The 112,140-nt window shown below is 45.7% G+C and carries 122 protein-coding genes, 1 riboswitch and 1 other annotated feature; of the genes, 39 read left to right on the forward strand and 83 right to left on the reverse strand.

All coding sequences use genetic code 11. The features are described from left to right. Window positions 1-28: 28 nt before the first annotated feature. From mltG to H9X84_RS01960, 4 genes are all read left to right on the forward strand, one after another. Window positions 29-1,552, forward strand: a complete 1,524-nt coding sequence (gene mltG / locus H9X84_RS01945; RefSeq protein ID WP_205132640.1) for an endolytic transglycosylase MltG — start codon at window positions 29-31, stop codon at window positions 1,550-1,552. A gap of 18 nt (window positions 1,553-1,570) precedes the next feature. Further along, the gene (locus H9X84_RS01950) at window positions 1,571-2,257 is read left to right on the forward strand and encodes an O-methyltransferase (RefSeq protein ID WP_205132641.1); all 687 of its coding nucleotides are present in this window, start codon (window positions 1,571-1,573) and stop codon (window positions 2,255-2,257) included. Further along, window positions 2,247-3,494: a peptidase U32 family protein gene (locus H9X84_RS01955; RefSeq protein ID WP_205132642.1), complete on the forward strand. Its 1,248-nt coding sequence runs from the start codon at window positions 2,247-2,249 to the stop codon at window positions 3,492-3,494. Before H9X84_RS01950 ends, H9X84_RS01955 begins: the two co-directional genes overlap by 11 nt. A 75-nt stretch (window positions 3,495-3,569) precedes the next feature. Next, window positions 3,570-3,992: a MarR family winged helix-turn-helix transcriptional regulator gene (locus H9X84_RS01960; protein ID WP_205132643.1), complete on the forward strand. Its 423-nt coding sequence runs from the start codon at window positions 3,570-3,572 to the stop codon at window positions 3,990-3,992. A gap of 80 nt (window positions 3,993-4,072) precedes the next feature. On the opposite strand, the gene sigK is transcribed toward H9X84_RS01960, so the two are convergent. Next, entirely contained in the window at window positions 4,073-4,765 is a 693-nt protein-coding gene (sigK, locus tag H9X84_RS01965; protein ID WP_330612234.1) for an RNA polymerase sporulation sigma factor SigK, read from the reverse strand. A 195-nt stretch (window positions 4,766-4,960) separates the two neighbouring features. On the opposite strand from sigK, the gene H9X84_RS01970 reads away from it, so the two are divergent. From H9X84_RS01970 to H9X84_RS01995, 6 genes are all read left to right on the forward strand, one after another. Beyond that, on the forward strand, window positions 4,961-5,314 hold the full coding sequence (locus H9X84_RS01970; RefSeq protein WP_205132644.1) for an STAS domain-containing protein: 354 nt from the start codon (window positions 4,961-4,963) through the stop codon (window positions 5,312-5,314). Then, window positions 5,311-5,733, forward strand: a complete 423-nt coding sequence (gene spoIIAB / locus H9X84_RS01975) for an anti-sigma F factor (RefSeq protein WP_205132645.1) — start codon at window positions 5,311-5,313, stop codon at window positions 5,731-5,733. Before H9X84_RS01970 ends, spoIIAB begins: the two co-directional genes overlap by 4 nt. 10 nt (window positions 5,734-5,743) lie before the next feature. Next, complete coding sequence (locus H9X84_RS01980) at window positions 5,744-6,466, forward strand: SigB/SigF/SigG family RNA polymerase sigma factor (RefSeq protein WP_205132646.1); 723 nt, start codon at window positions 5,744-5,746, stop codon at window positions 6,464-6,466. 153 nt (window positions 6,467-6,619) lie between these two features. Beyond that, window positions 6,620-6,664, forward strand: a riboswitch (PreQ1 riboswitch). 73 nt (window positions 6,665-6,737) lie between these two features. Further along, window positions 6,738-7,808, forward strand: coding sequence for a nucleoside hydrolase (locus H9X84_RS01985; RefSeq protein WP_205132647.1), 1,071 nt, complete (start codon window positions 6,738-6,740; stop codon window positions 7,806-7,808). Then, complete coding sequence (locus H9X84_RS01990; protein WP_205132648.1) at window positions 7,805-8,392, forward strand: ECF transporter S component; 588 nt, start codon at window positions 7,805-7,807, stop codon at window positions 8,390-8,392. The genes H9X84_RS01985 and H9X84_RS01990 overlap by 4 nt, the downstream gene beginning before the upstream one ends. After that, window positions 8,379-9,068, forward strand: a complete 690-nt coding sequence (locus H9X84_RS01995; RefSeq protein ID WP_205132649.1) for a radical SAM protein — start codon at window positions 8,379-8,381, stop codon at window positions 9,066-9,068. The genes H9X84_RS01990 and H9X84_RS01995 overlap by 14 nt, the downstream gene beginning before the upstream one ends. Window positions 9,069-9,223: 155 nt before the next feature. Here H9X84_RS01995 and H9X84_RS02000 read toward each other — a convergent pair whose 3' ends face one another. After that, on the reverse strand, window positions 9,224-9,592 hold the full coding sequence (locus tag H9X84_RS02000; protein WP_205132650.1) for a zinc ribbon domain-containing protein: 369 nt from the start codon (window positions 9,590-9,592) through the stop codon (window positions 9,224-9,226). 363 nt (window positions 9,593-9,955) lie between these two features. Here H9X84_RS02000 and gap (H9X84_RS02005) point away from each other — a divergent pair, with 363 nt between their 5' ends. From gap (H9X84_RS02005) to bioA, 6 genes are all read left to right on the forward strand, one after another. Further along, complete coding sequence (gene gap, locus H9X84_RS02005) at window positions 9,956-10,963, forward strand: type I glyceraldehyde-3-phosphate dehydrogenase (protein ID WP_205132651.1); 1,008 nt, start codon at window positions 9,956-9,958, stop codon at window positions 10,961-10,963. Window positions 10,964-11,191: 228 nt separating this feature from the next. Further along, a complete protein-coding gene (gene gap, locus H9X84_RS02010) occupies window positions 11,192-12,217 on the forward strand; it encodes a type I glyceraldehyde-3-phosphate dehydrogenase (RefSeq protein WP_205132652.1) in 1,026 nt (341 codons plus the stop codon). Window positions 12,218-12,372: 155 nt separating this feature from the next. Then, the gene (locus H9X84_RS02015; protein WP_205132653.1) at window positions 12,373-12,933 is read left to right on the forward strand and encodes a biotin transporter BioY; all 561 of its coding nucleotides are present in this window, start codon (window positions 12,373-12,375) and stop codon (window positions 12,931-12,933) included. Then, window positions 12,930-13,901 (forward strand): biotin synthase BioB, encoded by a 972-nt coding sequence (gene bioB, locus H9X84_RS02020; RefSeq protein WP_243423497.1) that lies wholly within the window; start codon window positions 12,930-12,932, stop codon window positions 13,899-13,901. The genes H9X84_RS02015 and bioB overlap by 4 nt, the downstream gene beginning before the upstream one ends. Then, window positions 13,894-14,592, forward strand: a complete 699-nt coding sequence (gene bioD, locus H9X84_RS02025; protein ID WP_205132654.1) for a dethiobiotin synthase — start codon at window positions 13,894-13,896, stop codon at window positions 14,590-14,592. Before bioB ends, bioD begins: the two co-directional genes overlap by 8 nt. After that, on the forward strand, window positions 14,589-15,791 hold the full coding sequence (gene bioA / locus H9X84_RS02030) for an adenosylmethionine--8-amino-7-oxononanoate transaminase (protein WP_205132655.1): 1,203 nt from the start codon (window positions 14,589-14,591) through the stop codon (window positions 15,789-15,791). The genes bioD and bioA overlap by 4 nt, the downstream gene beginning before the upstream one ends. A 49-nt stretch (window positions 15,792-15,840) precedes the next feature. Here bioA and H9X84_RS02035 read toward each other — a convergent pair whose 3' ends face one another. Then, window positions 15,841-16,593 carry a nucleoside phosphorylase gene (locus tag H9X84_RS02035; RefSeq protein WP_205132656.1) on the reverse strand — a complete coding sequence of 251 codons (753 nt, stop codon included), beginning with the start codon at window positions 16,591-16,593 and terminating at the stop codon, window positions 15,841-15,843. 134 nt (window positions 16,594-16,727) lie between these two features. Between H9X84_RS02035 and H9X84_RS02040 the strand changes: the two genes are divergently transcribed. The 6 genes from H9X84_RS02040 to H9X84_RS02065 are packed head-to-tail and all read left to right on the forward strand — an operon-like array spanning window position 16,728 to window position 20,377. Next, on the forward strand, window positions 16,728-17,153 hold the full coding sequence (locus H9X84_RS02040) for a DMT family transporter (RefSeq protein ID WP_205132657.1): 426 nt from the start codon (window positions 16,728-16,730) through the stop codon (window positions 17,151-17,153). 15 nt (window positions 17,154-17,168) lie between these two features. Next, window positions 17,169-17,633 carry a DMT family transporter gene (locus tag H9X84_RS02045; protein WP_205132658.1) on the forward strand — a complete coding sequence of 155 codons (465 nt, stop codon included), beginning with the start codon at window positions 17,169-17,171 and terminating at the stop codon, window positions 17,631-17,633. Further along, complete coding sequence (locus H9X84_RS02050; protein ID WP_205132659.1) at window positions 17,630-18,553, forward strand: ribokinase; 924 nt, start codon at window positions 17,630-17,632, stop codon at window positions 18,551-18,553. Before H9X84_RS02045 ends, H9X84_RS02050 begins: the two co-directional genes overlap by 4 nt. 22 nt (window positions 18,554-18,575) lie before the next feature. Beyond that, entirely contained in the window at window positions 18,576-19,160 is a 585-nt protein-coding gene (locus H9X84_RS02055) for an NAD(P)H-dependent oxidoreductase (protein WP_330612243.1), read from the forward strand. 28 nt (window positions 19,161-19,188) lie between these two features. Next, window positions 19,189-20,235 carry an alcohol dehydrogenase gene (locus tag H9X84_RS02060; RefSeq protein ID WP_205132826.1) on the forward strand — a complete coding sequence of 349 codons (1,047 nt, stop codon included), beginning with the start codon at window positions 19,189-19,191 and terminating at the stop codon, window positions 20,233-20,235. After that, window positions 20,222-20,377 (forward strand): hypothetical protein, encoded by a 156-nt coding sequence (locus tag H9X84_RS02065; RefSeq protein ID WP_205132661.1) that lies wholly within the window; start codon window positions 20,222-20,224, stop codon window positions 20,375-20,377. The genes H9X84_RS02060 and H9X84_RS02065 overlap by 14 nt, the downstream gene beginning before the upstream one ends. 151 nt (window positions 20,378-20,528) lie before the next feature. Here H9X84_RS02065 and H9X84_RS02070 read toward each other — a convergent pair whose 3' ends face one another. Next, complete coding sequence (locus H9X84_RS02070) at window positions 20,529-21,107, reverse strand: DUF1836 domain-containing protein (protein WP_205132662.1); 579 nt, start codon at window positions 21,105-21,107, stop codon at window positions 20,529-20,531. A gap of 154 nt (window positions 21,108-21,261) precedes the next feature. Here H9X84_RS02070 and trhA point away from each other — a divergent pair, with 154 nt between their 5' ends. The 5 genes from trhA (at window position 21,262) to H9X84_RS02095 (ending at window position 27,748) form a co-directional block, all read left to right on the forward strand. Then, window positions 21,262-21,915, forward strand: a complete 654-nt coding sequence (gene trhA, locus H9X84_RS02075; protein WP_205132663.1) for a PAQR family membrane homeostasis protein TrhA — start codon at window positions 21,262-21,264, stop codon at window positions 21,913-21,915. Between the two features lie 240 nt (window positions 21,916-22,155). Next, window positions 22,156-22,377: a binding site (T-box leader), on the forward strand. A 64-nt stretch (window positions 22,378-22,441) separates the two neighbouring features. Further along, on the forward strand, window positions 22,442-24,853 hold the full coding sequence (gene leuS / locus H9X84_RS02080; protein WP_205132664.1) for a leucine--tRNA ligase: 2,412 nt from the start codon (window positions 22,442-22,444) through the stop codon (window positions 24,851-24,853). Window positions 24,854-25,138: 285 nt separating this feature from the next. Continuing rightward, window positions 25,139-25,795: a 4'-phosphopantetheinyl transferase family protein gene (locus H9X84_RS02085; protein ID WP_205132665.1), complete on the forward strand. Its 657-nt coding sequence runs from the start codon at window positions 25,139-25,141 to the stop codon at window positions 25,793-25,795. A gap of 84 nt (window positions 25,796-25,879) precedes the next feature. Beyond that, window positions 25,880-27,055, forward strand: a complete 1,176-nt coding sequence (locus H9X84_RS02090; protein ID WP_205142727.1) for a murein hydrolase activator EnvC family protein — start codon at window positions 25,880-25,882, stop codon at window positions 27,053-27,055. A 123-nt stretch (window positions 27,056-27,178) separates the two neighbouring features. Next, window positions 27,179-27,748 (forward strand): sugar O-acetyltransferase, encoded by a 570-nt coding sequence (locus H9X84_RS02095; protein WP_205132667.1) that lies wholly within the window; start codon window positions 27,179-27,181, stop codon window positions 27,746-27,748. A 425-nt stretch (window positions 27,749-28,173) separates the two neighbouring features. On the opposite strand, the gene H9X84_RS02100 is transcribed toward H9X84_RS02095, so the two are convergent. Continuing rightward, entirely contained in the window at window positions 28,174-31,086 is a 2,913-nt protein-coding gene (locus H9X84_RS02100; protein ID WP_205132668.1) for an insulinase family protein, read from the reverse strand. A 177-nt stretch (window positions 31,087-31,263) separates the two neighbouring features. On the opposite strand from H9X84_RS02100, the gene H9X84_RS02105 reads away from it, so the two are divergent. Further along, window positions 31,264-31,809 carry an NADH peroxidase gene (locus H9X84_RS02105; RefSeq protein WP_205132669.1) on the forward strand — a complete coding sequence of 182 codons (546 nt, stop codon included), beginning with the start codon at window positions 31,264-31,266 and terminating at the stop codon, window positions 31,807-31,809. A 195-nt stretch (window positions 31,810-32,004) separates the two neighbouring features. Here the strand turns inward: H9X84_RS02105 and H9X84_RS02110 are convergent, their stop codons facing one another. The 9 genes from H9X84_RS02110 to pyrH form a co-directional block, all read right to left on the reverse strand. Then, window positions 32,005-32,481 (reverse strand): hypothetical protein, encoded by a 477-nt coding sequence (locus H9X84_RS02110; protein ID WP_205132670.1) that lies wholly within the window; start codon window positions 32,479-32,481, stop codon window positions 32,005-32,007. Between the two features lie 69 nt (window positions 32,482-32,550). Continuing rightward, window positions 32,551-36,882 carry a PolC-type DNA polymerase III gene (locus H9X84_RS02115; protein ID WP_205132671.1) on the reverse strand — a complete coding sequence of 1,444 codons (4,332 nt, stop codon included), beginning with the start codon at window positions 36,880-36,882 and terminating at the stop codon, window positions 32,551-32,553. Between the two features lie 31 nt (window positions 36,883-36,913). Beyond that, window positions 36,914-37,963, reverse strand: a complete 1,050-nt coding sequence (ispG, locus tag H9X84_RS02120) for a flavodoxin-dependent (E)-4-hydroxy-3-methylbut-2-enyl-diphosphate synthase (protein ID WP_205132672.1) — start codon at window positions 37,961-37,963, stop codon at window positions 36,914-36,916. A 147-nt stretch (window positions 37,964-38,110) separates the two neighbouring features. Continuing rightward, a complete protein-coding gene (locus H9X84_RS02125) occupies window positions 38,111-39,271 on the reverse strand; it encodes a M50 family metallopeptidase (protein ID WP_205132673.1) in 1,161 nt (386 codons plus the stop codon). Further along, window positions 39,204-40,349: a 1-deoxy-D-xylulose-5-phosphate reductoisomerase gene (locus H9X84_RS02130; protein ID WP_207750508.1), complete on the reverse strand. Its 1,146-nt coding sequence runs from the start codon at window positions 40,347-40,349 to the stop codon at window positions 39,204-39,206. Before H9X84_RS02130 ends, H9X84_RS02125 begins: the two co-directional genes overlap by 68 nt. A 15-nt stretch (window positions 40,350-40,364) precedes the next feature. Next, window positions 40,365-41,183 carry a phosphatidate cytidylyltransferase gene (locus tag H9X84_RS02135; RefSeq protein WP_205132674.1) on the reverse strand — a complete coding sequence of 273 codons (819 nt, stop codon included), beginning with the start codon at window positions 41,181-41,183 and terminating at the stop codon, window positions 40,365-40,367. A 17-nt stretch (window positions 41,184-41,200) separates the two neighbouring features. After that, window positions 41,201-41,944, reverse strand: a complete 744-nt coding sequence (locus tag H9X84_RS02140) for an isoprenyl transferase (protein WP_205132675.1) — start codon at window positions 41,942-41,944, stop codon at window positions 41,201-41,203. A gap of 62 nt (window positions 41,945-42,006) precedes the next feature. Next, entirely contained in the window at window positions 42,007-42,528 is a 522-nt protein-coding gene (frr, locus tag H9X84_RS02145; protein WP_420314287.1) for a ribosome recycling factor, read from the reverse strand. A gap of 60 nt (window positions 42,529-42,588) precedes the next feature. Then, window positions 42,589-43,296, reverse strand: coding sequence for a UMP kinase (pyrH, locus tag H9X84_RS02150; RefSeq protein ID WP_205132677.1), 708 nt, complete (start codon window positions 43,294-43,296; stop codon window positions 42,589-42,591). Between the two features lie 364 nt (window positions 43,297-43,660). Between pyrH and H9X84_RS02155 the strand changes: the two genes are divergently transcribed. After that, the gene (locus tag H9X84_RS02155; RefSeq protein WP_205132678.1) at window positions 43,661-45,211 is read left to right on the forward strand and encodes an ATP-binding protein; all 1,551 of its coding nucleotides are present in this window, start codon (window positions 43,661-43,663) and stop codon (window positions 45,209-45,211) included. Next, a complete protein-coding gene (locus H9X84_RS02160; protein ID WP_205132679.1) occupies window positions 45,204-45,905 on the forward strand; it encodes a response regulator transcription factor in 702 nt (233 codons plus the stop codon). Before H9X84_RS02155 ends, H9X84_RS02160 begins: the two co-directional genes overlap by 8 nt. A 156-nt stretch (window positions 45,906-46,061) precedes the next feature. Here H9X84_RS02160 and H9X84_RS02165 read toward each other — a convergent pair whose 3' ends face one another. The 9 genes from H9X84_RS02165 to H9X84_RS02205 all read right to left on the reverse strand — a co-directional run bounded on the left by H9X84_RS02165 (window position 46,062) and on the right by H9X84_RS02205 (window position 57,046). After that, window positions 46,062-47,531: an L-fucose/L-arabinose isomerase family protein gene (locus H9X84_RS02165; protein ID WP_205132680.1), complete on the reverse strand. Its 1,470-nt coding sequence runs from the start codon at window positions 47,529-47,531 to the stop codon at window positions 46,062-46,064. A 19-nt stretch (window positions 47,532-47,550) separates the two neighbouring features. Next, the gene (locus H9X84_RS02170) at window positions 47,551-48,189 is read right to left on the reverse strand and encodes a DUF4867 family protein (RefSeq protein ID WP_205132681.1); all 639 of its coding nucleotides are present in this window, start codon (window positions 48,187-48,189) and stop codon (window positions 47,551-47,553) included. A 15-nt stretch (window positions 48,190-48,204) separates the two neighbouring features. Beyond that, complete coding sequence (xylB, locus tag H9X84_RS02175; RefSeq protein ID WP_205132682.1) at window positions 48,205-49,731, reverse strand: xylulokinase; 1,527 nt, start codon at window positions 49,729-49,731, stop codon at window positions 48,205-48,207. A gap of 27 nt (window positions 49,732-49,758) precedes the next feature. Further along, complete coding sequence (gene mmsB, locus H9X84_RS02180) at window positions 49,759-50,916, reverse strand: multiple monosaccharide ABC transporter permease (protein ID WP_205132683.1); 1,158 nt, start codon at window positions 50,914-50,916, stop codon at window positions 49,759-49,761. 24 nt (window positions 50,917-50,940) lie between these two features. Continuing rightward, window positions 50,941-52,476, reverse strand: a complete 1,536-nt coding sequence (mmsA, locus tag H9X84_RS02185; RefSeq protein ID WP_205132684.1) for a multiple monosaccharide ABC transporter ATP-binding protein — start codon at window positions 52,474-52,476, stop codon at window positions 50,941-50,943. 103 nt (window positions 52,477-52,579) lie between these two features. Further along, a complete protein-coding gene (gene chvE / locus H9X84_RS02190; protein WP_205132685.1) occupies window positions 52,580-53,683 on the reverse strand; it encodes a multiple monosaccharide ABC transporter substrate-binding protein in 1,104 nt (367 codons plus the stop codon). A gap of 493 nt (window positions 53,684-54,176) precedes the next feature. Continuing rightward, complete coding sequence (locus tag H9X84_RS02195) at window positions 54,177-55,307, reverse strand: ROK family transcriptional regulator (RefSeq protein ID WP_205132686.1); 1,131 nt, start codon at window positions 55,305-55,307, stop codon at window positions 54,177-54,179. 264 nt (window positions 55,308-55,571) lie between these two features. Continuing rightward, entirely contained in the window at window positions 55,572-56,084 is a 513-nt protein-coding gene (locus tag H9X84_RS02200) for a ferritin (RefSeq protein ID WP_205132687.1), read from the reverse strand. A gap of 32 nt (window positions 56,085-56,116) precedes the next feature. Then, window positions 56,117-57,046, reverse strand: coding sequence for a hemolysin family protein (locus H9X84_RS02205; RefSeq protein ID WP_243423489.1), 930 nt, complete (start codon window positions 57,044-57,046; stop codon window positions 56,117-56,119). Window positions 57,047-57,262: 216 nt separating this feature from the next. Between H9X84_RS02205 and H9X84_RS02210 the strand changes: the two genes are divergently transcribed. Then, entirely contained in the window at window positions 57,263-57,967 is a 705-nt protein-coding gene (locus tag H9X84_RS02210; protein ID WP_205132688.1) for a hydrolase, read from the forward strand. A 60-nt stretch (window positions 57,968-58,027) separates the two neighbouring features. Here H9X84_RS02210 and glyA read toward each other — a convergent pair whose 3' ends face one another. Then, window positions 58,028-59,266 (reverse strand): serine hydroxymethyltransferase, encoded by a 1,239-nt coding sequence (gene glyA, locus H9X84_RS02215; protein WP_205132689.1) that lies wholly within the window; start codon window positions 59,264-59,266, stop codon window positions 58,028-58,030. Window positions 59,267-59,477: 211 nt separating this feature from the next. On the opposite strand from glyA, the gene H9X84_RS02220 reads away from it, so the two are divergent. Further along, on the forward strand, window positions 59,478-60,494 hold the full coding sequence (locus H9X84_RS02220; protein ID WP_205132690.1) for a hypothetical protein: 1,017 nt from the start codon (window positions 59,478-59,480) through the stop codon (window positions 60,492-60,494). Window positions 60,495-60,539: 45 nt separating this feature from the next. Here the strand turns inward: H9X84_RS02220 and H9X84_RS02225 are convergent, their stop codons facing one another. Then, complete coding sequence (locus tag H9X84_RS02225; RefSeq protein WP_205132691.1) at window positions 60,540-61,028, reverse strand: S-ribosylhomocysteine lyase; 489 nt, start codon at window positions 61,026-61,028, stop codon at window positions 60,540-60,542. Between the two features lie 146 nt (window positions 61,029-61,174). Here H9X84_RS02225 and H9X84_RS02230 point away from each other — a divergent pair, with 146 nt between their 5' ends. Then, window positions 61,175-61,732, forward strand: a complete 558-nt coding sequence (locus H9X84_RS02230; protein WP_205132692.1) for a hydrolase — start codon at window positions 61,175-61,177, stop codon at window positions 61,730-61,732. Between the two features lie 63 nt (window positions 61,733-61,795). Here the strand turns inward: H9X84_RS02230 and H9X84_RS02235 are convergent, their stop codons facing one another. From H9X84_RS02235 to H9X84_RS02355, 26 genes are all read right to left on the reverse strand, one after another. Next, complete coding sequence (locus tag H9X84_RS02235; RefSeq protein ID WP_205132693.1) at window positions 61,796-63,088, reverse strand: homoserine dehydrogenase; 1,293 nt, start codon at window positions 63,086-63,088, stop codon at window positions 61,796-61,798. Between the two features lie 250 nt (window positions 63,089-63,338). Beyond that, window positions 63,339-63,524: a hypothetical protein gene (locus H9X84_RS02240; RefSeq protein WP_205132694.1), complete on the reverse strand. Its 186-nt coding sequence runs from the start codon at window positions 63,522-63,524 to the stop codon at window positions 63,339-63,341. A 133-nt stretch (window positions 63,525-63,657) separates the two neighbouring features. Continuing rightward, complete coding sequence (locus tag H9X84_RS02245; protein WP_205132695.1) at window positions 63,658-68,844, reverse strand: hypothetical protein; 5,187 nt, start codon at window positions 68,842-68,844, stop codon at window positions 63,658-63,660. A gap of 14 nt (window positions 68,845-68,858) precedes the next feature. Then, on the reverse strand, window positions 68,859-70,625 hold the full coding sequence (locus H9X84_RS02250; RefSeq protein WP_205132696.1) for a hypothetical protein: 1,767 nt from the start codon (window positions 70,623-70,625) through the stop codon (window positions 68,859-68,861). 72 nt (window positions 70,626-70,697) lie between these two features. Then, on the reverse strand, window positions 70,698-71,309 hold the full coding sequence (locus H9X84_RS02255) for an NlpC/P60 family protein (protein WP_205132697.1): 612 nt from the start codon (window positions 71,307-71,309) through the stop codon (window positions 70,698-70,700). Then, complete coding sequence (locus tag H9X84_RS02260) at window positions 71,309-71,692, reverse strand: hypothetical protein (RefSeq protein WP_207750509.1); 384 nt, start codon at window positions 71,690-71,692, stop codon at window positions 71,309-71,311. The genes H9X84_RS02255 and H9X84_RS02260 overlap by 1 nt, the downstream gene beginning before the upstream one ends. Then, complete coding sequence (locus H9X84_RS02265; RefSeq protein WP_205132698.1) at window positions 71,676-71,993, reverse strand: hypothetical protein; 318 nt, start codon at window positions 71,991-71,993, stop codon at window positions 71,676-71,678. The genes H9X84_RS02260 and H9X84_RS02265 overlap by 17 nt, the downstream gene beginning before the upstream one ends. Next, complete coding sequence (locus H9X84_RS02270; RefSeq protein ID WP_205132699.1) at window positions 71,986-72,291, reverse strand: hypothetical protein; 306 nt, start codon at window positions 72,289-72,291, stop codon at window positions 71,986-71,988. Before H9X84_RS02270 ends, H9X84_RS02265 begins: the two co-directional genes overlap by 8 nt. 10 nt (window positions 72,292-72,301) lie before the next feature. Then, window positions 72,302-72,751, reverse strand: coding sequence for a hypothetical protein (locus tag H9X84_RS02275; protein ID WP_205132700.1), 450 nt, complete (start codon window positions 72,749-72,751; stop codon window positions 72,302-72,304). Continuing rightward, window positions 72,748-73,053 (reverse strand): hypothetical protein, encoded by a 306-nt coding sequence (locus H9X84_RS02280; RefSeq protein ID WP_205132701.1) that lies wholly within the window; start codon window positions 73,051-73,053, stop codon window positions 72,748-72,750. The genes H9X84_RS02275 and H9X84_RS02280 overlap by 4 nt, the downstream gene beginning before the upstream one ends. Before the next feature lie 2 nt (window positions 73,054-73,055). Continuing rightward, window positions 73,056-74,225 (reverse strand): hypothetical protein, encoded by a 1,170-nt coding sequence (locus tag H9X84_RS02285; RefSeq protein WP_205132702.1) that lies wholly within the window; start codon window positions 74,223-74,225, stop codon window positions 73,056-73,058. Between the two features lie 2 nt (window positions 74,226-74,227). Then, window positions 74,228-74,890 (reverse strand): hypothetical protein, encoded by a 663-nt coding sequence (locus H9X84_RS02290; RefSeq protein ID WP_205132703.1) that lies wholly within the window; start codon window positions 74,888-74,890, stop codon window positions 74,228-74,230. Window positions 74,891-74,905: 15 nt separating this feature from the next. Continuing rightward, complete coding sequence (locus tag H9X84_RS02295; RefSeq protein WP_205132704.1) at window positions 74,906-76,822, reverse strand: hypothetical protein; 1,917 nt, start codon at window positions 76,820-76,822, stop codon at window positions 74,906-74,908. Between the two features lie 13 nt (window positions 76,823-76,835). Next, window positions 76,836-77,477, reverse strand: coding sequence for a hypothetical protein (locus tag H9X84_RS02300; protein ID WP_205132705.1), 642 nt, complete (start codon window positions 77,475-77,477; stop codon window positions 76,836-76,838). 16 nt (window positions 77,478-77,493) lie between these two features. After that, window positions 77,494-78,504: a hypothetical protein gene (locus H9X84_RS02305; protein ID WP_205132706.1), complete on the reverse strand. Its 1,011-nt coding sequence runs from the start codon at window positions 78,502-78,504 to the stop codon at window positions 77,494-77,496. Window positions 78,505-78,522: 18 nt separating this feature from the next. Then, window positions 78,523-78,918: a hypothetical protein gene (locus tag H9X84_RS02310; RefSeq protein ID WP_205132707.1), complete on the reverse strand. Its 396-nt coding sequence runs from the start codon at window positions 78,916-78,918 to the stop codon at window positions 78,523-78,525. A 14-nt stretch (window positions 78,919-78,932) separates the two neighbouring features. Then, complete coding sequence (locus H9X84_RS02315; RefSeq protein WP_205132708.1) at window positions 78,933-79,790, reverse strand: hypothetical protein; 858 nt, start codon at window positions 79,788-79,790, stop codon at window positions 78,933-78,935. Between the two features lie 13 nt (window positions 79,791-79,803). Next, a complete protein-coding gene (locus H9X84_RS13190) occupies window positions 79,804-79,929 on the reverse strand; it encodes a hypothetical protein (RefSeq protein ID WP_275552234.1) in 126 nt (41 codons plus the stop codon). Between the two features lie 219 nt (window positions 79,930-80,148). Then, window positions 80,149-80,328, reverse strand: a complete 180-nt coding sequence (locus H9X84_RS02320) for a hypothetical protein (RefSeq protein ID WP_205132709.1) — start codon at window positions 80,326-80,328, stop codon at window positions 80,149-80,151. Then, on the reverse strand, window positions 80,318-82,231 hold the full coding sequence (locus tag H9X84_RS02325) for a hypothetical protein (RefSeq protein WP_205132710.1): 1,914 nt from the start codon (window positions 82,229-82,231) through the stop codon (window positions 80,318-80,320). The genes H9X84_RS02320 and H9X84_RS02325 overlap by 11 nt, the downstream gene beginning before the upstream one ends. 19 nt (window positions 82,232-82,250) lie before the next feature. After that, window positions 82,251-82,808: a tyrosine-type recombinase/integrase gene (locus H9X84_RS02330; protein WP_205132711.1), complete on the reverse strand. Its 558-nt coding sequence runs from the start codon at window positions 82,806-82,808 to the stop codon at window positions 82,251-82,253. A 16-nt stretch (window positions 82,809-82,824) separates the two neighbouring features. After that, window positions 82,825-84,537 carry a hypothetical protein gene (locus H9X84_RS02335; RefSeq protein ID WP_205132712.1) on the reverse strand — a complete coding sequence of 571 codons (1,713 nt, stop codon included), beginning with the start codon at window positions 84,535-84,537 and terminating at the stop codon, window positions 82,825-82,827. A 3-nt stretch (window positions 84,538-84,540) separates the two neighbouring features. Then, window positions 84,541-85,131 (reverse strand): hypothetical protein, encoded by a 591-nt coding sequence (locus tag H9X84_RS02340; protein WP_205132713.1) that lies wholly within the window; start codon window positions 85,129-85,131, stop codon window positions 84,541-84,543. Window positions 85,132-85,634: 503 nt separating this feature from the next. Continuing rightward, the gene (locus H9X84_RS02345) at window positions 85,635-85,886 is read right to left on the reverse strand and encodes a type II toxin-antitoxin system RelE family toxin (RefSeq protein WP_205132714.1); all 252 of its coding nucleotides are present in this window, start codon (window positions 85,884-85,886) and stop codon (window positions 85,635-85,637) included. Next, window positions 85,886-86,101 (reverse strand): hypothetical protein, encoded by a 216-nt coding sequence (locus H9X84_RS02350; RefSeq protein ID WP_205132715.1) that lies wholly within the window; start codon window positions 86,099-86,101, stop codon window positions 85,886-85,888. The genes H9X84_RS02345 and H9X84_RS02350 overlap by 1 nt, the downstream gene beginning before the upstream one ends. Further along, window positions 86,091-86,285, reverse strand: a complete 195-nt coding sequence (locus tag H9X84_RS02355) for a hypothetical protein (protein ID WP_243423498.1) — start codon at window positions 86,283-86,285, stop codon at window positions 86,091-86,093. Before H9X84_RS02355 ends, H9X84_RS02350 begins: the two co-directional genes overlap by 11 nt. Before the next feature lie 331 nt (window positions 86,286-86,616). Between H9X84_RS02355 and H9X84_RS02360 the strand changes: the two genes are divergently transcribed. Continuing rightward, the gene (locus tag H9X84_RS02360) at window positions 86,617-86,790 is read left to right on the forward strand and encodes a hypothetical protein (RefSeq protein WP_205132717.1); all 174 of its coding nucleotides are present in this window, start codon (window positions 86,617-86,619) and stop codon (window positions 86,788-86,790) included. 16 nt (window positions 86,791-86,806) lie between these two features. Continuing rightward, the gene (locus tag H9X84_RS02365) at window positions 86,807-87,049 is read left to right on the forward strand and encodes a hypothetical protein (protein WP_205132718.1); all 243 of its coding nucleotides are present in this window, start codon (window positions 86,807-86,809) and stop codon (window positions 87,047-87,049) included. A 119-nt stretch (window positions 87,050-87,168) separates the two neighbouring features. Here H9X84_RS02365 and H9X84_RS02370 read toward each other — a convergent pair whose 3' ends face one another. From H9X84_RS02370 to H9X84_RS02485, 24 genes are all read right to left on the reverse strand, one after another. Then, window positions 87,169-87,609 carry a hypothetical protein gene (locus H9X84_RS02370; RefSeq protein ID WP_205132719.1) on the reverse strand — a complete coding sequence of 147 codons (441 nt, stop codon included), beginning with the start codon at window positions 87,607-87,609 and terminating at the stop codon, window positions 87,169-87,171. A gap of 14 nt (window positions 87,610-87,623) precedes the next feature. After that, window positions 87,624-87,989 carry a hypothetical protein gene (locus H9X84_RS02375; RefSeq protein ID WP_205132720.1) on the reverse strand — a complete coding sequence of 122 codons (366 nt, stop codon included), beginning with the start codon at window positions 87,987-87,989 and terminating at the stop codon, window positions 87,624-87,626. Then, entirely contained in the window at window positions 87,986-89,314 is a 1,329-nt protein-coding gene (dnaB, locus tag H9X84_RS02380; RefSeq protein ID WP_205132721.1) for a replicative DNA helicase, read from the reverse strand. The genes H9X84_RS02375 and dnaB overlap by 4 nt, the downstream gene beginning before the upstream one ends. After that, the gene (locus H9X84_RS02385) at window positions 89,311-90,162 is read right to left on the reverse strand and encodes a hypothetical protein (protein ID WP_205132722.1); all 852 of its coding nucleotides are present in this window, start codon (window positions 90,160-90,162) and stop codon (window positions 89,311-89,313) included. The genes dnaB and H9X84_RS02385 overlap by 4 nt, the downstream gene beginning before the upstream one ends. Further along, a complete protein-coding gene (locus H9X84_RS02390; RefSeq protein ID WP_243423490.1) occupies window positions 90,159-90,311 on the reverse strand; it encodes a helix-turn-helix domain-containing protein in 153 nt (50 codons plus the stop codon). The genes H9X84_RS02385 and H9X84_RS02390 overlap by 4 nt, the downstream gene beginning before the upstream one ends. Continuing rightward, window positions 90,304-90,678, reverse strand: a complete 375-nt coding sequence (locus H9X84_RS02395) for a hypothetical protein (protein ID WP_205132724.1) — start codon at window positions 90,676-90,678, stop codon at window positions 90,304-90,306. Before H9X84_RS02395 ends, H9X84_RS02390 begins: the two co-directional genes overlap by 8 nt. After that, window positions 90,669-91,067, reverse strand: coding sequence for a hypothetical protein (locus tag H9X84_RS02400; RefSeq protein WP_205132725.1), 399 nt, complete (start codon window positions 91,065-91,067; stop codon window positions 90,669-90,671). The genes H9X84_RS02395 and H9X84_RS02400 overlap by 10 nt, the downstream gene beginning before the upstream one ends. Continuing rightward, complete coding sequence (locus H9X84_RS02405; RefSeq protein ID WP_205132726.1) at window positions 91,068-91,460, reverse strand: hypothetical protein; 393 nt, start codon at window positions 91,458-91,460, stop codon at window positions 91,068-91,070. Then, window positions 91,457-91,948: a hypothetical protein gene (locus H9X84_RS02410; protein ID WP_205132727.1), complete on the reverse strand. Its 492-nt coding sequence runs from the start codon at window positions 91,946-91,948 to the stop codon at window positions 91,457-91,459. The genes H9X84_RS02405 and H9X84_RS02410 overlap by 4 nt, the downstream gene beginning before the upstream one ends. Window positions 91,949-91,960: 12 nt before the next feature. Continuing rightward, on the reverse strand, window positions 91,961-92,752 hold the full coding sequence (locus H9X84_RS02415; RefSeq protein ID WP_205132728.1) for a DNA adenine methylase: 792 nt from the start codon (window positions 92,750-92,752) through the stop codon (window positions 91,961-91,963). 4 nt (window positions 92,753-92,756) lie between these two features. Then, the gene (locus H9X84_RS02420; protein WP_205132729.1) at window positions 92,757-94,583 is read right to left on the reverse strand and encodes a DNA cytosine methyltransferase; all 1,827 of its coding nucleotides are present in this window, start codon (window positions 94,581-94,583) and stop codon (window positions 92,757-92,759) included. Window positions 94,584-94,594: 11 nt separating this feature from the next. Continuing rightward, entirely contained in the window at window positions 94,595-94,990 is a 396-nt protein-coding gene (locus H9X84_RS02425; protein WP_205132730.1) for a single-stranded DNA-binding protein, read from the reverse strand. Then, window positions 94,987-95,196: a hypothetical protein gene (locus tag H9X84_RS02430; RefSeq protein WP_205132731.1), complete on the reverse strand. Its 210-nt coding sequence runs from the start codon at window positions 95,194-95,196 to the stop codon at window positions 94,987-94,989. Before H9X84_RS02430 ends, H9X84_RS02425 begins: the two co-directional genes overlap by 4 nt. Next, the gene (locus H9X84_RS02435; RefSeq protein WP_205132732.1) at window positions 95,180-95,392 is read right to left on the reverse strand and encodes a hypothetical protein; all 213 of its coding nucleotides are present in this window, start codon (window positions 95,390-95,392) and stop codon (window positions 95,180-95,182) included. Before H9X84_RS02435 ends, H9X84_RS02430 begins: the two co-directional genes overlap by 17 nt. Further along, on the reverse strand, window positions 95,385-96,485 hold the full coding sequence (locus tag H9X84_RS02440; protein ID WP_205132733.1) for a hypothetical protein: 1,101 nt from the start codon (window positions 96,483-96,485) through the stop codon (window positions 95,385-95,387). The genes H9X84_RS02435 and H9X84_RS02440 overlap by 8 nt, the downstream gene beginning before the upstream one ends. A gap of 91 nt (window positions 96,486-96,576) precedes the next feature. Continuing rightward, window positions 96,577-96,861, reverse strand: coding sequence for a DUF6378 domain-containing protein (locus H9X84_RS02445; RefSeq protein ID WP_205132734.1), 285 nt, complete (start codon window positions 96,859-96,861; stop codon window positions 96,577-96,579). Continuing rightward, window positions 96,858-97,091: a hypothetical protein gene (locus H9X84_RS02450; protein ID WP_205132735.1), complete on the reverse strand. Its 234-nt coding sequence runs from the start codon at window positions 97,089-97,091 to the stop codon at window positions 96,858-96,860. Before H9X84_RS02450 ends, H9X84_RS02445 begins: the two co-directional genes overlap by 4 nt. Further along, window positions 97,088-97,438 carry a hypothetical protein gene (locus H9X84_RS02455; protein WP_205132736.1) on the reverse strand — a complete coding sequence of 117 codons (351 nt, stop codon included), beginning with the start codon at window positions 97,436-97,438 and terminating at the stop codon, window positions 97,088-97,090. The genes H9X84_RS02450 and H9X84_RS02455 overlap by 4 nt, the downstream gene beginning before the upstream one ends. A gap of 33 nt (window positions 97,439-97,471) precedes the next feature. Beyond that, window positions 97,472-97,624, reverse strand: a complete 153-nt coding sequence (locus H9X84_RS02460) for a hypothetical protein (protein WP_205132737.1) — start codon at window positions 97,622-97,624, stop codon at window positions 97,472-97,474. After that, the gene (locus tag H9X84_RS02465) at window positions 97,621-97,911 is read right to left on the reverse strand and encodes a hypothetical protein (protein ID WP_205132738.1); all 291 of its coding nucleotides are present in this window, start codon (window positions 97,909-97,911) and stop codon (window positions 97,621-97,623) included. The genes H9X84_RS02460 and H9X84_RS02465 overlap by 4 nt, the downstream gene beginning before the upstream one ends. Then, window positions 97,908-98,348 (reverse strand): hypothetical protein, encoded by a 441-nt coding sequence (locus H9X84_RS02470; protein WP_205132739.1) that lies wholly within the window; start codon window positions 98,346-98,348, stop codon window positions 97,908-97,910. The genes H9X84_RS02465 and H9X84_RS02470 overlap by 4 nt, the downstream gene beginning before the upstream one ends. 273 nt (window positions 98,349-98,621) lie before the next feature. Beyond that, entirely contained in the window at window positions 98,622-98,972 is a 351-nt protein-coding gene (locus tag H9X84_RS02475) for a hypothetical protein (protein ID WP_205132740.1), read from the reverse strand. Window positions 98,973-99,091: 119 nt separating this feature from the next. Then, entirely contained in the window at window positions 99,092-99,247 is a 156-nt protein-coding gene (locus tag H9X84_RS02480) for a hypothetical protein (protein ID WP_205132741.1), read from the reverse strand. Between the two features lie 50 nt (window positions 99,248-99,297). Further along, a complete protein-coding gene (locus H9X84_RS02485; RefSeq protein WP_205132742.1) occupies window positions 99,298-99,438 on the reverse strand; it encodes a hypothetical protein in 141 nt (46 codons plus the stop codon). A 141-nt stretch (window positions 99,439-99,579) separates the two neighbouring features. On the opposite strand from H9X84_RS02485, the gene H9X84_RS02490 reads away from it, so the two are divergent. Further along, window positions 99,580-99,963 (forward strand): helix-turn-helix domain-containing protein, encoded by a 384-nt coding sequence (locus H9X84_RS02490; protein WP_205132743.1) that lies wholly within the window; start codon window positions 99,580-99,582, stop codon window positions 99,961-99,963. 14 nt (window positions 99,964-99,977) lie between these two features. Here the strand turns inward: H9X84_RS02490 and H9X84_RS02495 are convergent, their stop codons facing one another. After that, complete coding sequence (locus H9X84_RS02495) at window positions 99,978-100,187, reverse strand: hypothetical protein (RefSeq protein WP_205132744.1); 210 nt, start codon at window positions 100,185-100,187, stop codon at window positions 99,978-99,980. 116 nt (window positions 100,188-100,303) lie between these two features. Here H9X84_RS02495 and H9X84_RS13015 point away from each other — a divergent pair, with 116 nt between their 5' ends. Genes H9X84_RS13015 through H9X84_RS02510 form a run of 3 tightly spaced genes read left to right on the forward strand, consistent with a single transcriptional unit; the run spans window position 100,304 to window position 102,856 of the window. Then, entirely contained in the window at window positions 100,304-100,984 is a 681-nt protein-coding gene (locus H9X84_RS13015; protein WP_243423499.1) for a YHYH domain-containing protein, read from the forward strand. Window positions 100,985-100,998: 14 nt separating this feature from the next. Next, window positions 100,999-101,349, forward strand: coding sequence for a hypothetical protein (locus H9X84_RS02505; RefSeq protein ID WP_205132745.1), 351 nt, complete (start codon window positions 100,999-101,001; stop codon window positions 101,347-101,349). 22 nt (window positions 101,350-101,371) lie between these two features. Then, the gene (locus H9X84_RS02510; protein ID WP_205132746.1) at window positions 101,372-102,856 is read left to right on the forward strand and encodes a recombinase family protein; all 1,485 of its coding nucleotides are present in this window, start codon (window positions 101,372-101,374) and stop codon (window positions 102,854-102,856) included. Here the strand turns inward: H9X84_RS02510 and H9X84_RS02515 are convergent. The 7 genes from H9X84_RS02515 to H9X84_RS02545 form a co-directional block, all read right to left on the reverse strand. Further along, window positions 102,849-103,454 (reverse strand): polysaccharide deacetylase family protein, encoded by a 606-nt coding sequence (locus H9X84_RS02515; protein WP_205132747.1) that lies wholly within the window; start codon window positions 103,452-103,454, stop codon window positions 102,849-102,851. The two genes, H9X84_RS02510 and H9X84_RS02515, sit on opposite strands and share 8 nt — an antisense overlap. A 111-nt stretch (window positions 103,455-103,565) precedes the next feature. Continuing rightward, on the reverse strand, window positions 103,566-105,146 hold the full coding sequence (locus H9X84_RS02520; RefSeq protein WP_205132748.1) for a D-alanyl-D-alanine carboxypeptidase family protein: 1,581 nt from the start codon (window positions 105,144-105,146) through the stop codon (window positions 103,566-103,568). 19 nt (window positions 105,147-105,165) lie between these two features. Continuing rightward, window positions 105,166-106,077 (reverse strand): putative ABC transporter permease, encoded by a 912-nt coding sequence (locus H9X84_RS02525; RefSeq protein WP_205132749.1) that lies wholly within the window; start codon window positions 106,075-106,077, stop codon window positions 105,166-105,168. Between the two features lie 17 nt (window positions 106,078-106,094). Beyond that, window positions 106,095-107,042 (reverse strand): tRNA (adenosine(37)-N6)-dimethylallyltransferase MiaA, encoded by a 948-nt coding sequence (gene miaA / locus H9X84_RS02530; protein ID WP_207750510.1) that lies wholly within the window; start codon window positions 107,040-107,042, stop codon window positions 106,095-106,097. A gap of 13 nt (window positions 107,043-107,055) precedes the next feature. Beyond that, complete coding sequence (mutL, locus tag H9X84_RS02535) at window positions 107,056-109,002, reverse strand: DNA mismatch repair endonuclease MutL (protein WP_205132750.1); 1,947 nt, start codon at window positions 109,000-109,002, stop codon at window positions 107,056-107,058. A gap of 21 nt (window positions 109,003-109,023) precedes the next feature. Further along, complete coding sequence (gene mutS / locus H9X84_RS02540; protein WP_205132751.1) at window positions 109,024-111,645, reverse strand: DNA mismatch repair protein MutS; 2,622 nt, start codon at window positions 111,643-111,645, stop codon at window positions 109,024-109,026. Between the two features lie 90 nt (window positions 111,646-111,735). Beyond that, window positions 111,736-112,137 carry a YlbF family regulator gene (locus tag H9X84_RS02545; RefSeq protein WP_205132752.1) on the reverse strand — a complete coding sequence of 134 codons (402 nt, stop codon included), beginning with the start codon at window positions 112,135-112,137 and terminating at the stop codon, window positions 111,736-111,738. Window positions 112,138-112,140 lie beyond the last annotated feature (3 nt).

Here is a 112,140-nt window from a genome sequence, read left to right on the forward strand (position 1 = left end):
TGAGTCAGACAAGGAGGCAAATGCCATTATGGAAGAAAGAAAAGACCGTGACGGCAGCCGGTATCTGCCGGAAGGGAATTCCAACTACAGATTTTCGCAGCAAGAAGAAAAAAGGCGGGAGATGGAGGACCAGCTCAGCCATACCAGATATCCTGTCAGAGAAAGAACTTATGTGCCTGGAAAAGGCGGATATCCCGTCAGAGAGGATACTTATATTCCCGGGAAGAGCGGCTATCCCGCGCGGGAGGAAACGGCCTATCCCAGACGCCGCAGAATAGAAAATGCGGATGCAGAAAAAAAACAGACAGAGCGGCAGGATACAGGAGAAGAACGCCGCTATGAGACGCGGGTACCAAGAAGGGCGCAGGCGGAATCAGAGATAAAGATGGAACGGTCCGCGCAGCAGGAGTTTGGCGGATGGAACGAGGAGAAAGGAAATCCTCAAAGAAGTCAGCGCCATCCGTCCACACGGGGAACGCAGAAAAACAGTGCTGAACGAAAAAGAAAACGGCGCAACCAGAAATTGTTCCGGCTGATTCTTGTGCTGATTGCGGCGCTGATTATAGGGATACTCTGTTTCCGGTTGGGAGAAAGCCTGATGGGCTCCAGTACGGAAGAGGTAACTCTTACAGGCGAAACAGTAATGGTTACCATTCCGGAAGGCGCGGGCACGTCTGAAATCGCCGATATTCTGAAAGAGAATAAACTGATCGGCAGCAAACTGTCCTTCCGAATCAGCAGTCGTTTGAATGGCTATGACGGAACCTTCAAACAGGGGACCTATGAAATTGATACAGGCCTGACACAGACACAGATTATGGATTTGCTCCAGTCCGGCGAAGTGGCAACGGACAATAAACTTACCATTCCAGAGGGGTACAATACCAGACAGATTGCCGCGAAAGTGGAAGAACTTGGAATCTGTACCGCGGCGGAATTTATAGAGGAAGCAAATACGGGAGTATTTGAATATGATTTTCTGAATGATCTGCCGGACAGAGAATATCGTTTGGAGGGCTATCTTTTCCCGGATACATATTTCCTGACGGAGAATATGACAGCCCATGATGTGATTGATATGATGTTAAAGCGCTTTGACCAGATGTATACCACAGAATATCAGAATGCGGTGGCTTCCAGCGGCCATACTCTGGATGAAATTGTTATCATCGCGTCTATGGTGGAAAAAGAGATTACCCTGGACGATGAAAGAAGCAAAGCGGCCAGCGTGATTTATAATCGTCTGGAAGAAGATATGTCTCTTGGCATTGACGCCACGGTACTCTATGGACTTGGCAGAGACAGTGGATCACTGACGCAGGAAGATCTGGAAAAAGATACGCCTTATAATACCCGCTTGAATAAGGGGCTACCGGAAGGTCCCATCGCTAACCCTGGCGAGGCATCTTTCCGTGCGGCTGTATATCCCGATACGACGAATTATCTGTATTATGTATTAGAGGCGGAAGGTCAGTCGAACCATGTATTCTGCGAGACCTATGAACAGTTCCTGGCGGCAAAGGAAACATATCAGGCCAGCCTTTCACAGTAAAACAAGGAGAATGAAACAATGAATTATGTAACAGATGATACCATGAACGCCTATCTGCGCACGGTACAGCCTATGTATGACGGGGTTTTAGGAGAAATCCAGCGGGAAGCGCTGGCGGCGGAAGTGCCGATTATCCCTCTGGAAACGGCGCGTCTGCTCAGTGTGCTGCTGACCATGCACAAACCAAAGCAGATTCTGGAAATCGGTACAGCCGTTGGCTTTTCCGCCGGTTTAATGTGCCGCTATCTGCCGGAAGACGGAACCGTAACGACCATTGACCGGTTTGAGGTTATGCTGAAAGATGCCAGAGTCAATATCAAGCGGATGGGTCTGGAAAATAAGATCAAAATACTGGAAGGGGACGCGGCGGATATTCTGCCGACCTTAGAAGGCCCCTATGACGTGATTTTTCTGGATGCGGCCAAAGGACAGTATGGTAATTTTCTGCCCCATTGTCTGCGGCTACTGCCCGTTGGCGGTTTGCTGATTGTAGACGATGTGCTTCAGGGCGGTACCATTGCGCAGACCAGATTCAGCGTGCCCAGACGTCAGCGTACCATCCATAAGCGTCTGCGGAATTTCCTGTGGGAAATCACCCATAATGACGCCTTGGAAACGTCGATTATTCCCATTGGGGATGGGATGGCCCTGTGCTACAAGAAAAAAGAGATTCCTCTGGAAGGAGAACAGAAAGATGATGAATAAGAAAAAGCCGGAACTGCTGGCACCTGCCGGTGATCTGGAGAAATTAAAGATTGCCATACTTTATGGCGCAGACGCGGTTTACATTGGCGGAGAAGCGTACGGTCTGCGGGCGAAGGCAAAGAACTTTGACCGAGAGACCATGGCCGAAGGGATTCGCTTTGCCCATGAGCATGGCGCGAAGGTATATATTACAGCGAATATTTTTGCTCATAATGCCGATTTTGAAGGGATGGCGGAATATTTCAGGGAAGTTTATGAACTGGGAGCAGATGCGGTGCTGATTTCTGATCTTGGCGTTTTTTCCGTAGCGAAAGAGGCTGCACCCAATCTGGAGATTCATGTATCTACCCAGGCCAATAATACTAATTACCAGAGTGCCCGCATGTGGTACCGCCTGGGGGCAAAGAGAGTGGTAGTTGCCAGAGAACTTTCCCTGGGCGAGATTCGTGAGATCCGGGAAAAGATTCCGGAAGACATGGAGATCGAGGCATTTGTCCATGGGGCTATGTGTATTTCTTATTCCGGAAGATGTCTGCTGAGCAACTACCTTAGCGGAAGAGATTCCAACAAAGGCGCCTGCGCCCATCCCTGCCGCTGGAAATACCATCTGGTGGAGGAGACCCGTCCCGGTGAATATATGCCCGTAGAGGAAAATGAGAGAGGGACTTATATCTATAATTCCAAGGACTTGTGTATGATCGATCACATTCCTGACTTGATCGAAGCCGGCGTGGTCAGTCTGAAAATTGAAGGACGCATGAAAACACCTTTTTATGTGGGTACGGTCATTAAGGCATATCGCCGTGCCATTGATGATTATTTTGAAGACCCCGCTCTGTACGAGAAAAATCTTTCCTATTATATGGAAGAAGTTTCCAAAGCCAGCCATAGAGATTATACGACTGCCTTTTACTATGGCAAGCCCGACGGGAACCAGCAGGTATATACCAACAACAGCTATATTCGACCCTTTGACTTTATTGGTGTCGTGACAGAGGACAGCGATGAGGCGGGGTATGCCTGGATTGAGCAGAGAAATAAATTTTCTGTGGGAGAAGAAATCGAAGTGATGCCGGCGAAAGGTCCGTCCTTTTCCATGACAGTTTCCGAGATCTGGGATGAAGAGGGAAATCCCGTGGAATCCGCGCCTCATCCTCAGCAAAAGCTACGGGTCAAATTTACAGAGCCGGTACATACTTTTGACATGATGCGCAAATTTATTTCGCATACCGAATAAAAAAACTTGATTTTCTATGAAATTATAGATATTCTATATGTATAGCTATAAATGGAAAAGGAAAAGGACAGTAATATGGAATTAACACAATGTATCAACTATCTGCTGACTACGGCGCAACATTCCGTATTTCAGTATTTGAACGGAAAATTATCCGCATATGACATCACTCCGTCCCAGTATGGCGTACTCAGCTGCCTGTGGCAGAGAGAATTTGCTACGCCCAAACAGATCTCTGAGATCCTTTGTCTGGAGACGTCTACCATTTCTGGGGTGTTGGATCGTATGCAGAAAAAAGGTCTGATTGATCGTGTCATCAATCGGGAGGACCGCAGGGAAGTCCGTGTAATCCCAACGGAAAAGGGGAAGGCGCTGGAAGAACCCATTTCTCAGATTATTGACGAGGTAAATGCGGAAGTGCTGAAATGCTTCTCGGAAGAGGAGGTTTTGCTTCTGAAAAATCAGCTTCGTGTGATCGCGGAAGGAAAACATTTTTAATGAAACAAAGAAAAAGAGCGGGTAACTTTTACCTGCTTTTTTTGTGGGCAAATAATGAAGTTTCGCTATGTAACAGGGCATCAGCCCTGGAATTCCTGTAAGGCGGCATTGAGTTTTTTCAATGCCTTTTTTTCGATTCTGGAAACATAGGACCGGGAGATTCCCATGATTTCCGCGATTTCCTGCTGTGTCAGCGTATCCTGCTGGAAAAGACCATACCGCAGACAGATCACCTTTTGCTCTCTTTCTGTCAGGACCGACTTTACCGCTTCCAGCATCCGTTTGGTCTGTATGGAAAGATCCAGTGTTTCCGCAAAATCCGGCGTATCGCTGTTGATAATATCCAGTATGACAATTTCATTTCCGTCCCTGTCAGTACCGATGGGGTCGTAAAGAGAAATGTCATGCTGATTTTTTTTGCCCGCACGCAGGAACATCAGCAGTTCGTTTTCGATACAGCGGGAGGCATAGGAAGCCAAACGGATGTTTTTTTCGCAGTCGTAGGTCAGTATGGCTTTCATTAGTCCAACGGTGCCGATGGAGATCATTTCTTCCGTATCTTTTTGGGCGCTGCTGTACTTTTTAACGATATGCGCCACCAATCGCAGATTATGAAGGACCAAATGATCCTTGGCCTCTTTTTTCTCTTCTTCTGTTCCGTTTTGATAGAGCGTCAGCCATTTTGCCTCTTCCTCTTTGGTAAGGGGTTTCGGAAAAGAACCCGATGTGGAAAAGCCAAAGAAAAAACAGGAGCAAAGACAGAAAAGGAACACAACAACACCTCCTGAAGCATTGGAAGAGAGGGATTGCTTTATCTTATGTGCGGACAAATTTCGCTGTGCGTGTCTGAATCTGTTTTTTGATGTCCTTTTTTGGAAGGACAGGACGGACAAGGGGAATTTTTGCGAAAGAATGCCTCCTGATACCGGGACAAAATCCGGTATAGTAGACAGGAAAGGAGGCAGATTATGGAAGTAAGTTACGAAAAGAAAGAGAATATACTGGTGGTATCCGTGAAAGGAGAGATCGACCATCATACATCCACTTTGCTGCGGGAAAGAACGGATGAACAGCTGGACAAGATCTGCGGCAAGCATCTGCTGTTTTGTTTTCAGGAGGTTACGTTTATGGACAGCGCAGGCATCGGCGTATTGCTGGGCAGATTTAAGCGGGTTCAGGGATTGGGAGGAAGAATGGCGATCGCCTGTGCGGGAGAACGTGTGGGAATGATTTTGAAAATGTCGGCCTTGACCTCTCTGATCCCTTTGTTTTCTTCTCAGGAGGAAGCGATTAGCTATCTGAAGGGAGGGAGAGGCAAATGAGAAATTGGATGCGGGCCTGCTTTGAGGCCAGATCGGAAAATGAGAGCCTTGCCAGAATGATGGCGGCAGGTTTTTTTTCGGCACTGAATCCCACATTATCTGAAATCACCGATGTGAAAACAGCTGTTTCGGAAGCGGTGACCAACGCCATTATTCATGGCTATGAGGGAAAAGGCGGAACAGTGCAGCTGTACTGTGCCTATGATGAGGAGAAGCTCTATGTGGAGGTGGCGGATCAGGGCATCGGGATTAAAGACATCCCCCAGGCTCTGGAGCCGCTGTATACATCAAAGCCGGAAATGGAGCGTTCCGGCATGGGATTCACCATTATGGAGACCTTTATGGACGGGATGCGGGTAGAAAGCCGTCCGGGAGAAGGCACCAGAATCTATATGGAAAAATATCTTTCCCGGGAATGAGGTGGTTTCTATGGAGACCATACGGGAACAGATTCGACTGGCTCAGCAGGGAGATGGCACCGCCAGAGAAAGATTGGTTACAGAAAACACCGGACTGATCTGGAGCGTAGTGAAGCGGTTTTACGGCAGGGGGCATGATCCGGAGGACCTTTTTCAGATTGGCGTTATTGGGCTGTTAAAGGCCATAGACAAGTTTGATTTTCAATATGACGTTAGATTCTCCACCTATGCCGTTCCAATGATCTTAGGGGAAATACGGCGGTTTTTACGAGATGACGGCATGATTAAAGTAAGCCGGCCTCTGCGGGAAACAGCCATCCGGGCCTATGGTGTGCGGGAGAGGCTCATGAAGGAAAAAAACAGGGAGATCACTCTGCTGGAGCTGGCGGAGGCTATGGAAATGAAGGTAGAGGAGCTGGTGCCGGCGCTGGAGGCGGGAAGGGATGTGGAGAGTCTTTCTTCTGTTGTATTTGCCAAAGAAGGGGAAAAAGGGCTGTCCTTGGAAGAATGTATTCCCGACGAGCGCAAAGAGGAAAATGTGGTGGAACGTATTCTGCTGCAGGAGGCGCTGGAAAAATTGCCGCCCAGAGAACGTCAGGTAATCCTTCTGCGTTATTTCGAGGATAAAACGCAAACGGATATTGCCAGAAGAATGGGGATTTCCCAGGTGCAGGTTTCCCGCATCGAGAAAAAAGTACTTCAGTCTCTGCGGAAAAAATTATCGGAAGGCTGAACACTGCCTATCAGGGCGGAGAAAGCCGTGGTGTTGTCTGGTATGACAATACTGCGGCTTTTTGTATGATTTTGGAAAAAACTATACATTTTACATGAAATGTGGTATACTTGCTTCTGCATTTATACAATCGGCGGAAACGATACCAATACCGCCGGACTGGTTCGTGAACTTCCCAGTATAAAAAACCAAGTATCTCAGCCGCGCATCGGATTTTGCCGCTGCGGTGGGAACCGATGGGTGGAACAAAAATCGGAAAGGAGATTGGAGAATGAATGCAAGAAAGGTAATCATTGACTGTGATCCCGGAATTGATGACGTTCTGGCGCTGCTGCTGGCACTGCGCTCGCCGGAACTGGATGTACTGGGCATCACTGTGGTATGTGGAAACGTACCGACAGCGCAAGGTGGGGAGAATGCCCTGAAGGCGCTGGAATTTTTGGAAAGGCTGGATATTCCTGTTTATCTGGGAGAAACCAAACCTCTCGTCAGAACATATGTGGACGCGATGGATACACATGGCGCAGATGGACTGGGAGAGACCTTCCTTCTGCGCAGCAGCGATGTTTCGTCTAAAGAGGGCGCCGTGGAATTTATGGCAAAGACGCTTCGGGAGGAAGAAGGCGTTTCTGTGATCGCGTTAGGGCCGCTGACCAATTTGGCAAGACTGATCGAAAGATACCCGGACGCCCTTTCTGGGCTGGAGGAATTGGTGACCATGGGCGGAAGCTATCGAAGCCATGGCAACTGTTCCCCTGTGGCAGAATATAATTACTGGTGTGATCCTGATGCGGCGAAGATGGTATTCGAAGCATTTTCCGTACAGCCGGCGCTGAAGGGAAAGCATCTAAATATGATTGGTCTGGATGTGACAAGAGACATTGTCCTGACGCCGAATCTGGTGGAATATATGTGTTGTCTTTCCAAAGAAACAGGTGACTTTATCCGGAATATTACACGATTCTATTTTGATTTCCACTGGAAACAAGAGGGAGTCATTGGATGTGTCATCAATGATCCGCTGGCGGTGGCTTATTTTGTGGATCGCAGCCTGTGTGGCGGATTTTTGGCTTATACAGATGTACAGACCGAAGGAGTCGCTATGGGTCAAACCGTGGTAGACACCTATGATTTTTGGAAAAAAGAAAAAAACAGTTTGATCCTGACGGAAACAGATCCGTTTCGATTTATGGAATTTTTCATCAGCCGGGTATTTGATGTTTCCGAGGATGAGGTCCGCAGGGTACTTAAACAGATTATGGTAAAAGATGCCGGAAAGCTGGTATGGCAGCGGAGAGATACCGCATGCACCTCTTGGCAGAGAGGAGGTGCTGCGGAATGAAAAAGCTGACAGTTGCGCAGATTTGTCTTTTGGGCATCGGAGCCGCGTTGAATGTGGTGGGGGCGAATATTGCTTTGCTCCTGCGGCTGCCCATTTATCTGGATTCTCTGGGAACAATACTGGCGGCAGCGGTTTTGGGACCGGTTTACGGGATGTTCCCCGGTATTGCCAGCGGTGTCATCAGCGGATGCACCACAGATATTTACTCATTTTATTATATTCCTGTGCAGATGGTAGTGGGGCTGATGGCCGGAATTTTCTTTCAGCGAATCCAGCCCAACGGCAGACAGATCTGGAAGATATTCCTGACGGCGCTTTTGATTTCTCTGCCCGGCACTGTTGTCAGTTCTGCAATCACGGCAGTGGTTTTTGGCGGAATCACTTCTTCTGGTTCCAGCATACTGGTACAGCTGCTGCATGGGAGTGGGTTGAGCATGACGGCCAGCGTGTGCGTGGTACAGGCGTTGACGGATTATGTGGACCGGGCGGTAATGGTATGCTGCACGATTGTGCTGTATCGGCTTTTGCCTGCGTCTTTCCGGGAAAAAACGGAGAAAGGACGGTCCCATCATGGAACGGTATAATGAGATTACGAATAAGAATCAGCGGGAGATCGTTTTGCTTCAGGGACGTCCCTGTGCCTGGGGGAAATGTTTCTTCTGTGACTATATTGATGATAATTCCAGAGACACGGAGGCCATGGTCCGGCTGAATCACCAGGTTCTTTCCCGGGTTACGGGAAAATTCGGTGTTCTGGAGGTGATCAATTCCGGGAGCTGTTTTGAACTGCCTCAGGAGACGCTGGAAGAGATTCGTGCTTTGGTACGGGAGAAAGGAATACAGAAGCTGTATTTTGAGGCCCATTGGATGTATCGCCATCGTTTGGAGCAAATGCGGCAGTTTATGGGCATTCCCATTGTCTTTAAAATCGGCGTGGAAACCTTTGACTGGGATTTTCGGGAAAATTATCTGAACAAACATGCCGATTTTCATACGGCGGAGGAAGTACGGGTATATTTTGAGTCGCCCTGCTTGATGGTAGGAATCCAGGGACAGACAAAAGAAATGATTGCCAGAGATATTGAGCTTCTGAAAAAATATTTCCCTCGGGGGACTATCAATGTATTTACCAACAACAGCACGCCTGTAAAGCGAGATGAAGCGTTGGTAGAGTGGTTTATGAAAACCTATGACTGGCTGCTGGAAGACCCTTCTGTGGAAGTACTGTACGAAAAAACAGATTTTGGCGTAGGGGATTAAATACTGATGTGCGGCGGATTTTCTAAAGCAGAAGGAGTATGATGCATCAGCCTCAGTTTGTTTATAAAAAGTCGGTTTTGTAAAAAGCAGGGCTGGAATTCTTATTTTACTAAGAATTCCAGCCCTGCTTTATCCGATTTCTCAGAGGATGGATATTATAATTTTCTGCCGCAGCCGGGACAGTAGGTGTAGTTGTCATGCAGAGGAAATCCACAACTGGGACATTTATTGTCCCGCTCCATGGATTCGCCGGTGGGGCTCAGGTCTTCTTCTGTCAGCGTGACAGATTCTCCTCGCTCGATGGCTTTTCCTAATTCCTCCGGGATGGCATAGACCGTTTTGCAGCAGGAGGTTACGGCATAATATTTTTTGTCCCATTTGAATAAAGGAATGAAGAAAAAGGAAAAATAAGTGTACGTCATAAATACGGAAATGCCCGCGTATCTTCCGCAGTTTTTGCAGATCATGGTCTGTATGAAATCCAGCATTTTTTGTCCCATGGAAATGCCGCCGATAAAGATCATAAATATCCCTCTTTTCGCGTACTTTTTATTTTACATCCTGTGTTTTCCATGATAAAATATTTTTGATTTTAATGCAAATAATTTTATGAGTTGGGAGGACTTGCGTATGAAAATTTCTAAGCTTGTGATTAGTGCCGTTACTTTTGCGTTATCCGCTGCGCTTTTGACATTATCCATCGTCGACCTTCTGAGAAAAGAAGAATATTGAGCGAAAAGAGAAGTCGGATATTTCGAAAAAAACCATATTTTTCATGAAAATTTGTTGGTACATTCGGAAAAATGTGGTATACTAAGCATTAGTGGTGGCCGTAAAGCCGAAAATTAAAAGCGGCCGCTAACGTAAAAAAAGAGGAGGAATTGAATATGGTAAAGGTTGGTATTAACGGATTTGGTCGTATTGGGCGTCTTGTATTCCGTGCCGCAATGGAAAGAGGGGACGTGGATGTCGTAGCCATCAACGATCCTTTTATCGATGTGGACTACATGATCTACATGCTGAAATATGATTCAGCACACAGCCGTTTCCACGCGGATATGTCCAATAAAGACGGTAAACTGGTGGTAAACGGTCACGAAGTAACTGTGTTCAACATTATGGACCCCAAGGAAATTCCCTGGAAAGATGCCGGTGCAGAATATATTCTGGAATCCACCGGTCTGAACACAACTGTGGAAAAAGCTTCCGCACACTTTGCGGGCGGCGCGAAGAAGGTTATTATTTCCGCTCCTTCCGCTGACGCTCCCATGTTCGTAATGGGCGTAAACAATGAAACATATACAAAAGACATGACCGTTGTTTCCAACGCGTCCTGCACAACAAACTGTCTGGCACCTTTGACAAAGGTTGTTCACGATCATTTTGGCATTGTGGAAGGTCTGATGACAACAGTACACTCCACAACAGCAACACAGAAGACCGTAGACGGTCCTTCCAAAAAGGACTGGAGAGGCGGCCGTGCTGCATCTGCCAACATTATCCCTTCCAGCACAGGCGCTGCAAAAGCAGTAGGCAAAGTAATCCCCAGCCTCAATGGCAAACTGACCGGTATGTCCTTCCGTGTTCCTACCATTGACGTTTCCGTTGTGGATCTGACCTGCCGTCTGGAAAAACCTGCAACCTATGATGAGATCAAAGCTGTTATCAAAGCGGCATGTGAAAATGAAATGAAAGGGATCATGGATTATACAGAGGATGATGTTGTATCCTCCGACTTCCTTTCCGATCCTCACACATCCATTTTCGACGCAAAGGCAGGGATTGCGCTGAACGATCACTTTGTAAAGCTGGTTGCTTGGTACGACAACGAATGGGGTTACAGCAACAAAGCGCTGGATTTGATCAAACACATGTACAAAGTAGACAACGAATAATATTTAAGGATGCCGTTAAGGCATCCTTTTTTATTGATTTTGCTGAAGAAAAAAGTTGGTGGGACGCTAAGTGTCCAATATCAATAAAGGAACCTGCCGAATTAAATTACAATTCTGTGGAGACTTCCGAAAAAGAAGAAATTTCCAAAAATCCAATGACTTTTTCTGCCGCTGTGCTAAAATAAGTGAGTAAACAATACTTACCGGATATCTTAAGGAGTGAACATCATGGCTATTAAAGTGGGCATTAACGGGTTCGGCAGAATCGGCAGAGTGGTTTTTCGTGTACTGATGCAGAGAAAGGATCAGTTTGAGCTTTGCGGTATCAACCTGCGTAATGCGGAATTGGATTATATGGTATACCAGCTGAAATACGACAGTATTTTTGGCCGCTTTACCGGAGAAATTGAGATCGACGGTGAATATCTGGTGGTAGATGGCCAGCGGATTCGTGTATTCAGTGAAAGTGATGCATCCCTGATTAAATGGGCGGAATGTGGTGCGGAGTATATCGTAGAATCCACAGGCGCTTTTAATACCATGGAAAAAGCAGCGCTGCATAAGGTGGGCGGCGCGAAAAAAGTCATTCTGACAGCTCCTTCTAAGGACGATATTATGCCTACATTCGTAATGGGCGTAAACAATGAAACTTACACAACGGACATGGATATCGTTTCCAACGCTTCCTGTACCACAAACTGCCTTGCGCCTCTGGCAAAAGTAATTCATGAAAACTTCGGTATTGAACAGGCACTGATGTCTACGATCCACTCCGCGACAGCGAAACAGAAAGCTGTTGACGCCAGAGCGGGACGTGACTGGAGAACAGGCCGTTCTGTATTCAATAATATCATTCCTTCCACCACAGGCGCTGCCAAAGCCGTAGGCCGCGTTATTCCTGAACTGAAAGGGAAAATGACCGGTATGTCCTTCCGCGTACCTACAAACGATGTTTCTGTTGTAGACCTGACTGCAAGACTGAAAACAAAGACTACCTACGCTGAGATCTGCGCAAAAATCAAAGAAGCAGCCGAGGGTGATATGAAAAATGTTATCAGCTACATCAAGGACGAAGTGGTTTCTTCCGATATGCTGGGGGATTACCATACCTGTATTTTCGATGAAACAGCAGGTATCATGCTGGATGACAACTTTGTAAAACTGATTGCGTGGTACGATAATGAATGGGGTTACAGCAACAAGGTTGTTGATCTTATTGCACATATGTATAAGGTGGATCAGGCAGCAAAATAAGAAAGCCATGCCCTCCGGCACTGCCCGGAGGGTTTTTTTAGTCTTATTGTAAACCTATATATATAATTATAGTTGACAATAAAAAGCGGAACTGTTATACTCCTTCTGACAAAAAACAGTATTTGGAAACACTGTCTAAGGAGGAAGAGGATGAGATGAGAAGAGAAAAAACAAAAGACATGATGCTCTGCGGGCTGTTTGTAGCACTGATTTCCGTGGGAGCCTTTATGAAAGTACCTGTGCCTGTGGTGCCGTTTACACTTCAGTTTTTGTTTACAATGCTGGCGGGGCTCTTGCTGGGACCCGGAAAAGGTGCAGGTACAGTAGGGATTTATATTCTTCTGGGGTTGTTGGGACTGCCGGTATTTTCTCAGGGCGGTGGTATTGGCTATATATTTCAGCCTACATTCGGCTATCTTCTTGGATTTGCGGCTGGAGCTTATGTGACGGGCGTTATCGCCTGGCGGAGACAACAGGTGACTTATCAACATCTTCTGGCCGCCAATTTCGCGGGGCTGGTTGTAGTCTATGGATTTGGCATGCTGTATTACTACCTGATGAGTAATTTTTATCTGGGAAATTCCATTGGCCTTTGGCCTCTGTTTCTTTATTGCTTTGTGCTGGCGGTGCCGGGAGATATTGCTCTTTGTATTCTGGGAGCCGTATTGGCGAAACGTCTGCTGCCTATTGTAAGAAGAGGTGGGTTATTGTGCTGACGAATGTGGAAGAAGCGGCAGAAAAAGTGATGCAGGGAGATGAACTGCAAAGGAAGGAAGCCCGGTGGCTCTATGAACAGCCGCTGGAGGAGCTTTCCTTTTGGGCGGACCGGATACGTTCCCACTTCTGTGGGAATGGGTTTGATTTATGTACTATCATCAATGGAAAGAGTGGCCGCTGCTCGGAAAACTGCCGGTTTTGCGCGCAGTCCATCCACTATTCTACGGGAACCGAGGCATATCCGCTCTTAGGAGAAGAAGCTATTTTGACGGATGCCAGAAAAAATGAGGCACAGGGTGTGCTTCGCTATTCCATTGTCACATCCGGGAAATGTCTTTCTGATGCGGAGGTAGACAAGATGTGCCAAGTGGTGCATCAGCTTCGAAAGGAAACCAGTCTTTCTATTTGCGTTTCCTTTGGATTGCTATCAGAAAATCAGTTTCGCAGGCTGAAAGATGCCGGAGTTACGAGGGTACATAATAATCTGGAAACCTCCCGCCGGAATTTCCCCAATATTTGTACGACGCATACCTTTGAGGATAAAATACAGGCCATCCGGGCGGCGCAGGCCGCGGGGCTTACGGTTTGCAGCGGTGGTATTATGGGAATGGGAGAAACGGCGGAGGATCGGCTGGATCTGGCCTTTTCTCTCCGGAAGTTAGGGATCGGGAGCGTTCCCATCAATCTGTTGAACGCCATTCCTGGTACACCGCTGGAAAAAGAAAAACCGCTGACAGCGAAAGAATTACAGCGGATCATAGCGGTATACAGATTTATTCTGCCAAAGGCATCCATTCGTTTGGCGGGGGGAAGAGGGCTTTTGGCGGATGGGGGCAGGGCATGCTTCTGCGCCGGAGCAAATGCGGCAATTACGGGTGATATGCTGACAACAGCGGGGATTTCGCCGGAAACAGACAAAAAGTTTGTGGCTGAACTGGGATTTGAGGTGAGAAGAGATCGTGGGTAAAAAAATATTCATTGTGGGGACAGGAACAGACGTGGGAAAGACCTATATCACAGGGCTGATTTTAAAGAAATTGAAGGAAAATGGGATTTCTGCCGCCTATTACAAAGCGGCTATGAGCGGTAACCAACGGCGGCAGGACGGCAGTCTGATTCCCGGAGATGGGGTTTTTGTCAAGAATATGAGCGGTATAGGGCAGTCTTTAGAAGAAATGTGCCCTTATGTTTATGAAGCGGCGGTTTCTCCTCATTTGGCCGCACAGCTGGAAGGAACATCGGTCTCTCTCGAAGGGGTGAAAGAAGGTTTTGCTTCTGTTTTGGAAAAATATGACTATGTTGCCATGGAAGGCTCCGGCGGCATCCTCTGCCCGATTCGTATGGAGAAGGAAGAAATCTGGTTGGAAGATATTATAAAATCTCTCGGACTAAGCTGTATTTTGGTGGCGGATGCTGGTTTAGGCGTCATCAACAATGTGGGGCTGACAGCCGCTTACTTAAAGATGCGGAATATTTCGTTAAAAGGGATTATATTCAACCATTATCTTCCTGGTAGCATTATGCAGGAGGATAATATCCGGATGTGTGAATCTTTGACCGGCACAAAGGTCATTGCCTGTGTGAAAGATGGAGACGAAAATCTAAACCTGTCTCTGGATGCGTTGTGCGGGCTTTTTGAGGAGGGAAAGAAACTATGATCTGGTATCCCTATACCCAGATGAAAACCATGGAGATGCCTTATAAAATTGTGAATGCAGAGGGCGTATATCTTTACACAGAAGAGAAAAAACTCATTGATTCCATTTCCTCCTGGTGGAGCGTTATCCATGGATATGGTCATCCGGAATTGAATGAAGCGCTGATTTCTCAGGCAAATCGGTTTTCCCATGTGATGCTGGGCGGGCTGAACCATGAACCGGCGGAACGGCTTTCCAAAAAACTGGAGGAGTTTCTCCCCGGTGACTTGAATTATACGTTTTTTTCGGATTCCGGCAGTGTGGCGGTAGAGGTGGCTTTAAAGATGGCCTTGCAGTATGCCATGAACCGAGGGGAGTCGAAGCGTACCATGATTCTTGCGTTGGAACACGCCTACCATGGGGATACCTTTAAAGCTATGGAAGCGGGAGATGATGAGGACTATCATTTTGTACTGAAAGCCTACGGCCCCAGCCCTCATGTGGTACATATTCCTACGGAGATTGACGCGCTGGAAGACGCTTTTGCCAGATATCATGACAGGTTGAACTGTATGCTGGCAGAGCCGCTTCTGCAAGGTGCCGGCGGGATGCGGATGTACGATATTTCGTTTCTGGAGCGGGCAAGGGAGCTTTGCGACCAATATGGTGTTCTGCTGATTTTTGACGAGGTGGCAACGGGCTTTGGACGTACAGGCCATCGTTTTGTGGCAGATCTGGTACAGCCGGATATTCTGGTGTTGGGAAAGGCGTTGACAGGTGGCTATCTGGGCCATGCGGTTACTGTTGCCAATCAAAAGGTATTTGATGCCTTTTATAGTGATGATCCTTCCCACGCACTGATGCATGGCCCGACTTTTATGGGAAATCCATTGGCCTGCAGTGTAGCCCTGCGGTCCATCTCTATTTTTGAGCGGGAAAATTATATAGAAAAGATCAGAAAAATAGAAGAAATCACCCGACGGGAATTGGCTGGTTTTTTCGATCCTAGAATAGAGGAAATCCGTATTATGGGCGCCTGTGTCTGTGTGGAAGTAAAAGAGGAAAAAATCTTGGCGGGATATCAGCGGTTTGCTTACGAAAGAGGCGTGTTTGCCAGACCTTTTCTGCGATATCTGTATGCTATGGTGCCTTATATTATTTCGGAAGAGGAATTGATCAGAGTGCTGGATACCATGAAAGCATGGTTTCGGAAAAAATAAAGCAGACCGCAGAACTGAGTGTAACCTCAGTTTTGCGGTCTGTTTTGCTTTAAAGGGAAGTTCTTTTTTTCTCCAGTTTCACAAAAGCTTCCAGAGCGGTCAGAATTTCGTTTCGTTCTCCCTGCATGGACAGGCTTTCTCCATCTACATAGGAGGCGATGCTTTCGGAAGTGTCCTCTTCGTAGGCCACCACATTATTGAGAAGAGAGGCGGTTTTTACGCCGCGAAGATGGCCGATGGTAAAGAGGGCGGCTGTTTCCATATCACAGCCCAGTACACCCCGTTTGGACCAGTAGGCGTCAATAGCTTCTTCGTTGTCTGTATAAAAGCTGTCATGACTTCTGGCGATACCAACATGGTAGGGCAGAGTTTTTTCCTGTGCCGCTTCTATGCAGTACATCATCAGTTCCGCGTCAGGAACGGCAGGGAATATTTCTTCAATGTATGTTTTGGAGGCGCCGTCATCTCGCACCGCGCCGCTGACAATAATCAGATCACCAAGCTTCACCTGAGGCTGAAGACTGCCGCAGCTGCCGATACGGATCATGGCTTCTACACCGATCTGGCGCAGTTCCTCTACGGCGATGCCGGCGGAAGCGCCGCCGATCCCTGTGGAGATGGCAAGCACGGGAACACCTTTGTAAATTCCCCGCAGACTACGGTATTCTCTGTTGAATTTTAATTCTTCGACCTGTTCCAGAAAAGGCGCGATACGGTCCAGACGGGTAGGGTCACCGGGCAATAGAGCGTACCGAATTCCTAAATTGTTTCCCAGCTGAATATGCGGCTGTAATATATCCATAGAAATCTCCTCCTTAAATGCTTTTCTTTCAATGTACATGAATTTGTAAAAAAAATCAACAGAGGATGGGTAGGAATCCATGGCTTTTTATGTTAAGATAGAATAGAAATTTGCCATTTTTCGGAGGTAAGCACATGGTTTATTTATTATTTTTGTTACTTGCGGGCATGCTGCAGGGAATGATGATTTCTCTCAATGGGCAGTTGGGGAATTATTATTCCATGTTCGGCATCTGTTTTTTTGTGCATGGGATTGCGGCCGTGCTCCTGATTCTTTATATCAAATTAAAAGAACGCAAAAAGATCCACCTGCGTGGGGTTCCGCCCTATGTTTATCTGGTGGGTCTGATGGGTATTGGTATCGTAGCCAGCAGCAGCTGGTGTACCCTTGCCATCGGTGCGGCGGCCATGACTGGTTTGTCGGTCATTGGGCGAATGATTTCATCAGCCATAGTAGATCAATATGGGATGTTTGGTGTAAAAAAACAGGCTTTCAGCTGGAAGGAGCTGCCGGCCTATTTGCTGGTACTGGCTGGTGTCTGGCTGGTATCTGTGGGATAAGGAGGAACAGTACGCATGATATTTTATATTACGGCCATAGCCAACGGTTTTTTAAATACGATCAATAATATGGTAAATGTAAAGGCGGGAGAATGTCTTGGGCCTACCAACGGCGCCCTGATCAATTACGTGGAGGCAACAATACTGTCTTTTCTGCTGATCTTTGTTTCCGGCAACGGCGCGGAACTGGATTTTTCGCATATGGCGCAGGTGCCTGTGCTGTTCTATACAGGCAGCGTCTGCGGTCTGGTAGCAATGATCTTTTTGATTATCGGTACCAGCCGTACCGGCGCTATGGTTTCCACTATCTTAACACTGCTGGGTCAGCTGGGCATGGCGGTGGCACTGGACTATGTCTTTTTTGGAATTTTCAGCATTAAGCGGATTATTGGCATATTTTTGATCGTTGCGGGAATCGCATGGCGCGAACAGGTGAAAATGCGGGAACGCAGAAAACTGGTGAAGGAGGAGAGCATTTGAAGATCTTGAATTTTGGTTCTATGAATTTAGACTATGTGTATCGCGTGGATACCTTTATACAGCCGGGAGAGACAAAATCCTCCCAGTCATTGATGGTTAACTGCGGCGGCAAGGGATTGAATCAGTCCATAGCGGCGGCAAAAGCCGGCAATGAGGTATATCACTGCGGCATTGTGGGAAACGGCGGCGAAATGCTGGAAAAACAGCTGAAAGAAAATGGCGTAAATACCTCGCTTTTGGACCATTCCTCACAGCAGTGCGGCCATGCTATCATTCAGGTAGATGATAAGGGGCAGAACTGTATTCTTCTGTATGGCGGTACGAATCAGCTTTTGACAGAGGAATATATTGACCGTTCTTTGGATGCTTTTGGGCATGAGGGGTTGGTACTGCTCCAGAATGAGACCAATCTGGTGGGACACATTATTGCGGAGGCCAATAAGAGGGGACTGAAAACAGCGCTGAACGCGGCGCCTATGGATGAAGGTGTAGCGTCTTATCCCCTGGATCTGCTGGACTGGCTGATTGTAAACGAAGTAGAAGGAAAACAGATCGCCGGATGTACTTCCGATGACGATATTATTCCGGTGCTGAGGGAGAAATATCCTTCCTGCAGTGTGTTGCTGACACTGGGCAGCCGCGGGGCACGCTGCTTTACGGAAGGCAGGGAGTACCGCATTGGATGTTTTGATGTAGATGTGGTGGATACTACGGCGGCAGGAGATACCTTCAGCGGATATTTCCTTTATGGCGTACTGAATGGAAAATCCATTCCTCAGGCGCTGCTGCTGGCAACAACGGCCAGCGCCATTGCCATAGGCAAATCCGGGGCCTCCGATTCTGTGCCCTATTTGGCACAGGTAGAAGAAGCAATAGAAAAACAGATATTTGGTACGTTGGATGTAGAGGTTTTGGAATAAGGAGGGGAAGGCATTGAAAAAGGTGTTATTTATTGACTGCTGTATCCGCAGAGAGGATTCTCGTACGAAAAAACTGGCGGATCATGTGTTTCACCGCCTGCGGGAAAGAAGTGATTGCCAGGTGGAAGAACTTTGCCTGATGGATGAGAATCTGACGTATTTTAGTGACGGATTTTTCCAGCAGAGAGAACGTCTTCTGGCCCAGAAGAATTACGATCATCCGCGGTTCCGTTATGCTAACCAGTTTTCTGAAGCGGATAAAATTATTATTGCGGCGCCCTTTTGGGATCTGAGCTTTCCGGCGTTGTTAAAGGTATATATTGAAAATCTCTGTGTGGAAGGCATTACCTTTGGCTGTGACGAAACGGGAATGTTTGGCACGTGCAAGGCGGACCATATGATTTTCCTGACTACCAGAGGTGCAATATATCCCAAGGGAGATCCTATGGAAATGGGCTCTCCTTATCTGGAAGCAATGAGTAGATTCTTTGGCATTGATCGTTATGACTGTGTAGCGGCAGATGGTCTGGATCTGGGAATCCGTCCTGTCAATGAGATCATGCGGGAAGCCATGGAAGAAGCGGACAGAGTCCTGGATGAACTGTAAGAAAAGAGGAACGAAAATGAGCGATATGATGAAAGCGGTTGTATATAAAGGGCATGGACAGGTGGCATTGGAAGACAGACCGGTGCCGGTAATTCAGGAAGAACGGGATGCTATTGTTCGTGTGACCCGGTCTACCATTTGTTCCAGTGATCTGCATATTAAACACGGAACAGTCCCCAGAGCGAAAGAAAATGTGATTTTGGGCCATGAGTTTGTGGGGGAAGTGGTAGAGGTTGGGTCTGCCGTAAAGAAATTTCGGGCAGGTGACCGAGTATCTGTCAATGTAGAGACTTTCTGCGGAGACTGTTTTTTCTGCAAGAGAGGCTATGTGAACAACTGTGTAGAAGGCGGATGGGAACTGGGCTGCCGCATTGACGGATGTCAGGCGGAGTATGTGCGTGTGCCCATCGCAGACCAGGGAATGACAAAAATTCCCGATGACGTCAGCGATGAAGCGGCGTTATTTAACGGGGATATTTTGGCTACCGGTTACTGGGCTGCCTCTATTGGCGAGATCAAGCCGGCGGATACTGTTGTGGTATTGGGCGCAGGCCCCACAGGGTTATGCACTATGATGAGTATTTGTCTGTACAGTCCCGCTCAGGTGATTGTGGTAGATGTCAGCGAAGAAAGAATGGCGTTGGCAAAAGAGCAGGGACTGGCGGATGTCTGTCTGAATCCTCTGCATACAGATGTGGAAGCGGAGATTCTGCGGCTGACGGAAGGCCGCGGCGCTGATCGTGTTTTTGAAGTGGCTGGCGGTGAGGACACTTTCCAGATGGCCTGGAAGGTAGCAAGACCCAATGCCATTGTTGTTCTGGTAGCTCTTTACGCTAAGGAACAGGCTTTGCCTCTGCATCTGATGTACGGGAAAAACCTGACCTTTAAAACAGGCGGTGTGGACGCCAACTGTTGTGAGGATATTATGAAAATGATCCAGTGCGGCAAAATAGACACCAGCTGTTTGATTACCCATCGTGCGCCTTTAAATGATGTTATGGAAGGGTATCGTGTATTTGAAAATAAGCTGGATGGATGTATCAAATGGGTGATTACCCCCTATGAAAGACGATAAGAAGATTAGAAAACAAAGGTTTTTCAAAATAGAAAAGACAGACGGTTCTCTCGGGCGTCTTTATAAGAAAACAAAAAAAGCCGGAATCTTTTGTATTGATAAAGATTCTGGCTTTTTTATTGTTATTGAGACTTTATTCTGAAGATAGCCCGCTGCAATAGACTTTCAAAAATCAAACAGGGAAAGACAAGTGCTTTTTAAGGAGAAGTTATTTTTCGGACTTTCTCCTTCTTTTTTCAAAACGCCGCTGAAATTCCTTGATCCTGCTTTCTTCGGAAAAGCCAATAGGTTTTTTATAAATAGAGATCCAGGACACGTTCCGCCAGATTTTTATCGCTGTTGGCACGAATAGAAAGAAGCAGAACCAGCATCAAAGATTTCATATTGTCCTCATAGCGGCTCAGGATCTCCCGCTCAAAAAGACTTCCTTCAGAACGGCCTTCAGAAGACGCCTTTAAATGAGCCAGATTGATTTTCTGTAGCTCCACAAATCCGCCATATACTTTTTCCGTCTGCCGTTCCATCAGTTCCGGTGTGGGGCAGCAGAGAATAGGCTGGAATAAAATACCGATATCTCGAATGGATAAAACGGATTTCAAATGGAAAATCATAATTAAAAGCATTAAATGCATCCGCCCATATTTCTTTTTTACCGGCGGTGGGAAAATTTTCGCTTTCGTATAATTGTTAATCATTGTTTTAGTCAGGATCTTGCCATCCGGTGTACGCTTGTATTCGGATAAAACCTGATCCATAAACGTTGTTACCTGATCCATATATAGTTCAATGGAAGGAATCTCATCGATTTCTACCACGTGGACCGTATTGATTTTTTTCTTGACAGACTCCAGTATTTCTTCAAAAGTCCCCATTTTTTCACCTCCAGAATGTATTTGTTCTATTATATAGTAATTAAAACTACATTTCAAGAAATCATAGAAAAAAACGTTGCATATTTCATCCGTGGATGGTAATATTATATCATGATAATATGTAGTATTAAAAACTATATAAAGAGGTGTTATTATGTCGATAAAAGGTTTTAAAATCAAGGACCCTGGAAGCGCAGGGACACATTTTTTTGGATTTCTTGCAGTCATTCCTGTATTTATCATATTGATGGAATTATCCAGAAGATATGCCACAGCATGGCACAGCGCAGGCTTTTTTGTATTTGGATTATCACTGCTTTTACTGTATGGCGCCAGCACCATTTATCATACACTGGTGCTGTCCCCTGAAAAAACAAAGGTTTTGCGCCGGATAGATCATATGATGATTTTTGTGTTGATTGCCGGGACTTATACACCCATCTGTCTGGTTTCTCTCCACGGGATTTGGGGGTGGACTCTGCTGGGGCTGATCTGGGCATTTGCGCTGTTTGGCATCGGCATGAAAATTTTTTGGATGAACGCTCCCAGATGGCTGTCTACACTGATTTATGTTGTCATGGGCTGGTTGGCGGTAATCGCTTTTGTACCGTTGGAAAGAGCCGTATCCTGGGGCGGCATTGGGATGCTGTTGGCCGGGGGATTGGCCTATACGATTGGTGCAGTAATCTATGCTCTGAAAAAGCCGAACATCACCTGGAAATATTTCGGCTTTCATGAGATTTTTCATGTGTTCGTTTTGGTAGGCAGTTCTCTTCATATTGCGTTTATGTTTCAGTATGTGCTTTAATCAGAGGCAGTATTCTAGGGAATACTGCTTTTAAATTACCATAATTTAATTATGTAAATCAATTCGTTTTTTGTATGCATTATGCATAAAGTAAAAAAAGAGATTACTGCAATTTGTATACAAAATAGAGGGCAAAATCAGTATGGTTTCCGAGAAAACGGGCTTTTTTTCACTTCAAAACCAAAAAAGTTCCCAAAATCACTTGATTTATTTTGGTAAATATGGTATAAATGGTTTCGTATAAAGACATTGATAAGGAGTAGTACATTTGGACTCTGTTCCAGAGAGCTGTCGGTTGGTGCGAGACAGTAAAGGAGAAAAAATGGAACTGGCCTTTGAGTTTAGCGCTGAAAGATTTTCCAGTAGGCGTCTACGGGTGCCGCCGTTATCAGGCGCAAGAGTGTGCTTTTCTGCGGAAGAGCAAACTAGAGTGGTAACACGGAGCATCCCTTCGTCTCTAATGAGATGAAGGGGTTTTTTTTGGCACTGTATACAGTGCGTAGTTTACAAAAGGAGGAGCGCAAAAATGAATAATCGTTATGATTTCAGAGAAATCGAAAAGAAATGGCGTGCGGAATGGGAAAAGAATCCCATCAACAAAGAGGATGATGTAAAACCCAAGTTTTACTGCCTGGATATGTTCCCTTATCCTTCCGGCACAGGCCTGCATGTAGGCCACTGGAGAGGCTATGTACTTAGTGACGTAGTCAGCAGATATAAAGTCCTGCAGGGTTTCCAGGTGCTGCATCCCATGGGTTGGGACGCATTCGGTCTGCCTGCAGAGAACTTCGCTATCAAGAACAATATCCACCCCAGCATCGCAACAGCCAACAATATTGCAAACGTAAAAAGACAGCTGCATGAGATCAGTGCGATCTATGACTGGGATAGAGAAGTAGATACCACAGATCCCAACTACTATAAATGGACACAGTGGATCTTTGTTCAGATGTTCAAACACGGTCTGGCTTATGAAAAGGAAATGCCTTTGAACTGGTGCCCCAGCTGTAAGTGCGTACTGGCAAATGAAGAAGCAACAAATGGTACCTGTGAACGCTGCGGTTCTACAGTAACAAAGAAGAACCTGCGTCAGTGGATGCTAAAGATTACTGCTTATGCTGACAGACTGCTGGAAGATCTGAAGAAACTGGATTGGTCCGAAAAAGTTAAGAAGATGCAGTCCGACTGGATCGGCAAGAGCTATGGTGCAGAAGTAGATTTTAAAGTAGTGGGCAGCGATATGAAGATCACTGTTTATACCACAAGACCTGATACGCTCCACGGCTGCACATTTATGGTACTGGCTCCTGAATACAAGGATATTGCAGCTCTGACAACACCGGATTGCAAGGAACAGGTTGAAAAATACTGCTTCGAGGCATCCACAAAGTCTTCCGTTGATCGTATGACAAACAAAGAAAAAACCGGTGTATTCACAGGCTCTTATTGCGTAAACCCTGTCAATGGCAAAGAGATCCCTATTTGGGTTGCTGACTATGTACTGGCTGATTACGGTACCGGCGCCGTAATGTGCGTACCTGCACACGATGACCGTGACTTTGAGTTTGCGACAAAATTCCATCTGCCTATCGTACAGGTAATTCTGCCGGAAGGCGAAGAAGAAAAAGAATTGACAGAAGCGTATACCGGCGATGGTATCATCATCAACTCCGGCGACTGGAATGGTATGAAGGCTTTTGAAGCAAAAGAAAAAGTACCTCATATTATGGAAGAAAAAGGTCTGGGCAGAAAGACTGTAAACTATAAGCTGCGTGACTGGGTATTCTCCAGACAGAGATACTGGGGCGAACCTATCCCTATTGTTCATTGTGAGCACTGTGGTGCGGTTGCTGTTCCCGAAGACCAGCTGCCTGTACTGCTGCCGCAGGTAGAATCCTATAAACCCACAGATACCGGTGAATCTCCTCTGGCACATATCGACGAGTGGGTAAATACAACCTGCCCGAAATGTGGCGGCCCTGCAAAGAGAGAAACAAACACCATGCCTCAGTGGGCTGGTTCTTCCTGGTACTTCCTGCGTTATGTAGATAACCACAACGATCAGGAATTGGCAAGCATGGAAAAACTGAAAAAATGGGCACCTGTAGATCTGTATGTAGGCGGTATCGAACATGCCGTACTGCATCTGCTGTATGCTCGTTTCTATACCAAGTTCCTGTATGATATCGGTGCGGTTCCTTTTGATGAACCTTTCCAGAAGCTGTTCAACCAGGGTATGATTACAAAGAACGGCGGCAAAATGAGTAAGTCTCTGGGGAATGTTGTTTCTCCTGACGATCTGGTAGAGAAATACGGTTGCGACTCTCTGCGTATGTATGAACTGTTCGTAGGTCCCCCTGAAATGGACTGTGACTGGGATGACAGCGGTATCGACGGTGTATTCCGTTTCCTGAACAGAGTTTGGAAACTGGTTTACAACAACAAGGATCTGAATGTCGCTCCCAGCAAAGATATGGAATATGTTCGGAATAAACTGATCTGTGATATTACCACACGTCTGGAAGCATTGACGATGAATACCGTAGTCAGCGGTTTTATGGAACATACTAATAAAATTATTGAACTGAGCAAGAAAGACGGCGGTGTAGACAGAGATACTTTGGAAACACTGGTTATCCTGCTGGCTCCTTTTGCTCCTCATATTGCGGAAGAACTGTGGAGAGAATTGGGTCATACCACTTCTGTATTTGAAGCAGGCTGGCCGAAAGCGGATGAGAGCAAACTGGTACAGGATACCATCGAAATTGCATTGCAGGTAAGCGGTAAATTCAGAGATACCATGAAGATTGCTGCTGATGCAGATAAAGATGCGGTTCTGGCGCAGGCAAAAGAAGTTCTGGCTTCTCGTCTGGAAGGCAAAACCATTGTAAAAGAGATCTATGTACCTGGTAAAATCGTAAACATCATTGCGAAATAATAGAGCCGTGATGTCAGGATGACAGAAGTTGATCTAATATAGATAGAAATGACGCAGATTGTAGAGTATGATCTGCGTCATTTTTATGGAAATGGAATGAAAGACATCCAAAAATATGGTATTCTTTAGGATGAACTATGTTTTTCAGAAAAAACAGATATCTGAGTGTTTGAAGAATGAGAGAGAATTTCTCTGTTTGAAAACATCGGATTGGTTACAGGTAAAAAAGCAGAGATTATATACAAAAGAATGTGTCCATTGACTGGATGAAAGGAGGACGAGAGTATGACAGAGCTGTATATGATTTCCAGCAGCCCCTTAAAAGACGAACATGTTTTTCAAAGAGTATTAGGCCGTCTTCCCGTAGAAGAACAGGAAAAAACGGCACAATTTAAAAGCAGACAGCGGCAGAGGGTTTATGTTTGTTCCCGTCTTCTTCTCCAGCAGAAATTAAAAGATCGTGGTTATCAGTTGTCCGACTGTGTTTCCGGACAATACGGAAAACTTTATTTAAAAGGTTGTCGCGATTTTTATTTCAATTTGTCTCATTCTGGAGATATGATTCTGTTAGGACTGTCTGATTGTGAGATTGGTGTGGATCTAGAGCAAGTCAGAAAAGAGATTCCCAAAAGACTGGACAGAATTCTATCATCGGATGAACTGACGTTTTTACACAGCCAGCCTGAAGAAGAGCAAAAAGCTGTTTTCTTTCGCTTGTGGACGATGAAGGAAGCTGCGGTAAAACAAAAAGGGCAGAGGATCTTTGACCAGGCAAACCAGCTGGATATGGTTTCTGAAGGGACATTCATAACAAAGAGGGAGGACTGTTTTATCCAGACCTTATTTCTGGGAGAATGGGTTGCGTCCGTGTGTTTCCGGGAAAAAGAAATATGCTGTTTACAGGTGAAGGACATAAATATTAACAAATTATTAAATATTTAAACTTTTTCTTTCAATACGTCGAAAAATCAGGTATAATATTTCTTGCGAAAAGAAGTAATCTTAGGAAAAAAAGGACATGATGCTATGATTAAACATAAAAAAATAGGATGCTTGATATTGAGCGCTGTTCTTCTTTTGAGTGCGGCGCCTTTAAGCAGTGCCAGTGGTGCGACGATTTCCGAATTGGAGGCAAAGCGGAAAGCTTTATCTGCAGAAACGGACAAAGCAATGCAGGCCATTGAAGATCTGGAATCCAAACAGCTTTCTGTAGAAGAAGAAATTGCGACGATGGACCAGGCGATGAACAGTATTCAGGCGGAATTAGACGCGGCTCAGGCGGATCTGGATACCATCACAGCTGCTTTGGAGCAGAGCCAGAAAGATCTGGAGGAAGCAACGCAAAAGCGTGACGATCAGTTCGATCTGCTGGGCAAACGAATGAAGTATTTGCAGCAGAAAGGCTCCTCCGGTTATCTTGAGATTTTGCTGGAGGCGGAAAGCTTTCAGGATTTGTTCCTGAGAATGGAATATGTTAATGACATTATGTCTTATGACAGAGAGATCCTGGATGAACTGCAGGAAATTCAGGCGACCATCGAGGAAAAAACAAAACAGATTGAAGAAGAGCAGGCTGCACAGCAGGAAGTCGTGGACCTGTATAATGAAAAAGTAGCAAGCATGCAGACTGTGCTGGACGAAAAGAAAGCGTTGGTAGCTTCTTACGAGGCCGATATGGACAAATATGAGCAGTTGATTGCGGCAAATAAGAAAGCCGACCAGGAAGTTTTAAATGAAATCGCGAAACAGCAGGGTAGTTCAACAGTTTATTATACCGGAAACGGAACTTTGGGATGGCCGGTTCCGTCCAGAGCGGCTTCTTCTTCCAGTCTGAGTAGTGGCTTTGTACAGAGAACAAACCCTGTTACAGGCAAGTGGGAGTCTCACAGTGGTTATGATATTCCTGCTTCTTATGGTGCGGATATTGTGGCTGCGGAATCTGGATTGGTAACTTATGCGGGCTGGATGAACGGATACGGATATACAGTTATGATTAGTCATGGCGGCGGCTTGACAACACTGTATGGTCATAATTCTTCCCTGGTAGTTTCCAAAGGACAGACTGTGACAAGAGGACAGACTATTGCGAAATGCGGTAGTACCGGTATGTCCACAGGTAATCATTGTCATTTCTCTGTACTGGTAAACGGCAGCTATGTAAATCCTCAGTCTTACTTGGGCGTTGCAAATGTAGGCTACTAAGCAATATAGACCCGGTGTTTCTTTAACGGAATACACCGGGTTTTTTATTGAGAATATTTTATTTACCATAATTAAATTATGTAAACTCTTATCGCATGATATATCTTAGAAAGGAAATGACAGATGGATTTAAAGGATTTTATCAAACGAATGGAAACTGGCAAGAAAATATGTGCTGGATCGGAAACGCATCTTTTTATGCATGATTTAGCGCAGGAGGCTTTACGTCTCACAGCGGAGCTGAACAATACTTATCATACACCGGAAGAAATTATTGCTATTTTTTCTAAACTGACAGGAAAAGAAGTACCGGAGACTTTTCGGATTTTTCCGCCGTTTTATACAGATTGCGGAAAAAACATTACCATTGGGGAAAATGTTTTTATTAACAGTGGCTGTCGTTTTCAGGATCAAGGCGGAATTTATATCGGTGACGGCGCATTGATTGGACACAATGTTGTTTTTGCAACATTAAATCATAATCCTGACCCGGAGCACAGAGGAGATATGTTTCCAGGAGCAATTCGATTAGGCAAAGATGTCTGGATTGGCGCAAATGCGACGATTCTGTCTGGTGTGACTATTGGGAATGGTGCCATTGTCGCAGCGGGGGCGGTTGTGACAAAGGATGTACCGTCTTACAGCGTTGTTGCAGGTGTACCGGCTAAGGTCATAAAATCTGTCAGAGAGTAATCAGATGTATAGAAGAAAAAATGTAACGGTGTAAATCTCAACAAATTGCTTAGATTCATCTATACGGGCAGGTTAAAAGTATAGAATGGTTCAGAAGCATCTTTAAAATATTGCCGGAATCCTTATTATATTAAGAGATCCCGGCAATTCTTATTTTGTTTGAATGTATTTATGGAAGACCGATGGTAAGTATTTTCTGTTAGAGTAAATTCGCAAAAGTTACGTTTTGCGAATAATTATAAATCGATGTTTTGCTCCCCTGTTTTTATTCCAAACAGCTTTTTAAGTTGCAGTATCATATGATTATCAAAATCTGCATTTTGCTATAGCACCTTGTTCTGTTTGAGATTGTTTTAGAAAAAAAGAAACCAGCAGTTTTTATTCTGCCGGTTTCTTTTTTCCGCATCTTTTTTAAGAATCCGTAATTACTTACGAATTAAATTTTCTACGGAGTCAAAATAGTCCTTTTGTGCATTTAAAATTTCTTCGCCGCCAATGGTACATATATTTTCGGAATTTGCGATCATTTTTAGCAGATCTTCGTATTGCCGGATTTCAGCCGCTGACGTATTCAGGATCTCCATACGTTCCTGTTGCCGCATTTCCTCTGTAATGCCCGCAAAATACAGCGCTGTACCGTAATCCAGCAGTTCTCCGTTTGTTTTGGGCTGATCGAAGCGGTTGATGGTTCCAATGATATATTTTGTCATTTCCCGTTCATCTGCCTGAAAATCTTTAATCTTGTCGGACAAATTTCCATAAACATCATATGTTTTGCGAAGATTTGGATCGCGGTAGGAATAAAAATATACGCCCCCGTTTCTTTGGAAATTACAGCCGCAGCCATAGGCACCGCCCTGTACCCGAATCTGGTTCCAAAGATATTCAAGCGTTATAATGGTTTTCAGCACCTGCATATTGCCGTGGTACGGAATATTTCCCATCGCCAGATCCCATGTTTTGATATTATATTGTACCTTAGACGAGATTCGGAAACCTTCTTTCCGTTCTTTTGGCTGAAAATGGACTGTGGTTCGCTCCATGTTTCCCTCCGGAAGATATTTTTTCAGGTCTGCAAACCAGTGAGCATATTCTGCAAAATCCGATTTGCTGCATCCCACAGTACCTTGCACTTGATCTCTAACAAGGATTTTTTTCGCGATAGCCTTTAGACCTGCCACAACAGCTGAAGGATTTTCCAGAAGGCTTTTCTCTGTATTGCAGAGGAAGTGGTAATATGAAATGCCGGAGGTTTGTTCCTTTGTCGCGGCACCGGCAGAAACAGCGGCTCTGCTGCGGAAAATGGCGGTGGAATGGGCTTGATTCTGGAAGTACATTTCCCCTTTCAATTTAGCAGACTTTACTATTTTTAAAAGGCTTTCCACATTGGTATAATCTGTTTCAGTCAGGATTTCCTTCAAAAAAGTAAAACCTTCTTCCAGATCTTCTTTCAGGATTTTAAAGTTAATGGTTAAAAATGGAAGATAATCCCTGTTGTTTCTGCTGTATATGTCGTTTGACATGGAAAAGCCGCCGAAAATACGGTCTGTTTTTGCTGATAGCTCTGCAAAAGCAGTTTTCTTTGTATCCAGTTTACCTAGTACTTCTGCCAGAAGACCGGCATAGAAAAGTTGCTCCTGAGGAACCTCCGTGGGAAAGAGGATTTGTCCATAGAATATTCCCTGGCTTTCCATGGAGATATGCAGTACTTTGCTACCGGAAACGATAGTTTCTTTTCTTGGTACTGGCATGGGTTTTTTATCAATATCTTCCCTCTGCAATATAGGGATCTGTGCCAAAAGCTCTGGTGTGTCTTCCGCGTTTTGGAATTCAGCTAAGGAGTTGTCGTCCTCCTTCAGAATGGATTTTTGAGCTTCTGTCATAGATGACAGGCGGTCTTCCACTTTCTTGCGCAGCGCAGCGTCTTCCTGTTCCTGTTTTCCCCACTCCGGAAGGAAGCAAAGCTTTGTTTTTTCCGGATTACACAGGAATTTTTCCTGAATGAAGGCGGAAAGATATCCCTTCTGTATTTCTTCTTTTAAGGAAAGGAATGTGGTTAATACTTTAAGACAGGAAAGAGGATTTTCTCCGTGGAGCCAGCTTTTCATCTGGCGGGTATGATAGATCAGACCTTTCGGCCGACTGCCATAGTCCTCTTCCCGCAGCAGGAATTCCATTTTTTTCAGACTGCTGTGAAGCAGTTCTTTCCCAAAGCCGTTTTTGGCAGCGTGGGAAAGGACTTCCTCAACGATGTTGCAGAAGTGTTCAAAGTCCTCCTTTTTGCCGTTTTTCCCGATAATGCTGTATACAGTTTCATAGGTAGAGGAATCGAAATAGCCTTCTGCTTCTTCACAGATACCAGCATCGCGCAGCGCGTTTTTTAAGGGAGAGGCATTGGTCTCCAGAAGTAAATAGCCTAAGATTTGCATGGTGAGATTTTCTCTCGTGTCTGTGCAGTGACCGATTTTAAAATTGTAGGCAAAGTATCCCTTGTCATCTGTCTCATTTTCCGCGGGGAATGTTTCATAGATGACTTCATTCTTCAGCGGAACTTTTGTATCTTTGATTATAGGAAGTTGTTGAGATTTTTCATAGTGTGTGAGATAAGCCTGATCCAGGTGCTCCAGGCAGCGCATGATCTCCATGTCACCGTAGAGATAAAGGTATGCGTTGGAAGGATGATACCATTCTCTGTGGTAATTGAGAAAATCCGTATAGGTCAGATCAATAATGGCGGACGGTTCTCCGCCGGATTCGAAGCCATACGTCGTTTTGCCGAAAATACTTCTGGAAATGGCGCCTGCCAGCCTGCTTTCCGGATCGGATAACGCTCCTTTCATTTCATTAAACACAACGCCGGTGGCAGTACGCTTTCCCTCCTGCTCTGCCAATCTCCAGCCTTCCTGGAGGAAAATTCCTTTTTTATGGTAGATATTTGGATGAAAGACCGCATCCAGATAAACATCCATCATATTGCGAAAATCTTTTTCGTTGCAGCTGGCGATGGGATACATGGTTTTATCCGGATAAGTCATGGCATTCAAAAAGGTGTTTAAGGACCCTTTTGCCAGTTCATTAAAGGGATCTTTTGCACCATATTTTTCGGAACCGCAGAGAACACAGTGTTCCAGGATATGGGCAACGCCAGTATCATCTCTGGGCGGTGTTTTAAAGGTAATAGAAAATACTTTATTATTATCTTTGGAAGCAAGATAGCAAAGTCTTGCGCCGCTTTTTATATGGGTAAATAAATAGCCTTCCGCATGGATCTCTTCCAGAGGCATGGTCTGCTCCAGCAGAAAACCGTGATATGTTTTCCCGAGTTCAAATTTTTTCATTGGTATAACCTCCTTTGCTTGTTATAGTGTATCATAGATTTCGAGAAAATTCCCTTAAAGGTTAAATTTTTTTAGAAAAGTACTTGACAAAAGACATGGTCTAATTTATAATCATTATCAAGTAAAAGTAATTTACATTATATTTTTAATATTAGTAAAATCAAGGAGGATAAGATTATGAAAAAATTTGTTTGTTCCGTTTGTGGTTATGTACATGTAGGTGATTCCGCACCCGCAGAATGTCCTGTTTGCCATGTTGGCGCTGATAAATTCGTTGAACAGAAAGACGGAGAAATGGAATGGGCTGCTGAACACGTTGTAGGCGTTGCACAGGGTTCCAGCGAAGACATCATGGCTGACCTGAGAGCAAACTTCGAAGGCGAATGCACAGAAGTTGGTATGTATCTGGCTATGGCTAGAGTTGCACATAGAGAAGGTTATCCCGAAGTTGGTCTGTACTATGAAAAGGCTGCTTGGGAAGAAGCTGAACATGCCGCAAAATTCGCAGAACTGCTGGGTGAAGTTGTAACAGATTCCACAAAGAAAAACCTGGAACTGCGTATTGATGCTGAAAACGGCGCAACAGCTGGTAAGACAGATCTGGCTAAACGTGCAAAAGCTGCTAACCTGGATGCAATCCATGACACAGTACATGAAATGGCTCGTGACGAAGCTAGACACGGTAAAGCATTCCTGGGTCTGTACAACAGATATTTCAAATAATGCACTCCCCTCTTCTATGGGAAAACAATAATACATAAGAAATAACAATCGCTGGAATTCTGATATATGAATTCCAGCGATTTTATTTTTGCATGAAATATAAAGAAATCTTTTTTATCTTTGTCTTTTCCTGAAAAATCAGGAACATGATCTTTTTTAGAAATCTTCTGTAAAAAGAATTTTTATGAAATGGAATCATTCTATACTGATTTCCAGATCTGTTCCGGAAAGAAGGATATTTGTCGTACATTTTTTTCCCAGGGTAATGACTTCATATTCTCCCGAGGTCAGAGGAATGCTTGTTTGTGCAACGGGAAGTTCTGATTGAAAGAGAATGTCGTCCTCATTATTAAGAACCAAAACTTTTCCCTCCCCTTTTTCCAGTGTACCGGAAAGAAGCAGTGAGGTATCATACTGAGCGGTTATCTTTGCTGTCTGGGAATTTCCGTAGAGCTTTTTATGTTTGCAGGAGGCAGAAACGAGACCGCTGTCCTGGGTGGTTGTATTGACACGAATTCCTTCCAGATTCTCATTTTTATACTGAGATAATATGGTCTCCACAGGAAGAGCATATTGCGTTTCCAAAAGTGCAATCTCTTTCTGCCGATTCCACATTCCAAAAAGAATCAGAATTAAAGAAATAAAAGCGAAAATTCTGCGTAGATGAACCATTTCTTTCCTCCTCTGCTTTGCGGTTTTTTTTTGAAAGAGCTGCCCTTTTTAAAGGGCAGTTGTCATTTTTCAGAACAAACTCAGCTGATTTGTTTCCGGAATCCCGTTTAATACTCCATTTTCCTTTAAAAGATCAATGAGAGAACGTCCTAAGGAAGTGCGCTCTTTGATTTCCTCAATGGTATGGAACTCCCCTGCCGCTCTGCCGTCTACAATGCTCTGTGCCGCATTGGTACCAAGTCCCTGAAGGGAATTAAAAGGCGGGATCAACCCTTCCGGCGTTACAATGAACTTTCTGGCGTCGGAACGATACAAGTCGATGGGCAGGAAGTGGAAGCCTCTGGCGTAAAACTCTACAATCAGTTCCAGTACCGTCAGCTTTGCCTTATCTTTTGCCGTGGCATCCATACCTTTGGCATGGATTTCCTTCATGGCCGCTTTGGCTACCTCCATCCCTTTGCACATGCAGCTATAATCAAAATCGTCACAGGCGCGGACGGTAAAATAGGTAGCGTAATATGCTTCTGGATAATTGATTTTAAAATACGCGATACGGAAGGCCATCATAACATAGGCTGCCGCGTGGGCCTTCGGGAACATGTATTTGATTTTCTGGCAGGATTCAATGTACCAGTCAGGTACATTTGCCGCCTTCATATCCGCAATATCCTCGTCTGTCAGGCCCTTCCCTTTTCTTACTTTTTCCATGATTTTAAAGGACTTCTTTTTCTCTACTCCTTTATTGATAAGATAAATCATGATGCTGTCGCGTGTGGAAATAGTTTCTTTCAGGGTAATGGTGCCGTTTTCGATCAAGGTCTGGGCATTTCCCAGCCATACATCTGTACCGTGGGACAGACCGGAAATACGCAGCAAGTCAGCGAAGGTTTTGGGTTTCGTGTCCAGCAGCATGCCGCGTACAAATTTTGTACCAAATTCCGGGATACCCAGCGTACCCGTTTCACAGCCAATGTCCTCCGGTGTCACGCCCAGAGCCGCCGGTGACTCGAATAAAGACATGGTGGCAGGGTCTCCCAAAGGAACTGTCTGGGGATTTACGCCCGTCAAATCATAAAGCATACGGATGACCGTAGGATCGTCGTGGCCCAGTAAATCCAGCTTCAGAAGACGACCGCTGATGGAATGATAGTCAAAGTGTGTTGTGGTAACGGTAGAATTCATATCGTTGGCTGGCCGCTGAATAGGACAGAATTCATAAATGTCGTGGTCACTGGGTACAACCATGAGTCCGCCAGGATGCTGCCCGGTGGTTCGCTTGACGCCAGTGCAGCCGTTCATCAAACGAATGATTTCCGCGTTATGGGCGGTGATATTACGTTCATCAAAGTATTTTTTGACAAATCCGTAAGCTGTTTTATCCGCTAATGTACCAATGGTTCCGGCTTTAAACACATGACCAACGCCGAAAAGTTCTTCTGTATACGCGTGGGCACACTGCTGATATTCGCCGGAGAAGTTCAGGTCAATATCGGGTTCCTTGTCCCCTTCAAAGCCCAGGAAGGTCTGGAAAGGAATATCATGTCCGTCCTTATGGAGCAAGGTTCCGCAGACGGGACAATATTTATCTGGCATATCACAGCCGCTGGCCTCTTCCAAAGCAAATTTTTTCACTGTTTCCGATTCAAAATCGGAATATTTGCAGTTGGGACAGACATAATGAGGCGGCAACGAGTTTACTTCCGTGATTCCGGCCATATTGGCGGCAAAGGAAGAACCAACGGAGCCACGGGAGCCTACCAGATATCCGTCAGCTACGGATTTCCATACCAGCTTCTGGGCGATGATATACAGCACCGCGTAGCCGTTGGAAATAATGGAATTTAGCTCTGTTTCCAGACGGTCCTGCACCAGCTGGGGCAAAGGATCGCCATAAATAGAATAGGCCTTATCCATACAGATGCGCCGCAGCTCTTCATCGGCGCCTTCAATTTTCGGCGGAAAGGTTTCGTCGGGAATAGGCTTGATCTTTTCGATCTGGTCAGCAATCAGATTGGTATTGGTAATCACCACTTCTCTGGCTTTTTCTTCTCCCAGATAATCGAATTCCGCCAGCATTTCATCTGTTGTGCGGAAGTACAACGGTGCCTGATTGTCCGCGTCTGCAAATCCTTCAGCTGACATAATTACTTTACGGTAAACCGCGTCGTCAGGATCAATAAAATGGACGTCACAGGTAGCTACCACTGGTTTTTGAAATTCCTCGCCTAAAGCAACGATCCGGCGATTGATATTTTTCAGATCCTCCATGGAGTGAATGGTCTCCGCTTTGGGGGAGTCTACCATAAATTTATTATTGCCTAAGGGCTGTATTTCCAGATAATCGTAGAAACGAACCAGTTCTTCGATCCGCTGCTTGGATTCGCTGTTTAATATGGCACGATATAGTTCTCCGGCTTCACAGGCGCTGCCTAATATGAGCCCTTCCCGCTTTTCCATAAATTTGCTTTTGGGAATACGGGGGCGGCGGAAGAAGTAATCTATATGGGACATGGAAATCAGTTCGTACAGATTCCGCAGGCCCGTATAATTCTTTACCAGAATGATGGCATGGTATGCCCGCAGCTTTTTATAGTTCACTGTTTTGCTGGCGATAATATTGATATGATCCAGTGTATAAATCTCTTTTTCCGCCAGCATATCCAGGAATTTCAGAAAAACCTCTGCGGTTGCTTCCGCGTCGTTGACGGCTCTGTGATGTCCTTTCAGCTCTACGCCCAGATGTTCACAGACAATGTCCAGTTTATGCTTGGACAATTCAGGCAAGAGCGTTCTGGAAAGTTCTACGGTGTCAACGATGGTATGCTCCACTTCGCCTAAACCATATCGTTCAGCCGCAACACGGATAAAGCCGGTATCAAAAGGCGCGTTGTGTGCCACAAGAACGGCATCCTTGCAGAATTCCAGAAATTCCGGAAGGATTTCAGAAATAACAGGCGCATCGGCTACCATTTCGTCTGTGATACCGGTAAGCTTTGTGATTTCTGCGGAAATAGGTCGTTCCGGATTTACAAAGGTACTGAATCGGTCTACGATTTTTCCGCTTTCCACTTTTACAGCGCCGATCTCCGTAATCATGTCCCGATCTCGAGAAAGACCGGTGGTCTCAATATCGAATACTACAAAAGTATCATCAATGGTCTGCCCGCGAGGCGAAAATACAGCGCTTCCCAAATCATCAATAAGATAAGCCTCTACCCCATAGATTACTTTCAGATCTGTTTTATCTGCCGCATTCATGGCATCAGGAAAAGCCTGTACGACGCCGTGGTCTGTAATGGCAATGGCTTTATGGCCCCATTCCAGCGCACGTTTGATGTAGGTTTTCACCGGTGTAACGCCGTCCATGCTGCTCATCTGTGTATGCAGATGCAGCTCTACTCTTTTTTCCTCTGCTGTATCCATACGCTTAGGCGGCGCTTGTGCTGTCATGATGTTTTTCGCCATAATATTGATCTCTTTGGCGTATTTATCGAACTGTACTTCGCCCTGTACCCGCAGATAAGCATCTTTTTTGATTTTATCCTGCAATTCATTGTCGAAGACAGAGCGCTTTACGAAAAATTTTACGGTGGTAGAGTCGGATTTATCTGTAATATCAAAGGAAACAATATATTTTTCTCCTTTGATTTCTCTTGTTTCGATGTTGAAAATGCTGCCTTCTACGATAACAGCCTCGCCGGGGATCTTTGTTTCCGTAATTTTGACCGGTGTGCCGGTAAATTCCTTGCCAAAGAGGATACCACGGGAAACGGACGCACTGACAGCGTTAACTTCCGCCGCTGTTTTGGCTTCTTCCGCTGCCGCTACCGTAGACTGGATCTGCTGCATCAGTTCTTCCGTTTTTGATTTCTGTTCCAGCGCAAGGCGTGTTTTTTCTTCTTCTGTGGTCAAGGCGTTTTTAAAACGCACTGTTACGGAAAGTCCGGTTTCATTCAAGATCTCTTTCTGGACCTTTTCATCCAGTTTTTTTCTGGAAAGGTAATAGGCCATATTATGCTTGACAAAGATCTGCATTATACCATCGGAATAGTCCCACTTGGCGTCTTTCATCAAGCCTGTACAGATTTTGCTTTCCGCGGAAAGCAAAGCGCAGATGGTCTCCCAGAAATCCGAAAGTATGGTCTGTGGTTCTTTATCTGCAAAGGTATATTTCGGAAAAAGGTGGACTTCCTTTACCCCGGGGAGCTGCTGCAGCATTTCCTCCCGCAGTTTTTTCCACCAGATAGGAGCAATTACTTCTGGGGAAGAAATCTCCGTAACAACGCTTTTTTCTTTTTTATGTATGGTTAGTGAGCAAACGACTGTATTTTGAAAGGCTTCTTTCAGGGGAGCGGAAAGAGAGACCTTTTCAAAAACAGCCGGAAATTCTCTGGCAGTCATTGTGCCCGCTCCTTTCTGTTTTTATCTCTGCTCATATTTTTTCAATTTCTGTCATAAGAGCATCTACCAGCTCGCTTTCCGGCATTTTGCGGATCAATTCGCCTTTTTTAAAGAGAATGCCCACACCGTTGCCTCCGGCGATACCGATATCCGCTTCTTTGGCCTCGCCCGGACCATTGACTACGCAGCCCATGACAGCAACTTTGATATCCTTCTGACAGGAGGCGAGACGCTTTTCTACCTCATTGGCAATAGAAATCAGATTGATCTGTGTTCTGCCGCAGGTGGGACAGGAGATCAGGGAAGGACCAAATTTCCGCAGACCGAGGCTTTTCAAAATTTCTTTTGCGGCCTTTACTTCCTCCACAGGGTCTCCTGTGAGAGAAACGCGGATGGTATCGCCAATTCCCATCGCAAGGATGGCGCCTATGCCAACAGCGGACTTGATGGTGCCGCTGTATAATGTCCCTGCTTCCGTAATGCCCACATGAATGGGATAAGGAATCTGTTCTGACAGAATACGGTATGTCTCCAGAGAAAAAGGCACATCGGATGCCTTGATGGACACAACAATGTCGTAGAATTCCAGGTCCTCTAAAATACGAACGTGCTTCAGCGCGCTTTCTACCAGCCCCTGAGGTGTTACACCGCCGTATTTTTCCACCAGTTCTTTTTCCAGCGAACCGCTGTTGACGCCGATACGGATAGGGATGTGTTTGGCTTTCGCCATTTCCACTACCTGACGGATGCGGTCAATATCGCCGATATTCCCCGGATTGATGCGTACTTTATCAATACCTAATTCCATTACCCGCAGAGCGAGACGGTAATCGAAATGGATATCCGCCACCAGAGGGATATGGATGTGTTTTTTAATTTCTCCTATGGCATCAGCGGCTTTCATGTCAGGAATGGCCACACGCACCAGTTCACAGCCCGCATCTTCCAGCGCGAGAATCTGTTTTACTGTGGCTTCCGGATCTCTTGTATCTGTATTGCACATGGACTGGATCACAATGGGATTTCCGCCGCCCATTTTGATATTTCCTATTTTTATTTCTCTTGTTTCTGTTCTCAGCATATCTGCACTTCCTTTTATTTGTTCTATGACTCTAAAGTTTAGTATAACACACTTCTTTCGTGGCTTCTATTATGCCAAAGAGAGAAAAAACCACAGCAGAACTGTCAAATTTTGATGTTCTTTCTGTGGTTTTGTTTTCGTTATTTTTTATAATATTTTTGTGATGTCTGTGTACATTACAAATACCATAAATCCCATAAGGAAAAGAAACCCGGCATATTGTATCCTGTTTTCCATTTCCACGGGAAGGGGCTTTCTGCGGATGCCTTCGATCAGCAGCAACAGGATTCTTCCCCCATCCAGAGCGGGAATCGGGAAAAGATTCAATACCCCAAGGTTTGCACTCAGAACGGCCGCCACATAGACAACGTTTTGGATGGCCGCTTTTACACTGTAAGAAATGCCGACTTCATAGCTGTCCCCCACTACCTGTATAATCGAGATGGGACCGCCGTATTCATCCTGTGAGGCTGTAAAGGTGAAGACACGAGCCAGACCCTGCGCAGTTACTTTGATATAGTTCAGCATAGCGAAATAGCTGTATTCTATGGTATCTAGCACAGAGGCTTCCTCGTAGCCTTCCACGGAATCAGCAAACAGTCCTGTTACAACTTTGGGTGTAAATCCAACCAGATAACTGCCTGTCTCTTCAGAATACTGGGGCGTAATTTCATAGAGATAAACGGAGCCGTCCCGTAGGATGCCTAATTCGATAGGAGTTCCGCCGTTCTGGTACATGAAGTTTTGCATTTCATCGTAAATATGGATACGTTTCCCATTGATGCTGTATACCACATCCCCTTCCTGCAGGCCGATCTGTGCCGCAGGATATCCCTCCTGTATTGCTGTGACTTCTGGTTCAATGATGTAGGATGTGGCAGAAATGCCAAAAATCATAATGATGGCCAGAACAAAGTTCATGAAAGGCCCTGCGGCCATAACCGCCAGTCGAACAGGAACGGATTTGGCGAAAAAAGACCTGTCATCAATCTCCCCGTCCTCCATTTCTCCGTGCATTCTGCAAAAGCCTCCCAGAGGGAACAGCCGCAGAGTATATTCTGTTTCTCCTATTTGCTTCGACAATATTTTCTTCCCCATGCCGACAGCAAATTCTTCTACCCAGATACCGGATTTTTTTGCGACAATAAAATGTCCGAATTCATGGGCAATAACTAGCATGCCGATGACGATCAGCGCAATGATGATAGACGTCAGAATGACGATCACCTCCGAAATGAGATTACAATTTTGCCTGGCGGGCGAATTCTCTCGCCCATCGGTCTGCTTCCAGCAGGTCCTCCAGATCATACTGGTATTTCACAGTATATGCGTTCATGGTCTTTTCTATTAACCGTGGAATATCCAAAAATTTGATTGCTCCTTTTAAAAACAGGTCAACGGCGATCTCGTTGGCACCGTTGAGAACAGCAGGCATGGTGCCGCCGATGCGAAGCGCCTCATAAGCCAGAGAAAGACAACGGAAAGTATCCAGATCCGGATGATCGAAAGTCAGATGATTCCTTTTGGTAAAATCCACCTTGGGAAAAGGATTGGCCACACGTTTGGGATATGTCAGCGCGTACTGGATCGGGACTTTCATATCCGGTTCTCCAAGTTGTGCAATAATGGCTCCGTCCTCGTATTCTACTGCGGAATGCATAATACTCTGAGGATGAATCAATACCTCGATTTGATCTGTATCCACGCCAAAAAGCCATTTTGCTTCCATGACTTCCAAGCCTTTGTTCATCAATGTGGCGGAGTCGATGGTAATTTTTTTGCCCATAGACCAGTTGGGATGATGGAGCGCGTCTGCTGCTGTAACATGCCGCAGTTCCTCTATGGTTTTCCCACGGAAAGGACCGCCAGAGGCTGTCAGCAGAATACGGCGGATCGGGTTGCCCTGATTCCCCTGTAAAGACTGGAAAATAGCGGAGTGTTCACTATCTACCGGGTAAATGGAAATCCCTTTTTCCTTTGCCAGATCCATGACCAGCTGGCCGGCGGAAACAAGGGTTTCTTTATTGGCCAGAGCAATATTTTTCCCTGCCTGAATAGCAGCAAAGGTAGGCTTGAGACCAACATTGCCGACAATAGAGGTAACTACGGTATCAATTTCTTCCATGGTCGCCACTTCTACAAGGCCATCCATACCGGCTACTACGGTACAGGATGTATCTGCCAGCCGTATCTTTAATTCCCTGGCACCGGCTTCGTCCATGACAGCTACCAGTCTTGGACGAAATTTCCGGACCTGTTGTTCCAAAAGGTCGATATTGTGATTACCGCTGATGCCAGCGACCCGAATATCGCCCAGTACCTCTACTACATCCAGAGTTTGTGTGCCAATGGAGCCAGTAGAGCCTAAAATTGAGATTGCTCTCATAATGTCACCTCGAAATTAGTTGTTGATTTGAATCAAAAATAACATGATGTAATATACAGCTGGCGCAGTCAGGATGACGCTGTCGAAGCGGTCCAATACGCCGCCGTGACCGGGGATCAGTTTGCCAAAATCTTTGATTCCCGTCAGACGCTTCATGGCGGAAGCGGCTAAATCGCCGATCTGTGCCAGGAAGGAGCCGAAGAAGCCTGTTAAGCCACAGAGCAAGAGGACATTGACATCCTCCATAACAAAGAAACGGCTGATACAGTATCCGTAGATCAAAGCCAGAATCGTTGCGGTCAGGATACCGCCAATGGAGCCCTCGATGGTTTTTTTGGGGCTGAGAGACGGAATCAGTTTATGCTTGCCAAAGGTTACGCCGGCAAAGTAAGCGCCAGTATCACAGCCAAAGGCGGCAATAAAAGCCAGCCATACCAGAAGTTTCCCATAGGTATATTCCCGTACCAGATAGACATGGGACAGCAGGAAACAAGCGTAGAAAAAGCCAAAAAAACCTGTCATGCCCTCCATGGCATTTGTTTTGTTATGGCAGATGACTGTATAGATTAGCAGTACCACCAGAAAAACAGAAACAAAAATATTAAAATAGTTATTTCCGTTGATAATCTGTTCAATGAATATCATGTAGAATATGGCAAAGGCATAGCAAATTGCGTGCAGGCCTTTATTTTCCTTAGAGAAGGCCTGATAGAATTCATACATTCCGACAATGCCAAGAAAGCCAATGGCGATTTTCAGCCAGATACCGCCGCTGACTACAAGAAAGATCAGCACAGGCAGCAACACGATACCGGATAAGATTCTCGTTTTCATACATACTCCCTCTTTTCTTATCTGCCGCCAAACCGGCGCTCCCTGTTCTGATAATAATAAATGGCTTCGGTCAGAGAGTTTTTATTAAAATCAGGCCACAGTGTATCCGTAAAATAGAATTCGGAATAAGCGATTTGCCACAGTAGGAAATTGCTGATCCGCTCTTCCCCGCTGGTACGAATCACCAGTTCTGGATCGGGAATTTCGGCGGTATCCAGGTAGGAAGCAATAGTGTCTTCCGTGATTTCCTCGCTTTTGACTGCTCCCTGTTCCACATCTTCCGCTAATTTTTTTACGGCACGGCGCAGTTCATCCCGTCCGCCGTAATTCAATGCGATATGTACCGCCAGACCATGCTTTTCTCTGGAAAGCTCTTCGATCTCCAGAATCTGCTCCTGAATATCCTGATCCAGCCGGGTAATGTCTCCGATGACGTCCATACGCACATCATCCTTCAAGAACCGTTTGAAGTAATTTTTCAGGTATTGACGCAGCAGATCCATGATGGCATCGACTTCTTCCTGAGAACGTTTCCAGTTTTCCGTAGAAAAGGCATATACAGTCAGGTGCTTTACGCCCAACTCACGACAATCGGTAATGATGCGCTCTAAGGCTTCCGCCCCCGCTTTATGGCCTGCTTTTCTGGGCAGCGCTCTTTTTTTGGCCCATCTGCCGTTGCCATCCATGATAATGGCGATGTGAGATGGAATATTATCTGGATTTAATATGTAATTTGAAGTTTCTTTCGGTTGAAAAAACATAGTGCTTCCTCCATGTAAGAATGCCCCTCCTTATGAGAGGGGCAGTTTTTTGTAAATTTTGATTATACAGCCAGAATATCCTTGCATTTTGCTTCACATTTTTTATCAATGTCAGCAATATATTTGTCTGTCATTTTCTGGGTTTCTTCTTCCAGATCTTTCAGATCATCTTCTGTCAGTTCTTTTTTCTTTTCCATCTTTTTGAAGGTATCCATAGCGTCACGACGGATATTACGGATAGCAACCTTGGAAGCTTCTGCTTTTTTCTTTACTTCTTTGTTCAGATCTTTTCTTCTTTCCTCGGAAAGCTCGGGGAAAATCAGACGGATTACGGTACCATCGTTGCCAGGATGGATTCCCAGTTCAGACATATTGATGGCTTTTTCGATAGCTTTGAGCATAGATTTATCCCAAGGCTGGATCTGGATCATACGCGCTTCGGGAACAGTGATATTGCCTACCTGGTTGATGGGTGTAGGTGCGCCGTAATAATCTACCATGATCTTATCCAATACATGGGGGTTTGCACGGCCGGCACGAATGGTAGCATAGTCGCTGTCCAAAGCGGCAAGAGTTTTATTCATTTTGTCTTCATAGGGTTTTGTGTATTCAGATGCCATAGTGATTCCTCCTGTGATTTATTCTTAGGATACGGTTACAAGTGTACCGATTTTTTCGCCTTTGACAGCACGCATAATGCTGTCCTGTTCATTCAGGCCGAAAATAACTACCGGTATTTTTCTTTCAAAGCAAAGAGCGGCTGCGGAAGTATCGATTACCTTCAGGTTCTTTTTCACGATATCCTCAGATGTGATGGTATCGAATTTCTTTGCGTTGGGATTTTTTGCCGGGTCATCGTCATAAACACCGTCAATATTTTTGGCAAAGAACAGACCGTCAACATCCAGCTCCGCACCTCTTAAGGCTGTGATCGTGTCTGTGGAGAAGAAAGGATGTCCCAGACCTGCGGCAAAAATCAGGACTTTTCCATTTTCCAGATGGCGCAGTGCGCTGTCTTTGGAAAAAAGTTCGGTCATGGTGCCAAAAGGAATGGGCGTCATAACAACTGCATGTGTGCCCTGCTGACGAAAAGCGTCTGCCAGATAAATGGCATTCATAACGGTAGCCAGCATGCCGATCTGGTCAGCTTTTGTTCTGTCCATACCGGAGTCAGCGCTTCTGCCTCTCCAGAAATTACCGCCGCCGACAACCAGACTAACCTGTGTGCCCATATCCATGACCTGACGGATCTGTTTGACCAGACCGGTAATCACGGTATCGTCAAAGGATACGCCCTCTTTATCGCCTGCCAGTGCTTCTCCGCTTAATTTCAGTACGATTCTTTTATACATACCAAACAGCCTCCTTACCTAATAAATGTATCACAAACTGCATAAAATTTCCACATATATTTTTCTTACGGTTTACGAAGCTGCGCCCCGTTTTCCGAAAAACGGCAAAAAAAGAGAGGGAAACCACGAGGGAATCCGAATGCTTTCACTGCCGGCAAAAATTATATCATACTTTTTCCTCTCTTTCAACTATCCGCCGGGGAAAATCCGGTATTTTCGGGGAGAAAACTTCCCATATCGTAATTGAGAGCAAATTGGAAATAAATGGATTTATTTTCCATAAGGATTCCGCAGAACCACTTTCATTTTATAAGATTTCTGCTATAATAAATGAATAACAGTCTGACCAAAATGAGGTGCTTTTATGAAACGCAGATATAAAAATCTGGAGAGCCATTTTGCGGCAATATTATTTGATTTTTTCAAGACAATTCTTGTTTTTTTGATAGCAACGACCTTTGCTCTTTGTTTAAAAGAGGCAGATGTTCTCAGTGATAATATTTATGGTGTTTATATGTTGGCCGTAGCGGTGACGTCTTCCATTACCAGCGGCTATATCTGGGGCATCATTGGTTCTTTTTGCGGCGTTGTCGGTGTTAATTTCTTCTTTACTTTTCCCTATTTTGCACTGAATTTTACGCTGGCGGGTTATCCGGTTACTTTTGCGATTTTATTGTTTATGTCTATTATGTCCAGTGCGTTGACGGCAAAGGTAAAGAAAGCGGCGATCCTTTCCTCTATCCGGGAAAAGCGCTCGGAAAGTCTGAATACCATGAGTAAGGAACTGCTCAGCGCCAATACTTTTGATGAAATCATGCAGATTACGCTGGATAATGTATATGCGGCAAATCAATGTAGTGTCGCTGTTTATATCGGCTCTCCGCTGGAACCGGAACTGGTGGTTTCCAAATACCTTTCTGCGGATGATGAAAGGATTATGGAAAGCGTGCTGGAAAAACAAGTGGCGCAGAAGGCTTTTTTGAATGGTGAAAATACAGGCGTTGGAACAAATGATACCGTCCAGAACTGTCTGGGAACCTATGTGCCTTTTGCCAAAAAAGACAAGACCTATGGCGTCCTCGGCCTTTTGTTTAAAGAGGCTTCTTATGTTGAAACGGATGCGCTTAAGTTTGCCAATCTTATGGCTACGCAGACCATTATCGCTATGGACCGTCAGGAGATTTTTGAAGAATCCCAGAAGATTCTGCTGGAAAAAGAAAAAGAAAAAATGCGAAGCAATCTGCTTCGTGCCATTTCTCATGATCTGAGAACACCTTTGACCTGTATTCTTGGTTCCAGCGCCACCCTTTTGGAAAACAAGAGCCTTTTGCAGGAAGATATCAGCGATCAGCTGCTTAAAGACATTCATCATGACGCAGAATGGCTGATACAGATGGTGGAAAATCTTCTTTCCGTTACCCGTATCAGCGGCGAAGGTGCGCAGGTGAAGAAGCAGGAAGAGGTTGTAGAAGAAATTGTAGCAGAAGCTGTTACAAAGATACAGAAACGATTTTCCAAAGCGGAGATCCGTGTTCGTGTACCGGATGAACTGCTTCTGGTTCCCATGGATGCCATGTTGATTGAACAGGTACTGATCAATCTGATGGAAAACGCGATCCGTCATTCCCGTTCGGATAAGGCGGTTTATCTGACTGTAAAACGGCTCTGGAATAATGTCTATTTTTCTGTGCTGGATCAGGGCATTGGGATTGAGCCGGAGCGTTTACCTCATATTTTTGACGGAACCACGACCAGTAAGTCCAGTGATTCCTCCCGCGGGCTCGGAATTGGCCTTCCAATCTGTAAATCCATTATTACCGCGCATGGCGGTGAGATTTATGCGAAAAATAATGAAAGCGGCGGCGCAAACTTTACCTTTGTTCTGCCTATGAAAGGAGAAGATGAAAATGGCTAATAAAATTAAAATTCTGATTGTAGAAGACGAGGAAGCGATCAGCAATTTTATTGCGACAACACTAAAAGCAAATGATTATAATGTAATTTTAGCGCGCTCCGGTAATGAAGCGCTTTCCATGATTCCTTCTCATTGTCCGGAACTGGTTCTGCTGGATCTGGGGCTGCCGGATATTGACGGTACGGAGATTCTGCAAAAGATTCGGCAGTGGAATGGAAATATTCCCATTGTCGTAGTTTCCGCCAGAACTGAGGAAGCGGATAAGGTCAATGCGCTGGATCTTGGCGCAGACGATTATATTGCAAAACCCTTTGGGACCTCCGAACTGTTGGCTCGAATCCGTACCGCTCTGCGCCACAGTGCAAAAAGCGGCAACAGTGCTCTGGTAGGTGATGTTTTTAGTCTGCGTGGTTTGACCATTAACTTTGACAAGCGTCAGGTTACAGTGGAAGGCAAAGAGGTGCATTTGACACAGATCGAGTTTAAGATTGTGTCTCTTTTAGCCAAAAGTGCAGGCAGGGTTCTGACTTATGACTCTATTATTACAGAGTTATGGGGGCCCTACGCAATCAAGGATAACCAGATCCTGCGTGTAAATATGGCCAATATTCGCAGAAAGATAGAGAAAAATCCGGCGCAGCCGCAGTATATTTTTACAGAGGTAGGCGTAGGATATCGTATGGCAGAAGAATAATCACAGTATTCTAAAAGGGACAGGCCTGTTATTATTAACAGGCCTGTCCCTTTTTATGTAACGAAAAGACAAAAGCGCGTTTCAAAACGCGCTTTTGTTTTGGGAGATACTCCCAGTTTAAAAAAAGAAAGGAAGGTTAAAAATCAGTTTGCCCAATCAGGCAAAGGGATTTTCTGTAGGGTAAGGCAAGGATTTGGGCTGATTGTAAGCGATATCTGTTACACCCAGATATTTGAATACTTCAAACAGCGCCTTGCCGTGGTGACCGAAGGTAACTGCGCCATGATGAGGATACTGTTTTTCAATCAATACATGACGATAGAAACGATTCATTTCGGAGATTGCGAAGATACCGATGGAACCAAAGGAACGAGTCGGAACATCCAGAACTTCGCCCTGTGCTACATAAGCGCGCAGGCTGGTGGAAGCTGTGGACTGCAGACGGAAGAATGTGATATCCCCTGCTTTGATGTCGCCTTCCATGGTACCTCTGGTGATATCAGGCTCGCCATCGGGTTCCAGCTGGCGTTTCATAATCAGCTGATAGCTCATATGAGGGTTGCACAGCAGGCTGGAGCATGTATTACCGCAGTGGAAGCCCATGAATGTTTCATTCAGACGGTAATCGCATTTGCCTTTGATGTCTTCGTTATAGATCTGTGCGGGAACAGAGTTATTGATATCCAACAGTGTAACAGGTGCGCCGGATACGCACAGACCGATGTATTCGCTCAGAGCGCCATAAATATCTACTTCACAGGAGATAGGAATGCCTCTGCCTGTAAAACGAGAGTTCACATAGCAGGGAACGAAACCGAATTCTGTCTGGAATGCGGGCCAGCATTTGTTTGCGAATGCTGCGTATTTGGAACAGCCCATGTTGTCTCTCATCCAGTCTTCCAGTGTCAGTTCATACTGTGCCAGTCTGGGCAGTACGCCTGCATAAGGATTGTTGCTGCCCAGTTCTTCTTCCATTTCTTTCATTTTAGCAGGAATACGAGGGTCATCCTTATGCTGGTTATAAGCAACCAGCAGATCCAGTTCGGAATGTTCTTCTACTGCGACACCCAGGTCATACAGTGCTTTAATAGGAGCGTTGCAAGCCAGGAAATCGTTGGGTCTGGGACCGAAAGCGAAGATTTTCAGGCCTTTCAGACCAACCAGTGCAGTTGCGATAGGAACGAATTCTTTGATCTGTTCTGCAACTTCTTCCGCGGTACCACAAGGATAATCGGGGATGTATACTCTTTTGCCTCTCAGGCCCAGGTTATAGGATGCGTTCAGCATACCACAGTAAGCGTCGCCGCGGCCATTCATCAAATCGCCGTCGCCTTCTGCTGCGGATGTGTACATGATAGGACCATCGAACATATCTGCAATCATGGTTTCGGGTGTTTCAGGACCAAAGTTGCCCAGGAAAACACAAAGAGCGTCTACACCTGCTGCTTTTACATCGTCAACAGCGTTTTTGGCATCCAATTCAGTTTCTACGCAGATAGGGCATTCATACAGATCTGCACCGTAAGCCTTTACGATGTTCTGACGACGCATTTCAGACAGCGCAACGGGGAAACATCCACGGCTAACGGAAATAATACCCATTTTAATTACAGGAATATTTTGCATGTTAAGTTACCTCCTAAGTTTATTTAATATCTTCAGCAATATCAGCATTTATGCCGGTAAGGCCAACGTATGCGCCCTGAGCGGCTTCAGAAGCTTCGGGATGCGCAATAAGCCATTTGTTTCTGGCCCACAGCAAACCGTCTTCCCAGTTTACGGCTGTTAATTCTGGTTTGTCTGTGTTGGTGCCTTTGGGCAAAACAACAGCTACCTGGAATCCGCCGCCTGTTACGGCATCACAGGGAGCGTAATGCAGCGTTGTTGCGTAAACTTCTACGGCTGTACCAGCGGGAACAAGGAATGCCCGTACTGTTGCTGTATCCAGTTTGCCATTTACAACGTCTTTTTCCAGTGCCAGCAGCAGGATCATGTCCTGTGTAGGAATGTTGATTTCGCTGTCTCTATGGTATTCCAGGCAATTCAGTTTGGTGTTTGTACCGTTGCAGTAGCCAATCTGAATGGGCATACCGCCGTATACATTGTCTTCCAGCTGTTTCATTGCCGGTGTTGCTTCCAGTGTTTTTTCACTGGGAACATAAACCACAGCGTCTGCGGGTTTTTCTGTTTTCTCCAGAGCAGCCAGCAGCTCTTTTACATCAAGTCCTTCCACGACCTTCCCATAGGCCCGGAAAGCATCATCGAATATAGATTCGATTTTCATCTTTTCACCTTCTCTTTATAATTTGGCAAGATTATGCCAGGAATCACGCAGCGCAGGATAGAGGCTGCGATAGATCTCATAGAATTTCTGGTATTCGCTCATGTGTTCCGCAACAGGGTCCTGTGCGGCGTTTACACCAATGATCTCACGACATGCTTCCGGAACGGAAGGATACAGTCCAGCACCAACACCGGCCAGGATTGCAACGCCCAGCGCCGGACCTTCTTTGCTGATGGTAGTTGCTACGGGACATCCCAGAACATCCGCCATCATCTGACGCCAGAAGGCGGAAGAACCGCCGCCGCCGCAAGCCAGAATCATATCTGACTGAACACCCATGCCGCGCAGGATTTCCGCACAGTCACGCAGGCTGAAAGTAACCCCCTCCATCACAGCGCGCACAAGATCATATCTGGTATGCATACCGGACAGACCCACAAATGCGCCTCGGCAGTCAGGATCGAGGTGAGGTGTTCTTTCGCCCATAAGATAAGGCAGATAAATCAGGCGATTGGAGCCAATAGGTGTTTTTGCCGCCTCAGCAGTCATCAGATCATATGGATCTACGCCTTGCTTTTCGGCTTCTATTTTATCTCCATCACAGAAATTGTCACGATACCATTTCAAGGATTGACCTGCCGCCAGCGTTACGCCCATGACATGCCATGCGCCGGGCACTGCGCAGCAGAAAGTATGTACTCTTCCCTGAGGGTCAATGGAAAGCTGGTTGGTATGGGCAAAAACCACACCAGAGGTGCCGATGGTGGCAAAAGCCTTACCATCTTCTACAACACCGGTACCTACTGCGGCAGCGGCGTTGTCCCCTGCACCACCAACGACGATGGTCCCTTCTTTCAAACCGGTTAATGCTGCTGCTTCCGCAGTGATTGTTCCGGTTACTTCGGGACTTTCGTATACTTTCGCCAGCATAGCAGAATCAATTTCCAGTTTTTCCAGAACTTCGCTGGACCAGCAACGGTTCGGCACGTCCAACAGACCCATCCCGGATGCGTCGGAAACTTCCGTTGCGAATACATTACAAAGTTTATAGCGGATATAATCTTTTGCCAGTAAAATATGGCGTGCTTTTGCGTAGATTTCCGGTTCATGTTTACGAACCCAAAGGATTTTTCCGGCTGTAAAGCCTGTCAGCGCGGGATTTGCGGTGATTTCGATATAACGCGCCTTGCCTCCCATCCGCTGGTGGATCTCCTCGCATTCTTCTGCGGTTCTTTGGTCACACCACAATATGGAGGGACGAAGCACTTCGCCGTTTTCGTCCAGAAGTACAAGAGAATGCATTTGGCCGGACAACCCAATGCCCCGGATCAAAGCGGCATCAATACCGCTCTTGTCCAGTACAGCACGGATGCCGTCACAGACTGCCTGCCACCAATGAGCAGGGTCCTGTTCTGCCCAGCCGTTTTGCGGCTGGGCCATAGGATATTCACCAGTATAAGAGGCCATTGCTCTGCCCTTCTCATCAAAAAGCACTGTTTTGGTACCGGAAGTACCAATATCGATCCCAAGCAGATAATTCATGAATTAGCCCTCTCTTTCCGTTCAAAATTATTTGGAACGTTTCTTACTTACTACGTCAAATACTACGGCAAACAGCAGTACCAGACCTTTGATCATTTTCTGCCAGTTTGCGTCGATACCCAGAATGGACATACCATTGTTCAGGATACCCATAAAGATCGCACCGATAACTGCACCGCCGACAGTACCAGTACCGCCGTATGCGGAAGCGCCACCGATGAAGCAAGCGCCGATAGCGTCCATTTCATAGTTGGTACCAGCGGAAGGAGCTGCGGAGTTGAAACGAGCTACGCAGACCAGAGCAGCAACGGCTGCCAGGAATGCCATGTTTACATATGCGCCAAACATGATGCGGCGAGTATCGATACCGGAAAGCTGTGTTGCTTTCGCGTTGCCGCCCAGTGCGTACAGATGACGGCCGGGAACGGTGCGTGTGGTCAGATAGTTGTAAATCAGAACGACAACTGCCAGCAGGATCAGAACAACGGGGATACCTTTGTTCTTGCCCAGCAGGTAGCATACTGCCAGAATAACAACACTGATGATTGCCAGTTTGATAACCAGCATAGTTGTATTCCCTGTTTCATAGCCTTTTTTCCGTTTCTTTGCCTGACTGTACAGGGAAACCGCAAACATAATGACACAGACAACAATACCAATTACGATAGATACAACAAATACATTTCCGGAAGAAGGAATGTAAGATGTGAAGTATTTCAGATAGTTGTCGGGGAACGGAGAAATTGTAGTACCGTTCAGCAATACAGTTGCAAGACCACGCCAGATTAACATACCGGACAATGTTACCAGGAAAGGCGGAATGTTCATATAAGCGATCCAGAAGCCCTGCCAGATACCGATTGCCAGACCAACCAGCAGAGAAAGAATAATGGCAACGTAAATATTCATATGCATATTTACGATCAGAATACCTGTAACAGCACCTACCAGAGCAACAATAGAACCTACGGACAGGTCGATGTTACCACCGGTCAGGATACACAGCAGCATACCTGTTGCCATGATAACAACGTAGCTGTTCTGCATAATCAGATTGGATACGTTTGTAGGCGCGAACATGGAGCCTTTGCCATTTATTGTAATTAAAACCTGAAACAAAATTGTAACGATGACCAGTACAAACAGCATGGTGTTTTTCTTCATGGCCTCTTTTACTTTATTCATACGGAGTACGCTCCTTTCAATTTCTTATTTTTTCGCGCTGGACTGCAGAATACGAGCCATGATGACTTCACTGGTAGCTTCTTCAATAGGCAACTCTGCAACCATGCGTCCTTCGTTCATTACATATACACGATCGCTCATACCCAATACTTCGGGCAGCTCGGAAGAAATCATAATAACAGATTTCCCCTGTGCGACCAGATCATTGATGATACAATAGATCTCATATTTCGCGCCGACATCGATACCTCTTGTGGGCTCATCCAGAATCAGGACATCGGGGTCAGCGAACATCCATTTTGCCAGCAGTACCTTCTGCTGATTACCGCCGGAAAGGTTGCCGACATTCTGTTCAATACTGGGTGTTTTTGTTTTTAATGCTACCCGATAGTTTTCTGCGACGCTTCTTTCTTTGTCAAAGTCGATTACGCCATGGTGGGATACTTTTTCCATGCGTGACAAAGTTGTGTTTACACGGATAGGATTTGACAAAACAAGCCCATTGCCTTTACGGTCTTCTGTAACATAGGCCAGACCGGCTTCAATGGCCTGTTTGATGGTTTTCAGATGAACTTCTTTGCCATGGAGTTTTAAGGTACCGCTGATATTTGCGCCATAACTCTGGCCAAACATACTCATAGCCAGCTCAGTACGACCAGCGCCCATCAATCCGGAAATACCAACTACTTCGCCTTTACGGACATTCATGGATACGTTGTCGCATACTTTACGGCCTTCAAACAGAGGATGGTAAACGGTCCAGTCTTTCACTTCCAGCATGACCTCACCGATGTGAGATTCTCTGGTAGGGAAACGATTGGACATATCACGGCCAACCATACCTTTGATAATACGGTCTTCGGAGAAGTCATCCACACCTTTTACCAGTGTTTCGATGGTGGAACCGTCACGGATAATGGTGATTTTATCTGCAACATAGGAAATTTCATTAAGTTTATGAGAAATAATAATGCTGGTCATGCCCTGTTTCTTGAATTGCAGAAGCAGTTCTAAAAGAGCTTTACTGTCGGATTCGTTCAGAGATGCCGTAGGCTCGTCAAGAATCAGCAGCTTAACGTCCTTGGAAAGCGCTTTTGCGATCTCAACCAGCTGCTGTTTACCGACACCGATATCTTTAATCAGTGTGTGTGAGGATTCATGCAGACCAACCTCCGCCAGAAGTGCGTCTGCTTTATTATAGGTTTCATCCCAGTCAATGCAGAGAGATTTCCCTCTTTCATTGCCCAGATACATATTTTCGCCAATGGATAAGTAAGGTACAAGCGCCAGTTCCTGATGAATGATTACGATGCCCTTTGCTTCACTGTCTTTAATTACTTTAAACTGGCAAACTTCCCCCTGATAAATAATGTCGCCCTCGTATGAACCATAAGGATAAATTCCGCTCAGAACGTTCATCAGCGTGGATTTGCCGGCGCCGTTCTCCCCTACGAGCGCATGAATCTCTCCTTCTTCTACTTTGAGGTTTACGTTGTCCAGTGCCTTAACCCCGGGGAAAGTTTTTGTGATATTACGCATTTCCAAAATGGTCCCTGCCACTGAAACCCCTCCTTTCAATATATTTATACAAAATGAACGGGCGGCAGTCACTTCTGCCGCCCGGCACTCTTCAGTCGGCTTTCAACTTGAGAGTAATAAGGTCTTAAGCAATGTCTGCTTCGGTGTAGTAACCGGAGTCAATCAACATTTCCTTGTAGTTATCAACTGTTACGATAACGGGATCACACAGATAAGAAGGAACAACGCCTACGCCGTTATCATATGTTTCTGTATCGTTGATTTCAGGTTCGGAACCTTTCATGATCGCGTCAACCATGCCTACAACTTTTTCAGCCAGAGTACGTGTGTCTTTGAAGATGGACATGGACTGGTAACCAGCTACCAGGTTCTTTACGTTAGGTTTGTCACAGTCCTGACCAGTGATGATAGGCATATTGTCAGCTGTGTAACCTGCTGCCAGCAGTGCGTTCTGTACGCCGTAGGATGTGGAGTCGTTGGAGCAAAGAACTGCATCCAGTTTTACGCCGTCAGGAGCATAGCCAACGGAAGAAATGATGTTTTCGAAACGTTTCTGAGCTTCTTCTGTGGACCAGTTAGCTGTTGCACACTGAGCTTTTTCTGTCTGGCCGGAAGGAACTACCAGTTTGCCGCTTTCGATGTAAGGTGTCAGAACGTCCATAGCGCCGCCGAAGAAGAAGTTTACGTTGTTGTCATCGGGAGCACCTGTAACAAGTTCGATGTTGAAAGGACCTTCTGCGTTGTCCAGATCCAGTGCGTCACGGATGTATTCGCCCTGCATCTGACCAACTTTGTAGTTGTCAAATGTTGCATAGTAAGAAACTGCTTCGGAGTTCATGATCAGACGGTCATAAGCAATTACGGGGATACCCTGTTCTGCTGCACCCTTCAGAGCTTCTGTCAGGGAAGAACCATCGATCGCTGCAACTACCAAAACTTCGCATCCGCCAGCGATCATGTTCTCAATCTGAGAAACCTGTGTGGGGATGTCGTTGTCGCCTGCGTACTGCAGATCAACTTCGTAGCCTGCTGCTTCCAGTTCAGCTTTCATGTTTGTGCCGTCCTGGTTCCAACGCTGCAGGGACTGCGTGGGCATGGAAACACCGATCTTACCGCCGGTTGCTTCGCCGCTGTCGCCGTCAGTTGCTGCGTCGTCGCTGCCGCCGCAGGCTGCCAGGCCGAAGACCATAACCATGGCCATCAGAGATGCTAAAAATTTCTTTTTCATGTTGATACCTCTCCTCTCCATTTTTTAACCTTTTTTGCGAGAAAACCCAAATAGTTTTGTAAATGTGCTTTCTCTAAGTTATGTGCATATTGTATCAATTTATAAGTTTGATGTCAATACATCTAGGGGAAATCCCTATATTTCGGTGAAAGAAATAAAATCTTTATTAAATATTTGTTAGATTTTTTGATTGCAACGTGGATTTTACCATATTATATACAAAAGAGATGGACCTTTTTTTATATAAAAAATAGTTTGTCCGGCATTAGAGAGGGTCTATTCCTGCTGTTTTTGTCCTGTGTTAATTTCTTATAAAGAAATTTTGTTTCCTTTGACAATACTTACCAAAAAGATATGCATTTCTCCGTGAATCGTCATGATACGCAGTTTGCTTCTCTTTAATAAATGACATGTTTATATTATGTCAAAAAGAGCGACTTTCATAAAAGAAATTCGCTCTTTAAAACTTATTCGTTCTGCATTTTTAAAACGATCAGATAGACTCCAGAAAACCGGCAATAAAATGAAGTGCGACGCCGACACAGTTTGCCTTGCCTTCACATTTCCCCAGGAAAAGAAAATCCTCTTCATCAGGGAAGAAAGATCTTTCCCGAAGTTTTTTTCTCAGATATGGCAGCTGACTTTGGAAGTATGGCGTCAGAGAGCCTCCAAGAACGATGTCGCAGTCCATAACCATATGGATGTTATGGATTGCGGTCACCAGATAATCACTGTATTCTTCCCAGATAGCCGTAACCTTCGGATCATTTCTGGCCAGAGCCGTAAAAAATTCTTCCGGCGATAGGCCAAGATCATCTGTGATGCAGGAGGTGGAGCAATAGGCTTCCAGGCACCCTCTTCTGCCGCAGTTGCAGGGTCTTCCGTTTGGAACGATACACATATGACCAAACTCACCGCTGTGTCTGTTCTGCCCCTCAAAGGATTTTCCATCCATCATCAAAGCGCCGCCAACGCCTTTCCCTACAAAAAGGTAGGCCATAGCGGAAGGACCGTCATAATTCCACCATTCCGCAACCCCGCCGGCAGAGGCATCGTTCTGCACAAAGGTAGGATAGGGAATATTTTCTGTAAACAAAGACAGCTTCATCCGGCGGATATGAAGTACCGGCGCAATCTCTACAATCTCTTTTTGTTCGCTGACAATACCGGGAAGCGTAATTCCGACTCCCAGCAGCCGTTCTCTGGACAAATGGAATTTATTTAAAAATTCCTCCAGTTTTTCCGCGTAAAAAATCCGGTATTCCGATGTATTGGTAAAAGCGTGCTCCACTCGTTCGTAAGCAAGTTCTTTTGCTTTCAGATTGATGGCTATATAGCGGATATGTTTTGGAGAAAGCTCAATGCCCACAGAAAAATAGGCGTTTTCATCCAGAGCGATCAATCTGGCCTTTCTTCCGCCGGTGGAAGCGTCTGTTCCCGCATAAGCCAGCAGGCATTCATCGAAAAGCTCTTTTAGATTCTGCGTTACAGTCGGAAGACTTAAATGCAGCTTTTGCGCGATCTCCTGTTTTGTCATGGGATTTTCCGCGTCATAAACGGCACGAAAAACCTGATTCCTGTTTTGTTTCCGCAGCTGTGCCGTGGAAATTTTTTTCGGCGTCATGCATTCATCACCTGTTTCTGTCAAATCCCGATTTCCATTTTTATAGTAAAAATTTTCGTTTTGTCTTTATAAAAAAACAAAATGCCGAAAACAAATGTTTTTTTCATATTAACACAGGACAGAAACATAATCAACAATAACTTTTCTAAAACTACTTTTAAAAACACAGATTAGATAAGTTTTTTGAGAGGTAGATTCAGAAAAATAAAAAACAGCTAAAATCCAAACGGGATCTTAGCTGTTTTATTAGCAGTTATGTCAGAATTACAGAACCAGAGAAGGTGCTGCATATACTCTTGCGCCCAGTTCATTATCCAGCATATACAGGCTCTTGGGATCGCTGCCGAACAGTTCCATTTTTGTAATCAGGTTGTTTACATTTGTTTCTTCTTCACCCTGTTCTTTTACAAACCAATCCAGGAACTGCATTGTGCGGAAGTCGTTTGCCTGCTGTGCTGCCGCGTAAATGGTATGGATCAGTTCTGTGACGTATTCCTCGTGGCGCAGGGATGCCTGCAGAGGGTCCATGATCTTTTCGATTACAACATCGGGTTTCGCGATCGCCTCCAGGGTTACGATTTCATTGTTGTTGTGCAGATACTGATAGAACAGCATCGCATGATCTCTTTCCTCCTGTGCCTGAATCTTAAACCAGTTTGCAAATCCATCCAGTCCTTTTGCTTCGTAGTAATTTGCAAAGTCCAGATACAGATATGCGGAATAGAATTCCTTGTTTACCTGATTGTTCAGCAATTCTACAACTTTTTTGTCCAGCATTTGTTTTTCCTCCTTTTACACTGTATATTTTCTTATGCCTTATCGTCGGAGACTTCTTCCTCTTCCTCGGGTTCCTCCGGCGGCGGCAAACGTTTTGCCAGTACCTTTTCAATTCGTTTTTCTTCAAAGTGCTGTATTTTAAACAGCCATCCGCCAGCCTCAATCTCCGGCGTTTCCCCATCTTCCGGGATTCTGCCTAAACGTCCGATCAGGAAACCGCCCATGGTATCGTAATCATCAGCATCCTCACCAAAAGAGATCTCCAGCTGTTCTGCTACATCCTGCAGGTCCGTAGTACCATTGATGGTATAAGTGTCTTCGTCCAAAAGACAGATATCCTCTTCCTCTTCCAAATCATATTCATCGAAGATGTTTCCGACGATTTCTTCCATAACGTCTTCCATGGTAACAATGCCGGAAGTGCCGCCGTATTCGTCAATGACAATCGCCATATGGACTTTCTCCCGCTGCATTTCCTCAATAAGCTCGTCGATCTTCTTAGAAAATGGTACAAAATAGGGTTTCATTAAGATGTCTTTCAGACAGAAATTTTCTTCCTGCATTCTGGCGGAATCTGTCAGGATGTATTTTACCAGATCCTTTACGTGGAAAACACCAACGATATCGTCAATATTTTCCTCATAAACTACGATTCTGGAATACTTTTCCTCCATGAGCACATCCTTGATCTCCTGGAGTTTTGCCTCTACAGAAACTGCGACAATATCAGTACGATGGGTAGCGATTTCTTCTACGGAGGTATTGCTCAGTTCAAAGATGTTATTGATCATCTCTTTTTCTGATTCGTCAATACTGCCGTTGTCTCCACCTGCATCGACCATCATACGGATGCCTTCCTCTGTCACGTTATTCTGCTGCTGCGCTTCTTTCATATTCAATACTTTCGCAATCAGATAAAAATTGACGGCGACTGATATGATCAAAGCGATGATAATTTCCAAAATGCCATCTACCTCCAAAAAACTTTTGCGGATCTTTCTCGTTTCTCTACAAAGTGTATCCTGAAACAATATTTCTGTCAAGTTTTTTGCCAGATGCTGTCAGAGAAGCCGGTGTTTCCAGCGTTTTCCATCGCTTGACAAACAAAATAAATCGTAATATTCTATTGTTAATGAAAAAAATACGAATAAATGATTCCTTGAAAAGGAGTGAGTTTTATGGCAGAAAAAAATCCGCCTCGTATTGATACGAAGCTGCGAAAGCATATCGTTTCCATGCCTGAGGAGATTTGGGCAGCCAGCGGCATCGTAATCTGGGGCAGAAGGATTAAGTCTCTTGTTTTCTCCACGGATATTGCTGTGATCCGCAACTGCAACGCTGACGCTGTTTTGGCGGTATATCCCTTTACCCCTCAGCAGGTAATCACCAATTCGATTATTACTGCTTCCAGTATTCCCGTTTTTGCCGGGGTTGGCGGTGGTACAACCACTGGTCTCCGTGTTGTTATGCTGGCAAAGGACGCAGAGGCGTTGGGTGCTATGGCGGTAGTTTTGAATGCGCCGACCAGCAATGAAATTATCCGGCAGATTTATGAAGTCGTGGATATTCCCATTGTCGTTACGGTGCTGGATGAAAATACAGATATTGACGCCAGAATTGCGGCGGGAACCGGTATTCTGAATATTTCCGCAGCGGCGCGGACACCGCAGGTGGTAAAGAAGATTCGTGAGAAATATCCGAATATTCCTATTATTGCGACCGGCGGCCCTACCCGGGAAAGCATCTCCAGAACCATTGAGGCCGGTGCCAATGCCATCAGCTTTACACCGCCCACGGCCATGGAACTGTTCCATGGACTGATGTCCCGTTATCGGTCTGAGCACGTATCCAGAACACAAGGCGAACAGTCAGGTGAATCATAATAAATATAGGGAGAACCCGAAAATACGGGTCCTCCCTTTTTTACTGTGGAAAATCATACGTTATTCGTAAATCGGGAAACGATCGGTCAGCGCCCGTACACGGTTCGCTGCTTCTGCTTTTGTTCCCTCCGGGTCTTTTAATACCATTGCCATAATTTCGGCGATTTCCTGCATTTCCGCCTCTTTCATGCCGCGGGAGGTAACGGCAGGTGTTCCTACCCGGATGCCGCTGGTCACAAAAGGCGACTGGGGGTCGTTAGGAATGGTATTTTTATTGACAGTAATAGCTACTGCATCCAATACCTTTTCCGCGTCTTTGCCAGTGATATTTAAGGAACGCAGATCCAACAGCATCAAATGATTATCTGTGCCGCCGGATACCAGATCTACACCGTTTTTCTGAAGAGCGTCCGCCATGGCTTTGGCGTTTTTCACTACCTGGCCAATGTATTCTTTATATTCCGGCGTCAGCGCTTCTTTAAAGCAAACGGCTTTCGCGGCAATGGTGTGCATCAGAGGTCCGCCCTGGATGCCAGGGAAAATCGCTTTGTCGATTTTCTGTGCATACTCTGCTTTGCACATAATCATACCGCCTCTGGGTCCACGCAGTGTCTTATGTGTTGTGGTTGTAACAAAATCGGCGTAAGGCACCGGGGATGGATGATAGCCTGTGGCTACCAGACCGGCAATATGCGCAATATCTACCATAAAGTAAGCCCCTACTTCTTTGGCAACGTTGCCCATATATTCAAAATCGATGGTTCTCGCATAAGCGCTGGCACCAGCTACGATCATCTTTGGTTTGATTTCCAATGCCTTGGCACGAAATGCTTCATAATCAATCAAGCCGTTACTGTCCAGACCATAGGAATAAAAATCGAAATATTTTCCGGACATGTTGACAGGACTGCCGTGCGTCAGGTGACCGCCCTGATCCAGATTCATGCCCATCACCTTATCCCCCGGTTCCAGCATGGCGAAATAGACTGCCTGATTGGCCTGTGAGCCGCTGTGAGGCTGGACATTGACATGTTCGCAGCCAAAAAGTTCTTTTGCGCGGTCTCTGGCCAGATTTTCCGCTAAATCCACTTTTTCGCATCCGCCATAGTACCGTTTTGCGGGGTAGCCTTCCGCATATTTATTGGTAAGCGGGGTCCCCATTGTCAGCATCACTGCCTCTGATACGATATTTTCTGATGCGATCAGTTCAATGTTATGACGCTGGCGGTCCAGTTCCGCGTCAATGACTGCGGCGATCTGAGGATCTGCCTTTCTTATCACTGAAAAATCTAAGCCCATGTCCATCTCCTCCTTGCGTGTAATGATATTGTAGTGGTTGCTTTCAGTATACCACAAAATACGGGAAAAATATCACCAAATCCGCCACAAAAATACAAATGTTTTTCTATGACGTGCTTCTTTTGTGCATTTTTTGAAATATCATTCACCCATTTTTGTCTTTCACATACTATGTAGAAGAATCCAAACCATTTTTAAAGGAGGCTATCCTATGGGAGCTTTTGAATTTGAACACACATCCGATCTGCAGGCAAGAAACTGCGGCTGCGGTCAGGAACGAGGCGAAGCCTGCATCATCGCCCAGAAAATCTTCGACCAGTGCCGGGTACAGAAATGTTTGACCAGCGATATTCTGGGACCTGCAAGAATCGCCTGCAACCAGGGACCTAACTGCGGCGATATGCTTTGTGACGGCGATATCATTATTCCCCCTGTCAATGCCGCCAGTGTAACAATGCACAACCCTGTTTTGAGCAGAATCGACATTTTAAGAAAATGCCCCAACGGCTTCCAGAAAGGCTGCTGGGACATGGAGCTGCGCTATGTGTTTGATTACACACTGGAATTCCGCCGCGCAGACGGCTGCCCTATCGGCTGCGTTGATGCCAACAGCTCCTACAATTTGAAGGTAACGCTGTTTGGTTCTACAGAATCCGATGTGACTACAGCGACAGATCTGTATGATTGCTGCGGCAATTCCCAGGGCGGCCCCTTCGTATCCGCCGAAGGGAAAGCAGTTGGTCTGGCCGCTGAACTGAAATATCCTGGCTGCGGCAACAGCTGTGGCTGCAACTGCAACTGCGGCTGTAACTGTGGATGTGGCTGTGGCTGCGGGGACAACTGTGGCGATGCGTCCATGGGAGCGCCGATTGCGGTTAATGTTACCATTGGTCTGTTCACCATCATTAAAATGTTCCGCACGGTAAATATGCTGGTGGAATCCCGCGGCAGATGTGTACCGGAAGAATGTACTGTTACTTCCAACAGCTGTGATCCCTGCAAGGGCTTTGATTCCATTCCTTTCCCTCTGGATCTGTTTTCTCCCTCCACGGAACCCAGATCCTGCTGCGGTTTTGGGGAAACCATTGGTTCCCCTAACTGCAACGTAAAGGAAACAGACTGCGACTGTGCTGACAGCTGTGATTCCTGCGGCTGCGGCAGTCAGGGCGCCTGCGGCACCTGTGGAAATTCCTGCATCAGCAACCGTATGCATCGGGGCTGCAGATGACCACAAAAAAAGGAAAGAGCAATGCTCTTTCCTTCTACATAGGATTCAGGCTTCATTTTGTCTAGGATAGACCATATTTTCTTCCTTGATCTGTTCCAGTACTTCTTCCAGAAATTTTTTACATTCGATTTTTGTGATTTCCAGATTATGATCCAGATAGTTTCCGCACATTTCAGGTTTTGCTGCTGGAATCTCTCCGGAAAAATTCGCCATGAAATCATAGGATTCTCTGATAATATCTTTTACATCCTGGGATTCCAGGTCTCCCTTAAAAATCACATACATGCCGGTACGGCATCCCATAGGACCTACATAAATGGTTTTTTCGGCCCATTCGGTATGGCCGCGGAAAAAGGTTGCCATCAGATGTTCAATAGTATGCATCACAGAAGTATCCATGACCATTTCTCTATTGGGTTCTTTCATGCGGACATCGAATGTTGTTACGATCTCACTGCCGATGGTGTCTTTTCTGGAAACATAGATTCCTCTCAGCAGCTTGTTATGATCTATGCCAAAGCTGGTTACGTCCATATTGTTTCTCCTCTCCAAATTTGATCTTTTCCTATTCTACCTTCTTTTTCCCCATAATTCAATACATAACATACAACCCATTGCAAAAAACGGCATGACCGTATATAATGTATTAAAATCTACACATAAGAAAGAAGGCGTGACCTATGTCAAAAACATTGACACGAGAGGAAGCTTGGGAATTATTAAAGGAATACAACAAAGAGCCCTTTCATCTGCAGCATGGCGAAACAGTAGAAGGTGTAATGCGCTATTTCGCAAAAGAGCTTGGATATGGTGATGATGCGGAATTCTGGGCAGTTGTAGGTCTTCTGCACGATCTGGATTTTGAGAAATATCCGGAAGAACACTGCATTAAATGCCAGGAAATCATGAAAGCGCTGGATCTGGATGAAAAACTGATTCATGCTGTTGCCAGCCATGGCTATGGTATTTGCTGTGATGTAGAGCCGGTCCATGAAATGGAAAAAGTGCTTTTTGCCACAGATGAATTGACAGGGCTGATCGGCGCCGCCGCTTTGATGCGTCCTTCCAAAAGCGTACAGGATATGGAACTGAAATCTCTGAAGAAGAAATTTAAAGACAAATCCTTTGCTGCCGGTTGTGACCGTGATACGATCCGCAGAGGTGCGGAACAGCTGGGCTGGGAACTGGATACCCTGCTGGAAAAAACATTGGCGGCTATGAAAACCTTTTATCAGTAATTACATAAAAAAACAGGCGTGGAACTCCTGACAGAGTCTTACGCCTGTTTTTTTATATAAGAATCATTCTGCGGAATAAACACGGATTACAGAAGAAATCTCCTGTACCATGGACATGGCGGCAATGACAGTAATAGAATCCATGAACTGGCGTTCCTCTACATTGTGCGTTACAATAACAACCTCAGCCATATCCCCTTCTTTTGTCTTTTGCAGCAGTTTGGAAATGCTTACATTGTTGCTGCCAAACAGTCCGGCCAGCACTGCCAGTGTACCGGCTCTGTCTTCCAGTTTCATACGGATGTAGTAGCTGCTGCGAGTGTTTTTCATTTCCTTGATAGGAATGCGTTTATAGCAGGAGCAGCCAATGCGTCCAGTACACTGGAAACGCATATTTCTGGCAATATCCATGATGTCGCCTACGACGGCGGAACCTGTGGGCAGTGAGCCCGCGCCGCGTCCATAGAACATGGTATCCCCTACGGCATCACCATGAACAAAGACTGCGTTAAAGGAATCTTTAACCGATGCCAGAGGATGATCGATGGGGATCATGGTTGGATGTACCTTAACCTCAATTCCGTCCTCCGTATTTTTGGCGATTCCCAGCAGTTTGATCTCACAGCCCAGTTCGTGGGCATAGCGGATATCTTTTGCTGTTACTTTGGAAATGCCTTCTGTATATACATCATCGAATGTTACAGGAGTATGGAAAGCGATGGACGCCAGAATTGCCAGCTTGCGGCCTGCGTCATAGCCTTCGATGTCCGCTGTAGGATCTGCTTCCGCGTAGCCCAGATCTGTGGCCAACTGCAAGGCATCGGCGAATTCCATGCCCTCCTCTGTCATTTTAGTCAGAATAAAGTTGGTTGTACCATTGATAATTCCCATGACCTCGGAAATATCGTTGCCGACCAGGCACTGTTTCAAAGGCCGGATAATGGGAATACCGCCTGCTACCGCCGCCTCGAACAGCAGATCACATCCGTGGATCTTAGCTTCATCCAATAACTCATGGCCATGTGTTGCCATCAGATCTTTGTTGGCAGTTACAACGTGTTTGCCCTTTTCCAAGGCTTCTTTAATATAGGTTCTGGCCGGTTCCAGTCCGCCCATGACCTCTACCACAATATCAATACTGTCATCATTGATAATGTCGCTCCACTGATCGGTGAGTTTTTCCGCGGGAACTGTATTTTCATATTTCTTTTTGTTCCGCACCAGAACTTTTGCGATATCTAAAACACAGCCGATTTTATCGGGCATATTCACTTTCTGTCTTTCTATGATTTCATAAACGCCGCTGCCGACTGTACCCATTCCCAATAAAGCGATCTTCTTCACACTGTCTTCCATTGACTCTCCTCCAAACATGTTTTTTATCAATATCCTTTGATTGTGATATTAAGATTTTAGCACGAAAAAAGCCAATGTCAACAGATTTTGTCTTTTTTTCAGAAACATTTTTCCACCTGTCAGAAACATGCTGGTTTTTCCTTTGCTTTTTGTACAAAATTCTGAATTTATTTTTGTACATAAGCAACATATTTTTATTGAATGAAAGAAAGTAAATGCATTTGTTATTTTGTCGGAGAAGGAGAAGGATTCAGATGGAATTGGAAAGCGAAGATGGATTATTTTCGTTCAAATGCTGTCTGCCTTCGTGATCCATGGTATAGTTTTCGTGATAAATCAACTGAGAAACCGGAACGATTTCATAGCCTTTTTCCTTCAAGCCTTTAAGAATGGTATCCAGTGCTTCCGGTGTATATTTTGCATCATTGTGAAACAATATGATCGACCCATTGGATAAGTGCTTATGAGACAGGACCTGATTGATCTCTGACTGAACGCCGTGTTCCTGCCAGTCCAAGCTGTCAATATTAGATACAAAAAATACTTATACTATTCCTTGCATTTTATACTTACCAATACCAGTAACTCTTTGCCACACCAAATGCCTCATACAGCTTTCTCCTGTCTGCGCTGCTCATTCCCGGAGTAAACTGCTTGATGGTATTGATCTGCTTTGTATTCTTTTCATAGCTGTTGTCTGTCTCCCAACTCAACTTTTTTAATTGAAGAGAAAGCCGCTCAAAATCATCAACAGAAAGCACACCTCCGCTAGTTTCCCATTTTTTGGTTAGTTTAGTAGCTTTTGAGCAGAAACGCTCGAACAATTCATTTTTTATCTTCTGATCTAAAGAGGTGCTGTTAATATAATCATAAATTTCATTGTTTTTTCGCTGTTCCTTTGCGGAATCAGAAAATAAATCTATTCTGTTTCTATAGCTTTCTTCTATACTTTGAATCTTCATTTGAATTTTCGCAGCGTCATTATATGATAGACCTTTGTTTTTCAGGAAATTGTATTCTTCCCATTCTTCTGTACTGCTCAAGATTTCATGTGAATAAAAAAATTCTGATTCATCCCGTGAAAGTCTTTGTGACATCAGCGTTTCATATTTTTCCTTTTTGCTGTCAATGCTTTTGAGGCTGTTATATACCTCCATATATTTTTTTGCGCTGGTTCCGTACAATTCATTCATTCTTATCTGTTCTTTTGTTTTATTAACAGACAGTCCTTTAAATCCGTTTTCAATGTATTCTCTGCCTTCCGGAAGCGCCCATTTCCCAAAAATTCCCGCCTGTACCCAAGCAAGAGGATCTTCCTGGTCTACTGCGAATTGCAGCTTATCTCCCTTCTTCCCAGAACTATAACTTCCTCCTTCCTGCATTGTTTTCAATCCATCCAAAGATTTCCTGATCTGGCCGCCGCCAGCTGGCGGAAGAAGGTAAAGCAGAGAAGAAGTTACTTCCTTTAATGTTTTATCTCTGGCAGAGGCGGAAGAGGCATCTCCTCTTTTCACATCTGCCCATGCTCCGGCAATCTCCGGAATATCCATACCTGCGCTGGACAATGGAATACGGCCGCCGTCAAAAAACAGACCGCCAATAAAAGGCATCTGCTCACCTGTCCTTGTCAACAGTTCTTCCACAGCTTGTGATCCGCCCAGCTCCTCCGTTTCTTCAAAAGGCACAAATCCGTTTCCGCTGGCCAGATCGGAAAGAATGTCCAATGTATTCCGCATCCGTTCTCCCGTAAAGTCCCCGACTGTTTCATTGACAAATCCCCACGGGTCAAGTGCGGATCTTCTGCCGGTGATCTTTTCATACACATCATTATATAGGTAGGAACCAATCACAATTTGTGCGTATGAGTTCATTATTTTGCGTATATTTCCATTTTGTTCCTTTGGAATATCCTTCAGCAGAAAATCAAGCTGGTTGTTCACCTCAAGCTGGAACATAGTCAAAGGCTTTGCCATTTTACTGGAAAAAATGGTTGGCATGGCACCTTTGCTTCTCCCGGCAAAAAGATTTCTGGCGAAATTATCCGCCGCCAAAACGGCTTCTTTTTCCTCCATGCCTTTTCCCAGCAGATCATAATACTTTGCCCGCCATACGGCCTGAGTGCTGAACTTGTCCGCAATCTCCATAGGTTTGCTGATAAAATCGGAAAATTTCTGTACTCCTGTCCGGTATAACCGTTCCTGCCCTTCTCTTGTAGCAAGAAAGGCGCTTTTTCTGGTTAGATCATCCATGCCGTCTTTGCCCATGTAGATCAGGGCCTCTTCCAGCCCTTTCACGGCGTTTTTCTTTGATGTTGTCGCCATACCCTGTGTAATGGGAATAAAGTTCGTCAGAGCAGACCCAATGTTGCCGCCGACCATGTTCGCCGCTACTTTGTTCTCGATGGTATTCATGGCCTTGTACACTTTACGGGAGAAAAAGTTATTCTCCCAAAACCTGTCCAGGGGATGCTTTTTCCCTGCCAGCAGGTCCGTATACATACGGATATTGTTTACATAGTTCTGCAGGGAGTGTCCCTTTACCTTTTCATACTCAGCGTCAATTTTTATCTGCTTTTCCAATTCGTCCAGATCATCCCTTGCCCGGATTTTATTTACTTCTTCTTTCACGCCTTCCGGAGACAGCTGATAACGCATATTGTCCTCATATGCCCGCAGCTTCTGAATATCGTCTGTATGGTATACCACATCCCCGATATCATCCAAGTATTTTTCCAGAGCGCGCAGCGCGTCATAATCCGTAGATGTACCCTCTCTGGAAAGCAGGTTTCCGGACCATTTCTTCCCCGGCTTGAAGGTTTCCGTCCTTCCGGCAATATCCATGGGCAGTTCTTTTGATTCAAAATCAAATCCTAATCTCTGCAATGCTTTTCCCATGGGATCTGATGCGTCATCAAAAAACATATGAGGGAAATATCCATCAATATATCCCACCGGATCATAACCGTTTCTAAGCAAAGTTTCATTGATTTTTGGATGGATCTCTTTGTAGATCTGCTGAATTTCCGCAATGGCCGTATTGATTTTTTCCTTTTGCTTTGCGTTCAGGAGCTTTTCCGCATTGGCAAGCATATCTTCCAAAGCCTTTTTCTCTTCCAGTTCACCTTTTTTCAGCATCTTTTTCCCCTGAAGCTGCTGTAAACGGTATCGGTTCTCTCCTAAAAACTGCACCATGCCGCTTTCGCTCAATTTGATAGAGGAATCTCCCACCGGAACGGTGTATCTCTTTTTGGTGTCAATGCCCAGTTTTTTGATGCGCTCTGCGGTGTCACGAATAAAAAGCTGTTTGTCCCGTTCATTGGTATGGATAGGCTCAAAAAGCTGCTTTTTGATTCTTTCCGCCGTCTCTTTATCCGGGGCCACCTGATCCAGAATCCTTTCCTGTGTTTCCCGTGCCATTTTCCAATTGTTTCGGTCTTTCCATCCGGCCTTTTGGTTGGTTCTGATATCCAGATTTCCGGTCATAGTTTCGACATTTTCCCGGATCGCCGCCTTTCTGCTTTTTTTGTATTGTGTAATGGTTTTTTGCGCCTGACGGTAGGGCTTTTCTGTCTCATATGCCTTCAACAGATTTTCTGTATCAAAACCGGGAAGATTCTTTACGGTATCCTCACTGATCTCACCTGCCAGCATTTTCTGTAAAATGGCTTGTTCTCCCTCCGTCAAAACATTTTTAGCTTGAAATTTTTCATATGCTTTTTTCGTTTGATAGCGCTGTTTGTATATTTCCTGAATCTGCTGATAGTTTAAATCTTCTGGTGGCATTTCCATAATCTCACGCAGCTTTCTCGTTTTTCGCTCCGCGTCGAACTGATTCAGTTTCTGGAATCCTCCTACGGCCCTGTCAAGGATTTCATCAAATTCCTGCCGGAGCAGAAGCTCCCCTTCTTTGTCCAAGGCATCTTTTAAAGGTGTTTTCCGTTCTTTCATATTCTCGGCCACATTTACCATCTGCTGGAGCTGATCTGCCGGGTGTGTAATGTCTTTGGAAAAATACTGTGGGAATCTTTCTGCCAGTTCGCCATACAGCGTATCAATGGGTGTATGTTTCCCGTTGGTGTCAATGGCGCCGATTTTGCCCATGGTACTTTGACGGAATTTACCGTAGTCCGCGATATTGGCGGCATCTTCCTTGCTGATGGAAACCTTTGTTTTCCGCAGAATATCCCTGATTTCCTTATCAATATCGCCTTCGTTGGAAATTTCCCCCAGATTTAAAAGCTGACGGTAAAGGTTTTCTCTTGTCTCCTGTGAGAGAGTTCCGGTCCTTCGTACTTCTGTCATAGCCTCCTCAATGGCCTTTTTGGCTGTGGCTCTGTTTTCCTTCCCGCTGTAAGAAAGAAGGCTGGAAAGCTCTTTTTTTAATTCAGACTTTAAGCTCTGTTCGGCCTGTGTTCCCTTTGCGGAAGGCTTTACCAACTGTTTCTCCAGTTCTTTTTGCCGCTGGTCCACCTGCCTGATAAAGTCATAAGCCGCTTCTTCCCCGTCTTTTTCAAAAATCTCTCTGTATCTGGCGTTCAAATAATCGCCGTCCCGCAGTTGACGATATTCTTCCTCTGGCGTCAAACTTTTCTGGATGTTCCCGCCGGCTTTTTTCGCCGTTTCCATTTCCTCTTCAATTTCTTTCAAACGGTCACTGGCCTTTCTGCCAAACTCATGGGCGGCGTCCAGGCCGTCTTTCTCCATAATCTCCCCAAATTGCTTTGTCAAATAATCTGGGTCTTTCAGCATACGATATTCTTCTTCCAGACTAAGATCCTTGACCGCTTTTGTTGCCGCCTGCGCCGCTTTAGATTTTTTCGCTCTTCCGGCAATCGCTTTTCCGCCTTCACCCAAAATGCCAAAGCCCGCGTTAAATACAAGATCCATAAAAGCCTGACTCTTCATATCCTGTATGATTTCTTCCCGGCTCTTGCCCTCTGCCATGCCTTCCGCGACCACAAGAGGCTGCATAGCGGCCGTATCTACCGCCTGCTGTGCCAACACGCCGGAACCAAACCTTGTCAAAGCGTTTTTCCCTGCCGCGTCCATTACTTTCTGCATTCCTGGCACCTGCTTTGCCAGAGCCGGAAGCGCCGCCTCACCGATTCCCCCTACAAGGGTGTACATACCGGCCTGTTTCGCCAACTCCCCGGCCATCTGTCCACCGGAATAGTAGCCGCTCTGGGCCGCTTTAGCCTGTTCCAGCTGACTCTCCAGCTTTTTGTTTTGTTCTGTCAGCAGAGCACTCCTTTTGGCGGCAAAGTCCTTTAAGGCGCTCATCTCATCCCAAAAACCGGATGCGAAAGCCCCGCTCTTTGTCTGGGCCTGCAGCTTTGTCTGAAGCTCCGAAACTTTCTGGTATGTATCCATGTCGGGATTGCTTTTTATCACCTTCGCGAGGCTTTTTTTCCCTTGAGAAATCAGTTTGCTTTTTGTTTTATCGTCTGTGTCGGTGTCATTTGCCACATATTCGTATTTCGTGAGGATCTCTCTGGGAGAGAGGTCTTTGTCATCCTTTTCATACAGTGCCTTTTTCACGTTGACTGTGTTCTGTAATTTTGGCGTAGACGCCGTTGCAGGGCCGTAGGGAATGGAGTCATATTCCTTCTTTGTGGTAACATTTTTCAAAACAGGTACAGACGCTTTCGCAGGACCGGCAGAGACCGAAGTCTCTGCCTTGGTTGTTCCAACTTTTTTTGCTGGAATTGGTGAAAATTCTCCTCTTAAAAGTTCTTCTGCGCTTTTATACTTTGCCATTTTACCACCCTCCGTTAAATCGCCTGATTAAAGGCATTATATACATTCGCGGAAACCTGACCGTTTAACAATAATTTTTGCGCGGCAGTTTCAAAATAGTTCTTTTGAGCCATTTCAGGTAATGCGGCACTTTGCAGTCTAAGTGCTTGCAACAAAGCCCACTCCTTATTTACATCATTGCCGCTTCCCGTACTTCCGCCGCTGGAACTGCCGCTGTAACTTCTGGAAGAGCCGCTGGATCTGCTGCTTGTGCTTGCCTTTAATGCCTGTGCCGCCAGATCGGCCAATTCATAATCCTGCAGCTTTTGCAGATAGGATGTGTTGTATCCCATGTTTGCCAATTTGCTGTAATCTCCCATCTGCAGGGCCAATTCGATTTCATACTGCTGCCTTGCCCAATCACTGTCCGCCTGGCTCAGTTTCAGGTTGTTTTCATACTGGTACTGCTCCCATTCCATCTGCTGTCTAAACTGCTCCTGCTGGAGCTGATAAGCCCGTTCCTGCTGGTAAGCCTGATAAGCCTGCTGCTGTGCCTGTGCCAGAATATTGCTGATATCAGACTGCGCCTGGGCGTTGGCGTACAATGCGTTCTGATCCATCAGTTCCATCATTTGCTGTCTGGCCTTTTCGTTGGCATACAGGTTGTTCTGATAGTTTGCCTGCAAACTCAGATCCGCTGTCTCGCTTCCGCCGCCGGAAATGCCATAGGCGGCCAGCCGCTGAGGCAGTGCCGTTTCTCCCTGTCTCTTGGCGATATATGCCTGTCTGGCAATATCGTCATACTGATCGTTGTTCTGTCCCCTCTGTCCTTCAATCTCCGCCAGAGCCAGTTCCAGCTGCGCGTTTCTCGCTTCTACCAAGGGATCATACATACTCATAAACTGTTCCATAATGCTGTCCATCCCTCCTGTTCCGTCTCCCATGCCGCCAAAATAATAATTGCTCAATGCGCCTCCGTTGAGCATCTCCTGGAAATAGATATTGTCCCTGGGAGAAATCAGCCCATCTCCCGGTTTCCATGTATCATTTGCGCTGGTCAGTTCCATATCGTACAAACGGTAGTACCCTGTCCCATCATCTTCTGCGTGAATATCCGAGGAATTAAAGGGTTTGCTCAGGTAATACCATCTGCCGTCCTTTAATTGTGCGGTGTTCACGCCCAAACGCCGCAGCTGGTTTGCATAGTCTTGATTCTGTTGAGCCAGTACCAATTTATCCGAATCGCTGGCACTGTTCCACATGGCGCTGTTTGCTTCCATAGCACGAATAATACTGTCAATGCTCTGCCTTACAGTGTCATATGCCGTCTGCCCCATGGTGATCCCTTCGGTATAGTCTTTGTAATTTTGGCTGATACCGCTGTTCACATCTTTTTTCATGTTTCCGTAAATGGCATTGCTTGCGCCATATTTATTCTGTCCGGTAGCGTTTAACCAGTCGATTTTGTTCTGCCTTTCTTCTATCAGCTGATTTGCAAGAGCGGTGTTTTTCTCCGCGTTCGCCTTTGCAATGGCGGCGGCATAGTCCAAATCTTTCTGAAAATACCCACTGGAACCGCTGCTTCCGGAACTTCCGCTGCTGCTCCCCCCTCCGCCGGAACTTCCGGAAGAAGGCTTGTACCAGCTTTGGCCCTTATATACATCATTGGAATATTTGTTGTTGCCCTGACTTTGCTGCCATTTGATTTTTTCTTCCCGCTCACTGGCAAGCTGCTGCTTTTTCGCCGGGTCTTTTTCCGCCGCAATCGCCGCTGCATAATCCTTATCTTTCTCAAAAGCCATTCTCTTTTCCTCCCTTCCAATAAAAAAAGCAGAGAGAACGTATCATTCTCTCTGCTTCTGTTCCGCGGTTATTTATTTCTTTTTCAATACTGCTGTGTTGCCCTGATTGCCGACTTCGTAACCCAGCGCCGCCGCCAGATCCCGGATCTTGATATAGTTCGTCCCATCTTTCAAAATCCGTTCTACGGTGTATTCCTTCCCGTCAACAATGATTTTTGCCTTTTCCACCATTTCCTTTTCCTCCTCATATTCCACGTCTGAGATTTCAAACCAGTGCGTAAAATCCGCCCGGCTCAGTTTATTTTTCCGGCACCCGTAGGCGCTGCCATCCTCGGCAATGTATTCCCCATTACCGATGTAAATGCCGATATGGCCTTTTTTCCAGACAGCCGCGCCGATAGGCGCTTTGGCAATACTGGAAATGGGATTTACCTTTCTGGCCGTGTCATGGTATCCCTGAGAGCTGCGGATAATGCCGGTGGCCCAGGAGATCAAACCCGAGCAGTCACAGCAGACCTTTCCCACCTTGCTTTTATCGCTGTCCCATACATAATCCCCGTACAGGGATTTCAAATAGTTGTACTTGGCAAGGGTCATGACCTCCCCCTTCATGCCGTATACATATGGCGTCCCCAGCTTGCTTTTTGCAAAAGCCACCAGTTCCGCCGCCGTTACTTTAGCCATCAATAGCCAGCCCCCTTTTCCAAAACACCGCTTTCCACATAGGCCGCTGCCTGTTCATTCTGCGCCAGCATGTTGCGCATCTTATCCAGTGCCTCATCTACCCACATGGCAAAAGTGTCAAAGGAAATTACCGCAGCGACGGCAGGAAATCTTTGTACAAACATATCATAGGCCTGCCGCAGCTTCAGCTGGCCTGTGCCGCCGCCCAGCTGTTTTTCCGCCTCCGTCACAGCGTACAGCAGCCATTCCTTTACCTTTTCCGTCTGCTCCTTTGCCGGCAGTTTGAAAAAGTTCACGCAAACAATAACGGCCATTGCGATCATCACAACAGCCGTAATTACGAAATACCAGTTTTCCAGCACAAATTCAATTACTTCCTTCATTCATATTTCTCCTTTCTTCCCGTCTTTTTCGCCGTTCCTCTCTTGCCTGTTTTTCCGCCTCTATGCGCCGGTCCTGCATGGAGTGAAACCGTTCCGATATTTTCATGAGGCCGCAGATCCCCAGCTCCGTACCGAATACCTTCAGCGATACATCCGCCAACGCGGAAACATCTATGCCCTTTGCGGCATAAATAAATCCCGTAATTACAATTCCTACGCAAAACAACAGCGAATACACCACAATAGAGGTCATGGTATCGTCATTGATTTTAAAGCGCCGTTTTCTTTTCCTCTTATACAAATTTTTCCGCCGCCCTCTCCTCCATAAAATCTTTCCGTTCCCGCTTCACCTTCTTGGCATACTCGTATTTTTCCTGAAAGCCTTCGTTATCGCTGGTATCATGGTTCTCCCGGATGATTTCAGCCATTTCCAGGCATAAACTCAAACAGGCGTTGATACTGCGCATGGCAAAGAGCCACATCCGTTCTTTCTCGTCCTCCGCGTCCTGCCGTTTGCTGTTCTGCTTGTTCACCCATATCATAAAGATCCCAACAGAAACCGGTGTAATAAAGTCCTTCACCAATTCCATCCAATCCATGGCGCACCTCCTATTCCACCTTTTCCCAGCCCTGGGGATAGGCTGACGGCGCCCATACGTTGTTGTTGATTTTGGAACGATATACAACGCCGTTTTCCGTACAGCAGTTTCCTTCGCTGTAAGGAGAGGTGGATAAGGCGATAAACGGCAGAGCGTGGGCCGGATCGTCTGACCAGACAAAGCCCCACTGAGCCGGAAGATCCTCCGGTTCCGCCGTGTAAATGCTGGAATCATATTTCTGGAGCAGTCGTACCACTCTTCCGGCGGTGGACTTGCAGACAAAGCCCACTTTCCGCTCCAGCATATTCATCTTTTCCACTGCCGCCCGGAATTCAGGGATTACCTCTTTTTTTCCGTTCAGCTCCGTCCCGGTCATGCTTTCCGCCTGCTCCTGTACCTGCTGGGCGTCCTGAGCGCCCTTCTCCCGCATCTTTTCCAGACATTCCTCTTTGCTCATCATAAGCTGTTCACCCCTTCCCTGTAAGCCTCGTTCAGCGCCGTATCATAGGCCGCTACCGTTTCTGAAGCAATTTCATCATCTCTTTTTTGTAGTAATGTTAAAATCTGTACAAATTCCGAAACTTCTTTCTCATCAACGGGAATGTCATCATACTGAAAAAATAAATTTTCTCCATCTGTACCAGAGATATATCCTATTTTCCCTTCCACAAATGGTGCTTCTGGATAATTTTCGCAAGCGTAATATATACCTCTTTGAGGTTGTTCAGTAAAAATTCTTCCATCTTCTAAAACATAAAACATATTTATTCCTCCCAACTCAAATTAGCAATACAACCACTTCTCAAACCTTTATTGTTATTGTTGTTTCCAATCCATAAAGTTCCATCAAACAAAGCATCAAATGATTCATTAAGACATAGCCTCCGAATCTCGTAGCTAATATAATTAGTCGATGTGTTGTAAAAGTAATTGTATAAATAAATAATATCTCCTTGTTCAGAATCGGTTTTAAGTATAATTTGATTCTCATTGGCAAATAATATTTTTTCATATGATCTGCCATAAGCAGTATAACAATAGGTTGAATAAGCTGATACAGAAGTAAAACTTTTTCTCATATCTATAAAATAAATCTGTACACGGCTTGTATCAATTTTATCCGTTTCTCTGTAGATGAAAAATGCATAATTATTATTATAATAACTTTGCACAAAATTGATTTCATTTGTAGTTGATAATTGAAAAAGTTTTGCTCCTTGAGTTACATCGCTTAAATAAGGGAAAGAAGCTCTGCACAAATAAAATTGATTCAAACTTCCACTAATCACGTTTTTAATGAAATAAATTTTCGTTTTGTCTTCTGTAAAAAAAGGAACTCCGCCGCAATTTCCCAAACCTTCATCTGTATAACTGTATACATTCTCCATGCTTGCAGTATCATACACATAAATAGCATTCTTGATGCAAACCGCAATATAATTGCCGTCAAATAATACCTTTAAACCTGCTGCCTCAGGTAAAGATGATTTTGTAGCAGATTGTGATACAAGATTTAATGTGTTTATATCAAGTTTATATACTATTAAATTTTTATAATTATAATTTATTACATAAACATAATTTGAATCAAAAACAAGTTCAACAAATGAATTATCACTTATCGAAAATGAGAATTTTGAACACGCCTCGATAGAACCATTCGTAAGATTTAGTTTTTGTAAATAAAAACCTAATATATATGCGTAGTTTCCATCAAGAAAAAAACCGCTTCTAATTTCGCATGGAAAAATTTTGCTTATTTTATAGCTGGATGCACACTCCGCAATCTTATCAAACCCCATTGAACGTATCACGGCATTTTCTTTTCCATGTACTGTACCGTCTGTACCATAAAATAATTGGTCATCGCCTGTCCCAACAGCAGATTCTACTTTTACTAGCGTATCCTCTCTTGCAATTTCAAAACCCGCCATTCTTATTCCCCTCCTTCCAGCGGTTCAATCCATAAGCCGCCATTTTTTACTTTAAACCAATAAGGATTCCCGCTTTCATCATAAATTCTCGCCGCCTGATCCGCATAAGCAAATATATCCTGCCGTTTACCGTTGGGATCATATACCGCCTTTGTCATATCTGCCGCGCCTGTATTAAATACTGCCTGATCCACATAATCCTTTGTTGCAGGATTATATTTTCCCTTTGGTTCATAAATCTCTGTGTTGTCCTTGTACAGAATATTTTTTTTCCAATCTGCGTCCAGCGTGTCCAGAATATTCTTATTTTCATGTGTATGTCGGTCTCTTGCGCTGTCCTCCACATTCTTTTTGGCGGTATCATCAAAGTTGTTATCCGAAAGCACCTTATACTGGTCTTCGCTGCCTGTTCTAAACTCCTTATCGACCTTTTTATCCAGCGCTTCCTGCGTATCCTTTGAAATAGGCTTATCCTCGTCACTGGTCAAGTCCAATTCCCGGAAGGCTTCCACAAATGCGTTGAATTTTGGTGTAACCACTTCTTTCGTCAGTTGGTCAAAGACCGCCTTTGCCTCTGCCTCCGGCAGTTCCATAGGGTTAGACTGTACGCTGACGCCTTTTCCCTCAAAATCCTTTTCTGCAATTTTGTAGCTGTCAACATCCATTTTCTTTCCCCCTTTCTATCCCTTGTATCTTCCATTTTCCCTGTATTCCAGAGCAATTTTGAACAGCCCGAACGGCTCATTATACGCTTCATTCCGAAGAGAAAAACCGGCTTTATCCACCTTTTTTACCTTGATTTTTTTTCCCAATGTCCTGGGCGTATTATCCGAGGAAAAGTTAATTCTTTCCCAGTTGATGTATGTGAAGTCAAAATACATAGCCTTTGCGCCGCTCTCATAAACCAGAGTCCAGATACCTTTTCTTCTGGCATAGACTGCTACACTTGTGGCAATGGCAGCAGCAAGAAGTACACTTACATAGCGGAATGTCTTGTTCCGATAGAAATATTTCCCGGAAAGATCCGGAAGATCCCATCTTGCCTTAATGGCGGCACCATCATCATTGTAGCTTTTCTGACTTGTCACATTGTCAAAAAAACGATATGTCCTTCCTGATGCAGTACCAAAGCACAGACGGCCTTCCTCGTCCTCCCAGAATACCCGCGCCGGAACATTATCCCATACATAACATTCGTATTGGAAATTGCTGTATGGACTATCCCTCTCATAAGTTCTTTGCAGTCCGTCCAGCACATAAACCAGCCCAGTACCCATGCTCAAAAGATACAGGTCACGCCACACAAATCCAAAAGCGCCTGCCAGATTTTTTTCCTCCGTCAGCTGTTTGTTGATATAGAAACTTCTGTTTTGGGAATATTTCTCCCCGGTAATATCCGCCGCGGTAATGGCGTATACCCCTAAATCCGTCAGAAACAAAGGTTCACTGCCAAGATAGCCAAAGGCATATTCCCCCAGCGCACCTCTGCCGATCAAAGACCCAATGATAGGAAAGGTGGCGTTGTCCTCGTCGTCCAGGTCCCCCCGCCGAAGAATGATGTTCCGGCCCTCTTCCGCCATGCTTTTATGCGCCGCCAGCCGGTCATTGATGACAGAATATCCTACTACCGCACTCCCGTCCTGTCCCAAGACGCTGTACCACAAATCGCCCCAGTAAAATCCGTCTTTGATCTGACAATACCAGTCCTGATTTGGGAACTCGCTGTTTCCGCTGACAAAGATACGGTCAATGGCGCCGTTTACCCCGAACAGAGTCATGATCCGGCATTTGTTGATTTTATCGGCATAGCCGTCCCGCGTTTTTGCCGCGGTAATTTCGATATTGTCCATGCCGCTGACGGGGCTTTTTCCCGGTGCTGTGGTAAAGGTAACCTTTCCTGTTGCTCGGTCTACGGTGAAGTCTTTCCCTTCCGTCAGATCCTTCCAGGTATCTTTTGCGTCCTCTGTTTCCGCCTGCTTTTCCAGCACACGGATTTTGACTGTATCCGAATCCAGATTGTCGGTTGTCATCTGATACACTTTATCTTCTTCCGTGCCAAGAAAACTTTCTTTGAACTTCCGGCCAATCAGATTGATCGGCTCTAACGTAGTCCCGCCGCCGGTGGGATTTCTGGAAATAATGATGGTGGGGACATAGGCCGCCTCTTCCAGTGTTTTTACCACCCATTCTTTTTCCGGTTCTTCTTCATCTTCCTGCCCATTTTTAGGAAACTCGCCGTAGCATATGGCCTTTTTCCCGTCAAAAATAAATAGCTTTCCAAAAAATTGCCGGCCCATGCTTCGATCATTTTTCATACCGGAATATATAACCTTGCCATTCAGATATAATGAAGTTCCTGCATGAATCAGCACCTTCTCATTCAGTCGAAATACGCCGTTGATACTTCCCGCGTATGTTCCTGTTCTTTCGTATCCTTGTCGTTTTCTGACTTTTCCAGGAACATCCCGTATCATATTCATGGCATAAGGACTGCGGTATAGTTCTACATTGGGAGGGGAAGAGTTCAAATCCACCCCTTTGAACTCTTCAATCATTGCCACGCTGATACTCTGCGGGCTTGGTACATCAAATGCCATTCATATCCCCCCCTTAATACCATCCGTATACGCTGTGAAACTGCTCCCCGCCGCTCTTCGTTCTGGCCTTCGCCGCGCTCATTTGCAGAGCGGAAAGCCATTGCAGGAACTCATTCATATAAATCTGCGCCAGAGTCACATCATCCTCTTTATACAGCTGACCGGCAATATACAGCGCCACCATAGACGCCGCCTCCGGGTCAAGAGAAATCTCCGTCTCCTTCGGCGTATCCTTGGTGATTCTCTCCGGATAGGCGCTGTACCTGATTTTCCAAACGCCTTCCGTGTTCTTGTCCAGCAGGAGGATACTGTCCCCCTCCATGGTATAATTGCTGGCCGGTCCGTAGCTGTTTCCGTCCGTAAAGGTGATATACCCTTGATACATGGTGTAAAAATCATTCGTCAGCTCTTTCAGATCATACCCGTTGTATCTTCCGGCGGAAAAGGTGGGCGCCGTTGGCTGGTCGCCCCCTTGTACAATCTCCGCCGTTTTTTTGAAATACTTCCCGTTGGTGCAGAGCAAAAGCAGTGCCTCATTGGCCGCGCCGGGCATGGCGTTCAGGTAATCCTGGGTACTGTCATCTACCACCAGAGTGGCCTCTGATGTCTCAAACATCTTTTGCAGGGAAATGATCTGCAGCTCTTCCCATGTCATGCCCCATCACTCCTTTTTACGCTGTCAGTTCTGTACCGTTTGTCAGACCGGCGCCGCAGATGGCAATACCGCGCCAGTTGTTAAAGCCAGCACCGTATCTGGCATAGCCTTTGTAGACGATATCGTCTGTGTTTTCGTCCTTGTAGTTGGATATTTCCAGAGGTTTTCTCTCAATCCATGGCATACACATATAGTCCTGCAGGAACTGCTTGTCCGCCATCATGAAATAGGGCTGGCCGCCCAGTGTTTTCGGCAAATAAGGCCAGATCAGCAGATTCCACAGACCGCACTGGAAGTTCATAGCATTGTTGTTTGTATTAGGATCCAGTTCGGAACCGATTGCCGCCAGAATATCCCGCTTCTGTTTTGCGTTATTGGGAATGATGATGGTATCCGGCGCAAGTGCCAGCAGATTTTTGTCATCATCACAGAAGGACTGCATATTTTCCTGCACCTGATCCATAATGCTGGTGCTGAAAGCAGCTTTAAAAATATTGGACTGCAAAAACTTCGTACCCATAGTTGCGGAAGGATGACTTTTGCTGAACAGCTCAACACCATCCGCGCCGGTTGTATCGTAGCTTTTGCCCCAAATCACAGTTTTTTTGTTGATGCCGCCTGCCAGCATAGCCGCCGCAAACATCTCTCTTGTTCTGCCGTAGCTTGTCATAAACGCATTGGCTCTGGACTTGATTTTTCCAAAGAGCGCATCATCCAGCATTTCTTTTGTTACCACAAAGTTATTTTTCCACACAAAGGGCTCAATGGTCTTTCCAAAGCCTTCCTGAAAACCGTTTACAGGACCCTTGCCGCCTTCACCAACATCCTGGAACAGTCCCAGCGCGGTTTCAGATGTATAGTGTTCCGCAAAGTGCTTGCTCTTGTCCATGTAGAACAGTTCTTTAATCATGCTTTTGTTTTCAAAAGCCTCCGCGTTTTCATTCAACACCGCGCGGATCGGCGCCAGCTGCTTGCCAATGATGCTGTTATTCAGGCCGCTGCCTTCGCTGTAAATAATACCTGCCATAGTTTTCTACCTCCCTTTTTACGCTCCTGCTCCTGCGCCCATGACAAAGTCAAACTTGCCAATGGCAACGCCGTTTTCCTCATCCACACTTTCCACAAAAAAAACACCGTTTGTCGTGGTGTTTGTTACCTGAAGCCCGTCTGTGTGCAGGGTCACTCTTGTGCCCACCGTAGGCTTTGCTGTATAAGGCACTTCGTAGTAAGTGCTTTCCATGACTGCGCCTACGGGCATTGTGCCGTCCGTGCGCTTTTCCCCTCGGCAAAGATACATGGGCCTTGTGGTTGCCGCGCACTTTGTCAGCCCGTCAGCCCCCAAACTGAGCGCCTCACCAATAGAAAATGTTTCTGCGTCCTTTGCGGGCAGATACAGCAAAACCTCTGTATCCGCCACATTTTTGCTGTGAATTTTAATCATATTTCTCTCACTCCTTATCTGTTCTGTTTCCAGATTTTTCTGATTTCCTGATCGCTTTTGTTCGGATAATAATTACGCCAGATCTGCAAATCTTCTTTGCTCATTACTTCCTCCTGACGCTCGCCGCCTTTGGGCTGCGCGATATGCCCTTTGCTGTTGGCCTCGTTCAGCGCCTGCTGTTTGGCCGCCCTTGTTCTTCCCTGGGCAATCTCTTTCTGAAATGCCACAGAATACGCATCTTTCAGGGAAACGCCTTTGGTCCACAGGTCAATAGCCCGCTTCCCGGAAGGTGTCTGCGCCAGATCCGCAAGGCTCTTGATATTGCTTTCCGGATATTCTCTTGCCAGCTCTTCCAACTGTGTTCTTGTAAACTCCTTGGTTTCCCGCTCCTGCTGCTGCCGCATATATTCCTGAGACTGCGCCGCGGTCCTCCGGTCACGCAAAATCTGCTCCCGCAGCTCCGGGGCCATCTGCACACCTTCCAATGCATCCCGCAGACGCTTTTCCTCATACTGCTGGCGGTATGCCTCATAATCCGCCACAGTGCGGATGGGTCTGCCGGTAAAAGGATTGACCTGGTCCCCAAACTGCTTTTGAATAAACTTGTCTACACACTGTTTGCCGTAGTCCTCCATCCTGCGCTGAAACTCCGCGTCATCCGGTTTTCCCTGGTCCTCCTGTGCGGGCGGTTCCTGATTCTCTTCCGCCTCCTCGTTGACCTCCGGCTCCTGTGTTTCTTCCTCGCCCTCATCCTGGGGCATAGATTCTGGATCACCTCCGCCGCCTAACGTGTCGGCATCCGCTTCATTTTCCAAAAAATCGTCAAATTCTGTTCCTAAATCTTCCTGGGGGTTCATCATTTCCGCATCCATCTTTTATTCCTCCTTACTTACCAGTTCTCAGGTCATTGCCTGTCTGCTTCTTGGGCTTCTTGCCGCCGGTCGCACCCTTGGGGGATTCGATCATCTGCGCGCTGCCTCTGCCAATATCCAGTCTGGGTCCTTTTTTCATATCCGCTCACCTCCTTTCCCCAATAAAAAAAGACATCTCCTTTTAGGGCATCTTCATAAGAAAACAAATATTGTCCGAATCCTTGTAACTAAAAGGATTCATCAATTTAATTTTGATTGGAATTGTTTTCTTATGAAGACAGCCGTCGCAGTTCCCCTTGAGAAATCAAGGAATAAGAAAATAGTTGTTTTCTTAAGGGGAACTTGCTTTCGGAAATCCCTAATAAACTTGAATATCCTTTGTACCGATCTCTTTTTCAAAATTGGTACATTCTTTGTTTCTGCACTGAAAATGCAGACGCTGAAAAATCTTTGTCTGTGTGTCCGGACTTTCGTCTCCTTCCACTACCATCTCACTTTTAGAGATAAAAGCGTCTACACCGCATAACTCACATTTCACTGATTCCACCTCCCACTCCTTCCGGGATCACCTGTCCCGACTGCGCCATTGGCTGTGCCATCTGCTGTTGTATCATCTGCTGCTGTGCCATTTGCTGTTGCTGTAACTGCTGCTCTATCATGGTCTTTGTTTCTTCCGCCATGGGATAATGCAGCTTTGCCATCATGGACCAGAATAAAAGCAGCGTTTCCGTATTCTGCGGATTGCCGAAGGTGCCGTTTTGGAAGTTCTGCCGTGTCTCCTGCCACATGGCTTCCCGGTTGGATGCCAGCGCCGAGGATGTATCCACGGAAAAAAGAAAATCATCTATCCAGTACCATTCTCCGGCGTCATCCTGCTCCAAAAAATCGTATTTGTTGAACATACTGTACTCCGTTGTCCCATCCAGCCGGTCCCGTCTTACGGTTCTCGGTTCGTCAGAATAGGCCAGAAGGAATTTAAACATGACTTCATATAAATCCGCATACATGGCGTTTTTCATAATTCGCTTACTTTCCAGCCGTCCCGCGCTCTGCGCTACCGCAATCTGCTTGGCCGTTCCGCTGGTGGCGGTTCTGTCCTGCCTTCCCTGGAAACTGTCTGTAATTCCCAGTATGTTTCTGGCCGCCTGGTAGGCCTGCTCTGCCACAGCCATATCCCCGGATGCGTCCGCCTGCAGATTCATCAGCCGGATACAGCTCAAATCAGATGGACTGTTGACCCGTACAATTTTTAATTGCCGGTCGCTGTATTCCATTTCTGTATCCATCTGCAATGTCAATATACTGCCGCCCTTGCCCAGTTTATCCTGTACCCTGCTGTCGCATTTTTTAATAGCGTTCTGCTGATCCTGGATCTTGTCTACATCACTGTCCCCCAGATTTTTTCCGAAAGCGCTTACATTCCGCCGCAGTACAACGGGATAAACATCCGGTTTATAGTAGGGAATCCGTGTCTGTTCCTGATAAAGCTCCGGCACCCCTTCCAACGCCATGCCCGTATAAGGATCCACCAGAATTTCTTCCACCCCTTCCGGGTACCGGTATGCCTCCTGCCACGCCGGAATTACGCTCCCGTCACTCCTTGTCACATCCTCCGGCAAAACAAAGTAATCCTCTGTCTTTTTTTCCGCCTTTGTTCCGCCGCAGTAAGGGCATTTCCCTTTTTCCATGACCTCTCCGCAGTTTCGGCAGCGATCCAGCATCCGTGCCTGGTAGTCCGTCAGATGTTCCAGCTCGATGTCATTGACCCATACATAGCGCCCGATTCCGCCTTCTTTGTTGCGGTAATATGCAAAATTTACCGTTACCAGATCCTCCGCCATACTTCCGTTGCCTCGGACCTCCGGCGCCTCTTCGCCTTCCTGGGAAACATCTATCCCATACTGCTCCCGCACACGGTCCTTTGTCATGGCGATTCGCACAAAAATATAATCCATGTCCTCAATGTCCGCTACGCCATTCTGGGGGATCACCTGTTTTGGATGCAGCAGTGTGACCGTCAACTCTCCCCGTGTCGTGTGGGTATGCCGGTCGGCGTCCCATTCCACCAGAAAATAATCCCCGCCCTGTACCGGTGTAATGCGTTCGTCCAGATCATTCATTTTCTCAAACGGCAGCCGGTCTGTCTCGTTGCGCAGATAGTCCTCAATGGTCTTGGCTCTTTCCTCGTCCTCCTGCCGTCTGGCGGATACCTTCGGCATGGGGATGGAACTGTCTACCTGTGCCTCAATCAGCTCCGTCACAATATTCCGCACCGTATTGGCGTTCTTTGTCTCCGCCGTGCTTTCCTTGTCAATGACCTGTATCCCACGGGTACCGTTGTATAGTGCCTGCCGCCGGTCCATGGAATTCAGTTCAGACTGATAGGCCGACAGATTTTCCGACAGCCGCTCCTGCCATTTTTGCAGCTGGTTTTGTTTCATCTTCCTTTTCCTCCCTTCTTTACCGGAAGTCCAGCCCATTGATGGCGGCATCCTTCCGTTTTTGGTCGATCCCAATATACCGGCGGGTAATGCTGGGGTCCTCATGTCCTAAAATATCCTGTACCATGGATATATCCCCGCCGCTGTCCTTATACAGCCAGTAGGCAAATGTCTTTCGCATGGTGTGACAGCTGACATGATCCCGGTAGCCCACCGCCTCCGCCGCGGCGTTGAGGATCTGCCATGCCCGTACCCTGCTGATCGGGCGGTTCTCTGCGCCCTTCGACCGCCGGAAGATGTATTCATAGTCCTTTTTGCCGGAAAAATAATGCCGGTAGATCTTCTGCAAATGTGGGTTAATCGTTAGACGGATGGTATCTCCGGTCTTTTTCTCCGGGATTTCTATGTATTCTTTCCCCCGCAGGTCCCGTACCCGGTATTCTAAAATGTCGGAAATCCTCCGTCCCAAATATACCCCGGTCATAAACAATACATAGTCCCGCTCGTTTTTCTCCCGCAGATACGCCCCAATGTCAGAAATCACCCGCTTATCCATAATCGGCATGACAAACCGCATCTTTCCTCACCTCCTTTTACATGGGATCTCCCCATTTTTCCCGCAGATAGGCTTTTTCTTTGGCGCTGGCGCCGCGGTAATCCTCCCACATGTCGCGGGTCCATTTCTTCCGCCGCCGTGTCTGTGTCTGTTCCATCTTCTGCTGCGTCCGTGACTGCAAGGCAATACCCAGCCCCATAAGCAGGTCATCATGTTCCCCTTCTTCCGCCTCCGCCCTGCCTTTGTCGTTTCGGATAAAGGTCAGCGCTTCCCGCAAAGTTTCCGGGTCATGGATAAAATGCAGATGTTCCCGGAAGTATGTCACCAGCCCCGACACGACCAGCGGACGGGTCAGGCCGTTGGTGTGAAAACCAAAGGATTTCCGCATAGATCCCGTATAGGTGTCAAATACTTCCCGCTCGTACAGCCGTGGATACCGCAGCCATTCCAGTACCCGGATGGGATGGGTAGAAAAATTGGTTTCCAAAGAAATCAAAGCGCAGTTATAATACATTCCCAGACAATACGCCTGTTCCGCGTATTCGTCCTCGTCATATTTGCGCATGAGCCGGGCCACCTGCTCCCCGGTGCGGTTATCCAGCACCTGCAAAGTAAACCGGTCAGAGCCTTCCCCTGCCGTATCTCCGCCGATTACATAGGGGACGCCGTCCTCCGGCTCCCGGAAAATGACGATTTCACCCTTTTCCTGCTCCTGCCATTGCCTGTTTTTTAATACAATCTGTGGGCCGCTCTGGCTCTCTGTCACCGTTTTATCGTAAACAAAACAGCCCCGTTTCTTTACAGGGTCATTCTCCAGCACATAATACAGACGTTTGCTGACTGCCTCCGTATCAAATACGCTTTCCCCTGTCGCCAGAAACGCCTCCTCCGGCGTAGAAGGATACTCCTGCCGGAACATATCCAAATCGTTTTGACAGTTGTTTTTGATACACCACCGCCGCCACATGATCTGCTCCGGCTCCAAAGAAAACCGCTCCATGATCCCTTTTTCTTCCTCTGTCAGCTCCTCCCCACGGTAGGGCTTCCGGTAGGATTTCATTTCAAACCATGGAAAAAAGAGAGGAACAAAATCACTCTCTCCCGTCACGGCATCATCCCATATTTTTTTAAATTCGTTGAATCCGTTGGCTGTGGATTCAAAAATGACCATACTGTCCGGCGTATCCGGTACCGCCTGCAAAAGCCCCGTCAATATTTCTTTAATATCTCCCGGCCAGAAGGCTACCTCCGAAGCGTGTACATAGGTCAGCGTGTCCGAACGCCCAACGCCTTTCCCTCCGGCCGTGGTACATTTGATTTTGCTTTTCAGTCCGGGATTTCTCTTTTTCTCCCGCTGGTTTTTCGTGGGATTCTCAAAAATCAGTTCTTTGGCATTGCTGGCCTTTATCATTGGCCGGATCTGCTCCGGCAGCTGTTCATAAAACAGCTTCGACATGTTGAATAGATTAGAGGTGGCCTCGTCTTTGTGCGTGATAATCAACGCGGACCGGTTAAAACGCGTAGCACATCCATGAAAAATAATTCCCTCTGTCATGGTGGAAAATCCCATCTGCCGGGCTTTTAAAATCACGATCCGCACCGGTCTTCCCTCCTGCCGCATACGCTCCACCGTTTGATATAGCTTTTCCTGCGGCTCGTTGACCGTGAAAGGAATGATTTTGGATTCTTTTGTCTTGATTTTTAAAAATGCCTCTATGTACTTTTTCGGGTCTCTCAAAACCTTGTACATTTCTCAGGCCTCCTCTTCCGCATCTGCCAGAATTTCCTCCAGAGTCTTTCCGTTTGTTTCTCCATGGGCGGCGTTCTCCGCAAGTTTCGTTCGCTTCGTATCGTTTGAAACCCTCTTCGATTCCAGCCGCAGCCGTTCCGGGTCGGATTTCCACACCTTAGACGATTTATTCATCAGAAAAAATTTGATGGCGCCCACATCCGCCGGAACGTGCTGTTTTTCCATGACTTCCTCCAGCGTTTCCTCAAAAACCGGTTTCCCGTTTTTATCAAACACAACGCCACCGTTGTCGTCCCGTACCGCCGTTTTTACCTTGTAATGCTTCGGCAAATCTACCTCGTAGCCTAAACAGCGATCATACAAACTCTTCTGGACGGCGTCCGTTTCTTTTTTCTTCTGCTTTTCCGCGTTCTCCTTGTATTCTTTTTTTCCCTCCGCGATCAGCCGGGCCACTTCTTTATTTTCGCTTTTGCATTTGCGAAACGTGCTTTCCCCCATCTCTAACATCCCGGCAACATCCTTCTCCGTTGCCCCCTGCCGCAGCCATTCCAGAACCAGATCCGCCTTTTCCATGATTTTTTCTGTCGCTGTCACACACACACCCCCAGTTAGCGCTTACACCGCTAAAACCCCCGTATTTCCTTAACAAAAAAACTGTCCTGTTAAATAGTGATTTTTTTGGAAAACCTTGATTTTCCGGCATTTTCTCCTGTTTTTGCCGTTAGCGGTTTTACGAAAATATTAGCGGTTTTGCCGATTTTCACCGCTAAGAAATTTCCGTCCGTATTTTTACGCATAAAAACAAAAAAAGAGCGGAAAACCCTGTTTTTACAGGAAATTCACGCTCTTTGCATTTGTCTTTTTGTATTTAACATAATATAACATTGTGTTAATTCTCTCAAAAAAGGGCCTATATTAGGATATTTTCCCTTAAGGCATGGTTTTTATTTAACACCGCCGAAAAGAGTAAACAACTCCATTTTTTGAAAAAATCCGCGCATAAAAAAGGGGAATCCTGCATTTTTATTGCTGGTTCCCTTTTCGCCCAGATCCACAATATCATACTACCATAAAAAAAGTCCCAAAAAGTCCCATTTTTAATATCTGTTATAAATATCTCCTCTGTTTCCCGCATCAATGACGCAAATAACTAATTTCCCATTATCGACTGTATAAATTATCCGATACGTTCCAACCCTCAGACGCATCAAATCAGGATAGCCCTTTAACCTCTTTATATCCTCGCCTTCCGGAAGTTGTTCAATAGCCCGAACAACTCTTTTTCGTTCATTTTGCGGCAGCTTATCAATAAATTTTTTGGCCTTCTTTTTGATGATAATTTGATACATCAATCCAGCCCCCATTCCTTTTTGCACTCTTCTAAGGTGTATTCCTCGTCTTTTTCCGGGTCTGGATCGTTCAAATAATTTTCATAAATCTTTTTACAAAAAAGATCATCTATTTCCTCATCTGCCGCTACTCCCTGCACATAGGCCAGCACATAACCCAATTTATAAGGCGGGATCTGGTCAAGCAGCTGAATAATCATGTCCTTATTGCTCATTTTTCTCAGCCTCTCTCTCTATTTTCTCTTTGATCGCTTCTTTGATATATCCATTTACACTTTGCCCTTTTGCGCTGGCGGCCGCTGCCACCTCCTCATAGTCGCTCTTCTTCAAATCCAGAGGAACACGCTTTAACTTTTCTTTTTGATATTGGTACAAGTATTCTTTTCTTTCTTCAGTCATTGCCAATAGGATCACCCCCTTTTTTCTATAATTATACCTCTTTTGCCGTATTATGTACATATCAATTTTATACTAATTATGTACATAACTTTTGGTAGTTTTGTCCATTGATGTTATGTACATAATGGTAAAACCGCTAAAAGATTCTTTCACTTCCCATTATGCCGGGGAAGAAATCAGAAAAACCGTAAAAGGAACAAAAGAACACCCCTACTGTTCCATGGATCACGGCCTGCTGTGCAAAACAGACTGGAACACCGAACACAACGAAACATCTTATTATTAAAATATCCGCCGCCCTTCGGGGCGGCCCCAGAAAGGAGAAATCATCATGAAAAAAATCATCCCTTTTATCTTAGGATTCCTGCTGGCCGCCGCTATTTTCAGCGGCCAGACAGCCAAAGAAAACACTATCCCCATGGATCAGGTAACTTCTGTCGAAACAACCAGCAACGGCGTCATGTTCACATTTTCGGACGGTACCGGCTACTGGTGGGAATATTGAAAAGGAGGAAATCACTATGATTGTAACAACAAGAACCATTTTCAATGAAATGCAAAGAAATCCGGAATTTGCGGCCTTTGTCAACGAATCTCTCCGGCGCTTCCGGCGTGGGGACTGGGGAGATGTCAGCCCGACAGATGCCCAAATCAATGATGATGAGCCGGAATATGCCCTGGGTGCCTATCGGCGCCAAGGCGTCAAGATCTGGATCAAACAGGACAAGGAAAATATTACCGTATTATATCCCAGCGAATACTGAAGGAGACCCGCACCATGAATAGAATTTATTTTCCCATTTCCGAAGAAACCGTCAGAATGGCCCAAATTACAAACGAAATCATAAAAACAGGGCGGAAGGTATAACCTTTCGCCCTGTTTTTATGATTCAGCCCGTGCCTCCCAATACCGGCACAGTTTCCCCATGGCCCGATTGTGGACCCGAAACATGGAACTCCTGCTCAAATGTACCCGCCTTCTGACCATTTCCCAGCTATCTCCGGAATATCTGGCGATCATGACTCTGCGCTCTTCCTCCGTCAGTATATCAAACAGCATTTGATGCACCTCTGCCATCTCCTCTCCGTGGCGTATAATCTGCGCCTCGCAATCTTCTATTTTCTTACAGATCCGCTCCCTGCGCAGGACCGCAGAGCCTACCCTGTCGGAAATCTGCCCCCCGCCGCCCTCGCCCATGCCATTTCCCAAAGAGATAGATTCCAGATCCACCTTTAACTGCCGCAGACGATCCTGCTCCTCCGCCATATAGGCCGCATGGCGCAAACTCTTGCGCAGGATTTGTTTCATCTCTTTTTCTTCCAAATGCCCCACCTCCTCTATTTTACCCATTTCCCGTTCTGCATCATATAGCCTTTTGTAATCAAATCCTCCGCCCGCCGGATGTTCTTTTCAAATTGGCGGTAAAAGGCGGCCCCGCCGCCCTTTTGCTTTCTCTCCTCGGATTCGGCACAGATTAAAATTGTGGAATAAAATTTTTTCATTTCGTCATCTCTGAGAAAAGCCGCCCAATCGTCCAGCCATTTTTTTTCGTCCTCCGCCGTTTTTGCCCTGTTTAGCTGCTCTCCCAACTCCCGGCACCGCTCACTCATGGAATCGAAACTATGCGCATTGACAAACGCCCGCATCCGCCGCAGCTCTTCCAACGCGTTTTTGTTTATCTCCCGCACAATATCCTGTATCATTTTTTCCCTGCCTCCTCCCATGGTGATTTTTTGCTGGTCGGCGTCCATCTATCCAGACTGCGGAATGTGGTACTTTCCGGTATCCACGCCAGATCTACGGTACCTGTGGGACCGTTTCTCTGCTTGGCAATGATGACTTCCGCCTGATTCTTCTTTTCCGTATCGGGGAAGTAATACTCGTCCCGGTACAGGAATAATACGCTGTCTGCGTCCTGTTCTATGGCGCCGCTCTCCCGCAGATCGGAAAGCATGGGACGCTTGTCCGCCCTCTCCTCCACCTTCCGGGATAGCTGCGACAAAGCCACTACCGGGCATTGAAACTCCTTCGCCATCAGCTTCAGACCGCGGGAAATGCCGCTGATTTCCTGCGTCCGGTTCTCCCCGGTGCCCTGCATCAGCTGTATGTAGTCCACTACCACCAAAGCGATCCCGCTTTTGACGCCATGGCAGAGCATCCGCATGTCCTGTACACGGCAATAACTCCGGTCGTCAATCAGTATCCGCCCCAGCATCCTGTCCAGTTCCGCCCCGTGTTCCTCCAGATTTGCCAGGAATTTTTCCCAGTTCCTTTCGTCCTTTTCCTTGATGGAAAAAATGGCGTTGTCCGCTTTGTACTCCCCGGCATAGATCCGGCTTACCAGCTGTTCTTTTGCCATTTCCAGGGAAAAAATAACAACTTTTTTCTTCTCGTTTTTCTTTGCCACACTCCGGGCCAGATCCAGAGCCAGCGCCGTTTTCCCCATGGACGGACGAGCCGCCAGTATGTACAGTTCCCCTTCCCGCAGTCCGCCAAGATAGGCGTCCAGATCCACAAATCCCGTGGAAATCCCCTGTATATTGCCTTCTTTCCGTCTGCGGATCAGGCTTTTTAAATGCTCCTCAAATATGGCCGCCCCGTCCAGCAGTCCGGATTTTTCCTCCTTGTCCCGCTCCAGACGATCCAGCACCTCATATACCTTTGTGTCATCCAGAGCCGCGGCGGCCTCCGCCAGCTCCCGGCCCATAGCCCCACAGCGCCGGAGAAAACTGTTGTGCCTCAGCTCCTCCACATATTGTCGAATATTCAAACTGGTACCACTGACACAAACCTTTTTCAGATATTCCAGGCCGACCCGCTCCGCCGCTTTTTGCCGCTGTAATTCTTCAAAAATCAGTACCACATCCAGCGCGCTTCCCCGGTCATAAAGAGCAGACATGGCAAGAAAAATATCCTTGTTGCTGCCATAGAAAAAATCCTCGGGCCGCAATACCCCCAGCCCCATTTCCGCGGCGTCTCCGTCCAGGATCATAGCGCCCAGACAGGCCCGCTCCAGATCGGCGCTCATTGGTCCTCACCTGCCAGCTGCCGCCGCCCGCCGCCTCTTTCCGTCACGGTAAAAGGTTTTACGGACTCCGCATCGTTTAGATAACTGCCGTTATGCAGAAATTTCGCCGGGTAGGGGATAAACTGGCCTCCTTCGGCCTGCCACTGTTTACTTCTCTTCTCCCTTTCCAGCCCCTTCATGATCTCCTGAAACTTTTCTTCCGTCACTTTCATGGACTGCCAGCGCCGGCGAGCAGCCTCTTTGTCTTTTTTCTTCGGGTATGCCTGCCAGAAGATATCAAAGGCGCGTTCCCGGTCAAATGTATTTTCTTTTTTTTCTTTTTCTTTTTTTTCTTCTCCTTCTCCTTCTCCTTCTCCTTCTCTGTCCCCGCTGTTCCCATTTGTTCCCGATTGTTCCCCGCTGTTCCCTCGTTCTATCTCTCTGCGGGGGGTTTTGTGAAAACTATCCAAAATTTCTTCTTCCGTCATAATATCAATCCCGACCAGTAATCCTGTCAGTTCGTTCAGTAAAATTTCGCTTTTCAGTTCCTTGATTCCGCTTTTGATAGCACGCAGAGTCACTGTTTTTCTGTTCCAGTTATCCTCGCCCCAATCCAACAGCAATACTTCGCAGGTCTTGCGATCCACTTTGATAATGCCTAAATACTGCATTTTCAGCAGCATTTTTTCAAGTGTCTCCTCATTGTACCCTGTTTCTCGCACCATGTTTTTGATACTGAAATGATAGCATCCTAAAGTGTTCACATTGCTATTGGTTAAAAGATAAATGTGGAAGTATCGCTCTTCCGGTGTCAGCTCAATGGCAATATCTGACTGCCAGTAGTTTCTGTTAATTTTTGTGAAAATCATACAAACACCTCCTCCAAAAGTTCCATGACATTTACCTCAAATCCCGCGGCAAGTTTCTCCACCTGGGATAGACGGGGAGATAATTTCCCGGTCTCAATTCGATACAGTACCGTTCTGTCTATGCCGCATTTTTCGGCCAGCTCAATCATAGAAAGGTTCCGTTTTTTTCGCATTTTTCTGATTTTCGCTCCAAATTCCATCTAATACACCTCTTTCCGCCTCTGCGATTTTTGGCATCTGTAAGGCGATCCAGTCTACAAAATCCTCATTTTCTGACCAGTTCTGCAATCCGCTTTCTGATAAAAAAGCATGGATTAGTTCATGCCGTAAAATCTTTTTCTGCAAAACAGATAAATCACCAATACTCAATGGATGGTTATTTTTCCCTTTAAAATCATCTACCACAATCTTTTTTATACTGGGATCACAGTATCCGCTGCAATCACCCAATCTTATATCGTTTAATTCGTTTTCAAATTTCACTTCATATCTGGTACCTAAAATATTTACTTCCATGTTTTCCTCCCGTCGTTGTATCTGATCTGCAAATCAATGCCCAATTCTTCCTGATTGACTTTTACAATATCGTCCCAGTCCAGATTTCCCTGCTCCAGACAGTCCGCCTTCTCCTGAAATCTGCCCATAAACCGCTGAATCCTGCCATTTCCAAAGCCAAATTCGTCATGCAGTACATGAATACTCATAACACATACAGTATCAATCACCATGGATTTGATAGGTTCAGAGGCTTTGTCCAAGTCTTTTCTCGCTAAAGCTGTGTTTATCCCTGTGAGAGAACGAAAAGAAATCTCTTTTTCCAGATTTTCCACGCCGCCCTCTTTCACTAACTTTAATGCCAGAAGTAATCCGTCTTTTCTTCCGTCCTGGTATGATTTCAAATCCATTTATGTATAGCTCCTTCCCAAAAACCGCGCCATAAGCATTCGTTCATTTTCAGAAAATTCTTCCGGCTCTTCCGGATCTTTTTGTTTCTGCATGGAACGGCAGTATTTTCCGGCCACCGCCCCGATTTGAACCATTTCCCCGCAGCAGTCAATCGCGCGAAGATAAATGGAAAATGCAAGCTCCATCCCATTGCCGTCTTGTCGTATCACATCCCATAAGATACTTGCATCCTCTTTGATTTTTTCCAAAATCTCCTGTGCCTCTTCTATTTCTTCCAAAAGAACAGCGTATCCCTCATGGGAAGAATGGAATTTGCCATGTAACCGCTCTGCCCTTTGGCTTTCCGCAAAAATCGCCGCTGTAATACATTCTTTTGTTTCCTGCTGGATCATATTTTTCCCCCCTGCTGTAATATAGAAAATGCGTCATCCATCACATTGTTTAAAATCTCTTTTAACTCACCAAAAGAAATCGGATTCATGGTTTCTAAGGAATGATGACTTTTTGCCGCTTTCCAACAAGCGAAAAAGATCAAATTAAAAATAACCTCCGCATTATCCCCCTTCATTTCAGAAATAATATTATCGTTATTTTTTTCTATGGATATTTTTAAGGGTGTTTCTTCCTGCGCGGCCGTTTTTTCCTCCGAATCTTCCCGAAATGCCCCATCTTCTTTCATACTTTCAATGATTTCCTCAATCATTGTGTTTAGAACTTCTTTTATTTTTTTGGAAGAAATATCTCCTTCGTAAAGAGTATGTAACGTAGTAATGGCAAAAGCTAAAAGAGCAGGCGTTACTTCAAACAAATCCCCTTCTTGTTCAAGATCTAACCCATCCTCTTTTTCCTCAATTAAAATTCTTAATGACTCTTTTTCCATGGTATTCTCCTTTCAATATAACTTCATCTGCTGTTCCGACTGGAAATTCATCCACAGCACTTCCCTTGACATTTTCTGATTTTGGGTCATGCTCACAATTTTCTCTTTTTGCCAGCCTTCCAATATCTTGTTGTACAAATCGTTTTCGTAGCCGGACAGGATCACCTTTGCCCGGCTTTCCCGCAGCGCTTCCAACAGGGCTATATGGTCTTTCTCCGACATTTCTTTTCGGTACTGTTTTCCAATTCTGGTCGACAGCAGATAGGGCGGATCTGCGTAGATCAGCACATTTTCAAAATCAAACCGCTGGATCACATCCAGTGCCGATCTGTTTTCGATCTGAACTTCTTTCAGTCTGGCCGCCGCTTCCATGATCTTTTCCGGCATCCCGTTCCAATCCTTGACAGCATAGCTTCTTTCCCTGCCTTGAATATCTATTTTCCAGCCCACCTTTCCGCCGGAAGTCCGAAATCCGTGCCCCATGTTCAGCCGTACTAAGAAATATACAGCCTGTTCCAGACTGCCTTTCGGCTTTCCGTATGCCCGGTGATAAACCTCCCGGCTGTAGGGCGTCAGCCATACTTCCCTTGCCAGCCGTTCCGGGTCCCGCTTCACCCAGTCGAAAAAATTCACCACATCCCCGTCCAGATCGTTGATGGTCTCAATGTTGCTTCTTTCTTTGTTGAATAAAACCGCACCGCTTCCGAAGAATGGTTCCAAATAGCTGTGATGCTCCGGAAAAAAGCTGATGATCCAGTCCGCGATCCGCCACTTGCTTCCAGGATATTTTGTCACCGCTCTCATATACTCACCCCGTCATTACATCCTTCAGCTCTGCCATTGTCTGTATCCTTCCTCCGCATAGCTCCGGCAGATTTGCCCGGACAAGCGCTTCCGCAAACGGCGGCGGTACAGCATTTCCGCATCTGGCTACCTGCTTTGTCTTGGGGTACATCTTCCCGGTATAGTCCCGGTCGATTATATAATCGTCCGGAAACCCGTTGGCCCGGTACAGTTCCCTCGGCACCAGCATACGTAACCCAATGTCCGCCATGAAATAGGACGCTCCGTTGATTTCAAACAGAATCACATCCTCCGGCCCCAGATTATACCCGCAATATGTATTCAGCAGCTCCCGGATTTCCGGCCAGTGCCGCAGATCCGCGCCCGGCTCCGCCTTTTCTATCCGGGTAATTACCACGCCAAAATGCCCGCCTCCAGCAGTGATGGTCTGTACCGGGTCTGCCATGGGGCTGCCCAGGTTCGTCCCTTTCATTTTCGTTAAATTTACAGCGACAATCCCTTCTCGGTCCTTTGCTGTGACTGTGTGCAGTGGTTCGTGGATGCTCTGGCCGTGCTGGTCGTTGCCGTAGTATTTAATTAGGCTGGCCGCTGTCAATCCGTAACGATTGGCGGCGTCAATGGTCATGATCGGCTCTTCTACGCTTTGCCCTCTTACCTTTTCCGACTGTTCTGTGTGGTATTGGATCAGGGAAGGGGCAACAATACATTCCTCCGCTTTGGAAACTTGGGTGTGCGTTGGCTCTGTGATCTTCCGTCCCCGATCTCCTTTTGCTCCAGTCTGGCCGATTGCCGTAAGCGTTGGAGATATCATCATCTGATGGCCGCCTGCTCCGCTGCTGGTAATGGTATTTACCGGCTCCGTGATTCCCGTCCCGGTCGCATTCTCGTTATTGTGCATAGTCAGCGGCGCCACAACCGGGGAAACAATGCCATACCCATGCTTTGCTGTGATTGTCTGAATAGGCTCTTTTATCCTCTGGCCTCGGAACTTCCCCGCATGATTGACCTGAACTAAAAATGGTTCTAGGTTCTTTATGACGAATTTGTCCACGCCCCGTGCCACCCGGCGCATAGTGTTGGGCCGAAGAGGCCGCTGAGCGGAAATACCGTATTTCTCCCGGATCTCTTCTTTCGTGTCAAATATGGATGGACATGGAAGAGACCAGTCTAAGATCTCCGCCGCACTTCTCCAAGGCTTTTTTCTGCCTTCTTTCACTTCTTCGCTGGCCGCCGGCGCGTGTGTCGGCTCCGGCCATACAATGGGCCGTCCGTCACATCTTGCCACCAGAAAGAATCTTTTTCTTGTGGTAGGCGCGCCATAATCCGCCGCCACCAGTTCCCTGTGTTCTATGCAGTACCCAAGGCTTTCCAGCTGTTCTTTCCATTTCCGGAAGGTTTCTCCGGATCTGCTTTTCATTGGTTTCCCCTTTTTGACAGGCCCCCAGGTTTGAAATTCCTCCACGTTCTCCAAAATAATCACCCTGGGTCTGACTGTACCGGCCCATTTTAGCACAATCCACGCCAGCCCACGGATGTTCTTATCCACCGGCTTTCCGCCCTTTGCTTTGGAAAAATGCTTGCAGTCCGGCGAAAACCACGCCAGTCCAACCTTTCTTCCCCTGCAAGCCTTCCTGGGGTCAATGTCCCATACAGATTCACAGTAATGCTCTGTGTATGGGTGATTCGTTCGGTGCATTGCAATGGCATCCGGATCATGGTTTATGGCAATATCCACCGGCCGTCCAGTGGCAAGCTCAATGCCAGTAGATGCGCCGCCTCCTCCTGCAAAATTGTCCACGATCAATTCTTCTATCAAGTTCAGCTGTTTCATTCATTCACCCCCTAAAACGGCAGATCATCCTCCTCAATGTCCTCACTGATAGGGTAAAACCCATCCTGCCCTTCGGAACTGCTTTCTTTTTTGCCTCCACAGAAATAATGTTCTTCCACAACAATATCTGTATTTCTTCGTTTATTCCCGTCCTTGTCTGTCCAGTTATTTACCTGAAGCCTCCCTGTTATGGCGATCTGTTGTCCTTTTTTTAGATATTTTTCCGCAAACTCTCCGGTTTTTCCAAAGGCAACGCAGTTGATGAAATCCGCCTCCGCCTGTCCGTTTACTTTGTACTTTCGATTTACAGCCAATGTGTATCTTGCTACTGCCACAGGCTTTTCACCTTCGGTATAACGGACCTCCGGGTCCTTTGTCAGCCTGCCCAGCAATACCACTTTATTCAAATCCGCTTCCTCCTCTGCCCCTGACGGATGGCATACCGCTTCCTTGCGTCCGCTTCCCATCCCTCCAGCATTTTTTCTTTTTTCTCCCGCCGCTCCAGCCGCCGCTGGTCCTTCCAGCCCCGATACCTTCCGCAGCTGACATGGCATCCCGGATAGCGGTCAGCGGCACAGCCCATACATGGGCAGATATTACTTCCCTCTGTCATCCTTTTGCTCAATCATTTCTTTTTCCGCACGATATTGATCTAAATAATCAGCTGCTTTTGCAAATACATCTTCTTTGATCAAATCTAAATTTATATCTGCGCATAAATCAACAAACTGGCAGCTATTGCAGTTTCCACATAGTCGGCATTTTTGGACCTTTGCCAAATACCGTAAAATCCGAATAATTTTATCCATCCAAAACATCTCCAATCTTTATCTGTACTCCCTCCGGGATGTATTCATCTTTCCACGCTACCCCAATATAGTCCAGCACATGACCCCAGCCCATATCGTACATCCAGAAATTCCATTCTTTTTCATTCCGTTCTCTAAGAAGGTCAAATCTATGTGGTCTTTTTTCCATATGTATTCCAAATCCACACATACTGCATCCTGTGCGTTGTGCTTTAGTAGTGTACAGGGTTCCATCCGGCTTCCTTTCAATTTTTCCGTATATTTCAGGCACAGGAACATCCAGGTCTAATGCAATCTGTAATAAATCTTGTCTATTGAATATGGCAAATGGAGCTGAACGAATTGTGCTTTTCCCAAAATAATTACATCCGTTGATTTTTAAACTCTTTGCCCTTCTTCCACCTTCTGACGCCATCAATCCCAAATAAGGAACGCTGTTATGCTCTTTCGCCCAGTCCTCACATGGCTTTTCTTTTAGGTAATAGCAACATTTGGAGGATACCTTAAAATCAGGCATACCATAGGCAACGCCCTCCGTATCGTTTTCGTAGCCGCCAAACTTTTCAAGCCATTTTTGACTGAGTTTCATTCTGCTATTTTTCTGGAATCCTCCATATTCCCCGGTTTCTCCTGTCATGATGGCGTGTCTTACGGTTTTGTTTTTTTCAGACGGGTTTTGCAATAGTTCGATTTTAGAGGCCGTTTCCTTGGAGATTACTGGAAAACCAAATTCTTTGATAATGTCCACCTTTGTCCATCTGGTTCCATCCTTTTTCTTTGTGCTCTGCAATCTCTCTATCCCTAAATTCTTGTGTACCGCCTGTATGCTGCTGTCCTCCAAATAAGAAACACTGATCCCAGGAACATAAATCCCTATGTTCTGTAAAAAAAGAAATAATGTAATACTGTCCAATCCGCCTACTGATACATGGCAGTTTAATCCTCTGGCCGCACATTCATTGTAAAATTCCCATGCTCTGATTTCCGCGTATTTCACTTTGAAATCAAAGTCCATATTCATTTTCACATTGAAATCTGCCATTTTTCTCTTAGCGCCAACTCGCTCCATACGTTCTAATACATTTTCTTTCATTCTGTGTCACCTTTTTCCTCACCTCAAAACGGCAGTTTCCTTTTCCAGATCCAGCACATCAAATCAATCCACGCCCGGTATAGAAATCCTTTCATTTTCCCTTGCACTCCATAGCGCAGGCAAGATACCCGATTCCGTCCAGAAAATTATCATCCTTTTCACTGGCTGTCATTCTGCCGATCTTAAATAACGCCATCATAATTCCTACATCCTCACCGGTAATTTCCAGATAGCTGTCATATTGCAGTTTTCCATGAAGATAAGTATTCCAGAAATCGGCAATAATCTTAAAATTATTCTCCGGCTCTCCATATTCGTTGTTTTTGTCATAGCAAATGATCTTTTTTACCGCTTCCAAAATTTCTTCTCTGCTCATTTTCTGTTCCTCGCTTTCGTTAATTGAAATCCTCTGGTGGGCTGGCACCCTGCATGGAGAAAATAATTCATAACTTCTTGCCGCCTTCCCCTGGCTTCCAGCTCCGGCCGGTTTATCTCTGCTTGTTTCTTCCTCTGCTCGTCTAACCACAGCCGATATTCCTTGTAGGCGCCGCATCCGGCGTGGCAGTTCTCTTGCCGCAGCTGGCACTTGTAACAGGGCGTTTTCACAAATAATTCCTCCCGATAATATCCATCCATTCCTGCCGGCTGTGATTTTCCTCAAATTTCCGCTGGCAGACCTGCTTCAGTTCCAGATCCAGACCTTTCCCCGGATGTGCGTGCAGGCCGCCCAGCCCGGCAATATGTACCCGATCTGCCAGATATACCCAGAATCCGTGCCGGTCAGAGATATCCCGCATCCCTTCTCCGTAGAAAATATGGTGCTTGTGAAGATCCTCCACTTCGCCGGTCACATAGCACTCCTTTGTTTTTCCCTGCAAAATACTGGTAGTTCTCCCTTTCCATACTTCTCTTCTTTTCTTGTATTTCTTTTTCGGAAACATTAAGCCGTCCATAAAATCCCTCCTAAAGAAAAAAGCCGTGATTCCTCACGGCTCCCATTTCTTTGCCGCTTCTTTTTTGATAGTGTCTCTGTAAAAGGATACTCTTTCCTTTGATACAGAAAGCTCGTCCAGCAGCCAGTAACAAGCTGCCGACAATATCATAATGATGATTAAGGCAAATACAATGTAGATATTCATTTGATTTCAACTCCTTCGCCGCAGTTTTGCAAACTGCCTTTCGATAAAAGTCTGTATTGCAGCGCTTCTTTGTAATTGTGAGTGTCCCATAAAACGATAAAGTGATGTTTCCACATCCCCCATACAACGCCTTTTCGCTGTATGATTCGTCCCGGTCGGTTGGGCTTGTCCACTGTTTTTCGGCGATAGATGATCTTTCGCCCAATGTCCATTCCCATTTTCTCCGCATCTTCCTTGGAAATATTTGCCCCCGCGTTGACGCGGAGGCTTGTCTCTCTTCTTATCACAGTAAAATCACCTTTTTTTGTTCGATTTCTTCGGAAAGTTTCGATTCAAAATACTCTTTGATGCTTGTTCTTGCGTCCGATTTCCACAGATCGCCGCTTGCTTCAAACAATGCACAGGAACCGCCATCTCTCATGCGGAATACAAATTTGCTTTCTGGTTGCTCGATTTCCAGGAATGTCCGGTACGGGCGCAAAGAAACAGGATTCGGTACTCTTGCGTCACCAACAGCGGCAATTCCGGTACGGATCGTCACCATTTGACTGACGCCATCATCCCCCAGCTGTCTTACATTTTCGTCCCGCAGATTGCCTACCACTTTTAAAACAGAATCCAGATCGTCCGTATGATGGAAGTTCGTCTGCAAATTGATGATAAATGATTCTGTGTCCATAAAACGGCCAAAAGGAAAAACCACTCTATCAGATTTTGCTGTCATAAAATGATCTCTTGACTGCCAGCAATCACAAATTGGGCCGAAAAGAGAAACCTTGTTATAATCCTCAATATGGAGGAGATATGGCAGATGTTTATTTTCATCTACATTTTTGATGTAATATACAATGCTTTCCAGACTGTTTACATCTAAAGAAGAAACCCTCGGATCTTTTACGGGATACAACTGCTTTGAACTGTATTCCCTACCGTCGACCTCAAACATCTGCGCTTTACACTGTTCCAAAAAATAAGCCATTGCATCTTTTAACATTCTTTATTCCGCCTTTCTGCTCTGAAAATCAATAACGCCTTCCTCGTGTGTTTCCGGAATTTCCATCTGCCCCCGCATGGCATTTTTCCATTCTTCCGCCAATACGGTATCTCCGTTTGCTTCCACAATCATACGGCTGCTGATTGCGCGTCTGGGCTGCAGGGCTGTTTTTACGGTTGCCGAAACCTCAACATCCGACCGATCAGCTTCAGATGGCTTGAACACAATTTCCAAGACCAATTTTCTGGGCTTTTTCGCTTCTGTGTTGGGATCTACAATATTGGCAAATACCTTTTCTGTAGCTGCTTCCAACTGTTCTGCTACGGCTCCTGCCGCGAATTTGTTTAGATCCATATACATACCTCCTTAATTTATAAGAAGGGAGAAGGCTTTTGATGTATTGTTCTGGGGGATAGTTGTTGGTACTTTGCCCTCTCCCGTTCCTGCTTGTCCATCCTGTGGGGCAAAGCCCCTTATTGCGCAGCTTCTTTTTCTTTTTGCCGCTGAAGACTGAGCATTTTTTTCTCATACAGAACATCTGTAATCTGATGCCGAAGCCGTTCCGCCTCTTCTGGGGTCTTTTCGCAATAGGACACAGTAACGCGGTATTCTTTTTTTTCTCTTGCCATATGTAACACCTCCTGCATCAGCCTATGTCCTTTCCGGTTTGTCCTATTACTTAGCTGGCCTTTTTGTTGTCCATTTCCTGCCGTGCCAGGAGGCAGCTCGCAGATGTTAAAATAATGGATTGTGAGTTATTGTCCAGTTTGGAAAATGCTTCTACAAGTTTTTTTGTTTTTTCGTTCATCTCTTCTTTCATAAACATCCCTCCTTGCATATTGACTATGTCTACTTTATAACTAAACAATACTAGACTATGTCTATTTTGTCAAGTTATTTTTTTAAAATCTATTGACTTTTTTAGACTTTGTCTATATTCTGAATATAAAGGAGGTGTACCATGAATAAAAGATTAAAGGAATTGCGTTTGAAGCTTGGGATGTCTCAGGCTGAATTAGGTGAAATCATTGGAATAAGTAATTTTGCTATAAGCAGCATTGAGAGAGGAGAAAGAAAACTAACTGAACGAAATCTGTCTTTAATTTGTGAAAAACTGAAAGTCAACAAAGAATGGCTGGAAAAAGGAATTGGTGAAATATTCCAGGAAGAACTTCCCACCGATAAATTTACAGAACTCTTAGCTGATATTGATAAAAATTCCCGTGAAAGAACAAAAGAATTTTTGGAAGTTTATTGGAGGTTAGACGAAAAATCTCAAAAAGTAATTGAAGATCTTACTTTCAGTTTACTGGAACTGGAAAAAAGTTTTGAAGAAAAAAAATAAGAACCGAATGGTTCTTATTTTTTTATGCTCAAAATATAAGAATATATTTTTTTCAGAATCTTTTCATCAGTAATTGTATTTATCATTTCTATAATTGCTTCCCTGTACTTTTCAACCATTCCCCTCACCCCTTCAAAAATAGGAACATCTGTTCGTGTCTTTTCTAATATATCATGTTTTTTCATTGCTTTCCATGTACTTTTTACACAATTTCTGTATTTCAATTTTATAGAATCTGCTTTATTTATCGCCCCTACTTCCTTTTTCTGTTCTTACATTTTACAATAAGGAAAAAGGGGGTATAGTTATGAAAAAAAAGAAATATATTCTTGCACTCACCATGGTTTTTTCTATGGTGATCTCTTTGCCTGTTTATGCCCACAGTGGTAAAACAGATGCTTTCGGTGGTCATCGTGACAATAATAATGTTAGTGGACTTGGTTACTACCATTACCATTGTGGGGGTCACCCAGCGCACCTTCACGTTGGTGGCATATGTCCTTATACCACAGCTTATTCAGAAATTGTTTCTTCTTTAGCAACAGAAAAAAACAAAGCCACCACTGTTTCTACAACTTCAACAGCAAAACAATCAAATAATCAGTCTTCAATGGTAAATACACAGCAAGTTCCTATTGAGGTACCTACAAAAGTCACAGTAGATGGAGAAGCTATTGCTGGCCCTGTTCTTTGGTACAAAAATAATTATTTTGTTCCTGTAAACCAGTTAGCGAATCTTCTTTCAGCTTCCGTACTGCCTGTAAATGAAAAATTAGAATTGCCTGTAAAAAAGGGAGAAGGACATACTTATATTCAAACAGTTCCTGATTATAAAAGTCAGTACATGGATATGTTTGTAGTATTTGTATCTATGTATGATAACGATCCCTATTATCATAAAATAGATTGTCCACAAATAGAAGAAAATGGAGGTCTTGCAAATTATTTATCCATTGATGAAGGATTTTTCTTTTTGGGTGAATTTGATTCTGTCAGTCCTTGTCCTATTTGTATTCCATAATACAGGAGGTAATTATGAAAAAATATTTGATATTTTTTGTAGTATCTATCCTGTTTTGTTGTAGTTCATGTTCAGATTGCTCAGAAGAATATAATCAGGGTTACAATGAAGGTTATGAAGATGGATACCAAACAGCTTTAGATGAACTAGATTTAGAAGATAAACTCTATAAATCTTTTTCTCAAGGAGAAAAAAAGGGATATTATGAGGGGCAAGCAGATATGTTTTATGAAATAGTCGAAAATTATTTGTATAACCTTCCAATCCCACAATCTACTCTTGATGAAATATGGTTGCTGGAAGATAATTTCTTTGATGGATATATGGACACCAAAAGCCAAGAAACATACTCCGATATATTTTAAAAAATCATAGGAGGAATATCATATGATCGCTATTTATGCCAGACAATCCATTGAAAAAAAAGACAGCATCAGTATTGAAAATCAGATTGAATACGCCAAAAGGGAAATCATGACGGATGATTTTAAAGTGTATCAGGACAGCGGTTTTTCCGGAAAGAATACCAATCGCCCTGCCTTTGCGGAAATGATGCGTGATATTGAAGACGGCAGAATCGAAAAGGTTGTTGTATACAAATTGGACCGTATCAGTCGTTCCATTGTTGACTTCGCGGATTTTATAGATGAACTGGAGGAAAAGCAAATCTCTTTTGTGTCTGCTACGGAAAAATTTGATACCTCTACTCCCATGGGACGCGCCATGCTTTATATTGTCGTGGTGTTCGCTCAGCTGGAGCGCGAAACTATTGCCGAACGTGTTCGGGATAATTACTATGCCCGTGTCAAAAAAGGTGCTTGGGGCGGCGGGCCCCCTGCATATGGCTTTGATTTGGTACGCATTACGCTGGATGGGAAAAAGGCTACTTCCTATCAACCTAATGCGGATCTGGATACAGTAGCACGAATTTTTGAACTGTATTCCCGGCCTTTCACCAGCTTAGCAGATGTGCAGAGAGAGTTGATAAAAGATCATATCACTGCTGTCAGTGGTGTCAATTTTAATAATGCAAAACTATCATGTATTTTAAAAAACCCAGCTTATGTAAAGGCGGATGTAGGAATTTATAATTATTACAAAGCCCGTGGGGCAATTCTCGCCAATGAGCCGGAGGAATTTGATGGAATACACGGATGTATCCTCGTTGGAAAAAGAGATGCCAATGAAAGGAAATATAAAGATGTGACAAATCATCTGCTGGCAATAGGTCAACACGAAGGAATCGTTGATAGCACTGTATTTCTTTATTGTCAGGAAAAACTCTCAAAAAATCGACAAATTAAAAACTCAACAAAAGGGAAATATTCCTGGCTTACCGGACTGGTAAAGTGCGGACACTGTGGGTATGCTTTTTCCGTTCGCTGTTCTTATACCAAAGATGGAAAAACTCCTTATTTTGTTTGCTCTGGAAGATATCTTTATAGAACATGTGATGTTAAAAAAACACATAAGGTCATAGATGTAGAAGAACAGGTTCAGGCTAGATTGATAAAAGAGGCGGAAGTGTACCATCTGACGCGACAGAAGAAAGAAAACACTCTAATGAAACAACATCAGCAAAAAATTGCTGAAATAGATAGCAAAATCGAAAACCTAATCTCTACTCTTGAAAACGTTAGTCAAATTTCCGCTGAATATATAAACCAAAGAATTGAATCACTGCACCGTGAGAAACAGCTTTTGATTCACCAATATTCAGAAGCACTTACAGAATACAATACCGTTGAAGTAATACCTTTCAGCGCCAAAGACTGGGAAAATATGTCTCTGGATGATAAAAGAGAAGTAGCAAAAAGTATGATAGATCGGGTAATTTTAAAAGAAGATAGCATAGATGTTATTTTCAAATAAAAAGAGGGGAAACAAAATGTTTCCCCTCTTTTCTTTTTGTATCTAATGTATCTATATCCCATTGAATTACTAGGTAATTGTTCGCGTTAGCGGTTTGAATGACAGTATTGTTGTATTCCCCAAAGGGAGGACGGAAGAGATCCATTTCGATACCGGTCAGTTCTTTGACGGCATTATGGCATTTTTCCAGCTCCTGCGTGATCTGTTCGGCAGAAAGTTGACTCATATGAGGATGTGTTGCGGAATGATTTCCCAGATCATGGCCTGCTTCCGCGATTTTCTTCACTTCTTCCGGATATTTCTCTACCCAGTAGCCGCAAAGAAAAAAAGTGGCCTTGACATCATTTTCCTCTAAGATCCGCAAAAGCTCGTCTGTATCATCTGCTCCCCAGGCCGCGTCAAAGGTGACGGCGACCTTTTTTTCGCTGGTATTTACGCAGTAGATGGGCAGTTCCCGTTTGCCTTCTGCCGACAGGACTGCCGCAGCCTTTTGCGCGGCCGGAGGCAAAAATGCGCCTGCCGCAGCCACAGCCGCAATAAGGATGGCGGCTGCGGCCATGTGTATTTTTCGAATATGGATGGTTTTAAATATCTGCATGGTATTCCCTCCTTTTCCATCATCATATGCGCGGCGGGCTTTTCCATATGTCCCGTAAAAAAGAGGAAAAAAGAACGGCATACTCTCTGCATGCCGTTCCAAGGAATTTATTTATTTGAATCTTCTTCTTCTGCGTCTGCCGGAATTCTTAAAGGTATAACCGCCGCTTCTTCTGCGTCTGCCATAGCGCAGGCGATTCAGGATGAAATAAATCACGACGATTACTACAATCAGGATAACGATTGTAATCAGTCCCTTTAAGGAGAAGATGTGGGAGAACAGTGTCTTCAGGAAATAGTGGATATTGTTCAGAATACCACCTTTTTCGACGTCTGTTCCTGCGTAAAGTGTTTCTGTTCCTATCTGTTTACCATCTACGGAATAGAGGATGGTGCCGACTTCTGCACCCTTTGCAACAGGTGCTTTTACCTGCACAGTGCCGTCTTTATCTTCTGCACGGTATTCATCGTTAATCCGCACTTCAGAAGTGATCTGGTCTTCTGTGCCGGCAGGCAGATAAACAGATTTTGTACTCTGGAATACCAGAGGAATGGTATCCCCCTGAAGCTTGTTCTGCTTCGTCAAAGGCATTTCTGCAACGGCCTCTCCTTGGGCAGCAAGATCTACCTTGGTATAATTATTGAATCCATACTCAAACAGATTGGTAGCGTCTGTCCAGCGTGCGGGATCTTCCGACTGGAAGAGTACGCAGATCAGACTGGTATCGTCTTTTTCCGCAGATGCGGTCAGGCAGTCCCCTGCTTCGTCTGTGAAGCCGGTTTTTATCCCTGTCGCATAAGCGTACTGATATTCGTTGTCTGTAATCAGCAGGTTATGGCTTCTCCATGCATATTCCTGTGTAGTCACGCTGGGGTCATTCTCAAACATATTATTTGCGCCGTCACCGCTGAAGCCTTTTTCTGCGGCGATTTCCGCCAATGTTTCGTTGTTCATAAAGGCGTTGGCAAACAATGCCATATCGTATGCACAGGAATAATGATTTTCGTCATGGTAGCCATGAGCATTGGTAAAGTGGCTGTTGACAGCACCCAATTCCTCCGCCTTCTGATTCATCAAATCTGCAAATATGGTTTCACAGCGGGCAAAATTCAGGTTTTCATCATTTTCCACTCTTTTTGCCACAGCCGCGGCCAATACGTTGGCAGAGTCATTACCGGAAGGGATAATCAGACCACGGATGGCATTTTCAACCGTCAGTGTTTCCCCAAGAACATGACCGGCTTTACTGGAATCCAGGGATACCTCGTTGATCTCTGTTCCAACAGTGATGAGTTCATCCGGCTGAAAATAATCCATTACTACCAGCGCTGTGATGATTTTTGTCATACTGGCAGGATACATTTTCGCCTTGGCATCTTTTTCAAACAGAATGGTGCCGGAATTTCTTTCCACCAGAATACCGCTGGCAGCTGTCAGTTCAGGAGAGCCATCTGCCTGAATCCATGCTTCCTGATACGCAGTGGCTGAAGCGGGAGCAGTTTGTGTATCTGCGTCTGCGGGTTTCTCATTTTCCTCGCTGTCAGAAGGACTTTGTGCTTCAAGATCCGTATTTTCGGTTTCTGTCGTCTGATTGGTATCTGCCCCTTCTTCCTCCTTTCCGCCGCAGCCGGCAGCGCCGATGCAAAGCAAGGCCGCAAGCAGGAAGGCCATCCATCTCTTACCTAATTTCATTTTTTCTGTTCCTCCCTTTTTATTTTCTATTTTTTCTCTTTTCATTGATATGACTGCGAAGATCCTGCAGTTCAAAGTCAAATTTCATGGAGCGCATTCCCGGGAAAGCGCGAAGCAGTCTGCGTTCTGTAAAATTCTGCTGTTCCAGAACACGTACCTTATATTCCAGTTTCTCCCGGATTTCATTGGCGACAAATTCGGCACGCAGGCGTTCCTCCAGCTGCAGCTGTTCGATATCGCCATAGGTTTCTTCCATCCTGTCTTTCCACTCTCGTAAAAACTGAGCGGCAGGAAGATGTTCCAAATGTTCCGCCAGTTCTTTTCTTGCGCTGTAAAGTCTAGTGCTTTCCAGTCTCCGTCGGACATCGTCCGTAGCCTCGCTCAAATGCGCCAGTTTTTCGTTCAGGCGCAGGATGTGCTGCACAGTGACACCGGCATCCGCTACCAGATACATCAGCAACAGTGTACCGGCTGCTTCTCCAAGCAGTGTAGGGATATTGTCAGCCAGTCCCTGAATTACGGGATGGATCACGCGCATCAGCACTATGGTCAGCAGCCCCCATTCTACGGAGCGTTGGAGGCAAACCCGCCCTTTTAGATTCCATTTCTTTTCACTGTAATCCCACCAGGACGCATGGAAGAGTTTTTCCAGTATTGCTGCAATCACATATTCTACCACAGAGGCCAGGAAAAATCCACCGAAAAAGAGAAGAAATACGTGATCTGTAACTGGAGAAAGCAATAGAATCATAAAAAGAGCGCCTACACCGTAAATTGGACAGAAAGGTCCGCTTAAAAAGCCGCGGTTGACCCATTCCTTTGAGGAAATGGAAACAAAAGCAGATTCCATTCCCCATCCCAGAAAGCTGTAAATGATAAAATAATAGAACAGATGAAAGAAATTCTGATCCAGCCATGGTGTTGTCCACATGCATTACACCTTCTTTTTCATTTTTTAATAGAAATACCGCACTGAGAAAGATATGCCAGGATATCCTCCAGAGCAGTCTGGGGATCTGTATGTGACAGATTGATCCATAAACCGTCGATCTGCCTGCGGAACCAGGTCAGCTGCCGTTTGGCGAAGCGGCGGGTTCCCTGTTTTAACTGCGCTACCGCTTCTTCTAATGTGATTTCTCCGGAAAAATAAGGCAGAAATTCTTTATATCCAAGTCCCTGCATGGAAACCAGGCTGCCATCGTAGCCGCGATTCAACAATCCTCTGACTTCCTCAAGCAATCCCGCTTCTATCATCAGGTCCACTCTTTTTTCAATTCTTTCATATAGTTGATCCCGGTCCATAGTCAAAAGTATAACTGCCGCCGCATAAGGAGATGATTTTTGTTTTTGAGCAGCGTTGTGGACAGAAAATTTCTCTCCTGTGAAATGATGATATTCCAGTGCCCGTGTTACCCGTTTAACATTATTGGCATGGGTTGTGGCGGCATATTCCGGATCAATGACCAGCAGTTCTTTGTAAAGGCTATCCGGCCCTTCCCGCTGGGCTTTTTCGTAGCAGGCCAGACGAAAGCTTTCGTCCCCCTCTGTTTCCGTAAATTCATTATCATACAGCAAGGCATTCAGATAAAAGCCTGTGCCTCCCACTACAATGGGAATATGTCCACGCTGCCAGATCTCTTCCATATAGGCTTTGGCCTTTTCCTGAAAGATCATGGCATTGTATTCCTCGTCCGGCATCAGTTCATCCACCAGAAAATGCGGTACGCCATCCGCCTCCTCCGGCGTTACCTTTGCCGTTCCAATATCCATATAACGATAAACCTGCATGGAATCGCCGGAAATAATTTCTCCGCCGATTTGCTTTGCCAGCAGGATGGACATGGCGGTTTTGCCGCAGGCAGTGGGACCTCCTATGACAATGAGAGGTTTTTTCATAATGATCCCTCTTTCAATCCTGAATTCGTTTAAACATTTTTTCCATTTGGTATTTCGTCCACTCTACAATGGTAGGCCGTCCATGAGGACAGGTAAAAGGGTTTTCCAGCTTCAGCAGATCCTCAATAAGCCGATCGGCTTCCTGCACACTCAGTCTGTCATGGCCCTTTACTGCGGCCTTACATGCCATGGTCGCTACGGTCATCAGTTTCATATCATAAAGGCTGACGGGGCTTTCTGTTTCCAGCTGATCCAGAATTTCCGTGAAAAATCCGGTGCCGCTGGGGGATTTCATCAGAAATGGCACAGCACAGAGTGCATATTCTTTTCCGCTAAATTCCTCGATCCCAAAGCCAAAGCCTTCCAGAAGGGTCTGATTTTCCCGCAGCACTTCCTTTTCTCTTTCTGTCAGCCGCAGCATCACCGGTGTCAAAAGCCGCTGGGAAACGATACTCTGTTCTTTAAATTCTTTCATGAGCCGTTCGAACAGAATACGTTCATGGGCGGCATGCTGGTCAATGAGGTACAGGCATTCTCTCTGCTCTACCAGCCAATAGGTATCAAATACCTGCCCTACAATGCGGTAGTTCTGAAAGAAAGGTGTTTTTTCCGCTTCCTTTGGTGCCGGTGCGGCTGTTTGCTTCGCTGTTTCTGCCTCTTCCAGCACAAAGTCTTTTGGCAAAGACGCTGCCTGCACGTTTTCTTTTTGATAGGAGACACCGTCCTCCCGCACAGAAGTCTTTTGAGATGTGTTGCGCTTGAGGAGCTGATCTACACTGCGTCCTCCGCCGGGAGCCGGTGCCTCTTTTTCCCGTTGTGTATAAGAAATATCCTGTCTCGCCGGGGATGATTCTGTTCTGGGAAAAGCAGGCACGGCTTCTTTCGGTTTCAGCCAGGAGGACAGTGTTTGCTGTTCTGTCTTTTCTGCCTGCGGCGGTGCTTTCTTTTCCAGATTCGCTCTGGGGATCAGCACTTGACCGGAAAAGGCCGAGGAAATGGCGTCATAGAAGAAATCATAGACTTCATCATCGTTTTTGAAGCGCACTTCCAGCTTTGCAGGATGTACATTAACATCCACCAGAGAGGGATCTACCTCCAGATTCAAAACATAAACGGGGAATTTCCCAATCATAATCCTTGTTTTGTAGGCATCCTCCACAGCGGAGGAAACAATGGAATTTTTGATGAATCTGCCATTGATAAACAGATTTTCATAATTCCGGTTGCCCCTGGAAAGCTCCGGCTTGCCAATAAGGCCTGTAACACGATAATCTCCTTTGGCATAGGAAATTTCCATCATAGCGTTGGCGGCTTCTTTTCCATAAACATAAAAAACGGAAGCTCTGCCGTCGCCGTTGCCGGAGGTGTGGAGGATAGAAGCGCCGTTATTGATATAGCAAAAGGACATTTCCGGATGCCCCAGCGCCAGCTTATTCATCAGATCGGAAACATAACTGCTTTCTGTAGCCGGCTTTTTCAGGAACTTCCTTCTTGCGGGCACATTATAAAACAGATTCTGCACTACAACAGTAGTACCTTCCGTGCAGGCCACATCCTGTATGGTTTTTACCTCGCCGCCGCTGATCTGGATCAATGTACCCATTTCCTCGTCCTTTGTTTTCGTTGTCATTTCCACCTGGGCCACCGCCGCAATAGAAGCCAGTGCTTCACCCCGGAACCCCATGGTAAAAATATGCTCCAGATCCTCGATCTGGGAAAGCTTACTGGTAGAATGACGCAGAAACGCTTCTTTTACCTGATCTTTGGGTATACCGCAGCCATTGTCGGTGACACGGATATAGGAAGTACCGCCTTCCCGGATCTCTACAGTCACAGTGCTGGCACCGGCATCCATAGCGTTTTCTGTCAGTTCCTTTACAACGGACTTAGGGGATTCTACCACTTCCCCCGCCGCGATTTTATTGATGGTTTTTTGGTCCAGAAGCTGTATCTTTTGCAAGTACCTTCCTCCCTTCCAAAGTTACATGCCCTTTGCTCTTTTTTGCAGGTCAAAGAGTTTTTGCAGTGCCTCCATAGGCGTCATGGCCATAATATCCAGCTTTTTGATTTCCTCCAGCATCTGCGTTTCCTCCAGATGGAACATATCTACCTGCTGGGCCGTTTCCTCCGCCTGTTCCCTGGATTCCGCGGCAATCCGTTTTGCTTTTTTGGTAATGTCTGCCGCGTTCAGCTGTTTTAGAATCTGGTTGCTGCGCTTGATGACCTTGTTGGGCAGACCTGCCAGTCTGGCTACTTGTACGCCATAGCTGTGATCGGCGCCGCCACGCTTGATTTTGCGAAGGAAAATAATGTCTTCGCCCTGTTCCTGTACGGCAACACAGTAATTTTTTACACCGGCCAGTTTTCCTTCCAATTCGGAAAGCTCATGATAATGTGTCGCAAATAATGTTTTCGCACCAATGACTTTAGGGTCTGCCACATATTCCAGCACAGCCCAGGCAATACTCAGCCCATCAAAGGTGCTGGTTCCTCTGCCGATCTCATCCAGGATCAACAGACTTTTGGATGTGGCGTTATGGAGGATATTAGCAACCTCCGTCATTTCTACCATAAAGGTACTCTGCCCCGCGCTTAGGTCGTCTGAGGCGCCGACTCTGGTAAAAATGCGGTCCACAATGCCGATATGAGCACTGTCAGCAGGTACAAAGCTACCCATCTGCGCCATCAGTACAATCAGCGCCGTCTGACGCATATAGGTAGATTTCCCTGCCATATTTGGGCCGGTGATGATAGCCAGACGGGTCTCGTCATTGTCTAAATAAGTGTCATTGGGAATAAACTGTCCATCCATCAGCTTTTCCACAACGGGATGACGCCCGCCTTTGATGTCGATGACATCTCCGTCATCTACCACCGGCTTGACATAGTTTCTGGAAGAAGCGACTTCCGCCAGAGACTGAAGCACATCCAGTTCGGAAATGATATGGGCACAGAATTGAATCCGTTCCACTTCCGCGGCTACCGCGTTTCTGATTTCCGTAAACAGGTCATATTCCAGAGAAACGATTTTTTCCTCGGAGCCTAAAATCAATTCCGCCAGATCATTTAATTCCGGTGTAATAAACCGTTCGCAGTTAGCCAGCGTCTGTTTTCGGATGTAATTGTCCGGCACATCCTCCAGATTGGATTTTGTGACCTCAAGATAGTAGCCAAATACTTTATTATAGCGGATTTTCAGATTTTTGATGCCTGTTTTTTCCCGTTCTTCTTCCTCCATCTGGTGAATCCAGGAAGTGCCTTCTTTTTTTGCCCGACTGTAGGTATCCAATTCGTCACAATAGCCTTCCCTAATCATGCCGCCTTCCCTTACGGTAAAGGGAGGGTCCTCTACGATGGCTTTTTCGATCAGTTCATGGATATTTTCCAGAGGGTCCAGTTTTTCATATAACTCTCTGAGGCATCCGCTTTTGCAGCGCATCAGAATATTTTTCAAAAGAGGTAAATTGGCGATAGAGTTTTTCAGCATGGCCAGATCTCTGGCGTTGGCATTCTGGTATACCACACGGCTCATAATACGCTCAAAGTCGTACATGGTCCGCAGAACATCCTTGATTTCTTCCCGCAGAAAAAGGTCGTTTTTCAGTTCCTCTACGCCATCCAGACGCTTACGGATTTCCTCAGCCTGCAAAAGAGGCTGCTCTACCCATTTGCGCATCATACGGGCACCCATGGCCGTTTTGGTTTCATCCAGTACCCCCAGCAAAGAACCACGTTTGTTTTTCTCCCGCATGGTCTCTGTCAGCTCCAGATTTCGTCTGCTGGCCACATCCAAAGGCATGAAGTCCCCTGTGGTATAATATTTTACGGCAGAAATATGCTCCAGTCCATTTTTCTGGGTTTCCAGCAAATACCACATGAGCCCGCCCGCCGCGGAAATCGCCTGAGGTTTCTTTTCCAGACCAAATCCATCCAGAGAAGCCACATGAAAATGATCCTCCAGTGTTTTTTTTGCCGTGCGGTGAGAAAACATCCGCTCGTCGATATCGTTTAAATAAATTTGAAAACGTTTCTTAATTTCTTCCGCAAGAGGATGCTCCTTTAAGCCCTCGTTGCAGATCAGTTCCGCCGGAGAAAATCTGGCGATTTCATCCAGTATTTTGCTGGCGGCCAGAATTGTAGGAAACTGTGTGGTCTGGAATTCTCCTGTGGTAACATCACAGACTGCCAGCCCATAGCCGCTTTTTTCCCCATAAACCGCCATAATGTAATTATTTTTTGATTCATCCAATACACTCTGGTCTAACAATGTACCCGGCGTAATGACACGGATGACGTCCCGTTTGACAATCCCTTTGGCAAGTTTCGGGTCCTCCACCTGCTCACAGATCGCTACTTTGTAGCCCTTTTCCACCAGCCGGGCGATATATCCGTCGGCGCTGTGGAAAGGGACACCGCACATGGGGGCCCGTTCTTCCTGCCCCCAGTCTTTTCCTGTCAGCGTAATCTCCAGCTCCTTGGAGGCGATGACGGCGTCTTCAAAAAACATTTCGTAAAAATCTCCCAAACGGAAAAAAAGCAGACAATGCTTGTAATTTTCTTTGATCGCAAAGTACTGCTGCATCATGGGCGTTATTTTAGCCATCTGTCTCCCTCCTGTGTTTTCTCCGTTTTACAGCAAACCCGAACCCCTGTTTTGTCAGAGGTTCGGGCAGATATACGCTCTTTTGCTTCATCAATGGCAGCCGCCGCCGCAGGATGCGCAGGCGGAAGGACTGCAGCCGCCCTCAGCGGGGTCTTCCCCGGAAAGAGTTGCAGTAATGATATTAAATACAGACTGCATGAAGTTGTTGAAATTCATTTCTGCGGTATACAGATCAGCAGCCAGCTTGTTGTTTTTAATCATTTCGCCCTTGGCTTTCATTTCTTCGGAAAATCTCTTCTGCTCTTCGGGAGAGATGCCGCCAGCCTGGATTTTAGCCTGAAATTCTTCGTGAAGCTTTGTGTATTCTTCTACGGTCTTGGAAATTTCGGGATCTTCTTCATATGCCTTTTTTGCAGCCAGCAGAGCCTCTACCTGAGGTGTTTTCTGCAGTTCTTCTCCTAATGTTCTTGCCAGTTCGTATACACTTGCCATGTT

The sequence above is a fragment of the Anaerotignum lactatifermentans genome, assembly GCF_016902535.1.
GTDB lineage: Bacteria > Bacillota > Clostridia > Lachnospirales > Anaerotignaceae > Anaerotignum > Anaerotignum lactatifermentans_A.

What these genes read in the sequence shown, in the direction of transcription:
- H9X84_RS02310 (WP_205132707.1), bottom strand. Translation starts at nt 78,918, where the DNA reads ATGATTAAAATTCACAGCAAAAATGTGGCGGATACAGAGGTTTTGCTG.
- gap (WP_205132651.1), top strand. Translation starts at nt 9,956, where the DNA reads ATGGTAAAGGTTGGTATTAACGGATTTGGTCGTATTGGGCGTCTTGTA.
- H9X84_RS02275 (WP_205132700.1), bottom strand. Translation starts at nt 72,751, where the DNA reads ATGATGAGCAAAGAGGAATGTCTGGAAAAGATGCGGGAGAAGGGCGCT.
- H9X84_RS01990 (WP_205132648.1), top strand. Translation starts at nt 7,805, where the DNA reads ATGAAAAAGCTGACAGTTGCGCAGATTTGTCTTTTGGGCATCGGAGCC.
- H9X84_RS02405 (WP_205132726.1), bottom strand. Translation starts at nt 91,460, where the DNA reads ATGATCCAGCAGGAAACAAAAGAATGTATTACAGCGGCGATTTTTGCG.
- H9X84_RS02105 (WP_205132669.1), top strand. Translation starts at nt 31,264, where the DNA reads ATGAAAAAATTTGTTTGTTCCGTTTGTGGTTATGTACATGTAGGTGAT.
- H9X84_RS02490 (WP_205132743.1), top strand. Translation starts at nt 99,580, where the DNA reads ATGAATAAAAGATTAAAGGAATTGCGTTTGAAGCTTGGGATGTCTCAG.
- H9X84_RS02400 (WP_205132725.1), bottom strand. Translation starts at nt 91,067, where the DNA reads ATGGATTTGAAATCATACCAGGACGGAAGAAAAGACGGATTACTTCTG.
- H9X84_RS02095 (WP_205132667.1), top strand. Translation starts at nt 27,179, where the DNA reads ATGGATTTAAAGGATTTTATCAAACGAATGGAAACTGGCAAGAAAATA.
- gap (WP_205132652.1), top strand. Translation starts at nt 11,192, where the DNA reads ATGGCTATTAAAGTGGGCATTAACGGGTTCGGCAGAATCGGCAGAGTG.
- H9X84_RS02360 (WP_205132717.1), top strand. Translation starts at nt 86,617, where the DNA reads ATGAAAAAAATCATCCCTTTTATCTTAGGATTCCTGCTGGCCGCCGCT.
- H9X84_RS02070 (WP_205132662.1), bottom strand. Translation starts at nt 21,107, where the DNA reads ATGGGGACTTTTGAAGAAATACTGGAGTCTGTCAAGAAAAAAATCAAT.
- frr (WP_420314287.1), bottom strand. Translation starts at nt 42,528, where the DNA reads ATGAATAAAACTCTTGCCGCTTTGGACAGCGACTATGCTACCATTCGT.
- H9X84_RS02200 (WP_205132687.1), bottom strand. Translation starts at nt 56,084, where the DNA reads ATGCTGGACAAAAAAGTTGTAGAATTGCTGAACAATCAGGTAAACAAG.
- H9X84_RS02410 (WP_205132727.1), bottom strand. Translation starts at nt 91,948, where the DNA reads ATGGAAAAAGAGTCATTAAGAATTTTAATTGAGGAAAAAGAGGATGGG.
- H9X84_RS02165 (WP_205132680.1), bottom strand. Translation starts at nt 47,531, where the DNA reads ATGCAAAATATTCCTGTAATTAAAATGGGTATTATTTCCGTTAGCCGT.
- H9X84_RS02445 (WP_205132734.1), bottom strand. Translation starts at nt 96,861, where the DNA reads ATGAGCAGAGAAGAAATTTTGGAAGCGGTAAAAAAGATCATTTGCTAT.
- H9X84_RS01960 (WP_205132643.1), top strand. Translation starts at nt 3,570, where the DNA reads ATGGAATTAACACAATGTATCAACTATCTGCTGACTACGGCGCAACAT.
- H9X84_RS02295 (WP_205132704.1), bottom strand. Translation starts at nt 76,822, where the DNA reads ATGGCATTTGATGTACCAAGCCCGCAGAGTATCAGCGTGGCAATGATT.
- H9X84_RS02170 (WP_205132681.1), bottom strand. Translation starts at nt 48,189, where the DNA reads ATGAAAATCGAATCTATATTCGATGATGCTTTCCGGGCCTATGGGAAG.
- H9X84_RS02155 (WP_205132678.1), top strand. Translation starts at nt 43,661, where the DNA reads ATGAAACGCAGATATAAAAATCTGGAGAGCCATTTTGCGGCAATATTA.
- H9X84_RS02140 (WP_205132675.1), bottom strand. Translation starts at nt 41,944, where the DNA reads ATGTTTTTTCAACCGAAAGAAACTTCAAATTACATATTAAATCCAGAT.
- glyA (WP_205132689.1), bottom strand. Translation starts at nt 59,266, where the DNA reads ATGGGCTTAGATTTTTCAGTGATAAGAAAGGCAGATCCTCAGATCGCC.
- H9X84_RS02480 (WP_205132741.1), bottom strand. Translation starts at nt 99,247, where the DNA reads ATGGCAAGAGAAAAAAAAGAATACCGCGTTACTGTGTCCTATTGCGAA.
- H9X84_RS02350 (WP_205132715.1), bottom strand. Translation starts at nt 86,101, where the DNA reads ATGAGCAATAAGGACATGATTATTCAGCTGCTTGACCAGATCCCGCCT.
- H9X84_RS02375 (WP_205132720.1), bottom strand. Translation starts at nt 87,989, where the DNA reads ATGATACAGGATATTGTGCGGGAGATAAACAAAAACGCGTTGGAAGAG.
- mltG (WP_205132640.1), top strand. Translation starts at nt 29, where the DNA reads ATGGAAGAAAGAAAAGACCGTGACGGCAGCCGGTATCTGCCGGAAGGG.
- H9X84_RS02220 (WP_205132690.1), top strand. Translation starts at nt 59,478, where the DNA reads ATGGGAGCTTTTGAATTTGAACACACATCCGATCTGCAGGCAAGAAAC.
- miaA (WP_207750510.1), bottom strand. Translation starts at nt 107,042, where the DNA reads ATGAAAAAACCTCTCATTGTCATAGGAGGTCCCACTGCCTGCGGCAAA.
- H9X84_RS01995 (WP_205132649.1), top strand. Translation starts at nt 8,379, where the DNA reads ATGGAACGGTATAATGAGATTACGAATAAGAATCAGCGGGAGATCGTT.
- H9X84_RS02390 (WP_243423490.1), bottom strand. Translation starts at nt 90,311, where the DNA reads ATGATTGAGCTGGCCGAAAAATGCGGCATAGACAGAACGGTACTGTAT.
- H9X84_RS02015 (WP_205132653.1), top strand. Translation starts at nt 12,373, where the DNA reads ATGAGAAGAGAAAAAACAAAAGACATGATGCTCTGCGGGCTGTTTGTA.
- dnaB (WP_205132721.1), bottom strand. Translation starts at nt 89,314, where the DNA reads ATGAGCGCCGATCTGGAGCGGGCCTGTCTGGGCGCTATGATCCTGGAC.
- H9X84_RS02280 (WP_205132701.1), bottom strand. Translation starts at nt 73,053, where the DNA reads ATGTTTTATGTTTTAGAAGATGGAAGAATTTTTACTGAACAACCTCAA.
- H9X84_RS13015 (WP_243423499.1), top strand. Translation starts at nt 100,304, where the DNA reads ATGGTTTTTTCTATGGTGATCTCTTTGCCTGTTTATGCCCACAGTGGT.
- H9X84_RS02085 (WP_205132665.1), top strand. Translation starts at nt 25,139, where the DNA reads ATGACAGAGCTGTATATGATTTCCAGCAGCCCCTTAAAAGACGAACAT.
- H9X84_RS02130 (WP_207750508.1), bottom strand. Translation starts at nt 40,349, where the DNA reads ATGAGAGCAATCTCAATTTTAGGCTCTACTGGCTCCATTGGCACACAA.
- H9X84_RS02090 (WP_205142727.1), top strand. Translation starts at nt 25,880, where the DNA reads ATGATTAAACATAAAAAAATAGGATGCTTGATATTGAGCGCTGTTCTT.
- H9X84_RS02235 (WP_205132693.1), bottom strand. Translation starts at nt 63,088, where the DNA reads ATGGAAGACAGTGTGAAGAAGATCGCTTTATTGGGAATGGGTACAGTC.
- pyrH (WP_205132677.1), bottom strand. Translation starts at nt 43,296, where the DNA reads ATGTATAAAAGAATCGTACTGAAATTAAGCGGAGAAGCACTGGCAGGC.
- H9X84_RS02335 (WP_205132712.1), bottom strand. Translation starts at nt 84,537, where the DNA reads ATGTACAAGGTTTTGAGAGACCCGAAAAAGTACATAGAGGCATTTTTA.
- H9X84_RS02525 (WP_205132749.1), bottom strand. Translation starts at nt 106,077, where the DNA reads ATGTGGACAACACCATGGCTGGATCAGAATTTCTTTCATCTGTTCTAT.
- bioA (WP_205132655.1), top strand. Translation starts at nt 14,589, where the DNA reads ATGATCTGGTATCCCTATACCCAGATGAAAACCATGGAGATGCCTTAT.
- H9X84_RS02485 (WP_205132742.1), bottom strand. Translation starts at nt 99,438, where the DNA reads ATGAAAGAAGAGATGAACGAAAAAACAAAAAAACTTGTAGAAGCATTT.
- H9X84_RS02065 (WP_205132661.1), top strand. Translation starts at nt 20,222, where the DNA reads ATGAAAGACGATAAGAAGATTAGAAAACAAAGGTTTTTCAAAATAGAA.
- H9X84_RS02290 (WP_205132703.1), bottom strand. Translation starts at nt 74,890, where the DNA reads ATGGATGTTGACAGCTACAAAATTGCAGAAAAGGATTTTGAGGGAAAA.
- H9X84_RS01980 (WP_205132646.1), top strand. Translation starts at nt 5,744, where the DNA reads ATGGAGACCATACGGGAACAGATTCGACTGGCTCAGCAGGGAGATGGC.
- H9X84_RS02330 (WP_205132711.1), bottom strand. Translation starts at nt 82,808, where the DNA reads ATGCGGTTTGTCATGCCGATTATGGATAAGCGGGTGATTTCTGACATT.
- H9X84_RS02250 (WP_205132696.1), bottom strand. Translation starts at nt 70,625, where the DNA reads ATGGCTTTTGAGAAAGATAAGGATTATGCAGCGGCGATTGCGGCGGAA.
- H9X84_RS02395 (WP_205132724.1), bottom strand. Translation starts at nt 90,678, where the DNA reads ATGGAAGTAAATATTTTAGGTACCAGATATGAAGTGAAATTTGAAAAC.
- H9X84_RS02545 (WP_205132752.1), bottom strand. Translation starts at nt 112,137, where the DNA reads ATGGCAAGTGTATACGAACTGGCAAGAACATTAGGAGAAGAACTGCAG.
- H9X84_RS02510 (WP_205132746.1), top strand. Translation starts at nt 101,372, where the DNA reads ATGATCGCTATTTATGCCAGACAATCCATTGAAAAAAAAGACAGCATC.
- H9X84_RS02305 (WP_205132706.1), bottom strand. Translation starts at nt 78,504, where the DNA reads ATGGCAGGTATTATTTACAGCGAAGGCAGCGGCCTGAATAACAGCATC.
- H9X84_RS01950 (WP_205132641.1), top strand. Translation starts at nt 1,571, where the DNA reads ATGAATTATGTAACAGATGATACCATGAACGCCTATCTGCGCACGGTA.
- H9X84_RS02210 (WP_205132688.1), top strand. Translation starts at nt 57,263, where the DNA reads ATGGCAGAAAAAAATCCGCCTCGTATTGATACGAAGCTGCGAAAGCAT.
- mmsB (WP_205132683.1), bottom strand. Translation starts at nt 50,916, where the DNA reads ATGAATAAAGTAAAAGAGGCCATGAAGAAAAACACCATGCTGTTTGTA.
- H9X84_RS02270 (WP_205132699.1), bottom strand. Translation starts at nt 72,291, where the DNA reads ATGGATTGGATGGAATTGGTGAAGGACTTTATTACACCGGTTTCTGTT.
- H9X84_RS02385 (WP_205132722.1), bottom strand. Translation starts at nt 90,162, where the DNA reads ATGATTTTCACAAAAATTAACAGAAACTACTGGCAGTCAGATATTGCC.
- H9X84_RS02325 (WP_205132710.1), bottom strand. Translation starts at nt 82,231, where the DNA reads ATGAAACAAAACCAGCTGCAAAAATGGCAGGAGCGGCTGTCGGAAAAT.
- H9X84_RS02455 (WP_205132736.1), bottom strand. Translation starts at nt 97,438, where the DNA reads ATGGACGGCTTAATGTTTCCGAAAAAGAAATACAAGAAAAGAAGAGAA.
- H9X84_RS02345 (WP_205132714.1), bottom strand. Translation starts at nt 85,886, where the DNA reads ATGTATCAAATTATCATCAAAAAGAAGGCCAAAAAATTTATTGATAAG.
- H9X84_RS02060 (WP_205132826.1), top strand. Translation starts at nt 19,189, where the DNA reads ATGAAAGCGGTTGTATATAAAGGGCATGGACAGGTGGCATTGGAAGAC.
- H9X84_RS02245 (WP_205132695.1), bottom strand. Translation starts at nt 68,844, where the DNA reads ATGGCAAAGTATAAAAGCGCAGAAGAACTTTTAAGAGGAGAATTTTCA.
- H9X84_RS02255 (WP_205132697.1), bottom strand. Translation starts at nt 71,309, where the DNA reads ATGGCTAAAGTAACGGCGGCGGAACTGGTGGCTTTTGCAAAAAGCAAG.
- H9X84_RS01955 (WP_205132642.1), top strand. Translation starts at nt 2,247, where the DNA reads ATGATGAATAAGAAAAAGCCGGAACTGCTGGCACCTGCCGGTGATCTG.
- H9X84_RS02505 (WP_205132745.1), top strand. Translation starts at nt 100,999, where the DNA reads ATGAAAAAATATTTGATATTTTTTGTAGTATCTATCCTGTTTTGTTGT.
- H9X84_RS02100 (WP_205132668.1), bottom strand. Translation starts at nt 31,086, where the DNA reads ATGAAAAAATTTGAACTCGGGAAAACATATCACGGTTTTCTGCTGGAG.
- H9X84_RS02195 (WP_205132686.1), bottom strand. Translation starts at nt 55,307, where the DNA reads ATGACGCCGAAAAAAATTTCCACGGCACAGCTGCGGAAACAAAACAGG.
- H9X84_RS02035 (WP_205132656.1), bottom strand. Translation starts at nt 16,593, where the DNA reads ATGGATATATTACAGCCGCATATTCAGCTGGGAAACAATTTAGGAATT.
- H9X84_RS02515 (WP_205132747.1), bottom strand. Translation starts at nt 103,454, where the DNA reads ATGCAGATATTTAAAACCATCCATATTCGAAAAATACACATGGCCGCA.
- mutS (WP_205132751.1), bottom strand. Translation starts at nt 111,645, where the DNA reads ATGGCTAAAATAACGCCCATGATGCAGCAGTACTTTGCGATCAAAGAA.
- H9X84_RS02285 (WP_205132702.1), bottom strand. Translation starts at nt 74,225, where the DNA reads ATGGCGGGTTTTGAAATTGCAAGAGAGGATACGCTAGTAAAAGTAGAA.
- H9X84_RS02300 (WP_205132705.1), bottom strand. Translation starts at nt 77,477, where the DNA reads ATGACATGGGAAGAGCTGCAGATCATTTCCCTGCAAAAGATGTTTGAG.
- H9X84_RS02470 (WP_205132739.1), bottom strand. Translation starts at nt 98,348, where the DNA reads ATGACAGCAAAATCTGATAGAGTGGTTTTTCCTTTTGGCCGTTTTATG.
- spoIIAB (WP_205132645.1), top strand. Translation starts at nt 5,311, where the DNA reads ATGAGAAATTGGATGCGGGCCTGCTTTGAGGCCAGATCGGAAAATGAG.
- H9X84_RS02225 (WP_205132691.1), bottom strand. Translation starts at nt 61,028, where the DNA reads ATGGACGTAACCAGCTTTGGCATAGATCATAACAAGCTGCTGAGAGGA.
- H9X84_RS02520 (WP_205132748.1), bottom strand. Translation starts at nt 105,146, where the DNA reads ATGAAATTAGGTAAGAGATGGATGGCCTTCCTGCTTGCGGCCTTGCTT.
- H9X84_RS02000 (WP_205132650.1), bottom strand. Translation starts at nt 9,592, where the DNA reads ATGATCTTTATCGGCGGCATTTCCATGGGACAAAAAATGCTGGATTTC.
- leuS (WP_205132664.1), top strand. Translation starts at nt 22,442, where the DNA reads ATGAATAATCGTTATGATTTCAGAGAAATCGAAAAGAAATGGCGTGCG.
- H9X84_RS02110 (WP_205132670.1), bottom strand. Translation starts at nt 32,481, where the DNA reads ATGGTTCATCTACGCAGAATTTTCGCTTTTATTTCTTTAATTCTGATT.
- H9X84_RS01985 (WP_205132647.1), top strand. Translation starts at nt 6,738, where the DNA reads ATGAATGCAAGAAAGGTAATCATTGACTGTGATCCCGGAATTGATGAC.
- H9X84_RS02355 (WP_243423498.1), bottom strand. Translation starts at nt 86,285, where the DNA reads ATGACTGAAGAAAGAAAAGAATACTTGTACCAATATCAAAAAGAAAAG.
- trhA (WP_205132663.1), top strand. Translation starts at nt 21,262, where the DNA reads ATGTCGATAAAAGGTTTTAAAATCAAGGACCCTGGAAGCGCAGGGACA.
- H9X84_RS13190 (WP_275552234.1), bottom strand. Translation starts at nt 79,929, where the DNA reads ATGAAAAAAGGACCCAGACTGGATATTGGCAGAGGCAGCGCGCAGATG.
- H9X84_RS02315 (WP_205132708.1), bottom strand. Translation starts at nt 79,790, where the DNA reads ATGGATGCGGAAATGATGAACCCCCAGGAAGATTTAGGAACAGAATTT.
- H9X84_RS02460 (WP_205132737.1), bottom strand. Translation starts at nt 97,624, where the DNA reads ATGAATATCTACATTGTATTTGCCTTAATCATCATTATGATATTGTCG.
- H9X84_RS02440 (WP_205132733.1), bottom strand. Translation starts at nt 96,485, where the DNA reads ATGAAAGAAAATGTATTAGAACGTATGGAGCGAGTTGGCGCTAAGAGA.
- H9X84_RS02040 (WP_205132657.1), top strand. Translation starts at nt 16,728, where the DNA reads ATGGTTTATTTATTATTTTTGTTACTTGCGGGCATGCTGCAGGGAATG.
- H9X84_RS02135 (WP_205132674.1), bottom strand. Translation starts at nt 41,183, where the DNA reads ATGAAAACGAGAATCTTATCCGGTATCGTGTTGCTGCCTGTGCTGATC.
- H9X84_RS02475 (WP_205132740.1), bottom strand. Translation starts at nt 98,972, where the DNA reads ATGGATCTAAACAAATTCGCGGCAGGAGCCGTAGCAGAACAGTTGGAA.
- H9X84_RS02115 (WP_205132671.1), bottom strand. Translation starts at nt 36,882, where the DNA reads ATGACTGCCAGAGAATTTCCGGCTGTTTTTGAAAAGGTCTCTCTTTCC.
- H9X84_RS02125 (WP_205132673.1), bottom strand. Translation starts at nt 39,271, where the DNA reads ATGATCTGGAGGACCTGCTGGAAGCAGACCGATGGGCGAGAGAATTCG.
- H9X84_RS02160 (WP_205132679.1), top strand. Translation starts at nt 45,204, where the DNA reads ATGGCTAATAAAATTAAAATTCTGATTGTAGAAGACGAGGAAGCGATC.
- H9X84_RS02420 (WP_205132729.1), bottom strand. Translation starts at nt 94,583, where the DNA reads ATGAAACAGCTGAACTTGATAGAAGAATTGATCGTGGACAATTTTGCA.
- xylB (WP_205132682.1), bottom strand. Translation starts at nt 49,731, where the DNA reads ATGAATTATCTGCTTGGGATCGATATTGGTACTTCCGGTACCAAAACA.
- chvE (WP_205132685.1), bottom strand. Translation starts at nt 53,683, where the DNA reads ATGAAAAAGAAATTTTTAGCATCTCTGATGGCCATGGTTATGGTCTTC.
- H9X84_RS02435 (WP_205132732.1), bottom strand. Translation starts at nt 95,392, where the DNA reads ATGGATAAAATTATTCGGATTTTACGGTATTTGGCAAAGGTCCAAAAA.
- ispG (WP_205132672.1), bottom strand. Translation starts at nt 37,963, where the DNA reads ATGCTGAGAACAGAAACAAGAGAAATAAAAATAGGAAATATCAAAATG.
- H9X84_RS02260 (WP_207750509.1), bottom strand. Translation starts at nt 71,692, where the DNA reads ATGAAGGAAGTAATTGAATTTGTGCTGGAAAACTGGTATTTCGTAATT.
- H9X84_RS01970 (WP_205132644.1), top strand. Translation starts at nt 4,961, where the DNA reads ATGGAAGTAAGTTACGAAAAGAAAGAGAATATACTGGTGGTATCCGTG.
- H9X84_RS02230 (WP_205132692.1), top strand. Translation starts at nt 61,175, where the DNA reads ATGTCAAAAACATTGACACGAGAGGAAGCTTGGGAATTATTAAAGGAA.
- H9X84_RS02365 (WP_205132718.1), top strand. Translation starts at nt 86,807, where the DNA reads ATGATTGTAACAACAAGAACCATTTTCAATGAAATGCAAAGAAATCCG.
- H9X84_RS02045 (WP_205132658.1), top strand. Translation starts at nt 17,169, where the DNA reads ATGATATTTTATATTACGGCCATAGCCAACGGTTTTTTAAATACGATC.
- H9X84_RS02415 (WP_205132728.1), bottom strand. Translation starts at nt 92,752, where the DNA reads ATGAGAGCGGTGACAAAATATCCTGGAAGCAAGTGGCGGATCGCGGAC.
- H9X84_RS02430 (WP_205132731.1), bottom strand. Translation starts at nt 95,196, where the DNA reads ATGACAGAGGGAAGTAATATCTGCCCATGTATGGGCTGTGCCGCTGAC.